The following is a 115,061-nucleotide window of genomic DNA, read 5'->3' on the forward strand; positions in this document are numbered from 1 at the left end:
AACGGTCACGCCGGTGGTAGCCATCCAGCCCTTTATAGAGCAGTTCCTTGTAGAGGCCCGCGCCAACGTACTCATGGATGACCAGCTTCTGGCCCAGAGTGCCTTTCATGAACACGTAGACATAACCCGGGCGCAGTGCGCGGAGGGTATAGGCGGAGTGCTGCAGCGGGGCGAAGCCTTGCTCCAGGTTGAAGCCTGATTCGGCGTAACGGCAGGCGGGTGCGCCAGCGGTGCGCGGCACGATGGCATAGCGAATGGGCAGAATGGGGACGCGTGCGCTGCAGGCAGGGCCGGAGGTGGCGCTGCTGACGGAAGCATCAGTCATGTGAACTCCTTGTTCAGCACTTGCCGTTACAGGTTGTGCACAAGCCCAGTGCGCACTACTTAGGCTTCGAGAAAGTTGAAGAATGAAACTTTCTTGATCAATGAAGTGTGGTGAATGAATCTTCAGTTGATCTTAAAGTGCAGGACATTGCCTTGATTAAGGCAGGAGTGTCTAGGCGGGAAGTGTAAGAATATGTTGTCGGGTTTTGAGTCTGATAGTTGTGGTGTTTAATGCAGTAAGACAGCTTGTTTATATTTGTAGGAAGTTTCCGTTTTTATTGGTAGTACATAAACACTTAATTCTTGCACTTGGCCATCACCACTTGGCACGTTCTTGGCGTGCCTCCTGACCGGGTGGCATAGCGCACGCAGTTGTTCAGCGACTTCTGCCGGGCAATGCTCAGGGTATTCCCCCACGCCAGACCGCCTTCTCCGGTTGAGGGGACTGCTTTGGCAAAGCAGTTTGAGCCTACGGTAGAAGCTGCATAGCGTGCCTTGCTGTTTTTGCTGGAGCAGCCAGCAGAGAGCGCCAGGCTGAGGGCGAGCAGGGTGGTCAGAGCCAAGGAGGTATGGGGGCCCTTCGTGATACTGCTCATGTTTACTCCGGCTTCATGTGTTGAATACCTTGCAGGATATTTCATTCAAGCGAAGCGGTGAACTGTTGCATCGCAGTAGCGGGCTGATTCGTATGTGCAGACATCGGCGAAGCTGCAAACAGGCGGGGCGCTGCGCGCCCCTTTCGTGACGGAAGGCCCCGCTCATACGGAGCATGCAAGGCTTCAGTGTGTTCCGAAGGTCAGAAGCGGTAGTTGAAGCTGGCTTCCAGCGTACGGGGTGCCCCTGGGGTAACCAGGTCTACCGAGCCATGTGCCGAGGCATAGTAATCCCGGTCGAACACGTTCTTCAGGCGCAGCGCCGCATCCCACTGCGGCACGCTGTACAGCAGCGCGGCGTCGAAGGTGGTGTAGCCCGGCATCACCACCACGTTGTCGAGCGCGGTGTAGCGTTCGTCCACGTAGTTGGCGCCAGCGGCCACGCGCCACTCCGGGGTCAGGGTGCGTACCAGCCAGACGTTGGCGCTGTTGCGCGGCGTCAGGGTAGGGGTCTGGCCTTCGTTGGCCACGCCGTTGGTTTTGCTGTTGGACTTGGTGATCTCGGCATCCAGGTAGGCGTAGCCGGCGTAGATCTGCCACTTGTCCGTAAGCTGCCCGCTGACGGTGGCCTCGAAGCCGTCGGTGCGTTGTTCGCCGGCCAGCACGGTCAGGTTGGGGTTGGCCGGGTCTGCGGTCTTCATGTTGGTGCGTTCCAGGCGGAACACCGCCGCTGTCAGCGACAGGCGGCTGTCGAGCAGGTCCCACTTGGCGCCGATTTCGTAGTTGGTGGTTTCTTCCGGCTCCAGGTGCTGGTTGGTCGGGCTGACCGCGAACACCTCGCCCGAAGGCTGGTAGCTGCGGCTGACCGACACGTAGTAGGACTGGATGGCGTCTGGCTGGTAGACCAGGCCGGCACGCGGGCTCCAGGTCTTGTCGGTACGGTCGAGGTCGACGTTCTGCACGCGGTCGTCGTCGTACTCCTGGCCAAAGATGTCATAACGCACCCCGACCAGGGCCTTCCAGTGCTCGTTCAGCTCGATCATGTCCTGCAGGTACAGGCCGGTGGTCTGCTGGAAGTTGGTGCCTTTGGAGGAAAGGTTGGCAGCGTGCTCAGGTACCGATACCAAGGCGTCGCGGTACACCGGCACCTGGGCCACGTTGTTCTGGCTCAACACGCGCTGGTACTTGTCCTGGAAGCCCACTTCCACGCCGTACAGCAGGTTGTGCTGCATGCCGGCCAGTTGCGCCTGTTGTTTGAGCTCGGTCTGGTTGAATACGCCGTATTCGTCACGGGCCACGTTGCCGCGGTTGAGCTTGACCAGCAGTTCGCCGTTGGGCGCAGTGACGAAGCGTGTCGGGCTGCTGTCAGCCAGGGTGTTGTTGCGGTCCAGGTCGTAGCGGTAGTAGCGGCTGGTGTTGGTCAGGGTGAAGTTGTCGTTGATGCGGTAGTCCAGGCTGGCGGCCAACGAGAACACTTCGCTGCGGGCATAGTCCTGGTCGGCGTCGCCAGAGCCGAAGCGCTTGTCGCGGTCCACATCCACAGGGCGATTGCCCAGGGCCGGGATGCCGAAGTCGATCAGGCGCTTGTCGTACAGGTAGGTGGCACCCAGGTTCAGTTCCAGGTCGTCGGACAGGCGGAAGTAGGCCGACGGCGCAATGGCCTTGCGGTCGATGTAGCCATCGTCGCGGAAGGTGTCGCTGTCTTCGAAGGCGCCGGTAACACGGTAAGCCTGGTTGCTTTGCGGGTCGGCCCAGCCGGTGTCGAACTGCGTGCGGCGCTTGCCTTCGCTGTCGAAACTCATGCCGACCTCGCGCTTGGGCGTAAAGCTTGGTTTCTTGCTGATACTGTTGATCAGCCCGCCGGAAGAGCCGCGGCCATACAGCACGGCAGCAGGGCCCTTGATGACCTCGACACGCTCGATGTTGGACAGGTCGCGGAAGTACAGGGCGTCATCCCGCACGCCGTCGATGTACATGTCACCAATGGCGCTGAAGCCACGGATGGTCACCTGGTCGCGCTGGCCGTCGCCGTTGGACAGGCCGATGCCGGGCACGTTTTTCAGCACGTCTTCCATGGATTGCGCGCCTTGGTCCTTGATCACGCTTTCAGGCACGACGTTGACGGTTTGCGGGATGTCACGCAGTGGCGCGTCGATCTTCATGGCGCTGCGGCTATCACTGGCCTTGTAGCTTTGTTGCTCGTAGGCGCTGGTGACGGCAGTGGCGGGCAGGGCGAGTGAGCCCTGAGCATCGGGTTGAACGGCGGCGTGAACAGCAGGCACTACTAGCAGGCCCAGCATGGAAATGGATGCTGGGGCAACAGACCTTTTTGCCATTACAGGTGACTCTTTGTTGTTTTGAAGGTCACGAATAGTAATGATTTGTAAATGTAAAGCAAGTGTAAAGAGTTCGCATTTGCTATTGCAAGGGTGGGCATGACGAAAACGGGACGAAATAGGTCGCGCCAGCAGGGTGGCGGACAGGGTCTATGCTTGTTGGCGCGCGAACGTTTCGCGCCCCTATCCGGTCTTGATCACATGGAAGCAGGCCTATGAACCCGATCCGCTCTCTTGCGCGTGCTGTTGCTTTGGCCACGCTGGTGTCCGCTACCAGCCTCACTGTGCACGCTGCAGATATCCCGATTGCCAGCGAGGCGCTGGAAAGTCACGTGACCACGCAGGTCACCGCCATCGACCTGGCCAACCGCCAGGTCACGGTGAAGGGCCCAGATAACAAGAAGGATGTGACGTTCCAGCTGACTGAAAAGGCCAAGGCCCTACCCAACCTCAAGGTGGGGGACCAGGTCGACATCTTCGTGACCCGTGCCGTGGCCTATGTGCTCAACACGGATGTGGGCGGGGCGCCGAAGGCCAGTGAGGAGTCCGGCACCATTCGCGCCACGGCGCAAAACCCCAACCCGGGCGGCGAGGCCTTCCGCCAGGTCAGGGTCACCTCGCAGATCAAGAAGATCGACCTCGCCAAACATGAAGTGAGCCTGCTGCCGCCAGAGGGCAAGCTGCAGGTGGTCAAGGTCGAGAACCCGGACCTGCAGGCGCGCATGAAAAACCTCAAGGTCGGTCAGACCGTCGACGCGATCTACACCGAAGTGCTGCGCGTCGAAACCTCGCGCTGATTTCAGCTGCTGCCGACCTCGGTTGCCTCCGAGGTCGAGCGTGGGGGGCGGGCATGTGCTGTGAGCAGCCGGATCAAGGGTGAGGCGATGAAGGTACTGATGATGGCCATGATCACCAACAGGGTGAAGTACTCCTTGGGAAGTACGCCCAGGTCATAGCCGACATTCAGCACGACCAGCTCCATCAGCGCCCGGGTATTCATGCACACGCCTATCAGCGCCGCATCACGGCGGCTTTCGCCAAGCAGGCGGCTGGCTCCGTAGGCACCGAAAAACTTGCTGGCGAAGGCCACCAGGCAGATCAGGAGGCAATTCCACAGTGCGGTCGTGCCTTCCAGGGCACCCACATCCGTGCGCAGGCCGGTGTAGGCGAAGAATATCGGCAAGAAGAATGCATTGACCACGCCACTGACCTTGGCATTCCACTGCTGGACGAAGCGGCGTTCAGTGTGCAGGGCAACGCCGAGAATGAAACCGCCGATGATCGAGAACACGCCGATCAGGTTGGTCACGGTCGCGCTGGCCAGCAGGATGATCAGCATCAGCGATATGCCTTGGGCCGTCAGCGGTCGACGCTCCAGGTCGCCGAGGATCCAGCGCATGATCAGCGGTCGCACCAGGCCGATCACCAGCACAATGAACAAGCCCAGCGCCAGCACCCGGGCCAACGAAGCCCAAGGGTTGAACTGCGAGGCGATCAGCGATGTAACGCCACCAAGGATGAGCCAGCCACAGACATCGTCTATTGCCGCCGCACCGATGGTAAGGGTGGCGACTCGCGAGCGCGAAAGGCCCAGTTCCATGAAGATGCGCCCGAGGATGGGCAGGGCGGTAATTGACAGTGCCGTGGCGAAGAACAGCTGGAACGCCAGCAGGGGCGGTCTGTCCCCGCTGATTTGCTGCCAGAAGTACTCGGCAGTGAGCATGCCGCTGGCAAAGGGTACCAGCAGCCCACCCATGCTGATGATGATGACCGAACGCTTGCGGCCCTTGAGGTGCGCACCGAACTCGAACTCCAGGCCGACCTGGAACATCAGCAGGATAAGGCCGATTTGTGCTGTTACCACGAAGGCAGTGGCCGTTTGCGGTACGAACAGCGCGGCCAGTTGCTCAGGAAAAAAGTAGCCGAGCAGGCTTGGGCCTAGCACCAGCCCGGCAAGGATTTCGCCGGCGACTGGCGTTTGGCCCAAGCGGCGGGTGCTGAACCAGGCGATCAGCCGCGAAACACTGAAGATCACGATGAGCTGCAGTAGAAACATCAGGGTCAGGTGTTCGGCCTGGGAGCCAACGGCTGACTGTGCCGGCGCCGTTGGCGCGAGTTGCACGGTACTGGCGTGAAGGGTATTGGGCATGATGGTGTCCCGAATGTGTTGGGTCAGAAGGGCGGTGCGATCCAGCCACCGAATGCGAGCTCCAGTGAGCGCGCTGCGTCGAGCAGCACATGCTCCTGGCCGGGGCCGGCCACCAGCTGCAGGGCCACCGGGCAGCCTTGATCGAGGCGCCCCATGGGTACCGTCAGGGCCGGCAGGCCCAGTACGTTGAACAACGCGGTGTAGCCGATATCCCCCGGGTAGCGCAGGGCATGGCCATGCTCTGGCGAGGTGCCGGGCAACGCTGGCAGGGCCAGTACACTGCTGCCATCCAGCCGTTCGGTCAGCGCATGTAACAGGGCATCGCGTTTGGGTAGCTGCCTTGCAAGGCCGGGGTTACCCAGGCATTCGCCCAGGCTGTCGAGCACGGTTGCCAGCCAAGGCCCGGTGGCATGCTGCGGTTGGCCGAGCAGTGCTTGCCAGGCATGCGCCAAATGCGCCACAGGCTGGCCGTCACCGAGAATGTCGGCCAGGCGCACGCCGGTTTCCTGCTTGAGCACGGCCAACCAGATGGCGAACGCATCGTTCAGTGCGTGGGGTAGCCAGCGCTCGACATGGGTGCCTTGGCTTTGATAGTGGTGGGCCACGTCATCCAGCGCCAGAGCCACGGCCGGCGAAACCCGGCTTCCCCAGGCCAGGCGTTCGGGCTGGCACAGGTACAGGCGTTGCAATGCTGCAGGCGGTGGGCGGTGTACGTAGCTGTCGAGAATATTGCGGTCCAGGTGGTCAGGCCCGGCAATGATCTCCAGCAGCACGGGCAGGTCTTCGGCATGCCGACACAATGGGCCGGCAGCAAAGTGCCTGGCGATGGCCATGGCATTCGGCTGCCCCAGGCCGCGTTCGTCCAAGGGGAGATGCCCGGTCAGTGGCACCAACCCCCGTGACGGCTTGAGGCCGAAAATGCCGTTGCAGGCAGCCGGGATTCGCACCGAGCCACCGCCGTCGGTACCCAGCGCGAAAGGCACGCAAGCGCTGGCTACCAGCACGGCATCACCGCCACTGCTGCCACCGGCACTCCGGTCGTTCCGGTAGGGGCTGCTGGTGCGGCCGTAGACAGGGTTATCGGTTTCTGGCCATAGCGCCATCTCGGCCTGGTTACCCAGTGCGACCGGAATGGCGCCCGCATCGATCAGGCGTTGCGCGGCGGTGGCGGTAAACCCGGCAACCTTGTGCTGTCGGCGGCGTGAGCCGCACGTTTTGGGCGCATCGGCCAGCCCCAGGCCCTCCTTGAAGCTGAAGGGCACGCCATGCAGTCGACCCAGCAGGACGCCTTGGTCTCGCTGGCGTTCGGCAACTTCGGCGGCCCGCCGCGCCTGGTCGTACAGCGTCACTGCCACCGCGTTGCAGCGCCGTTGCACGGTTTGGCAGCGGCGGATGCTGTGTTCGACCAGTGCTACCGGCGACAGCGTGCCATCACGGACCCCGGCAGCCAGGCGCACACCGCTATGAGCCAGCAGTGCGTCGCTGCTGGCTTCGGCCATGGGCATGCCCATCAGTGGCGCGCCAGGTCGAGGAAGCCGCCGTCGCTGCCGAACGGCGACTTGAGCAGCTCGGGCGCCTCGCCGTACTTGTAGAACAGTGAAGGCATCAGCCGCAGGCTGGTAGCGCGTCCCAAGTCCTGCAGCGTGCCCAGGCTATGCCGCGCCAGCAGTTTCAGGTGGCGAGGCGCCAAACTCCAGCGCACCATGCGCATCAAGCGTAAGCGCAGCAGCGCCGAGCGCAGGAAGTAGCTGGCGGCGTATCGCGGCCGGGCCTGGTTGTCGGCCTTGTACAGGGCGAAGTTGATGGTGCGCGAATACAGGTTGGGGATCATCTGCGGGCTGATGCCCGGATTGGAACGGCGTACTTCACGTAACAGGCAGGCAAAGGGCAGCGGTGATGGCTGCAGGTCCCGCGTGTAGCGTGGCAACAAATCGGCGAATTGCTGGGCCTGATGGCCGTCGAGAAAATCACCGCTGACATACATGGGCAACACCACATGGAAGTACGCCATGTTGGCGAACAGCAGCGTCCAGCCCATCAGGAACGGGTCATCCATTACCTCGTACCACTTGCTCCAGGTGTCCTGAAGCGCCAGTTGCGCCTGGATGTGCGATTCCAGGCAATTGACATAGGCGGGCGTCAACGTGCCCTGGATGTCTTTCTCGATCATGGCGGCCACTTGCGGTATCTGCTGGGCTACATAGGCCAGCCCCGCACTGTTGGCCGGGTCGAAGGTGAACGCTGCATCGCCGATCAGGAACCAGCCATCGGTGGAGTAGTACTGGTTGGCCTCGTACATGTAGTTGTACATGGCGTGCTGGTCGATGACTTCACCCGATGCCATCAGCTCGGTGATCACCGGGTGGTCTGCCATGACCCTTTCCTTGAAGGCTTCCAGCGTGCCGATCCGTTCGTTGATCATGTCCGGGCGGTAGGTAATGCCGATGCTGATCATGTCGGCACCGTCTTCACTGCGCATGGGTATGAGCCAGATCCAGTAGCCCTTGCCGTAGAAGTGATGGGTGACGTAGTACGGATCGAAACAGTGATGCTTGTCCTTGTGGGTGTTGATGCTGTGCAGGATGTTGCGATCAAACTGGCGCAGGCGGAACCAGAACGTGCTGCGCTGGTAGGTCGGCTCCTTGTGCAGCTTCAGCTTCTTGGCCATGAAACGGTTGCGGCCGGTGGCGTCGACCACCCAGTCGGCGTCCATTTGCCAGGTTTGCGCTTCGCTGCGCAGGGTCAGGCGGTGACGGGTGTGCTCGCCTTCGTGCAGGTCGACCGCAGCCACGTCGGCCTCGATCAATTGCACCTGCTGGTCGGCCACGATGGCACGCAGGTCTTTGTCGAAGCTGAAGCGGTTGAGGTTGTAGGCGGGCATGCGGATCACCCCAGGTGCCTCATGGACCACGTAGTTACGGCACTCCGGGTTGTTGCGCAGTTTCAGGTAATAGGTCAGGCCGTATTTGTGGTAATGCTTTTCTTCAAGCAGGCTGCCCAGGCCGATACCTTTGAAAAAATGCGTGGTCAGCTCGACCGTCGACTCACCGACGATCGGCCGCTTGCGGTCCGGGCGGCCGATCAGCGTCACTTCTACGCCAGGCAGGCGCTTGCGCAGGTACAGGGCAGCCAGGTGGCCGGCCACGCCGGCCCCCATGATAGCGATACGTTTCATGTCATCAGTCCGTGATGGGGTGGGGCACCGGGAAAACCGGTGCCGGGGAGTGGCACTCAGTGGCTGGCGGCTTCGATCAGTGCCTGGGGTTCGGCGCGCTCGGAGTAGTCGACATTGATGAACGCCCGGCGTATGTGACCGTCCTGGCCGATGACGAATGCGCTGGCCATCGGCAAACTGAGGTCGTCGCTGGCATTGAGGGCCTTGAGGTCTGCACCAAGTGAGCGGTACACCGCCTCGAGCTCCGGTTCCAGTTCGAAGACGATGCCGTACTGGCGCGCCAACTGGTTGCCGGGATCGCTCAACAGTTGATAGCGCACCCCCAGGGCTTCGCGGGTTTTCCAGGTGGCGGCAGGGCTCTGGGCGGAGACAGCCACCAAGGTGGCACCGCTGGCGGCCAGGTCACCCACCATCTGCTGGTATTCGCCAAGCGCGGCATTGCAGAACGGGCACCACAGGCCGCGATAGAAAACCAGCACCAATGGGCCGCGTGCCAGCAAGGCATGCAGGTCTACCGCCTTGCCATCGGCATCCTCCAACACGGCCAGTGGTGCGCGGTCACCGGCTTTCAGCGCATGGGCTTCGGGGTGGCGTGCGATCAAGGCCTGTAGCGATGTGCTGAATTTTTCCAGCACGTCGGCGGGCAGTTGGCCCATCTGCTGTTTGATGGCGTCGAGTTTTTCCTTGAGTGACATGCTTCTCTCCTTGTGGTGATTCACTGGGGCAGGCTTCGGGTTGCCCGGGCGTGGATTCGCTGCGAGGCCTTGCAGCCGGGGGGATAGCGCTGGAACAGCTGGAGTACCCAATCGGGTCGGGTTTTGCTGGCATCGTTAAGCCAGTTGGCGACCGAGTCCTGGGCGTACTTTTCAGCCTCGGCCAACAGCGGCACCAGCAACGGCTCGGCCACTTCCGGTTGTTCTTTGAGCGCGGCTATGTGCTCACACCAGACGCCACGTGGGCGCAGGATTTCGATACAAAAGCGTCGCACCAGCGGGTCTGCGTCGCCTGCGTAGCGGCTGAGCAATGGCAGGGCGGTGTCCAACTGCTGTGCCAGGCGTGGGCGCAGGGCAATCCAGGCCCATTCGCGTACACCAAAATGCTCATCGCGGGCGAAGCGCAACTGCGCCAGCAGGGCGTCTTGTGCAGGCAGCGTGCGCGAAAGGTGCGCCTGAGCGAAGGCTGCCCAGCTGCGTACGGTGTCGGACGGGTGCGCACAGCATTGCTCGAACACCTCCTGGCGCAGGGGGGCGGGTGCATGTTCCAGCCATTGGCCCAGCGCCAGGCCGATGGCTGCAACCTTTTTTGACAGGCCCAGCGTCTGAACCTGGTCAGCGCAGGCAGCCAGTTGCGCGACCAGCGCCGCAGGTAACCGGGTGACCAGTGCATTGGCCAGTGTCGCCTGATCCACGGCCAGGCATTCGGCCAGGTTGCGGGTTGGCAGTTGGCCAAGGTCGATCAGGGACTTGCGATCATCAGTCATTGCTGAGGCTCCATCACAGCAGGTTGGCAGTGGGGGGCTGGCGCCAACGGGCAGTAACGCCCTGGCGCGAGCAGGTGCTCTGGGTCCAGCGCATCCTTGATGCGCTGTCCGAGTTGCCAGGCAGGCGCTTGTGTTTCGCTCAGCAAGCCCATGAAGGCCAGGGGAAGCCGATAGGGCAGTACGCCTTGCTGTTTGCCCGTGCGGAACAACTGCCGGTAGCAGTCTTCGGCGCGGCTGCTGCCAGGGGCATCGTTGCGGTCGAACAGTAGCGGCACGGTGCAGTCGATTGCGCGGCCCGACAAGGTGGTTAGGGTAACCGGGCAGGGCATGCGATGGGTTTCGCAAGCCTGTTCCATGTGCGAGACGAAGGTGGCTACCTGCTGGCTGCGCAGAGGCAGGATAGGCGCGTACCAGATCAGGCCACAGTTGTCCCGGGCCGGGTCGAGCAAGGTGCCTTGCTGCGGTTGCGCACCTGCGGCGTAAGCCAGCGGCAGTGCCACCTGGTTCGGCTGGCCTTCCATCAGTTCAACGCCCATGCGCAGTTTGCTCAAGGTCAGTTGCCAACGCCTGGACCAGGCCCCCGGCAGCAGACGCAAGGCACGCTCAGCCAGCGCCAGCTGGCGTTGGCTGCGGAACAGGTAACGGCTGCAGAACCGCCGCAGTTCGCTGCGGATGATGCCCTTGAGCGAGGCCAGCTGCGCCTGTTCGCAGTAGATCGAACCTACCCCCATCCAGGCGGGCAATGCCAGCGATTGCGCGGCGGCGTTGCGTTCGGCCGGGTTCAGTTGGGTAAGGGGCCGGGTATCGTAGGCCATGCTTAGCAGACGCGTGCTGTTCATCAGGTTTATGCCGCCCACCTGGCTGCCGCAACGTTCCAGAATGCGCTTGATGCCATCGAGGGCGGCCGGGAGCTGTGCTGCCGAATCCACCCAGAAATAGAACGGTTGCACGACCTGTGGGCGCTTGACCAAGGCGATCGACATGTTTGTCACCACCCCCAGCCCGCTCTGGCTGAACAGGCCGTCCAGGTAGGGGCCGATGCCCCATTTGAAGCAGGCGGTTGTGCCCGTTGCCCACATCGGCGAGCGATAGCGTTGGCCATCGGGCAGAATGGCTTCAAGGCCCATGACGGCTTGCCAGTGGTCCGTTAACGGTGTGATGCCAAAGCCGCGCTCCAGCGCGTTGGCCAACACACTGCAGGTGGGCCCTGCGCCGGTGACTGGCGTAAGGAATGGCAGGTTGCGACTGGCCAGGTAATCGGCCAGCGTGGCCTGGGTAACCCCTGGCTCAAGGGTGACCACGCCCAGAGCCTCGTCGAAGGCAAGGATCTTGTCCATGCGCGACAGGTCAAGTTGCACGCAGCGCTCGTGAAGCGTTGCAACGCCGCCATAGCCCCAGTTGTGGCCTGTGCTAACCGGCTGCACCGCGACACCGTGCAGGTGTGCAATGGCCAGGCAGGCAGCTACCTGCTCGCTGTTGGCTGGCCTGAGCCTGGCACTGGCATGGGCGGGCGAGCGCATGGTGTCCTGGCTCAGCTGGCGCAGCGTGCTGGCGTCACTCTGCACATGGGCGTCACCCAGCACCGCGCGCCAGGCTGCCAAGGCGGCTTGCAGCCCTTGCGGCTCAGAACGCACTTGCCAGGCCTCCCATGCCAAGGAACAGCCGCAGTTGGTCGACATCGGCCCGACGGCTGCGTGGCAAATCGCGGTAGCGTCGCCGAAATTCGCCCTTCATCGCTGCCACACAGCGCCGCTTGGGGGTGCGGATCACCATCATCAGAGGGCTGACCGCCGTGCTGTAAACCTTGGCACAGGGGCCCAGGTAGCTGGCGGCAAGGGTCTGGAATTCTTCCAGAGAGAAAGCAGCCAACAGCGAATTGCGGTAGTCGAGCAGTGTGGCCTGGTCGGCCCCATCACTGGCGCGGCTGACGAAATAGTCCACCGACTCTACCGACTTGAGCCGGCCAAAGTCGTTCAGGTAGATGGCCCGGTCATTGCGGAGCACGCGTGCGATGTTGCGAAACGTGGCTTCCAGTTGAGCGAGGTCGGCCAGGTGATGCAGCGCCATCGAAGAGATCACCACGTCAACGCTACGGTCGGCGATACCGGCCAGGCGAGTCATGTCTTCCTCGCGCAGTTCGACGTTGTCGATGCCTTGCTGGCGAATCGAGGCCTGCCCCACCTCGAGCATGGTGGCTGACAGGTCGGTGCCGATGAATTCGGCTCTCGGGTTCAGGCGGGCCAGTTGCAGCAACAGGCTGGCCGGGCCACAACCGATGTCCAGCACGACATCGCCGGGTTTGATCAGTGCACACATCTGGGCGCAGTGGTACAGGTACGTACCGGACAGCGCCTGGCCTTGGCCTGCACTGTCGGCGTAAGCCGAGACACAGGCGTCGTCGGCCATTACCAGATCAGGCTCAGGCGTGCGCACCAGCGGGTGCCTGAGGGTAATTTCCCTGTAGATCGCGCGCAGCAATCCCATGTCCATGAACGTATCCTCCATGAAAGTCGTGTGGTGTGGAGCGCGGGGCGGGCTGCTCAATCCAGTTGCAGAACCCGCCGTACCCGCGGCGTCAGATGGCGCGGCGAAGTGCCGCAACGTGCCATGTGGGTGAGCACTTCGTCAGTGCTCCAGTGGGTTTGAGGCGGCGCGACGGGCAATTGGATGTGCGGGAAATGCCGTGCGCAGAAGAAGTCGAAAAGATCGGTGTGCTGCTGCTCGACGGTAAAGCCAAGGCCTGGGTGCTGGTAGACCTTGGCGAACACCTGGCGTGCCTGGTTCAGGTTCAACGCCAGGGGTAGCGACAGGGCATTGTTGAGTTTGGTGTAGGTCTGCACAGGGCCAATGGGCGAAAAGAACAGCACGTTGCGGTAGAAGCTGGCCGCGCGAGGGTGCACGGCGATCAGCAGGCTATTTACCCGGCGATGGTCCATGGCCCAACGGAACATGGCGTTGTACAGCATGAGGGGCACGCCTTTGCCTTTGTAGTGGCTACAGACCGCCAGGGTGCCGACTTCGGCCAGACGGCCACCGCCCAGGCGTTGCAACACAGCTTCGTTGACATGCACGTCTTCCAGCGGCAAACCGAGCGGCGAGTCTTCGATCAGAGATACGGTCCCCACCACCTGGTCACCTTTCAGTGCCACGAACGTGGTGGTGCCAGGTAGCAGATGAAAGGGTGAGAAGCGCATGCCGGCGCGGCACACAGTAGCAATGCCGCGACGGGCATAGCTGTCGTTGACCAGGCGCAGGGCCTGCTCGAGTTCGTACAGATTCTGCACCGGTCGAAAGCTGAAGCCTTCAATGGCTAGCGGGTGGCTGGAGAGGCGGCGAATGAACAGCCGCCGGTAGAGTGCTGCTGGCAGGCAGGCTTCAAGCCAGGCCTGGCGCCGCCTTACCTGGTCGCGCTCGCTGTGCACGCGCGGCTTCCTGCCGATTCGTGCCAGTACGCTCTGATTCTGCAACATCATCCACCTCCATGTGGTTTGACGGGTGTATTGGCTTCAGTCCTTGTCGGGTGGCAATGCCAGGGCAGGGCTCGCCGAAAGTGCCTGCAGCGTGGCGGAAAGGGCTTCCCTTTGTGTGTTGTCCAGCGTGTGCATGATCGTGCCGATCCAGTCGGTGTGTTCGGCGAATACCGCGTCCAGGACAGCAACACCTGCCGGGGTAAGGCTGATGCTCAGTTTGCGACGGTCATGGGCATCCTTGCGGCGCTTGATGAAGCCGTCGCCTTGCAGGCCGTCGAGCAGGCCGGTGACGGTGCCCGAAGTGATCGCCAGACGCGTCGCCAGTTCCAGCGGCGACAAGCGTCCGCCAGCCGCTTGCAACGTCAGCAAGATGGCGAAACGCCCCTCTGACAGGTTATGGCGAGCCAGGCGCACCGCGCACACGCGGTTGATTGCCGCAGCCGCGGACAGCAGTTCGAAACACAGGCGCACGCTTTGCCTGGCGTCGGCAGGGGCCTCTGCCAGTGCGTCGAGCATGATGTGATGCTTGTTCTCAAGAATATTCATAAGGCGCAGTTTATCTTGGTGCCTTAGTAAGTCAACAGTGCCTGTGTTACAGGGCTGCGACAGCGATTGAATTATTGCGTTGCATGCCTGATTTTCATGCATGTTACGAATAGTTCATGTGCATGATTTTGATTTCCATCAGCTTGGTGCATTGCACGATGATGGCGGTCATCAAAACGTTGAAAAGGCACGGCCATGTTCAGTAAATCCATGCTTCTGTTGGTTCTGCCGCTAGCCCTGGCGTTGTTTGCCGGTGCCGTATTGCCCTTTCAGGCCACCGCTAACGCTGCCGTAGGCCGGGCATTGGGGCACTGGTTATGGGGGGCGTTCACCTCGTTAACGGTGAGTTCGCTGGTGGTGATTGTTGCCCTGCTGGTTCTCAGGGTGCCTGCACCGGATATGGGCAAGGCGCTGCAGGGGCCTTGGTGGCTGTGGGTAGGGGGTGTTCTGGGGGCTCTGTATGTGGCCGGTGCTGCTGCACTTATCCCTAGGCTGGGGGCGGCGGGCTTCCTGGTACTGGTCGTGGCAGGGCAGATCATCACCGCAGTGCTGGCCGACCATTTTGGGGTAATGGGGTTGGCTGGCAAGCCACTCAACCTGGCCAGGCTGGCAGGCGTGGTGCTGATTTTATGTGGCGTGCTGCTGGTGCAGGGCACCTGGACGACGGCGACACCGGCCGGTGCCGCAGCGGTGGTGAAGCAGCCAGAAGGTTGATCAGCCCCCCGGTTGGCTGCAGGCCCACACGGTTTCGCGTAGCCAGCGATGCCCGGGGTCGTTGTCTTTGCGGCTGTGCCAGGCTTGCTGGTAGTCGAACGAGGGGATTGCCAACGGCGGCTCGAACTGGCGTAACGCCGTGTGCGGGTGCAGTGAGCCTACGGCGCGGCTGGCCACGGTAAGGATCAGGTCGGTACCGGCCAGTACCTCCACCGCTGCGCTCCAGTGCGGCAAGGCCAGGGCAATGCGACGGCGCAGGCCTTGGGCCGCCAGCGCACGTTCAATCTCATCGAAGGCGTCCGGGCGCATGGCCATCAGTACATGCGGGCGCGCCAGCCAGTCTTCCAGCGCCAAGCGGCCGCTGGCTGGCAGCACCTGGCGGTCGGCGACGCTGATGAAGCTGTCGGCAAACAGCGGCTGGGTGGTGATGCCCTGGGGCCGGTCCGGGAAGATGCCCAAGGCCAGGTCCAGTTCACCGTCGAGCAGTTGGGCCAGCATGGTTTCGCGGCTGGCCTGGCTGATGGCCAGGTCTACCCCGGGTGCGACCTGGCGCAGATGGCGCATCAGGGGTGGCAGGATAATGCGCGACGAGTAGTCGGACAGCGACAGCCTGAAGCGGCGCTGGGCCTTGGCCGGGTCGAACTGGGGGGTGGCGAGCAGGCCGTTGAGGCTGCCCAGCGCATCCTGCAGCGGGCTGGCCAGCGACTGGGCGAGTGTGGTGAGCGCCATGCGGCCGTTCTGGCGAACCAGCAAGGGGTCGTCGAAGTGTTTGCGCAACTGCGCCAGGGCGTGGCTTACCGCCGGTTGGCTGCGGTGCAGGCGCAGGGCGGCGCGGGTCACGTGTTTCTCGCTGAGCAGCGCGTGAAGGGCCAGCAGCAGGTTGAGGTCGATCTTGCGCAGTTCATCCATGGGGTGAATGGCTTTATCACTATCCAAAGGTCTTGATCAGATTAACAAATACAAGCACCGACATGTCGTTGCTGACGGTGTTAGGGGCATTCAGTCCTTTGCTGCAAAAGGTGCAGATATAATCTGCATCCAGCCTGATTGTTCAACTTTGCCAGCCTCATTAGCCTGACTCGAACATTCATCCAGCAGGATCCGATCATGGCTACCCGAATCATTCTCGATACCACCGGCACGGCCGATGTCATGCAGCTTGAACACGTCGACGCGCAATCGCCAGGGCCTGGCCAGGTCTGGCTGGAGCAGACCTTCATTGGCGTAAACCCCCTTGACGTGTTGCAGCGCAAGGGTGGCGCAGCGCTGCCATTGCCCTCGGGCTTGGGCCTGGAAGGCGCGGGCCGGGTTGCGGCCATCGGCGAGGGGGTAACCAACGTGCAGGTGGGCGATCGGGTCGCCTATGCAATGGGTCCAGTAGGCGCCTATGCCAGCGGCCGGCTGTTCCCGGCCGAGCGGCTGGTCAAGCTGCCACCGCAGCTGGATGACGAGGCCGCCGCAGCGGTGTTGTTCAAGGGCATCACGGCGCAATACCTGCTGAAAACCACCTGTGCTGTGGGGCCGGGAACCCAAGTGCTGCTGTACGGTGCCGCCGGTGCCTTGGGCCAGCTGATGGCGCCTTGGGCGCGGCATCTCGGGGCGACAGTGATTGGCGTGGTATCGCGCCCGCAGAGCGTGGGCAGGGCGCAGGCGGCTGGCTGCCACCATGTGCTGGTGTTCGATGCGGCAACACTGGCCGGTGAAGTGCGCGAGCTGACCCAGGGGCAGGGCGTGGACGTGGTCTATGACTGTGTCGGCAAGGTGTCGCTGGACGCTTCGTTGGACAGCCTGCGGGTGCGCGGCCTGCTGGTGTCGTTTGGCGGTACCTCCGGTGCCCCGGCGGCGATCGAGGTCGCCACGCTCAATGCCAAAGGCTCGCTGTACCTGACCCGACCGTCGCTGGCGGCACATACGCGAACGGTTGACGAATATCAGCAACGCGTCGCCGATGTGCTGGCAGCCGTCGCCGAAGGTATCATCCAGCCTCGGGTCTGGCGTCGCTACCCGCTGGCCGAAGTGGCCAGGGCCCACCGGGACCTGGAACAAGGGCTGTCGGAGGGTGCGCTGGTCCTTACCGCCTGATGCCCGATCACACCACTGAGTCTTGCCATGGATGCCTTCGACAGCCGCCGCGCCGATGAACGTGCCACCTTGCTGGCCCTGCACGAGCAGGGGTCGTTTGCCGCTGCCGGGCGGCTGCTGGAGCGCCACCCCACGGTGCTGTCGAAGCGCCTGAGTGCGCTGGAGGCCCGCCTGGGCATTCGCCTGGTGGAGCGCAGCACACGGCAGTTGCGCTTTACCGATGAAGGCGAGCGGTTGGTGGCCAAGGTGCGCGAGGCCAACCGGCTGATCGCCGAGGCGGAACAGGAAGCTGCCGAGGGCGCGGTCGCGGTGCGCGGGCGCTTGCGCCTGGCGTTGCCGGCGGCCATGGGCCGACGCTGGTTGAGCGGGATGCTGGCCGACTTTGTGCTGGCCTACCCGCAGGTGGCGGTGGAGGCTGAGTACGCTGATCGATTCGTCGACCTGATCGGCGAAGGTTTCGACGCCGCCATCCGCATTGGTGAGCTGGCGGACAATCGCCTGGTCGCCAGGAAACTGTGCGATCACCTGCGCATCCTGTGCGCTTCACCCGAGTACCTCGCTCGCCAGGGCGTGCCTGCCCGGCCGGAGGACCTGGTCGGTCATAACTGTTTGGGGTTCAGTGGCTTACGTTCATTTCCTGAGTGGCGCTTGATGAGCGCCGGGCAGCAGGTAAGCGTTAAAGTCGCTGGCAACTTACGCAGCAATGACAATGAGGCGCTGCTGGAGGCGGCGCGGCGTGGTGTGGGTATTCTTGCCGGGGGGGACTGGCTGATGGGGGAAGACCTTGCCCGTGGGCGCCTGGTGCGGGTGTTGCCGCAGTGGCAGCTGGATGTGGCCGCGGGCATCTACCTGGTGCGGCCGACCGCGCGCCTGAATACAGCGGCACTGGGGGCATTCAAGGCCTGGCTGGAAGACCGCTTCAAGGCCGGAGCCCCTTGGCGGCCTTGATGCGGTCTGTCGTTATTCGAGACTTATTCTAAAGTTTATTTCATAAGCATTTGATAAATAACAAATTATCTTCTTGCTATAGCGTGCTGAACGCACTGTTCATAGTAAGTCTGCCTGATTGCCGACGGCTTTAGCCGCGAGCGGCTGTTGTAGGTCTGCTCGGTGATACCGAAGGCGGTCATGCGCATCCACGGTTTTGGGAATTTGCGTACCTGCAGCTTCTTTCGCGTGGCATACAGCGTTACCCCGGAAAGCTTGGCCTGTTGGGCTTCGGCGGCTATCTGCGCCCCCCAGGTGCAGGTGTGGCGATCATTCTGGCTTGGCGCCCGGGCTTGGGCGCCGAAAGCGAGCGTGGCCAGCAGGCAACCGGCCAACGTTGCTAGAAATACTCGCATGTTGCTGTCCTAAGCATCTGAAGAGGAAGGAAGTTTGCCTTCGCTTTTCAAGGCTGGGGGCCAGCAGTTTGCCGTCAGATCACCGCCATGCGCAGCGGGCTGGTGGCAGGTTTGCGCAGGCTGGCCCAGGCCAGGCCGGCGACCCAGATCACCGACACGCCATAGTTCAGGCGTTGGTACAGGCCGAACAACTGGCCGCTTTCTACCGCTTGGCCCATCAGCGCGACGGTAACGATGGCGAGTACCACGCAGGCCAGGGAGAACAATGACAGAGCGGGCGAACCTGCAATGCGATTGCCCAGCCAGGCCCACAAGGCGCTGGCCAGGGTCAGTGAGAGGAACATCAGCAGGCCGGACAGGTTATGCAGTTGCTGAGAGGTGGACGGCTGCGCCGGAGCGCACCCCTGGTCGCAGGGGAACCAGCCGGTGCCCAGGCTGCCGACACCGTGTAGCAGCACCAGGCCCGCACTCAGCAGTGCAAGTCTGGAGTGACGCCAGCGCCGCGCCAGGCCCCAGGCAAACAGTGCGAACAGTACGGCCAAGGGGAAGTTGTTGACCTGTGGCGACCAGCTATGGGTTGGCGAGCCAACGGCGCCGAGTTGGCTCATGGCCTGTTGCAGGTGGTCGTAGCCGGGGTAGGCTTGGGCAGTGAGCCATACACCGGCCAGCAGCCAGAGGGGGATCAGCAGGCCGCTGGCGAGCAGCAGGCGGTCGTGGGCTTTCATGCCGGGTCTTCCTTCCATGGATGAGTGAGCGCAAAGGCGCACAGTACAGGCTTGCACTGGCTTTGGGCCAGCTTTTCCCGAGGTGGGGCGACAGGGATGCGCAATAAATACCGCACCGGGTGTATGTGATCGTACAACTGCATGCGCTATGATGAGCGCTGTCTTTCAAGGTGAAACACAGGGCAATGACAGAGCAGCAGGTACAGGCAAGGACCCGGCGCAAGCCGCGTAGTCTGGCCCAGGAACTGGTCACGGTGCTGACCGAGCGCATTCGCAGTGGCCAGCTCAAGCGTGGCGACAAGCTTCCGACCGAATCGCAGATCATGGCTGAGGAGGGCGTCAGCCGCACCGTGGTGCGTGAGGCGATCTCGCGGCTACAGGCCGCCGGGCAGGTCGAGACCCGTCATGGCATCGGCACCTTCGTGCTGGACGCGCCGGCCACAGGGGGCTTTCGCATCGACCCGGCCACCGTGGTCACCCTGCGTGAAGTGCTGGCAGTGCTGGAATTGCGCATTGCCCTTGAGATCGAGTCGGCAGGCCTGGCGGCACAGCGGCGCAGCGATGAAGAGCTTGCAGGCATGCGCGCGGCGCTGGACGAACTCAACGAAGGGGCGGCCCATGCCAACGATGCCGTGTCGGCAGACTTCCAGTTTCATCTGCGCATTGCACAGGCCAGCGGCAACCATTACTTCGCCGACATCATCAACCACCTGGGTACCAGCATCATCCCGCGTACCCGGCTGAATTCGGCGCGGTTGGCCCATGATGACCAGGCGCATTACATGAGCCGGTTGATGCATGAGCACGAAGCGATCTACGAAGCCATTGCCCGGCGTGACAGCGAAGGGGCGAAGATGGCCATGCGCATGCACCTGAGCAATAGCCGGGAGCGTTTGCGTCAGGTGCATGAAGAGGCTGAGGCGCAAGGGGCCTGACATTTCTCTTGCCTGCGGACACTGCCAAAAGAAAGCCCCGCCATGCGCGGGGCTTTCTTGTATCAGGCAATCACTCAGATCGCCCCGTCACGCCACTGACCATTTACCAGGCGGCGCAGACCCAATGGGTTGCCGTCGCGCAGGGCTTCAGGCAGCAGCGCCTGCGGGTAGTTCTGGTAGCACACCGGTCGCAGGAAGCGGTCGATGGCCAGGGTACCTACCGACGTGCCGCGCGCATCCGAAGTGGCCGGGTAGGGCCCGCCGTGGACCATCGCATCACACACTTCGACACCGGTCGGGTAACCGTTGACCAGAATGCGTCCGACCTTCTCCTCCAGCAGCGGCACCAGCCAGGCAAAGGCCTCGAAGTCCTCCTGCTCACCGATCAGCGTCGCGGTCAGCTGGCCACGCAGGCCGAGCAGGGCGGCGCGCAGCTGGTCGTTGTCCTGCACTTCGACCGCTACGGTGGTTGGGCCGAACACTTCTTCCTGCAGCAGCGGGTCGGCATTCACCAGCAGGCTGGCGTCGGCCTTGAACAGCTGGGCGCGGGCCTGGCTGCCTTCCTGTGGCTGGCCAGCCAGGTGCTGGATACCCGCGTGGGCGTGCAGGTGTTCCAGGCCGCCGACGTAGCTGCGCAGGCCGCCGGCGTTGAGCATGGTCTGGCCGGCCTGGGCGTTCAGGTGCTGGCCAAGGTCGGCCAGCAGTTGGCTGAACTGAGGCGATTGCAAGCCGATGACCATGCCTGGGTTGGTGCAGAACTGGCCGGCGCCCATGCACACGGAGCCGGCCAGTTCGCGGGCGATGGCCTCGCCACGTTTGGCGAGGGCGCCCGGAAGGACGATCACCGGGTTGATGCTGGACATCTCGGCGAACACAGGGATGGGTTGCGGGCGCTCGGCAGCCATGCGGCACAAGGCGTCGCCACCTTTGAGCGAACCGGTGAAGCCGACAGCCTGGATGGCCGGGTGCTTGACCAGCCACTCGCCCACGCCGCCACCGAATACCATGTTGAACACACCCTTGGGCATGCCGGTACGCTCGGCGGCGCGCACGATGGCGCAGCCGACCAGGTCGGCGGTGGCCATGTGGCCGCTGTGTGCCTTGAACACCACCGGGCAACCGGCAGCCAGGGCGGCGGCGGTGTCGCCACCGGCGGTGGAGAAGGCCAGCGGGAAGTTGCTGGCGCCGAACACGGCGACCGGGCCAACGCCGATGCGCATCTGGCGCAGGTCTACGCGCGGCAGCGGCTGGCGCTCGGGCAGGGCCAGGTCGATACGGGCACCGAGGAAGTCACCCCGGCGCAGCACCTGGGCGAACAGGCGCATCTGGCCGCTGGTGCGGCCACGCTCGCCTTGAATGCGGGCGGCGGGCAGGGCGGTTTCGCGGCAGACGATGGCGACGAAGGCGTCGTCCAGTTCGTCCAGTTCCGCGGCAATGGCTTCAAGGAATTCGGCGCGCCGCGCCGGGGCCAGTTGGCGGAATTCGGCGAAGGCAGCGGCGGCGGCTTTGGCGGCCTGGTCCACTTCGGTTTCAGTGGCCTGGGCAAAGCTGTAGGGCAGGGCCTCGCCAGTGCTGGCGTCCAGGCTCTGCAGGCGCTGTTGGCCGGCGGCGCTACGCTGGCCGGCGATGAAGTTGTGGCCGAGGATTTCAGGCATGGAGTGCTCCTGTAGGTTGAGAGTAAATCTGGCGGGTTGTCACATGACCTGTGGGAGCGGGCGCGCCCGCGAAGCAGGCAACTTGGTGCATGGCACCGGCTTTGCCGGTGTTCGCGGGCATGCCCGCTCCCACAGGGAAGGAGGTGCGTTCTACGATCAAGTGAGCCCTCGGCATCAGGTAATCGGTGCCGGGTTGAACAGGGTGATGTCGTTGTGCAACCGGTGCTGTTCGGCCCAGGTCTGCTTGCGGCCGCTGGCCACGTCCAGGTAGTAATGGAACAGCTCCCAACCCAGCTCTTCGATGGTCGAACGGCCTGTGGCGATGCGCCCGGCGTCGATGTCGATCAGGTCGGGCCAGCGCTGCGCCAGTTCGCTTCGGGTGCATACCTTGACCACCGGCGCCATGGCCAGGCCATACGGGGTACCGCGGCCGGTAGTGAATACGTGCAGGTTCATGCCAGCGGCCAGTTGCAGGGTGCCGCACACGAAGTCGCTGGCCGGGGTGGCGCAGAAGATCAGGCCTTTGCGGTTTACCCGCTCGCCAGGGCCAAGCACGCCCTGGATGGCGCCGCTGCCGGACTTGACGATCGAACCCAGCGACTTCTCGACGATATTGGACAGGCCACCTTTCTTGTTGCCCGGCGTGGTATTGGCACTGCGGTCGGCGGCGCCTTGCTGCAAGTAGCGGTCGTACCAGTCCATCTCGCGCACCAGGGCTTCGGCGACGTCCTGGTTTTCGGCGCGAGAGGTCAGCATGTAGATGGCGTCGCGCACCTCGGTCACTTCCGAGAACAGCACGGTGGCGCCGGCGCGTACCAGCAGGTCGGACGCGTAGCCCAGTGCCGGGTTGGCGGTAATGCCCGAGAAGGCGTCGCTGCCGCCGCACTGCATGCCAAGGATCAGCTCGCTGACGGGTACGGTTTCGCGTCGGCGCTGATCAAGTTTCTTCAGTCGGGTTTCGGCCAGTTCCATGATCTGTTCGATCATTTCCACAAAGCCCAGGCTGGCGTCCTGCAGGCGGTACAGCCACGGGTCGCTGAGGTCCACCGACGGGTCGTTGTCGTGCATCACCTGGCCGGCCTGCAGTTTTTCGCAGCCCAGGCTGATGACCAGCGCCTCGCCGCCCAGGTTGGGGTTGCGCGCCAGGTTGCGCACGGTGCGGATCGGGATGTAGGCGTCGCGTGCGTTGATGGCCACGCCGCAGCCGTAGCTGTGGGTGATGGCCACAACGTCGTCGACGTTGGGGTACTTGGGCAGCAGTTCGCTGCGAATGCGCTTGACCGCATGCTCCAGCACGCCGGTTACGCATTGCACGGTGGTGGTGATACCGAGGATGTTGCGGGTACCGACGGTGCCGTCTGCGTTGCGGTAGCCTTCGAAGGTGAAACCCTCAAGGGGGGGCAAAGGCTGTGGGACAGCGTCACAGCGCGGCAGGCTGTCCAGCTCGGGGGCGGCCGGCATGGCCAGCTGGCTTTCCTGCACCCAGCTGCCCTGGCGCAGGTCTTCCAGCGCGTAGCCGATGATTTGCCCATAGCGGCGCACGGGTTCGCCCTTGGCGATGGCCACGGTGGCCACCTTGTGGCTTTGCGGCACGCCTTCGATCAGGGTCAGGCCGTCGGCGAAGCGGGCGCCTTCGCCCAGGCCGCCGTCGTTTACAACCACCACGACATTATCGTCGTCGTGCAGGCGGACGTAGCGGGGCGAGTCGGAATGTTCGATCAACTGCATGTTTTGGCCCTACTTGTCAGGTTCTCAGGCTTTTTGTACATCCGCCCGCACCGGGTAACCCGGCGCGGGCGTGTTCACTCAGTGGCGCGAGCTGGCCAGTTCGCCGTTGGCGGCAGGCTCAGCCTGTGGCTTTGGGGCATCGTCGCGCAGCTCGATACGCTTGATCGGGCCGACGATCACCAGGTAGCTGAACACGGCCACCAGGGCGTTGGCACCTACATATACCAGCGCCCACTTGAACGAGCCGGTGGCGCTGATGATGTAGCCGATCACGATAGGGGTGGTGATCGAAGCGATGTTGCCGAAGGTGTTGAACAGGCCGCCAGACAGCCCGGCGATCTGCTTGGGCGAGGTGTCTGCCACCACCGCCCAGCCCAGCGCGCCGATGCCTTTGCCGAAGAACGCCAGGGTCATGAAACCGACCACCATCCATTCGGCGTCGACGTAGTTGCAGAACACCATGGTGGTCGACAGCAACAGGCCGCAGACGATCGGCAGTTTGCGCGAGAAGGTCAGCGAGTTGCCCCGGCGCAGCAGCCAGTCCGAGATCACGCCACCCAGCACACCACCAATGAAGCCGCAGACCGCTGGCAGCGAAGCGATGAAGCCCGCCTTGAGGATGGTCATGCCGCGCTCCTGCACCAGGTACACCGGGAACCAGGTGAGGAAGAAGTAGGTGATGGCGTTGATGCAGTATTGGCCCAGGTACACGCCCAGCAGCATGCGGCTGGTCAGCAGTTGCTTGATGTAGCCCCATTTCGGGCCGTCGTTGCCGCGCTTCTGGTCCATGTCCACCAGGCCGCCGTTCTGCTCGATGTGTTCAAGCTCGCTTTGGCTGATGCGGGGGTGTTGGCGCGGGTTGTGGATGGTCTTCAGCCATACCATGGAGAACACGATGCCCAGTGCGCCCATGACCACGAACACATGCTCCCAGCCGAAGCTGAACACGATCCAGCCCATGATCGGAGCGAACAGTGCGGTGGCGAAGTACTGTGCCGAGTTGAAGATGGCCGAGGCCGTGCCCCGTTCCTGTGTGGGGAACCAGGCGGCGACGATGCGCGCGTTACCCGGGAACGACGGGGCTTCGGCGAAGCCAACCAGGAAGCGCAGGGTGAAGAGGGTCACTACGGCCCAGGCAACCGGCAGGCCACCGACAAAACCCTGCAGCAGGGTGAACAGCGACCAGGTGAAGATGCTGAAGGCGTAGACGTTCTTGGAACCGAAACGATCGAGCAGCCAGCCACCAGGAATCTGGCCAGCCACGTAAGCCCATCCGAAGGCGGAGAAGATATAACCGAGGGTTACGGCGTCAATGCCGAGGTCTTTCTGCAGGCTGGAGCCTGCGATTGCAATGGTAGCGCGGTCGGCATAGTTGATCGTGGTCACCAGAAACAGCATGAACAGGATCAGGTAGCGCACATGCGTCTTCTTAGTCGCTTGCATGCTGGTAATACTCCCACTAGTTATTTTTGTGCGGGCTCACGAATTGTAACCGGAGTGGGGCTTCCCACTCCGGGTGCGGCAAGGGCAGGCCGCAGGGGGTCGCTTATTGCGGACCCATCTTGTCCATCAGGGCAGCGAGCATTTCGTACTCTTCGGCAGTCAGGTCGGTCAGCGGCGTGCGCACCGGGCCTGCGTCGTAACCGGCAATTTTGGCGCCGGCCTTGACGATGCTGACGGCGTAGCCGGCTTTGCGGTTACGGATGTCCAGGTACGGCAGGAAGAAATCGTCGATCAGCTTGGCCACGGCGGCGTGGTCGTCACGGGCGATGGCGTTGTAGAAGTCCATGGCGGTCTTCGGCACGAAGTTGAACACGGCGGACGAGTACACCGGTACGCCCAGGGCCTTGTAGGCAGCAGCATACACTTCGGCGGTCGGCAGGCCACCCAGGTAGCTGAAGCGGTCGCCCAGACGGCGACGGATCGACACCATCAGCTCGATATCACCCAGGCCGTCCTTGTAACCGATCAGGTTCGGGCAGCGCTCGGCCAGTTTTTCCAGCAGGTCGGCGTTCAGGCGGCAGACGTTGCGGTTGTAGACCACCACGCCGATTTTTACCGATTTGCACACCGCTTCAACGTGGGCGGCAACGCCATCCTGGCTGGCTTCGGTCAGGTAGTGCGGCAGCAGCAGCAGGCCCTTGGCACCCAGGCGCTCGGCTTCCTGGGCGTATTCGATGGCCTGGCGGGTGGAGCCACCCACGCCGGCGAGGATCGGTACCGAAGTGGCACAGGTGTCGACGGCGGTTTTGATCACCTGGCTGTATTCGCTGGCAGCCAGGGAGAAGAACTCACCGGTGCCGCCAGCGGCGAACAGGGCACTGGCGCCATACGGGGCCAGCCATTCCAGGCGTTTGATGTAGCCAGCCTGGTTGAAATCGCCCTGGGCGTTGAAGTCGGTGACCGGGAAAGACAGCAGGCCGTGGGAGAGGATGGATTTCAGTTCTTGTGGAGTCATTGTTGTAGGCATCCTGTGGCGCTTGGGTGAAGGGTGTTGTTCTGTGTTGGAGGTAAGTTATCGTACAACTAGTGCGATGACTAGTCCCTTTGCGGAAATTTTTATGAGGGCGCACAGGTGATCGGTTCAAGGTTTGTGGTGGTGCAGATATCGAGCGCCGCCCGCGCGGCGCTCGATCTCGCAGGCGCAGAAGATCTGACGACTACTGCTTAGCGGTCATCGTATCTCTTGGCGAGGAAGGGAAAAACGATCGCGGAGACAGGCACAAGCCCGCCGCCCGCATCCACGGGAAGTGTTCTGGGACCAGCAGAGGGTGACCGGGGAAACGGGGGCGGCCTTGCGCCGCCCCGCGATCAAAGCAGAGGAAACGGTAGGTCAGGCAGCGTGCTGGCGCTTGACCTGCGCCTTGCGTACCTGGGCACGGCAAGCATCGCCGAATGCCTGGAAGATCTTGATCGAATCAGGGTTTTTCGCCGCTTGCCACTCCGGGTGCCACTGCACGGCGAACAGGAACGGCGAAATGCTCGGGGCGTGAATGGCCTCGACCAGGCCATCTTCGGCGTGGGCGATGGCTTCGATGCCGGCGCCGAGCTTGCGCAGACCTTGGCCATGCAACGAGTTGACGCGAATCTCGTCGGTACCCAGGGTGTCCTGCAGCCAGCTGCCTGGCTGGATTTTCACGCCATGAACCTGAGCGTATTGCACTTCAACCGGGTCTTCCGGGTTTTCCCGGTGGTCGTTGAAGCCCGGCTCGGCGTACACCTTCTGGTAGATGTCGCCGCCCAGGGCGACGTTGATTTCCTGCATGCCACGGCAAATGCCGAAGATTGGCAGGCCACGCTTGATCGCCGCCTTGACCAGCGGGATGTCGAACAGGTCGCGGTTCTGGTCCTGGCCTTTGCCTGGGGTCTGGTTTTCCTGGCCGTACAGGGCCGGGTCGATGTTGCTGCCAGCGCCGGTCAGGTACACGCCGTCGGCCATGTCCAGGTAGGTCTCGAGGTCTTCAGTGCCGCAGCAGGTGGGCACCAGCACCGGAACGCAATCAGAGAACTCGACCAGCGGCGTGATGTATTTGTGGGTCATGACCTGATAGTCATGGCCTTTGCGCTCTTGGCTGCCCATGGTCATCAGGACGACGGGTTTGCGCAGGGAAGGTTGCTTGTTGCCAATGTTGCTGTTGGACATATGTCACCTTGGGACAGGTTCAGCCTGTCGTTGTTGTGCAGGCGCACGGCGCGGAGCCTTGGGTGCAGCCTGTAGCCCCGAGCACTGCCGGCTCGTCAGAGGCGACGATTCCGGTCGGGGCATGTAGATAGCTTGCCAGAGCCGTTCGATATGTCAAACGACTGAAGAGGGCTTTAACGCGGGGAATGCACCGGTTTTTGGGGGCTGAAACCGATGCGGGCCTGTAGCGGCGTGGGTTTGGCGGGGGTGTCGGTCAATAATATTTAACGATGCAGTCGGGTCTTTGCAGCGGCGCAATAAACAAGTCACTTCAGGCAAGCGCGATCCTTGTGGGAGCGGCCTTGTGTCGCGAAAGGGCCGCAAAGCGGCCCCCGGATTTCAGCACTAATGCATATATTACTGGGGCTGCTGTGCAGCCCTCTCGCGACACAAGGCCGCTCCCACATGTTCAGCACCAGGCTCCACTTAGTGCAGTATCTGCGCCAGAAACGCCTTGGCCCGGTCGGTGCGCGGCTGGTTGAAGAACACCTGCGGCGGGCTGTCCTCGATGATATGCCCACCCTCCAGGAACAGCACCCGCTCGGCCACTTGCCGGGCAAAGCCCATTTCATGAGTGACGCACAGCATGGTCATGCCGGTGCCGGCCAGTTGCACCAGCACATCCAGCACTTCGGCGACCATTTCCGGGTCCAGTGCGGAGGTTGGCTCGTCAAACAGCATGATCCTCGGCTTCATGCACAGCGCCCGGGCGATCGCCACGCGCTGCTGCTGGCCACCGGATAGCTGGCTGGGATACTTGTGCGCCTGGCTTTCGATACCCACCTTCTTCAGGTACATGCGCGCCCGTTCCTCGGCGTCCTTGCGCGACAGCCCGCGCACGCTGGTAGGGGCCAGCAGGCAGTTGTCCAATACGCTCATGTGCGGGAACAGGTTGAAATGCTGGAACACCATGCCGATATCGCTGCGCACCTGCGCCGCTTCACGGGTGGTGGCGGCGAGGTCGATGCCGTCGACCTTGATGCTGCCCTGCTGGGCCACCTCCAGGCGGTTGATGCAGCGGATCAGCGTCGATTTGCCCGAGCCGGACGGCCCGCACAGCACGATGCGTTCGCCTTCGCGCACCTGCAGGTCGATGTCGTGCAGCACGTGGTACGCGCCGTAGTGCTTGTTCAGGCCTTCGATGCGGATCAGCACCTGGCGTGGGTCGGGCTCGGGGGCAAGGCTGGCAAGGCTCAGTGGTGCGGTCATGTTGTTTTTCTCCCGCGTGGGTTCAGTCGAAACGGGTCGCGCTGTAGGGCGCGGGGTCGGTGAAGGGGTGTTCGCCGGTGATCAGCTCGGCCACCAGCCGACCGCTGACCGGGCCCAGGGTGAGCCCGTGGTGGGCGTGGCCGAAGTTGAACCACAGCCCCGGGTGGCGCGGTGCCGGGCCGATCACCGGGCGCATGTCGGGCAGGCACGGGCGACGGCCCAGCCACGGCGTGTCATCGAGGCGTTCGCCCAAGGCCGGGAACAGCTTGCGCGCCAGGGCCTCGCAGCGGCCCAGCTGGATCTGGTTACCGGGCGCGCTGGCTGCGTCGAACTCGATGCCTGTGGTCAGGCGCACGCCGCGCGCCATCGGTGCCAGCACGTAGCCGCCCTGGGTATCGCAAATGGAATGCTCCAGTTGCGCGCCGTCACGGGTGCTGTAGTGCATGTGGTAACCGCGCTTGATCGCCAGCGGGATCTGGTAGCCCAGGCCGCTGAACAGGTCGGCCGATTGTGGGCCGAGGCAGGCCACCACTTCGTCGGCGGTAATCGGGCCGCGGCGGCTCTCGACCCGCCATTGGCCGTTGGCCTGGCGCAGGCTGCGTGCATCACCATGCAGGAACTGCCCGCCGCGTTGCTGGAACAGCGCCGCGTAGCCACGGGTGAGGGCGCCGGGGTTGTTCACGGTCTTCGGGTCGAGCCAGTGAATGCCGCCGACCACGGTGGCGTCCAGCTGGTGCTCGCGGGCCTGCAGTTGCCCGCATTCAAGGATTTCAAATTGCAAGCCATAGCGGCTCAGGCCCTTGGCGTCGGCCTTGGCCTGCTCGAACAGGGCCGGGTCGCGGAACACTTCGATCCAGCCTTTGGCCTGCACCAGCCCTTCAAGGCCGGCAGCAGCGATGAGCGCGTCGTGTTCTTCGACGCAGCGCTGCACCAGCGGCAGCATGTCAGCGGCGGCACCGGCCAGCCGCCCAGGGGCTGACTGACGCCAGTAGCGCCACAGCCACGGCGCGGCCTTGGGCAGGTGCGCCAGGCTGTAGCGCACATCGGGCTGGCGGTTCAGGCCGTAGCGCAGCAATGCGCCCAGTTGCCGGGGAAAGGCATAGGGGATGACGCTGGAGCGCTCGATCAACCCGGCGTTGCCGTGGCTGGTACCGCTGCCCGGTTCGTCGCGGTCGATCAGGATCACCTGGCGCCCGCGGGCCTGCAGGTGCAGCGCGGTGCTGACGCCGACGATGCCGGCGCCGAGGACAAGGGTCTGGCAATGCATGGAACGTATCCTTCGGTCAGTTCAGGTGGCGGCCCAGGCGGGCTTCCAGGTGTTTCAGCAGGCGCCGCACCAGTTCCACGATCACCAGGTAGAGCACAGCGGCCCACAGGTAGATCTGGAAGTCGAAACTGCGCGAGAAGGCCAGTTTGGTCACGCCCATGAGGTCGTAGATGGTCACCAGCGAGGCAATCGCGCTGGCCTTGATCATCAGGATCAGTTCGTTGCCCAGCGGGCCGATGGCCACCAGCAGCGACTGCGGCAGGATCACCTTGAAGAAGGTGGTCGAGCGTTTCAGGTTCAGCGCCCGGGCTGCCTCATGCTGGCCGGGGGCCACGGCCATCAGGCTGCCGCGGAAGATCTCGGCCTGGTAGGCGGCGGTGTTCAGGGTGAATGCCAGCAAGGTGCAGAACCACGCCTCGCGGAAGAACCACCACAGGCCCACGTCCTGCCAGAAGCCCTTGAGCGAGCCCAGGCCGTAATACAGCAGGAACAGTTGGGCCAGCAGCGGCGAACCACGGAAGAAGTACACGTAACCGGCGGCCATGCGCTGCAGTACCAGGCTGCGCGACATGCGTGCCAGGGCCAGCAACAGGCCGAGCACGGCGCCCAGGCTGAAGGAAATGGCCACCAGCTTGGCGGTTACCAGCAGGCCATCGAGAAAGCGCGGGCCGTAGCGCTCCAGCAGGTCGGGGTCGAGCACCAGTGCCAGCAGTTGATCGAAGCTCATGCGCGTGCTCCTTGCAGGTGGCGGTTGCTGCGCCGTTCGATGTAGGCGAACACGCGCCCGGAAAGTGCCGCGAACAGCAGGTAACCCAGGCAGGCGACGCCGTAGAAGAACATCGGCTCCTTGGTCACGCTGACCGCCAGGTTGGTCTGGCGCATCAGGTCGACCAGCGAAATGGTCGACACCAGCGAGGTGTCCTTGAGCAGCGACAGCCAGTTGTTCGACAAGCCGGGCAGGGCGATGCGGGTCAGTTGCGGCAGCAGCACCTTGAAGAAGCCGGTGCGCTTGCTCAGGCCCAGTGCCGAGCAGGCTTCCAGCTGGCCTTTGGGCAGGGTCTTGAAGGCTGCGAGCCAGATTTCGCTGGAAAACGCGGCGAACACCAGGCTGAAGGCAATCATCGCGGCAAGGAAGGTGTTGATCAGGAACTCACCCTCGTAGCCCATGGCGGCAAGGATCTTCTGCGCGGCGATCTGGCAGCCGTAATAAATGATCAGCAACGTCAGCAGCTCTGGCAGGCCGCGGAACACGGTAGAGAACGTGGTGGCCCAGGCTCGTGGCAGGCGTTTGCGCGAGCGTGCGGCCAAGGCAACTACCAGGCCCAGCGGCAGGCCGATGGGCAGGCAGGCCAAGGCCAGCGAAACGGTAACCAGCGCGCCGGCCAGCAGCGCCTGGCCCCAGCCTCCGCTGGCGAAGGACAGCAAGGACAATTGATCGAGCATGACGAACCTCTTGGGCAGGTTATGCGGCCTTTGTGGGAGCGGCCTTGCGTCGCGAAAGGGCTGCGTAGCGGCCCCAGGATTTATGCAACTGCAGAGATTATCGGGGCCGCTACGCGGCCCTATCGCGACGCAACGCCGCTCCCACAGGGATTTCGCAATACTTCCTGAAGATCAGTTGTAGATATCGAAAGCGAAGTACTTGCTGGCGATCTTCTGGTAGGTGCCGTTGGCCACGATCTGTTGCAGTGCAACGTTCAGGCGCTGGCGCAGGGCCTCGTCGTCCTTGCGCACGGCAATGGCAGCATCGGCTTTGGTGTTTGCCACGTCGCCGAGGATCTTGCAGCAATCCCCGCCGTTCTTGGTCATCCACTCGTGCAGCGGGAATTTGTCGGCAATCACCCCGTCCAGGCGCCCGGCGGCCAGGTCGGCGTTGGCTTCGTCCATGGTCGGGTACAGCTTCACGTCGGCACCGGCCTTGCCATACACGTCTTCGGCGTAGATGGCCTGGGTGGACGACGACTGGGCGCCGACGGTGTAGCCGACGAAGTCGGTCTGAGCGCTGTCGATCTTGCTGTCCTTGGCGACGGCGACGGTCAGCGGGGTGCGGTAGTAATGGTCGGTGAAGGCGATTTTCTTGCGACGTTCTTCGGTGTCGATCATCGAGGCGACAATAGCGTCGTACTTGCGGGCCATCAGGGCCGGGATGATGCCTTCCCAGTCCTGGGCCACCAGCGTGCACTCGACTTTCATCTGTTCGCACAGGGCGTGGGTGATGTCGATGTCGAAGCCGTGCAGTTTGTTATCGGCATCGACATAGTTGAAGGGCGGGTAGGCGCCCTCGGTGGCAAAACGCAGGGTTTCGGCACTGGCGGCACCCGTCAGCAGCAGGGCACACGCACCCACCAAGGCCATGGTCTTGTTCATCTCGCACCTCATTGCACTCTTGCTATTGTTGTTTGCCCGCCGACCACGAGGTGTAGCCGACGAACTCGTTATGTAGAGCGGCAGTCGCTTCCAAGCGTTTTTCAACATCAGGCCCGAGTTTCTTGCAGACCTCGTTGACCATCAGGTGAACCCACGACAGCATCGTCGAGGTGGATTCCCAGAACAGATTGAACTCGGTGGGGATGCGGAACACCTCGTCGGCGTTGGCATCGGCCCAGTCACAGAAGGTGTCGGTCACCAGGGTGACCGCGATGCCCGCCTCGCGCGCCTTCTGGCACAGCATCAAGGCATGGCGGGAATAACGGCGCGCTTCGAACACCACCAGGGCGCTGTCTTCGGCGCGGCCCAGCAACACTTCGCCGAAGTGCCCGGCGCTGATATCGACCAGTTGCACGCCATCGCGCAGGTATTGCAGCAAGTGGCTCATGCACATGGCCACGCCGCGCTCGGTCTGGAAGCCGGCGATGAACACCCGTGGCTTGCTGGCCAGGCGTTGCGCCACGCTGTGCCAGGCCGGGCTCTGGCGGTATTCGTGCACGCGCACCAGGGCGGCGATCTCCAGCTCCAGGCTGCCGGCGTTGTCGCTGGCGTCCTGGTTCTGGCGGTAATCTTGCAAGCGGTCACCCACCAGCCACGGGCCGTCGCCCAGGTCGTTCTGCAGGTCTTGTTTTAAAGCCTTGAGGTGGGCATAACCCAGTGAGCGGCAGAAGCGCCCGACGCTGGATTCGCTGACGCCCAGCTTGGCGGCGATGCTGGCCGAAGTCTGGAACGGCAGTTCGTGCAGGTTGGCAAGCATGTAGGTGGCGATCTTGCGGCCCGAGGCAGCGGCCCCTTCGAGGCTGTTTTCCAGGCGTTGCTTGATCGGTTGGCTCATGCTGTGGCTCCAGGGGTAAGGCTTGGGGAAGAAAATGAATGTTTTCTGTCATCAAGTCAACATTTGACAGATTGCTGTCACATGCAGGAAAGTTTTTGTCGTTGCAACGCTGTAGCCATTCCAAAATCAACAAGGAGCTTCAGATGTCCGCACCTTCTACCGGCACTGTCGTGCGTGTGCCTTTTACCGAGCTGCAAGGCCTGTTGCAGGCCATCTTCCAGCGCCATGGCTGCAGCGAGCGCGTGGCTCGGGTGCTGGCTTACAACTGTGCCAGCGCCCAGCGCGATGGCGCGCACAGCCATGGGGTATTCCGCATGCCCGGGTATGTTTCGACCCTGGCCAGTGGCTGGGTTGACGGCCAGGCCATACCGAAGGTCAGTGATGTAGCTGCCGGCTACGTCAGTGTCGATGCAGCCGGCGGCTTCGCCCAGCCGGCGCTGGCTGCGGCCCGCGAGCTGCTGGTGGCCAAGGCGCGCAATGCCGGCATTGCCGTACTGGCGATCCACAACTCGCACCACTTCGCGGCACTGTGGCCGGATGTAGAGCCGTTCGCCGAAGAGGGCCTGGTGGCCCTGAGCGTGGTCAACAGCATGACCTGCGTGGTGCCGCATGGCGCCCGCAAGCCACTGTTCGGCACCAACCCCATCGCGTTTGCTGCGCCTTGCGCCGAACACGACCCGATCGTCTTCGACATGGCCACCAGCGCCATGGCCCACGGTGACGTGCAGATTGCTGCGCGTGCCGGCCAGCAACTACCGGAAGGCATGGGTGTGGATGCCAACGGCGAGCCGACCACCGACCCGCTGGCGATTCTGGAGGGTGGCGCCTTGCTACCGTTTGGCGGGCACAAGGGCTCGGCGCTGTCGATGATGGTCGAGTTGCTGGCGGCGGCGCTGACGGGCGGGCATTTCTCCTGGGAGTTCGACTGGTCCGGGCACCCCGGGGCGAAAACGCCATGGACGGGGCAGCTGATCATCGTCATCGACCCGCACAAGGCCGAGGGCGAGCGGTTTGCCCAGCGTAGTCGCGAGTTGGTGGAACAGATGCAGGCGGTGGGGCTGACGCGTATGCCGGGTGAGCGGCGCTATCGCGAGCGTGAGGTGGCCGAGGAGGAGGGGGTGGCGGTGACCGAGCAGGAGTTGCAGGGCCTGAAAGAGTTGCTTGGCTGATTGCCGCTATTGCGTTGGCGCTACGCGGTCCCTGTAGGAGCGGCCTTGTGTCGCGATGGGCCGCAGAGCGGCCCCAGGATTTCAGCGCAAGTGCATATAATGCCGGGGCTGCTGCGCAGCCCTTTCGCGACACAAGGCCGCTCCTACAGGGGGAGCGCGCTGGCTTCAGGCTTCCAGCCATGCAATGTTGCATAGACAACCTTGCACAATAGTGGATGTTCCTGAACCCGCACTCCGGGTATGCTCAACGCTGACTTTTCGTACTGTCCTGATCCAAGGAGCTGCACGCTGTGTTCAAACATGTCGATGCCTATGCCGGCGACCCGATCCTCTCGTTGATGGAAACCTTCAAGGCCGACCCGCGCGCCGACAAGGTCAACCTGAGTATCGGCCTGTATTACGATGAGGCTGGCGTGGTGCCGCAACTGGCGGCTGTGGATGCGGTGGAAAAACGCATCGCCGGCCAGGACCACGAAGCTTCCCTGTACCTGCCGATGGAAGGCCTGGCCAGCTACCGCCAGGCGATCCAGGCACTGCTGTTCGGTGCCGATCACCCGGCTGTGACCGGCGGCCGTGTGGCCACCGTGCAGACCGTGGGTGGTTCCGGCGCCCTGAAAGTCGGTGCCGACTTCCTCAAGCGCTATTTCCCGCAGTCCGAAGTCTGGGTCAGCAACCCGACCTGGGACAACCACCGCGCCATCTTCGAAGGCGCCGGCTTCAAGGTGCACACCTACCCGTACTTCGACCAGGCCACCCGTGGCGTGGACTTCGACGGCATGCTGGCCACCCTGCAGACCCTGCCGGCCAACAGCGTGGTACTGCTGCACCCGTGCTGCCACAACCCCACCGGCGCCGACCTGGAGCAACACCAGTGGCAACAAGTGGTTGAAGTGGTCAAGGCACGCCAACTGATCCCGTTCCTCGACATCGCCTACCAGGGCTTCGCCGAAGGCCTGGTGGAAGACGCCTACGCCATCCGCGAAATGGCCCGTGCCGGTGTGCCGTGCCTGGTCAGCAACTCGTTCTCGAAAATTTTCTCGCTGTACGGCGAGCGGGTAGGGGGTTTGTCGGTGGTGTGCGACGACGACGCCACTGCCCAGAGCGTCCTTGGCCAGCTCAAGGCCACCGTACGCCGCAACTATTCCAGCCCGCCCAACTTCGGCGCCCAGTTGGTCGCTGGCGTGCTGAGCGATGCCGGCCTCAATGCCCAATGGGCCGAAGAAGTCGAAGTGATGCGCAAGCGTATCCTCGACATGCGCCAGGCGCTGGTCGATGCCCTGGCGAAGCTGCTGCCAGGCCAGGACTTCCAGTTCTTCCTGCGCCAGCGCGGCATGTTCAGCTACACCGGCTTCAGCGTCGAGCAAGTGCGCCGCCTGCGTGACGAGTTTGGCGTGTACCTGATCGACAGCGGCCGCGTGTGCATGTCTGGCCTGCGTCCGGCCAACCTGCAACGGGTTGCCGAAGCGTTCGCTGCCGTTCAGAAGTAGTACCGCACGGGGCTGCGTTGCAGCCCAATCGCCGGCAAGCCAGCTCCCACACCGACCGCGCAAAGCTCTAGGGATGCGCAGTCCCTGTGGGAGCTGGCTTGCCGGCGATTGGGTCGCGAAGCGGCCCTCGGTCAAACCCCGCTTGTAAGTACAAGTGCAACCGCTCCTCGGAAAAGGGCTTCGCAAGTGCAACCTTTCCGTGCACAATCGCGCCCCTCTTCCCCGGTTGAGTTGGGCGAAACGTCTATTTCGCCATTCTCAGCCTGTTGCAGTCTTGCGAGTGGAGCTTCACCCGGAATGAATGAGCAGGCCCCAAGCGTTGAACAACGCTTTGCAGAATCGACCCCCGCCACCCTTGGCAGCTGGGCGCGTCACGACACTACCTGGATGCTGGGCCTGTTTGGCACAGCCATCGGCGCCGGAACCCTGTTCCTGCCGATCAACGCCGGCCTTGGCGGCTTCTGGCCGCTGCTGATCCTGGCCATCCTGGCCTTCCCGATGACGTACTTTGCCCACCGTGGGCTGACCCGTTTCGTCCTGTCGGGGCGCAACGGTGGCGACATCACCGAGGTGGTCAAAGAGCACTTCGGCAGCACCGCCGGTGCCTCGATCACCGTGCTGTATTTCTTCGCGATCTTCCCCATCCTGCTTATCTATAGCGTGGCGCTGACCAACACCGTGTCCAGCTTCATGGAGCACCAGCTGCACATGGCGCCGCCGCCACGGGCCATCCTGTCGTTCGTGCTGATCCTCGGCCTGCTGGCCATCGTGCGTTGCGGCGAGCAGGCCACGGTCAAGGTCATGAGCCTGCTGGTGTACCCGTTCATCGTCGCCCTGGCGCTGCTGGGCCTGTACCTAGTGCCGCACTGGACCGGTGGCATCCTCGACAGCGCCACCCAGGTGCCGCCGGCCTCGGCGTTCCTGCACACCCTGTGGCTGGCCATTCCGGTGATGGTGTTCTCGTTCAACCACTCGCCGATCATCTCGGCCTTCGCGGTGGACCAGAAGCGCCGTTACGGCGAGCACGCCGATGAGCGCAGCGGCCAGATCCTGCGCCGTGCCCACCTGCTGATGGTGGTGATGGTGCTGTTCTTTGTGTTCAGCTGCGTGCTCACCCTGAGCAGCGCCCAGCTGGCCGAAGCCAAGGCACAGAACCTGTCGATCCTGTCGTACCTGGCCAACCACTTCAGCAACCCGACCATTGCGTTCGCGGCGCCGCTGATCGCCTTCGTGGCTATCGCCAAGTCGTTCCTGGGTCACTACATCGGTGCCAGCGAAGGGCTGAAAGGCATCATCACCAAGACCGGCGCTCGTCCGGGTGCCAAAACCCTGGACCGCGTGGTCGCTGCGCTGATGCTGGTAGTGTGCTGGATCGTTGCCACCCTCAACCCGAGCATCCTCGGCATGATCGAGTCGCTCGGCGGCCCGATTCTCGCGGTGCTGCTGTTCCTGATGCCGATGTACGCCATTCACCGTGTACCGTCGATGCGCAAGTACAGCGGCGCGGCCTCCAACGTGTTCGTGGTGGTGGTCGGCTTGGTTGCGTTGACTTCGGTGGTGTACGGCCTGCTGGGCTGATTCGCCTCCTGCAATAAAGAATGCCCGGGTTGCCTGTCGCAAACCGGGTATTTTTTTGTCCACAAAAAGTGTCTGGAAATAGAACAATTTCACCGGACCCATAGGCACCCGGCCGGCTTCATGCTTAACTCAGTGTCCTTTTCAAACCCAGCATAAGGATTTCGTCATGGCTCAAGTGACTCTCAAAGGCGGCCCGGTTCAGGTTAACGGCAACCTGCCACAGGCCGGCGCCCAGGCTCCGGCATTCTCCCTGGTCGGTGAAGGCCTGGCTGACAAGTCGCTGAAAGACTTCGCCGGCAAGCGCAAAGTGCTGAACATTTTCCCGAGCGTCGACACCCCAACCTGCGCTACCTCCGTGCGCAAGTTCAACGCCCAGGCCAACGATGTCGCCAACACTGTCGTGCTGTGCATCTCCGCCGACCTGCCGTTCGCCCAGGCGCGCTTCTGCGGCGCTGAAGGCCTGGAAAACGTGAAGAACCTGTCGACCCTGCGTGGCCGCGAGTTCCTCGAAAATTACGGCGTTGCCATCGCCGACGGCCCGCTGGCCGGCCTGGCTGCCCGCGCCGTGGTGGTGCTGGACGAGAATGACAAGGTGCTGCACAGCGAGCTGGTTGGCGAAATTGCTGACGAGCCGAACTACGATGCAGCCCTGGCTGTACTGAAGTAAGGATTGTGTGGGGCAGGGCGGGCATTTATTGCCTGTGCCGGCCTCTTCGCGGGCAAGCCCGCTCCCACAGGGATCGTACAGCTTTTGAAACCTGTGCAGTACCTGTGGGAGCGGGCTTGCCCGCGAAGAGGCCGGCACATAAAAAGAAACCTTCTAGCCCGCCACCGCTCCAAGCAACACCCTGTAACGGCCCGGAATACGTTCCGGGCCGTTTTCATTTAAAATTCCGCGTCTTGGCAACGTCAGCCTAAGGTAAACCTCTGGTAAAGGCCCTTTGCTAAAGCGATGCCATTGCTTATCGTTCACCCTCCCCAAGTCGCCATTCCGAACAAGGTTCGTTCAACCCATGCAAGCGTCCAATTCCCGTTCCCCCCGTCGCTGGCTCGTCGGCCTGCTGATCCTGCTGCTGGTGGCTGCACTGGCCTGGTGGCTGTGGCCTGCAGCAACGCCTGCGCATAAAGAAGCCAGTGGCGGCGGCGGGCGCGGCGGCAAGGGCATGGGCATGATGGGCGGTCGCCCGGGCTTTGGCGGCTCCAGCGAAGCTGTGCCCGTGCGCGTCGAGCCGGTGCGGGTGGGTGATTTCCCGCTGTACTACAAGGCCCTGGGCACGGTCACCGCGACCAACACCGTCAACGTACGCAGCCGCGTGGCTGGCGAACTGGTGAAAATCCACTTCAAGGAAGGCCAGCAGGTCAAGGCCGGCGACTTGCTTGCCGAAATCGACCCGCGCTCGTACCGCATCGCCCTGCAGCAAGCCGAAGGCACCTTGGCGCAGAACCAGGCGCAGTTGAAGAACGCCCAGGTCGACCTGGCCCGTTACAAAGGCCTGTACGCCGAAGACAGCATCGCCAAGCAAACCCTCGACACCGCCGAAGCACAGGTGGCGCAATTCCAGGGGCTGGTCAAGACCAACCAGGCCCAGGTCAACGATGCCCGCCTGAACCTCGACTTCACCCAGATCCGTGCGCCGATCAGCGGCCGTGTCGGCCTGCGTCAGCTTGACCTGGGCAACCTGGTGGCGGCCAACGACACCACCGCACTGGTAGTCATCACCCAGACCGAGCCGATCAACGTCGCCTTCACCCTGCCGGAAACCGAGCTGAGCACCGTGCTGGAGCGCTATCGCAGCGGCGCCAGCCTGCCGGTCGAGGCCTGGGACCGCAGTGACAGCAAACTGCAATCTACCGGCGTGCTGGGCAGCATCGACAACCAGATCGACACCACCACCGGCACCCTCAAGTTCAAAGGCCGCTTCGAGAACAAGGACCTGGCCCTGTTCCCCAACCAGTTCGTCAACGTGCGCTTGCTGGCCGATACCCTCAAGCAGGTGGTCATGGCCCCGGCGGCGGCCATCCAGTTCGGCAACGACGGTAGCTTCGCCTACGTGGTCAATGCCGAGAACACGGTTAACGTGCGCAAGCTCAAGGTGGGCGCCAGCGATGGCGAGAACAGCGTCATTCTTGACGGCCTGAAGGCCGGTGACCGGCTGGTGCTGGAAGGTACCGACCGCCTGCGCGAAGGCACCAAGGTCGAAGTGGTCGAAGACAGCTCGCAAGTGCCGACCACCCCGGGCCAGCACCTGCAAGGGCAAGAGGCCAAAGGTTCGGCGCAAACCGGTGAGGCACAACCTGGCAAAGCAGCAGGCAAGGCGGGCGCATGAACCTCTCGCGTCTGTTCATTCTGCGGCCGGTCGCCACCACGCTGAGCATGCTGGCCATCGTTCTGGCCGGCCTGATCGCCTACAAGCTGCTGCCGGTTTCCGCCTTGCCGCAGGTGGATTACCCGACCATCCGCGTCATGACCCTGTACCCCGGCGCCAGCCCGCAGGTCATGACCAGTGCAGTCACCGCACCGCTGGAGCGCCAGTTCGGGCAGATGCCTGGCCTTGAGCAAATGGCCTCGACCAGCTCCGGCGGCGCGTCGGTGCTGACCTTGCGCTTCAACCTCGACATGAACATGGACGTTGCCGAGCAACAGGTGCAGGCCGCGATCAACGCCGCCAGCAACCTGCTGCCCAGCGACCTGCCAGCGCCACCGGTGTACAACAAGGTCAACCCGGCCGACACCCCGGTGCTGACCCTGGCCATTTCCAGCAAGACCATGCCGCTGCCCAAGCTCAACGACCTGGTCGACACCCGCGTGGCGCAAAAGCTCGCGCAGATCAGTGGCGTGGGCATGGTCAGCATTGCCGGCGGCCAGCGCCAGGCAGTGCGCATCAAGGTCAACGTCGATGCCTTGGCCGCCAACGGCCTGAACCTGGATGACGTGCGCACGCTGATTGGCGCGTCCAACGTCAACCAGCCCAAGGGCAACTTCGACGGCCCGACCCGGGTGTCGATGCTCGATGCCAACGACCAGCTGCGTTCCCCCGAGGAATACGCCAACCTGATCCTGGCCTACAACAACGGTGCGCCGCTGCGCCTGAAAGACGTGGCCGAAATCGTCGACGGCGCGGAGAACGAGCGCCTGGCTGCCTGGGCCAACGAAAACCATGCGGTGCTGTTGAATATCCAGCGTCAGCCGGGCGCCAACGTGATCGAAGTGGTCGACCGCATCAAGGAACTGTTGCCGTCGATTACCGACAACCTGCCGGCCGGTCTGGATGTGTCGGTGCTCACCGACCGCACCCAGACCATCCGCGCTGCCGTGAAGGACGTACAGCACGAACTGCTGATCGCCATCGCCCTGGTGGTGATGGTCACCTTCCTCTTCCTGCGCCGCTTCAGTGCCACCATTATCCCTTCGATTGCCGTGCCTTTGTCGCTGATCGGCACCTTCGGCGTGATGTACCTGGCCGGCTTTTCGGTCAACAACCTGACGCTGATGGCCCTGACCATCGCCACGGGCTTTGTGGTCGATGATGCCATCGTGATGCTGGAAAACATCTCGCGGCATATCGAAGAGGGCGAGACGCCCATGCAGGCAGCGCTCAAGGGCGCCCGGCAAATCGGCTTCACCCTGATTTCCCTGACCTTCTCGCTGATCGCGGTACTGATCCCGCTGCTGTTCATGGCCGATGTCGTCGGCCGGCTGTTCCGCGAGTTCGCCATTACCCTGGCGGTGGCCATCCTGATTTCCCTGGTGGTGTCGCTGACCCTGACGCCGATGATGTGCGCCCGGCTGCTCAAGCGCGAGCCCAAGGAAGAAGAGCAGGGGCGCTTCTACCGTGCCAGTGGTGCCTGGATCGACTGGCTGATCAAGCACTACGGCAGTGCCCTGCAATGGGTGCTGAAGCACCAGCCGTTGACCTTGCTGGTCGCCGTGGCCAGCCTGGCGCTGACGGTGTTCCTGTACATGGTGGTACCCAAGGGCTTCTTCCCGGTGCAGGACACCGGGGTCATCCAGGGTATCTCCGAAGCGCCGCAATCCACCTCGTTTGCCGCCATGAGCGAACGCCAGCAGGCCCTGAGCAAAGTGATCCTGCAGGACCCTGCCGTGCAGAGCCTGTCGTCCTACATCGGCGTCGATGGCGATAACGCCACGCTCAACAGTGGCCGCCTGCTGATCAACCTCAAGCCCCATGGCGAACGGGATGTCACCGCCAGCGAGGTCATCAGCCGTCTGCAGCCGCAACTCGACCGGCTGGTGGGTATCCGCCTGTTCATGCAGCCGGTGCAGGACCTGAGTATCGAAGACCGTGTCAGCCGCACCCAGTACCAGTTCAGCCTGTCGTCGCCCGACGCCGACCTGTTGGCGCAATGGAGCAGCAAGCTGGTACAGGCGCTGCAGCAACGCCCCGAACTGGCCGACGTGGCCAGCGACCTGCAGGACAAAGGCTTGCAGGTCTACCTGGTGATTGACCGTGACATGGCCAGCCGCCTGGGCATCACGGTGTCGCAGATCACCAACGCCCTGTATGACGCCTTTGGCCAACGGCAGATCTCCACCATCTACACCCAGGCCAGCCAGTACCGTGTGGTACTGCAGTCGCAGGACGCGGCAGTTATCGGCCCGCAAGCGCTGGAGTCGATTCACGTCAAAGCCACCGATGGCGGCCAGGTGCGCCTGTCGGCGCTGGCGCGTATCGAGCAGCGCCAGGCCCAGTTGGCCATTTCCCACATTGGCCAGTTCCCGGCGGTGACCCTGTCGTTCAACCTGGCTCACGGTGCATCGCTGGGTGAAGCCGTGCAGGTGATCGAGCAGGTGCAGAAGGACATCGGCATGCCGTTGGGTGTGCAAATCCGCTTCCAGGGTGCGGCGGAGGCCTTCCAGGCATCGCTGTCGAGCACCTTGCTGCTGATCCTGGCGGCGGTGGTGACCATGTACATCGTGCTGGGCGTGCTGTACGAAAGCTACATTCACCCGGTGACCATCCTCTCGACCTTGCCGTCGGCAGCAGTGGGCGCTTTGCTGGCTCTGCTCATCAGCGGCAGCGACCTGGGCATGATCGCCATCATCGGTATCATCCTGCTGATCGGTATCGTCAAGAAGAACGCGATCATGATGATCGACTTCGCCCTGGAGGCCGAGCGCCACCAAGGCATGAGCCCGCGCGATGCCATCTACCAGGCGGCGCTGCTGCGCTTCCGGCCGATCCTGATGACCACCCTGGCCGCGCTGTTCGGTGCCGTGCCGCTGATGCTCGCTACCGGTTCCGGCGCCGAGCTGCGCCAGCCTCTGGGCCTGGTGATGGTGGGCGGGTTGCTGGTCAGCCAGGTGCTGACGCTGTTCACCACCCCGGTCATCTACCTCTACTTCGACCGCCTGGCCCGCCGCTGGCGCCCGGCCACTGACGCGAAGCAGGCCGAGGCATGAACCTGTCCGGTCCTTTCATCCGTCGCCCGGTGGCGACCATGCTGTTGAGCCTGGCGATCATGCTGCTGGGCGGCGTCAGCTTCAAGCTGCTGCCGGTTGCGCCGCTGCCGGAAATGGACTTCCCGGTGATCGTGGTGTCGGCCAACCTGTCCGGGGCCAGCCCCGAGGTCATGGCGTCTACCGTGGCCACGCCACTGGAGCGTAAGCTGGGCAGCATCGCCGGCGTCACCACGCTGACCAGCAGCTCCAACCAGGGCTCGACCCGGGTGATCATCGGTTTCGAGATGGGCCGTGACATCGACGGTGCGGCGCGCGAGGTGCAGGCGGCGATCAACGCTACCCGCAACCTGCTGCCCAGTGGCATGCGCAGCATGCCCACCTACAAGAAGATCAACCCGTCCCAGGCGCCGATCATGGTGCTGTCGCTGACCTCGGATGTGCTGCAGAAAGGCCAGTTGTACGACCTGGCCGACACCATCCTGTCGCAGAGCCTGGCCCAGGTGTCGGGGGTAGGGGAGGTGCAGATCGGCGGCAGCTCGCTGCCGGCGGTGCGCATCGCCGTCGAGCCGCAGCTGCTCAACCAGTACAACCTGTCGCTGGACGAAGTGCGCACGGCGGTGTCCAACGCCAACCAGCGTCGCCCCATGGGCTTTGTCGAGGACGCCGAGCGCAACTGGCAGGTGCGCGCCAACGACCAGCTGGAAACGGCCAAGGACTACGAGCCGGTGGTGATCCGCCAGCAGAACGGTACCATCCTGCGCCTGTCCGACGTGGCGACCATCACCGACGGCGTCGAGAACCGCTACAACAGCGGCTTCTTCAATGACCAGGCGGCCGTGCTGCTGGTGGTCAACCGCCAGACCGGCGCCAACATCATCGAAACGGTTGACCAGATCAAGGCACAGCTGCCGGCCCTGCAGTCGTTGTTGCCAGCCAGCGTGCAACTGAACGTGGCCATGGACCGCTCGCCCGTGATCAAGGCCACCCTGAAAGAGGCCGAGCACACCCTGCTGATTGCGGTGGTGCTGGTGATCCTGGTGGTGTACCTGTTCCTCGGCAGCCTGCGCGCCTCGCTGATCCCCAGCCTGGCCGTGCCGGTGTCGCTGGTGGGCACGTTCGCGGTCATGTACCTGTGCGGTTTCTCGCTGAACAACCTGTCGCTGATGGCGCTGATTCTGGCCACCGGCCTGGTGGTGGACGATGCCATCGTGGTGCTGGAAAACATCTCGCGGCACATCGAGGACGGCCAGCCGCCGATGAAGGCGGCCTTCCTCGGCGCCAAGGAAGTAGGCTTCACCTTGCTGTCGATGAACGTGTCGCTGGTGGCGGTGTTCGTCTCCATCCTGTTCATGGGCGGCATTGTGCGCAACCTGTTCCAGGAGTTTTCCATCACCCTGGCGACGGCGATCATCGTGTCGCTGGTGGTATCGCTGACCCTGACGCCCATGCTCTGCGCCCGCTGGCTCAAACCGCATCAGGCCGAGCAGACACGCCTGCAACGCTGGAGCGACAAACTGCACCAGCGCATGGTTAACGTCTACGACCGCAGCCTGGGCTGGGCCCTGCGCCACAAGCGCCTGACCCTGCTCAGCCTGTTGGCCACCATCGGCATCAACATCGCGCTGTACGTCGTGGTGCCAAAGACGTTGATGCCGCAGCAGGACACCGGCCAGCTGATGGGCTTCATCCGTGGTGACGACGGGCTGTCGTTCACCGTGATGCAGCCGAAGATGGAAATTTACCGCCGTGCTTTGCTCGCCGACCCGGCAGTGCAGAGCGTTGCAGGTTTCATCGGTGGCAACAGCGGTACCAACAACGCCATGGTGCTGGTGCGCCTGAAACCGATCAGCGAGCGCAAGATCGATGCGCAGAAGGTGATCGAGCGCCTGCGCAAGGAAATGCCCAAAGTGCCTGGCGGGCGCCTGTTCCTGATGGCCGACCAGGACCTGCAACTGGGCGGCGGTGGCCGTGACCAGAACTCGTCGCAGTACCTGTATACCCTGCAGAGTGGCGACCTGGCAGCGCTGCGTGAGTGGTTCCCGAAAGTGGTCGCAGCCGTGCGTGCACTGCCGGAGCTCACCGCTATCGATGCGCGTGACGGTGCCGGCACCCAGCAGGTGACCCTGGTGGTCGACCGCGACCAGGCCAAGCGCCTGGGCATCGACATGGACATGGTTACCACGGTGTTGAACAACGCCTACAGCCAGCGGCAGATCTCCACCATCTACGACAGCCTCAACCAGTATCAGGTGGTGCTGGAGATCAACCCGAAATACGCCTGGGACCCAAGTACCCTGGAGCAAGTGCAGGTGATCACCGCCGACGGCGCCCGTGTGCCGCTGTCCACCATCGCCCACTACGAAAACAGCCTGGCCAACGACCGCGTCAGCCACGAAGGCCAGTTCGCCTCCGAAGACATTGCCTTCGACGTCGCGGAAGGCTACAGCCCCGACCAGGCCATGGCTGCGCTGGAGCGCGCGGTGGCCAAGTTGGGCTTGCCTGAGGAAGTGATCGCCAAGCTGGGTGGCACTGCCGATGCCTTTGCCAAGACCCAGGAAGGCCAGCCGTTCATGATCCTCGGTGCGCTGGTGCTGGTGTACCTGGTGCTGGGCATCCTGTACGAAAGCTACATTCACCCGCTGACCATTCTTTCGACACTGCCTTCAGCCGGTGTCGGGGCCTTGCTCGCGTTGTACGTCACGGGGGGCGAGTTCAGCCTGATCTCGCTGCTGGGGCTGTTCCTGCTGATTGGCGTGGTGAAGAAAAACGCCATCCTGATGATCGACCTGGCCTTGCAGCTGGAGCGCCACCAGGGGCTGTCCCCCGAGGAGTCAATTCGCCGGGCTTGTCTGCTGCGCCTGCGGCCGATCCTGATGACCACCCTGGCGGCCATTCTTGGCGCCTTGCCGCTGCTGCTGAGCCACGCCGAGGGCGCGGAAATGCGCCAGCCGCTGGGCCTGACCATCATTGGTGGCCTGGTGTTCAGCCAGATCCTCACCCTTTATACGACGCCGGTGGTCTACCTGTACCTGGACCGCCTGCGCCACCGTTTCAACCGTTGGCGCGGCGTGCGCACCGACGCCGCCCTGGAAAACCCGCTATGACTTTTGCCCAGACCCCACTTCATCGTGCCCTGCAAACGCTGACCCGTGGGCGTGGCTCGCGCCTGCTCGGCGCCGGGTTGTGCGTGGCCCTGCTCAGTGCCTGTACCCTGAGCCCGGACTACCATCGCCCCGAACTGAAAAGCTTGGCGGCGCAGTTCAAGCACGCCGAAGGCTGGACCCAGGCCGCGCCATCCGACGCCATCGCCCGCGGCGCCTGGTGGGAAATCTACGGCGATGCCGGGCTCAATGCGCTGGTTGTGGAACTGAACCGCAGCAACCAGACCGTAGCGCAATCCGAAGCCCAGTACCGCCAGGCCCAGGCGCTGGTGCGCAGCAGCCGCGCGGCGTTGTTCCCCAGCCTGGACCTGAACGCCAGCAAGAACCGCTCGGCCCAGGGCACCGGCAGTTCCAGTTCGAGCTTGTCCAACAACAGCAGCGGTATTCGCAACACCTACAACGCGCAGTTGGGCGTGAGCTGGGAGATCGACCTGTGGGGCAAGCTGCGCGAAACCATGAATGCCAACGAGGCCAGTGCCGAAGCCAGCTTCGCCGACCTCGCGTCGATTCGTTTGAGCCAGCAATCGGAGCTGGTGCAGAACTACCTGCAACTGCGGGTGATAGACGAGCAAAAGCGCCTGCTGGAAGCCACTGTGGCGGCCTACGAGCGCTCGTTGCGGATGAACGAAAACCAGTATCGCGCCGGCGTCGCCGGGCCAGATGCGGTGGCGCAGGCACGTACCCAGCTCAAGAGTACCCAGGCTGACCTGATCGACCTGATCTGGCAGCGCGCGCAGTTCGAGAATGCCATTGCCGTGCTGCTGGGCAAAACCCCGGCCGACTTTGCTCTGGCCGACAGCAAGGACATTCCCGCGCTGCCGCAAATCCCGGTTTCGCTGCCTTCGCAGTTGCTGGAACGGCGCCCGGATATCGCTGCCGCCGAGCGTAACGTGATGGCCGCCAATGCCAACATCGGCGTGTCGCGGGCGGCGTATTTCCCGGACCTCAGCCTGAGCATGAGTGGCGGCTATTCCAGCAGCAGCTTCAGCAACTGGATCGAGCTGCCCAACCGCTACTGGTCGGTAGGCCCGCAACTGGCGCTGACCCTGTTCGACGCCGGCAAGCGCAGCGCCGAGGTGGACCGCACGGTGGCCGCGTATGACCAGACCGTGGCGCAATACCGCCAGACCGTGCTCGACGGCTTCAAGGAAGTGGAAAACCTGCTGGTGCAGTTGAAGGTGTACGGCGATGAAGCGGTGGTGCGCCAAGAGGCGCTGGATGCCGCCCGTGAGTCGCTGCGCCTGACCGAGAACCAGTACCGCGCAGGGTTGATCGGCTACCTGGATGTGGTGAACGTGCAGACCACGGCGTTGAGCAGCGAGCGCAGTGTGTTGAACCTGCTGCAAGGGCGATTGGTAGCCAGTGTGCAACTGGTGGCGGCGTTGGGTGGCGGCTGGGATGCCGAGCAAGCCTTTGCCGAGCAGGATTGACCCCCTCCCTTTTGTGTTGCCTGTACTGGCCCCATCGCCGGCAAGCCAGCTCCCACCTCGATTGCATCGGCTTCAAGCCATGCGCAGTACCTGTGGGAGCTGGCTTGCCGGCGATGGGGCCGGTGCAGGCAACACAACCCAACTGCTGAGCATGGCCGGATGATCGTATGAAGGGATTCATTGGATCCATTCCCATTCGCAAAAACCCCGTGCGTTTCGCTTAAGCTTGAGTACAATCGTCAGCTTTTGCCGGGCCCCCTGTCCCGTCGCTGGAACTCCCAATGCTGACCGGTAGCTACTCCTCTTCGCTGGTGCTGATTTCGCTGTGCGTGGCGATTCTGGCGTCTTATACCGCCCTTGACCTGACCGGCCGCATCGCCACGGCCAAGGGCCGGGCTGCCTACTTGTGGATGGGGGGCGGCGCGTTGGCCATGGGCATCGGCGTGTGGTCGATGCACTTTATCGGCATGCTCGCCTTCAGCCTGCCTGTCGACCTGGGTTATGACCTGGCGCTTACCGCGTTCTCGCTGCTGATCGCCGTGCTGTCCTCGGGCTTTGCCCTGTGGCTGGTGAGCCAGCCGAGCCTGCCGTGCCTGCAACTGGGCTTCGGCGCGCTGATCATGGGCGCCGGCATCGCCTGCATGCACTACACCGGCATGGCCGCGCTGCGCATGCTGCCGGGCATCGACTATGACCCGACGCTGTTTGGCGCCTCGCTGCTGATTGCCGTGGGTGCGTCTGCGGCGGCGTTGTGGATCGCCTTCCGTCTGCGCAAACACACCCCCTACGTGCGGCAGATCCGCGGGCTGGCGGCCGTGGTGATGGGGTTTGCCATCGTCGGCATGCACTACACCGGCATGGCGGCGGCGAACTTCCCCGAAGGCAGTTTCTGCGGTGCACTGGCAGGTGGGTTGCAGGGCGACAGCCTGGTTTACCTGGTGTTGATCACTACCTTGGCGGTGTTGGCCGTGGCCTTGCTCACCTCGGTGCTGGACGCGCGCCTGGAGGCGCGCACCGCCGAGCTGGCCCGTTCGCTGACCCTGGCCAACCAGGAGCTGACCCAGCTGGCCCTGCACGATACCCTGACCGATCTGCCAAACCGCACCTTGCTGGCCGACCGCATCGAGCAGGCCATTGCCAAGGTGGCGGAGCAGGGCGGCTGTTTTGCCCTGATGTTCATTGACCTGGACGGTTTCAAACCGGTCAATGATGCCTTTGGTCACCACATTGGCGACCTGCTGCTCAAGGCCGTGGCGGGGCGGCTGCGCGGCCACTTGCACAGCCAGGACACGTTGGCGCGCATCGGCGGTGACGAGTTCGTGCTGCTGGTGGAATTGCAGGAGCCGAACGATGCCATGGACGTGGCGGTCAAGCAGGTCAACCTGGTGTCGCGGCCATTCCGCGTGGCCGAACACGACCTGCAACTGTCGGCGAGCCTGGGCATTGTCCTGTATCCGGGCAACGGCCAGGACCAGCACGAGCTGCTGCGCAATGCCGACGCCGCCATGTACCACGCCAAAAGCGCCGGCAAGAACGGCTACAGCTTCTTCGACGTGTCGATGAACAGCAACGCCCGCCAGCAACTGCAACTGCTGCAGGACCTGCGCCAGGCGCTGGAGCAGCGCCAGTTCCGGTTGCACTACCAGCCCAAGTTCGACGCCCAGGCCTGTCAGCCGATCGGTGCCGAGGCCTTGCTGCGCTGGGAGCACCCGCAACAAGGGCTACTGCTGCCTGACCGTTTCATTGGCCTGGCAGAGAAAACCGGCCTGATCATTCCTATCGGCGAGTGGGTGCTGGACGAAGCCTGCCGGCAGATGCGCCAGTGGCTGGACCAAGGGCATCAAGGCTGGCGCATGGCCGTGAACCTGTCGGCCATCCAGTTCTGCCATGCCGGGCTGGTCGAGAGCGTGGCCCGGGCCCTGCAACAGAACGGCCTGCCGGCCAACTGCCTGACCCTGGAAATCACCGAAACCACCGCCATGCACGACGCCGATGCCAGCTTGACCGTGCTGCAACGCCTGTCCGACATGGGGGTGGACCTGTCCATCGATGACTTTGGCACCGGCTACTCCAGCCTGATGTACCTCAAGCGCCTGCCGGCCAACGAACTGAAAATCGACCGTGGCTTCGTGCGTGACCTGGAGCAGGACAGTGACGATGCGGCGATTGTTTCGGCTATCGTCGCCCTCGGCCAAGCGCTGGGCCTGCGCATCGTTGCCGAAGGGGTGGAGACCGACAAGCAGCAAGACTTCCTGACCCGACTGGGGTGTGATTCGCTGCAAGGCTACCTGCTGGGCCAGCCAGTGCCCGCCGAACAGTTCATGAGCAAGTTGCAGGCATTGCGTCAGCAGGACGCGGCGGCGGGTTAAACCGCGTCGCGCAAGGTGAAGCTGGGTATGAACGCGTCCATCTCCGCCTCGACGGCTTCGATGATGCGTTCAACGTCGGCGGCAGCCATGACGGCTGTGCAGGGGATACCGGCTATGGCCAGTAGCGTTTCGCCGGTGGCGCGGTCGAAGAGCCGTGCGACCATGCTGCGTGGCGCATCCATGATGGCCTCGAAGCCCAGCGGGTGGAAATGCCAGCGCATCACCTGGCAGGCGTTGGGGAACGTCATCTTGTTCATGCCTGCCTCCTTGTCCGTGCCTGGACGTGATGAGCGGATGGCCACATCGATGCGGCTGCCGGGAATGTAAACATAGCAGCTGCCACGCGTGATTCTCGGTTGCAAATACGACAAATGTGCCAATGCATGACAGCGGTCACACTCTTGCCATGGAGGCAGCTTCTCCGATGTCCCCATGGCAAACGTGTTCCTCGGACAATCGGAGCGGGCATGTCCTTGAGGTCCGATCGCTGTGCTCGACATTATTACTACTGCCTTTCAGACAAACGGTCGTAGTGACTCTGTGTGAATGGGTTCACCGGGAATAAAAATATTCAGTACAGGTTAAGTGCGAGACGTTGTTCGGGTGTCAGGTTGTGAGTATAGAAGGCGACTGGTTATACAGGCACAAAGGAGCCAGTTCTTATATCGCCTGATACGTCCGTCGCTGCAGTAGGGGCAGGAAGAAAACGTCTGCCATCGAAAGTCCCTACTTGGACGTCTTCCTGGCGCTGGTTAAATCGTGGCCCATAGGCAATGAATGTAATCGCCGATCGGACTGGTCGCGGAAGCCTGTCCCATTGCCGTGCAATGCGGCTTTGGACGCGCATCAAGTCATCCATAGCATTATCGATTACATCGTATGCGTAATCGAGTGCGGCCTGGCCGAGCCTGTCGATCTGGGGTGTTGGCTCTGGGGTCAATGAGTTTCGTCTGGATGGCGGCGGTGTTGGCGTGCCTATGTCTATGGTGGTGTCTTGTTGGCTCAATGAGCTTCGTCTGGATGGCGTTGGCGTTTGCGGAGAAAGCCAGCGGTTTAATCTGGATACACGTTGCCTAAGCCACTCGAAGAATCGTCCGCTTGGATCGTGGCGATTAATGGGGTCGTTCTGGCAGTAAGCGTATGCGTTCATTCCGCCAGCGGAAAACGGTGATAACGCATCTGCCTGAATGAAGCGCATCAGCAATGGCGAATAGAACCGATGCCCGTTGCCCAAAGGGTAGCATCCAGTGACCTTTTCGAGGCGCTGGCCAGTAAAACCGAGGGCAGGCATATTCGCGTTCGCTTCTCGAAAACCATAGGCTGAGTATCTGCATCTTGAGGGGGCAGGCGAGAAGCCTAGCACAGTCGTCGCACTATCACAGTGTGGCAGGTGCCATGCGGTGGAGCCCGAATTTCTCTGGCCGAAGGTTACTCCGCGTGCACGTAAATACTGCTTCGATGAAGTGCCTGTTTCAGTAACCAACATCCCGTTTTTGTAAAAATATCTGTTTTTGTCCATGGGAAGTCGGCCGTATTCATGTGCTGTAATTATTTGCGTCGCAAGAAAAGTAAGCCGATTTTTTCATCGGGTCTACTGGTAGAAATATTAGCTATGCAGGTAAGGGTATTGGTGATAGTGGCTCAACCGAGGAGCCCGGCAGCAATGTTGATAGTGAAACCTAAAATAGCCGTGTTGAACACGAAGCCCACAATGGAATGCGCCAGCACGATCCGCCGTAGCCGCCTGCCGGCAACCCCCACATCTGACGTTTGCACCGCCACGCTGATGGTGAACGAGAAGTAGTGAAAGTCCCAATAGTCCGGGTTGCGCTCGCCATCGGCGAAGCGCAGCGGTGGCTCGTGATTCTGCCCGGTATAGAACAGCCGGGCGTAATGCAGGCTGAAGATGCAACCAATCAGCAGCCAGGAACCGGCCACGGTCAGGCCGGTGTAGAGGTAGTGCAGGGCCAGGTCTGCGCCTTGCAGCCCCCGGCTGGACACCAGTTGCAGGGTGACTGCGGCGAGGCTGGCGATGGCGGAAATGCACACGGTGAGCAGGACCAAGCCTGCGTTTTCGTCTTCGACGCGGGCAACCTTGCGGACCTTTTCCGGGCTGGCGCCCCAGCTCAGGTACAGCACCAGCGCCAGGTACAGCCACACGCCCAGGTTCCAGCCAGCGAGGATGTGTTGCACGGCGTCACCGGCAGGGATCAGCCAGGCACCAATCAGGCCTGCCGCTGCGGCGAAGCTCAGGCGAGGGTGGGTACGGGTCAGGCGGTGGAAAGCCATGGGGCCTCATTCACTGTGGGTATGGTCTCTACTCTAGCTTGTTCTTTGCTGGCACCCATCGCACACCCTTGCAACTCTCAGTACACTGCACGTTCCAACACCAACATCTGTTGAACTCGAGGTTTTTGCATGACGCTCAGTCCTTTGGCAGGCAAGCCGGCTCCGGCCAGCGTGCTGGTCGATATTCCCCGGCTGCTCACCGCCTATTACACCGGCCGCCCAGACGCTGCCGTGGCGGCTCAGCGGGTGGCCTTCGGCACCTCGGGGCACCGGGGCACTTCGCTTGAATTGAGTTTCAACGAATACCACGTGCTGGCCATCACCCAGGCCATCTGCCTGTACCGCCAGGAAAAGGGCATCGATGGCCCGCTGTTCATCGGCGCCGACACCCACGCCCTGTCGGCCCCGGCCACGGCCAGCGCGCTGGAAGTGCTGGCGGCCAACGGCGTGCAAGTCAGGTTGTCGAAGGACGACGAATACACGCCCACGCCGGCCGTGTCCCACGCCATCCTTTGCCACAATCGTAGCCGCCAGCAGGGCCTGGCCGACGGCATCGTCATCACCCCGTCGCACAACCCGCCGCAAAGCGGTGGCTTCAAGTACAACCCGCCCAATGGCGGCCCGGCCGACAGCGATGTGACCAAGTGGGTCGAGGCCAAGGCCAACGAACTGCTGGCAGCGAACCTGGCAGGCGTCAAGCGCATGGACCATGCCCAGGCGCTGCAGGCCCCGACCACCCAGCGCCACGATTACGTGAGCAGCTATGTGGCGGACCTGGAAAACGTCATCGACTTCGATGTCATCCGTGGCGCCAAACTGCGCCTGGGCGTCGACCCGCTGGGCGGGGCAGGGGTGCGCTACTGGTCGGCCATTGCCGAACACTACAAGCTGGACCTGGAAGTGGTGAACACCGAGGTAGACCCCACCTTCCGCTTCATGACCGTCGACTGGGACGGCCAGATCCGCATGGACCCGTCCTCGCCATACGCCATGCAGGGCCTGATCGGCCTGCGCGAGCGCTTTGATGTGGCCTTCGCCTGCGACCCGGACCACGACCGCCACGGCATCGTAACCCCGGACGGCCTGCTGCAACCGAACAACTACCTGGCCGTGGCCATCGACTACCTGTACCGCCACCGCCCGCAATGGCGCAGCGATGCAGCCGTTGGCAAAACTGTGGTGTCCAGCGGCCTGATCGACCGCGTTACCCAGCGTCTGGGCCGTGAGCTGTACGAAGTGCCGGTGGGCTTCAAGTTCTTTGCCCAAGGGCTGTTCGACGGCTCGCTGGGCTTTGGTGGCGAAGAAAGTGCCGGTGCGTCGTTCCTGCGCCGCGATGGCTCGGTCTGGGCCACCGACAAGGACGGGCTGATCCCGGCCTTGCTGGCTGCCGAGATGACCGCCCGCACCGGGCGCAACCCGAGCCAGGCCTACGCGGACCTGACCGAAGCCTTGGGCAAACCGTACGCTACCCGGGTCGAAGCCAAGGCCGATGCGCGGCAGAAGGCATTGCTGAGCAAGCTGGCACCGGAGCAGGTCAAGTCGACCGAACTGGCCGGGGAGCCGATCGTGCAGATCCTCAGCCACGCGCCGGGCAACGGCCAGGCGATTGGCGGGCTGAAGGTGATGACCGCCAATGGCTGGTTCGCCGCGCGCCCATCGGGCACTGAAGACATCTACAAGATCTACGCCGAAAGCTTCATCGACGAGGCGCACCTGCAGCGCCTGGTGCAGGAAGCGCAGGTGCTGGTGGATGCAGCGATTGCCTGATCGGTAACAAACCGCTTGGCCCTGCGCTGCAACGTAAATTAGAATTAATCCTATTTACGCCGCCGCAGGGCCATCCTCATGATCGACGCCGCGCCGCCAACGAAACCTAGCCTGCCTGCCCTGTACCGGGAGCACCGCAGCTGGCTCGAAACCTGGCTACGCCGACGCCTGGGCAATGCCTGGGATGCCGCCGATCTCAGCCAGGATACTTTTCTGCGGGTACTCACCAGTGCCCAGCCATTGGCAGACATACGTGAGCCTAGGGCTTATCTGCTGACAGTCGGCAAGCGCCTGCTGAGCAACTTCCACCAGCGACGTAGCCTGGAACAGGCTTATCTCGATGCCTTGGCCACCTTGCCCGAGCAGCATGTGCCCTCGCCAGAAAAACGCTGGATATTGCTGGAAACCCTGCAAGCACTCGACGAATTGCTCGATGGCCTGAAGGCACCTGTGCGCAAGGCCTTTCTCTGGAGCCAGCTCGAAGGCGTGGGTTACGCTGAAATCGGCAAGCGCCTGGGCGTTTGCGAGCGCTCGGTGAAACGCTACATGGCGCAGGCTTACGAACACTGCCTGCTGGCCGAATTGCAATGACCCCCCATTCCCCCGAAACCCGCGAAGCTGTACGTGCTGCCGCCCGCTGGCTGGCGCTGCTGGACTCTGGCGACGCCAGCGAGACCGACTTGCTGCGCCTGGCACAATGGCGGGCCAGCAGCAGCCTGCATGAAGACGCCTGGCAAAAGGCATCATTGTTGCGCCAGCGTTTTACCGCGCTACCCGGTGCGCTGGCCATGGCCACCCTGGACCGCCCGGACGCCGGCCGCCGCGCGCTGCTCAAGCAAGCCTTGGGTATCGCCGCGCTGTTGCCGACAGCCTGGCTGGTCAGCCGTGAGCTGCCTCTGGATGCCTGGACTGCTGACATGCACACCTCGGTTGGCGAACGTCGGCAGGTGCTATTGAGCGATGGCACCTCCGTGCAGCTGAACACCGACAGTGCAGTGGATATCGACCTGGGGGCTCGCCGCCTGACATTGCTGCGCGGCGAAGTGGCGATCAAGGTGCCCGCTAACCTGAGCCTGACGTTGCAGGTGCCATATGGCCAGGTAGCATTCGGTGGCGGCGAGGTATGCCTGCGGCTGATCGATCAGGCTTGCCGGGTATCGATCGTCGAAGGTGTAGCCAGCCTGCAGCCGCTGCGTGGCCCGGCACAGGTGCTGCAAGCCGGGCAGCAGGCCAACCTGCAGGTGGCCGGCGTCGGCCCGGTGACAGGCCTGGACGAATGGCGACTGGGCTGGCGCGAAGGCGTGCTGCGTCTGGATGACCGCCCCTTGGGCGAACTGCTGCATGAGCTGCGCCGATACCGCCCTGGCGTGTTGCGCTGGGCCCCGGAACTGGAGCGCCTGCGCGTGACCGGCACCTTCCGCCTTGACGACACCGACCGGGTGCTGGCCTTGCTTGCCGCCAGCCTGCCGTTACAGGTGCAAACACGCACGCGTTACTGGGTGAGCCTGGGCGCACGAGAAAATCGTGCGTGAGGCTGTCCCCTTTTTTTCACTCACCGGTCATTACCGGTAGAAGAAAACAAAGGGGAGCCTTGTTCAATGTCTGCAGTAATGTCTTGCCGTCTGCGCCCGCTGGCGCGCGCAGTGCGTCCGTTGTTCGCCATGAGCCTGTTGCTGTCTGCGCCCGCCTGGGCCGATGAGCCGGCGCGGCGTGCCTATGAGGTGCCGGCCGCGAGCCTGGGCGCCGTACTGACCCGCTTTGCCGACCAGGCCGGTGTCAGCCTTTCACTGGACCCTGCGCTGGTCCAGGGTCGGCAGAGCAGCGGCCTGTCAGGTAGCTACAGTGTCGAAGAAGGCTTCATGCAACTGCTGCGTGGCAGCGGCCTGCAGTTGCTGCCGGTAGGTGAGGGTGCCTTCACCCTGGTGCCGGCACCCGAGTCCGGTGGCGCTCTGGAGATCGCTCCGACCAGCATCGTCGGCGGACTGGCAGCAAGCAACGAAGCGCAGCCGTACGCCGGTGGCCAGGTGGCACGTCAGGGCGCGCAGGGCCTGCTGGGTTCGCGCGACTTCATGGAAACCCCGTTCAGCATCACCAGTTACACCAGCGAACTGGTCAAGAACCAGCAAGCGCGGACCTTGGGCGAACTGATCGCCACCGACCCGTCGGTGCGCGCCACCAACCCGGCGGGCGGGCGCTTCGAACAATTCACCATTCGCGGTTTCAGCCTGTTCAACAGTGATGTGGCCTACAACGGCCTGTACGGTATCTTGCCGACTTACTCGATCGACATGGAAATGGCCGACCGGGTCGATATCATCAAAGGCCCCAGCCAGTTGATCAACGGCATTTCGCCGCGTGGCAGCGTGGGTGGCGGTATCAACGTGCAGCCCAAGCGGGCCACAGACAAGCCGATCACCGAGTTTACCGGCAGCTATGCGTCGGCTGGCCAGGCAGGGGGCGCGGTGGATGTTGGCCGGCGTTTTGGCGAAGGCCAGCAGTTCGGCGTGCGTTTGAATGCTGTGAAGCAGGCCGGCGATACCGAATGGGACCACCAACGTGTCGATCGCGAAATGGCGGTACTGGGCCTGGATTTTCGCGGCGAGCGCCTGCGCCTGTCGGCAGACCTGGGCCACACCGAGCGTGACACGGATGCACCGCAGGAGCGCGTGCTGATCGGCGCCAACGCCAGGGTGCCGGATGCCAATGATGTTCGCCACAACTATGCCCAGGCCTGGAGCAAGGCGCGCACCAACGACACCTTTGGTGCGTTGCATGCCGAATACGACGTCAGTGAGTCGCTGCTGGCCTATGGCGCGGTCGGTGCGCGTGAAAGCAACCATGATTTCCTACGGCACAACGTGTCCATCACCAATGATGCCGGCGACTTCACCGTGCAGCCGCGTGACTTCACCCGGGACGAGTCGGTGCGTACCGCCATGGCCGGCCTTCGCAACTGGTTTCACACCGGGCCGGTCAGCCACGAGTTGAACCTGGCCGCCACCTACTTCTACATGGACTTCACCAACGGCGGCGCCCGCTATGCTTCGGCGCCCAGCAACCTCTACAACCCGGTAGCGACCCCGACCCCGGGCACACCCACCCGCATCGACCCCGAGGTCTACACAGAAAACCGCTTCTCCGGTGTAGCCCTGGCCGACACCCTCGGTTTTTTCGACGACCGCCTGCTGTTGACCCTGGGCGCGCGCTGGCAGCGGGTGCAGGTGGATGACTGGAGCGACGGCGTCAAAGGCGAGACTGCCTACGACGAAGAAAAGGTCTCGCCTTCGGGCGGCGTGCTGCTCAAGGTCACCGACCAGCTGTCGTTGTACGCCAACTACATGGAAGGCCTGAGCCAGGGCAAGATCGCGCCGTCGACGTCGATCAACGAAGACCAGATCTTCCCGCCGTTCACCAGCCGGCAGGTTGAGGTAGGGGCCAAGTACGACCTGGGCCAGGTTGCGTTCACGGCCAGCGCATTCCGCATTCGCCAGCCGGCCTACGAGACCAACGCCACCTCGCGGGTGTTCGGGCCCAATGGCAAGCGTGACAACCGTGGTATAGAGCTGAGCGTGTTCGGCGAACCGGTGCAAGGCGTGCGGGTGCTGGGTGGGGTGATGTACATCGACAGCGAGCTGACCGATACCGTGGGTGGCGCCTACGATGGCAACCGCGCGCCGGCCACGCCTGAATACAACGTCAACTTCGGCGCCGAATGGGACGTGTCGGGTGTGAACGGGCTGACCCTGACGGCGCGGGGCATTCATTCCAGCTCGCAGTATCTGGACCAGAACAACAGCAAGCAGATCGATGGCTGGGAGCGTTACGACCTGGGTGCGCGCTATGCCTTCAAGGTGGACGCTACCGAGGTTACCTTGCGTGCCAGTGTCGAGAATGTGCTGGATGATCGTTACTGGAGCTCGGCGGGGGCTTCGGATGACAGTGAGCCGGGGTTGACCCTATCCACGCCGCGTACCTACTTGTTGTCGGCCACAGTCGGTTTCTAGCTCAAAATGCGGGGCCGCTGCGCGGCCCATCGCCGGCAAGCCAGCTCCCACTCCGACCGCGCCGACCTCAAACCATGCGCGGTCCCTGTGGGAGCTGGCTTGCCGGCGATGGGCTGCGCAGCAGCCCCAATGGCCTCACCCTCCAATCGTCCGCCCCAGCTTCTGCGCCTGCCCCTGCAACACCCGCATCAGATGCATCGCCGCATGTGACGGCGGCTCGAACCGCGAATAGACAAAGCTGATATCAAAGTGAATTTCATCGGCCAGCGGCACCACCGCCAACCCACTGTCCTGCGCCACGAATTCGTCGATCACGCTGATGCCCATGCCTTGCTTCACCAAGGCCACTGCTTCGTTGGCGTTGGTGAACGACAACAGTGATTTCAATTGCAGCCCGCGCCGCTCGATGTGCCCGGCCAGCAGTTTGCCAAACGGCATGTCGGGCCTGAACAGCAGCAGCGGGTGGCCTTCCAGCTGCTGCAAGGTCAGTGAGCCATGCCCGGCCAAGGCGTGGTCGGGTGGCATCACCACCACCATGCGCCCGCGCATGAAGGCCTGCGAATGCAGGTGATCGTGCACCACGGGCAGGGCGGCAATAGACAGGTCGACCTTTTTCGACAGGATCTGGTTGGGCATTTCGCCCATCAGCGAGGTTTGCCACTCGATGTCCAGCGAAGGCGCCTCGCGCTTGAGCTGCGCCAGGGCAATCGGGATGACCACCGTCGACAGCGAGGCGCTGCAAGAGATACGCAGCTTGCGGTGGCCGCCGGCACCCAATGACAGCGCACATTCATTCACCTCCAGCGCCGCCTGGTACACCCGCTCGACCTCACGGAACAGCACCTGCGCCTCGGCGGTGGGCACCAGGCGGTTGTTGATGCGCTCGAACAGGCGATAAGCCAGACGCCCCTCGATGTATTGGATCAGCTTGCTCACGGCCGGCTGCGACACGTACAGCAGCTTGGCCGCCGCGCTGATCGAGCCGGTCAGCATCACCGCACGGAACACTTCCATGTGCCGCAGTTTGAACACCATGGGGCTAGCGTCTGCGCCTTCGTTGCCAAGCAGCATGTCTATTACCTTCGGTTATGGTCTTCGCCATCTGGGTATGAGCGTCAAACCCGGCCACGCAGTATCTTGAACCCAGCCAAATCGCCCTTGCGGCGAACAATAACAAGATCTGTAGGCAAGCGCAGCGGTGCTTGCCGGGAGTGCTGCGTGAACATCTTTGACGAACCGAAGATCGATTGCCATAACCATTTGTTTGACCCCGCCCGTTTCCCTTACCACCCCGACGCACCCTATGCGCCCTCTGGCCAGGAGGTGGCGACCCAGGAGCAGTTCACCCGGGTGATGGACGCCTACGGTGTACAGCATGCCTTGCTCGTCGGCCCCAACAGCGGCTACCACACCGACAACCGCTGCCTGCTGCACGCCTTGGCCACCGGGCAAGGGCGGTTCAAGGGCGTGGCGGTGGTCGAGGCAAGTATCCCTCTCGATGCGCTGGCTGCGCTGCAGGCGCAAGGGGTGGTCGGTATCGCCTTCAACCCCGCGTTGTACGGGGTGGCCAGCCTCAAGAACGTTGACGGGTTGCTCGGCAAGGTCGCCGAGCTTGGCCTGTTCGCCCAGGTGCAGGTGTGCGAAGACCAGTTGCTGGACCTGCATGGCCTGCTGCAAGGCTCCCGGGCGCGTCTGTTGATCGATCACTGTGGCCGCCCGGATGTAGCCGCCGGGGTGCAGCAAGCTGGCTTCCAGGCCTTGCTGCGGCTGGCCGACAGTGGCCGGGCCAGCGTGAAACTGTCGGGTATGCAGAAGTTTGCCGCCGCCGATGCCTTGCTGGAGCAGAGCAGTGCCTACGTCCACGCCCTGCTCGAAGCCTTTGGCCCCGAGGCCTGCGTATGGGGTTCGGACTGGCCGTTCATTCGCCAGCGCTCGCGGGTGGACTACGGCCCGTTGCTGAAACTGGCCGAATGCCTGCTGGCGGATGCCCGCATGCGCCGTGCAGTGATGTGGGACACACCCCGCCGTCTGTTCGGGTTTGCCTAGAACCCGGGTTTTGCCATTCCAATAACAAGAGAGCAACCGTCATGAACACTGAACAGAACGCCAGCCTTGGGGTGTTCGACACCCCGGCGCGCGCGCAGCAACGCACCCGCACCCGCTTCATGATCCTGGCGCTGATCTCCGGCGGCACCATGATCAACTACCTCGACCGCAGCGTGATGGGCATTGCAGCGCCCAGCATCAGTGCCGACCTGGGCTTGAACGCAGCGATGATGGGGGTGATCTTTTCCGCCTTCTCGTGGACCTACGCTGCCGCGCAGATCCCGGGTGGCATCCTCATCGACCGGTTGGGCACCAAACTCACCTACTGGCTGGCGCTGACCCTGTGGTCGCTGTTCACCGGCCTGCAAGGGCTGGCGCAGGGCTTTCTGTCTTTGCTGGGCATGCGCTTTCTGGTGGGAGTGACCGAAGCACCGTGCTTCCCTACCAACAGCCGGGTAGTGGCCACCTGGTTTCCGCAGAGCGAGCGGGCCAGGGCAACGGGTATCTACACCTTTGCCGAGTACACCGGCCTGGCGTTCCTGACGCCGTTGCTGTTCTGGGTGCTGCATGCCTATGGCTGGCGCTTTCTGCTGATGGCCGTGGGCCTGATGGGGATCCTCTATGGCCTGGTGTGGTGGCGCAAATACCATGAGCCGCACCAGTCCACCACGGCCAACCAGGCCGAACTGGACTACATTGCCGCCGGCGGCGGAGTGGTCGATGGCGGGCAGAAAGCCACGGTGTTCCGCTGGTCGCAGATTCCGGCGCTGCTCAAGCACCGCAACATGCTGGGCATCTGCCTGGGGCAGTTCGCCTGCAACTCCACCAACGTGTTTTTCCTCACTTGGTTCCCCACTTACCTGGTGACCGAGCGGCACATGCCCTGGCTCAAGGTCGGCTGGGTAGCGGTGCTGCCGTTCATTGCCGCCTCGCTGGGTACGCTGGTCGGCGGCTGGCTATCCGACGCCTTGCTGCGCCGTGGCTACTCGCTGAACGTGGCGCGCAAGCTGCCGGTGATCGCCGGGCTGCTCACCGCTTCGGTGATTGTTTTGGCCAACTACGTCGAGTCGGATGCACTGGTGATCACCATTCTGTGCATCGCCTACTTCGCCCAAGGGATGTCTGCACTGGCCTGGATGATCGTTTCCGATATCGCCCCGAAAGGCCTGCTGGGCCTCAGTGGCGGCCTGTTCAACCTGTTCGCCAATGCGGCGGGCATCGTCACCCCCTTGACCATCGGCATCATCGTGTCGCTCACCGGCTCGTTTGTCTGGGCTTTGGCGTTCGTGTCGTCGATCACCGTGCTGGGGGCGCTGTGCTACCTGTTCATGGTCAGCGACCTGCGTCGCTTGCCGGATATTCCAACTGTCGAAAATGGAGCAAAACAATGAGCCAGTACCTGCAAGGCCAGACTGCAATCGTCACCGGCGGCATGCGTGGCATCGGCCTGGCGATCGCCCAGCGCCTGCATGCAGCAGGCGCCCAGGTGGTGATCTGGGACCTCGCTGTCGATGGCTGGAACAGCCTTGAAAATGGCTTTGAGCCGGCGCTGCGCCAGGCGGTGGATGTGTCATCGCTGGCCTCGGTAGAGGCAGCGTTTGCCGAGACGCTGGCGCGCCTGGGGCAGGTGCAGATCCTGGTCAACAATGCCGGCATCAACGGCCCGGTGGTGGCGTCGTGGGAGTACCCGCCAGAGGCCTGGGACAAAGTCATCGCCATCGACCTGAACGGCGTGTTCTATTGCTGCCGCACCGCCATCCCGCACATGCGTGAAAACCGCTACGGACGCATCGTCAACATTGCCTCCATGGCCGGCAAGGATGGCGTGCAGTACATCTCGGCCTATTCGGCAGCCAAGGCAGGCGTCATCGCCTTCACCAAGGCGGCGGCCAAGGAGCTGGCGCAGGACGGCGTGCTGCTCAACTGTGTGGCACCGGCCATGGTCGAGACGCCGCTGATGGCCGAAATGACAGCGGAGCATATTGCCGCGAGCAAGGCCAAGATCCCCATGGGGCGCTTCCTCAAGGCCGAGGAGATTGCCAACATGGTCAGCTGGATCGCCGGCCCCGAGTGCAGCTTTACCACCGGCTTCGTGTTCGACCTCAGTGGTGGGAGGGCGACCTATTGAATGGCCTGGGCGTGGCGCACCTGACGGCGCTGGAGCTGGCGCCAGTGAGTCTGGTGCGCGAGGCGCGGTGCGCTGGCTTCAGTGCCGTGGGCCTGCGCCTGCACCCGGTGATGCCGGGGGCGCAGGCTTATCCGGTTGCGGCCGGTAGCCAGGCCATGCGTGAGCTGCGGGCAGTGATGGCAGGGGAAGGCGTGCGTGTGACGGACATCGAGTTCGTTTCGCTGACGGCGCAAACCCGGGTTGCCGATTGCCAGGCGTTGTTGGCCGCCGGTGCCGAACTGGGGGCGACGAGCCTGACGGTGTCGGGGGACGACAGGGATGTTGCACGCCTGACCGGCAACTTTGCAGCGCTGTGCGAACTGGCGCGTGGCCACGGCCTGCGGGTGGACCTGGAGTTCATGCGCTGGCGGCCGGTGGCGACCTTGCAGCAGGCATGCGCGGTGGTGATGGGGGCGGGGCAGGACAACGGAGGTGTGCTGGTCGATGCCTTGCACCTGTTCCGCTCGGGTGGCCAGGTGGCGGACATCATGCAGGTCAATCCACACCTGCTGCGGGCCGTGCAATTGTGCGATGCACCGCTGCTGGCGCCTGCGGACGATCTGATCATTCAGGAAGCGCGTGAGGGCCGCCTGTTGCCGGGGGAGGGGCAACTGCCGCTGGCGCAGTTGCTCACGGCGTTGCCCGGTGACCTGTGCATCAGCGTGGAGGTGCCGTCCGCCGGCTTGCCCGCAACACTGCGGTTGCAAGCGGCGGCACAGGCAACCCACGCCTGGTTGCACGGCAGGCGTGGGTTACCTGCCGTGCAGGGCGCCGGTCACGCCTGATCCGGCACCACAGCGATCACGTCGATCTCCATCAGCCATTCGGCCTGGGCCAACCCGGCCACCACCAACCCGGTGGAGATCGGGAACACACCCTTCAGCCACTTGCCTACCTCCTTGTACACCGGCTCGCGGAAGCGCGGGTCGGTGATGTAAGTAGTGGTCTTGACGATGTGCGACAGGTCCGAGCCGGCTTCTTCAAGCAGTTGCTTGACGTTTTTCATCGCCTGCTCGGTCTGCGCCCGAGGGTCGCCCAGGCCCACCAGCTTGCCTTCGAAGTCGGTACCGACCTGGCCGCGCACATAAATGGTGTTACCGGCCCGCACGGCCTGGCACAGGTCGTTGTCCAGGGTCTGGTTGGGGTAGGTTTCCTTGGTGTTGAACATGCGGATGCGGGTATGAGTAGGCATCAGTGGGCTCCGAGGGTGCTGACGTTGCTGATGGTGTTGTCTTGCTGCTCATCCGCGTCGCGCTGTTCGCGGTCGCGGTAGGCCAGGTAGGTGCGTTGCGTGGCGATGTGGCCGGCGACGTGCTTGGCGTCGTGCCACACGCCCCAGATGAACGACGAGCCACGGCGCGACAGCCACGGCAGGCCCAGGAAGTACACGCCGGGCTCACGGGCTACGCCACGCTGGTGCTGGGGTTTGCCGTTGGCGTCGAAGGTGTCCACCTGCAGCCAGCTGAAATCCACACCGTAACCGGTGGCCCAGATGATGCTGCTGACACCGGCCTTGGCCAGGTCCAGCTGCTGCAGCGGGTTGACCATGCACTCCGGGTCGGCGAGGCGCTGGCGGGCTTCGGGCTCTTGCGGCAGGTCCAGGCCGTTGCGTTCGATGTAGGCATCGGCGGCATCCAGCAGGGCTAGGTAGTTTTCGTCGCCACGGTTGATGTTCTCGACCAGGTTGTTCTGGAAGCGCGCCACGCCGTTCTCGAACGACTGGGTCAGGCCGACCAGGGTCATGCCTAGATGGGCGAGGGCACGGAAGTCCACGGTGTGGCCGCCACGGGCGCCGCTGACGGCGATGGTCACGTGCTCGCGGCCAGGCTTGGCGATTTCTGCGTCCCACTCACCCAGCACGCCCAGCCACCAGCAGAAGTCGCGGTTGCGGTAGGCACGCGGCGGGCGGTCGTGGGCGCCGACCGACAGGTACACCTGGCGGCCCGCACGCATCAGCTCTTCGGCGATCTGCACGCCAGAGGAGCCGGCACCTACCACCAGCACTGCGCCTTCCGGCAGTTGCTGAGGGTTGTAGTAGGCGGCGGAATGGATCTGGTGCAGTTTGCTGTCCTTTGGCGCAATGGCGGGGATCACCGGCTTCTGGAACGGGCCGGTTGCCGCAACCACACGGTTGGCGCGAATCACGCCTTCATTGGTTTCGATGGTAAAGCCCGGGCGGTCGCTGTTGCGCACTACACGCTTCACTTCAATACCGGTGCGCACGGGCAGGTTGTACTTGCGTACGTACTGCTCGAAGTAGTCAGCCACCTGGTCCTTGCCGGCGAAGGCGTCGGCGTCGAGGTTGAATGCCAGGCCCGGGAAGCGGTCGTGCCAGACCGGGCCGTTGGCGACCAGCGAGTCCCAGCGGCCAGTGCGCCACGCTTCGGCGATGCGGTTGCGCTCCAGCACCAGGTGCGGCACGCCAAGCTTGTTCAGGTGTTCGCTCATGGCCACGCCGGCCTGGCCGGCGCCGACGACGAGGGTGTCGATTTCGAGGTTGTTCAGTGTCATGTCCGAGCCCTTGTTCAGGCGGTTTTTGTCAGGTCGGTTTGGAGGACCGCCGTTGCCTGGGGCCAGACTAGGGATGCGATGCAAATGGCGAAAATAGTATTTAGCTGGTGCTTGCCGATAAAACGGCGAAGGCCCTGATTTACCTGGTCTGCAGCGTGCCTGAGAGGCGATTTTGTGCTGTTTTTCAAGCTGTTTTGCAGGCTTAGTTTTTTCCTGCTCAAGGCACAGGAAAATGTTGGTTTCGTGGGTTGGAAGGTTGCGCCCAGAATGCCCTGCATCGCACAGGACAACAGGAGCATTACCATGACCTTCTCCATCATTGGCCGCTGCCAGGAAACCGGCCAGGTCGGCATCGCCATCAGTTCGTCGAGCATTGCCGTGGGTGCCCGTTGCCCTTGGGTACGTGCCGGTGTTGGCGCCGTTTCCACCCAGAACATCACCTTGCCGGCGCTGGGCCCGCAGATTCTCGATGCCCTTGAACAGGGCCAGTTGCCCCCCGCCGCCGCGCTGGACCGGGTGCTCAGCGCCAATGGCTGGAGCGAGTACCGCCAGGTTACCGTGATCGACAGCCAAGGGCAGGTGGCGCTGTTTACCGGGCGCGAGGCATTGGGCACGCACAACGCCGTGGCGGGTGAACAGTGCGCGGCGGCGGGTAACCTGTTGTCCTCGACCCAGGTGATCGAAGCGATGGTCGTGGCGTTCGAGCAGGCTGGCGGCCACCTGGCAGACCGCTTGCTGGCAGCCATGCACGCGGCGATGGCTGCAGGTGGTGAAGCCGGGCCGGTGCACTCGGCGGCATTGAAGATCGCCGGCGAGCTGACCTGGCCATTGGTGGACCTGCGCGTGGACTGGGCTGATACCGACCCGATCGGCGTGCTCGACGGCCTTTGGCAGGCCTACCGCCCACAGATGCAGGATTACGTCACCCGTGCCCTCAACCCGACCGCTGCACCCAGCTATGGGGTGCCGGGCGATGAGTGAATTTGCCAGCCGCGCGCTGCTGGCCCGGCTGATCGGCTTTGCTACGGTCAGCCGGGACTCCAACCTTGAGTTGATCGGCTTTATCCGCGATTACCTGGCCGAGCTGGGGGTGGAGTGCGAGCTGTTTCACAACCCGGAGGGCACCAAGGCCAACCTGTTCGCCACCATCGGCCCACAAAATGTTGGCGGTGTGGTGCTATCGGGGCACACCGATGTGGTCCCGGTGGATGGCCAGGCCTGGACCGTCGAGCCGTTTGCCCTGAGCGAACGTGACGGGCGCCTGTATGGCCGTGGCACGGCCGACATGAAAGGCTTCATCGCTTCGGTGCTGGCCGCCGTGCCCGCGTTCCTCGCTCAACCTCTGCGCATGCCGGTGCACCTGGCATTCTCCTATGACGAGGAAGTGGGCTGCCTGGGTGTACGCTCGATGCTGGCCGCATTGGAACAGCGCCCGCACAAGCCGCGCCTGTGCCTCATTGGTGAGCCCACCGAGCTCAAGCCGGTGCTGGGGCACAAGGGCAAGTTGGCGATGCGCTGCCAAGTCCATGGCGCGGCCTGCCACTCGGCCTATGCGCCCTATGGCGTGAATGCCATCGAGTATGCGGCGAAGCTGATTGGCAAACTGGGTGACATCGGTGACGCCTTGGCCTTGCCACAGCATCACGACGAGCGCTTCGACCCACCGTTCTCCACGGTGCAGACCGGGGTGATCAAAGGGGGCAGGGCACTGAACATCGTGCCGGCGGAGTGCGAGTTCGACTTCGAAGTGCGGGCCTTGCCGGGGTTTGAGGCGCAGGCAGTGGCCGACCAGTTGCAGTCCTATGCAGAAGCCGAGTTGCTGCCACGTATGCGCAAGGTCAATGCGGCCAGTGATATTCGCCTGGCGCCGCTGAGCGCCTACCCGGGGCTGGCGACACCTGCCGACAGTGAGGCGGCGCAGCTGGTGGCGTTGCTCAGTGGTACCGATGAATTCGGCACGGTGGCGTTTGGTACCGAAGGCGGGTTGTTCGACCAGGCGGGTATCCCGACCGTGGTGTGCGGGCCCGGCAGCATGGACCAGGGGCACAAGCCGGATGAGTTTGTCAGTGTCGAGCAGTTGCAGGGGTGTGATGCGATGTTGCTCAGGCTGGTGGACTACCTCAAGCAGGATTAATTGTGATGGCTTCTTCGCGGGTAACCCCGCGAAGTAGCCATCAGCTATTAACTCAAATCTCGATACTTCCACTGACCAACCCATAAACGGCAATCACCGCCCCTAGCACCACCACCGCAAACACCCCCCGTTCGAACCCGCTGAACACCTGCCGCTGCTGCTCCAGCCGGGCCTTGATATACAGCACCGTCCCCGGCCCATAGATCACCGCCGACAACAGCAGGTACTTCATCCCGCCAGCCCACACCATCAACACCGCGTACGCCGTGGCCAGCAAGGCGACAAGCAGGTCCTTGCCACGCTCAGCCGCATCGGTTTCGTACGTCTCCCGGCTTGCCGCCAGCTTTAGCGCATACGCCGCCACCAGCAGGTAGGGGATCAAGGTCAGCGAACTGGTCAGCTCCAGCGCCAGGGTAAAGGCGTACTCGGTAAACCATGTCAGCAACAGGAACAGTTGCACGAACAGCGTGGTGAGCCACAGCGCCGCCAAGGGTACCTGTTGCGGGTTCTGTCGGGTGAGAAAGGCCGGCATGGCCTGGTCGTGGGCGGCCGAGTACAGCACTTCGGCGGCCAGCAAGGTCCACGACAGGTACGCGCCCAGCACCGAGATGATCAAACCGATGCTGATGAAGATCGCCCCCCAGCGCCCGACTATCGCCTCCAGCACCCCGGCCATCGACGGCTGCCGCAGGCCGGCCAGTTCCGGGCGCAACATGACGCCGTAGCTGAGCAGGGTAATGAGCACCAGCAGGCACAGCACGCCGACAAAACCAAGTACCGTGGCGATGCCCACGTCACGGCGGTTGCGCGCATAGCGTGAATAGACGCTGGCACCTTCGATGCCGAGGAACACGAACACGGTCACCAGCATGGTGCTGCGTACCTGTTCGAACAGCGATTCGCCTGGCGGCAGCAGCTCGGCAGCGGCATGCCCGACCCGACCATAGTCGTCGAGGTGGGCCAGGTCGGCTGCCGGGCCGGCCACGGGGGTACCCCAGAAGTTCTGGCTGAACAGGCCACCGTCGAACGCGGCGATGATCACCACGATGAACACCAGGATCGGAATCATCTTCGCCACGGTGGCAATGGTGTTGATCACTGCCGCCTGTTGTACACCGCGCAGGACCAGGAAGTGGAAGGCCCACAACAACACGGATGAAGCGGCGATGGCAGCCACCGTGTTGCCGTCGCCAAAGACCGGAAAGAAGGCGCCGAGCGTGGATTTGATGAGGATGAAGTAGGAGACGTTGCCGATGCAGGTGCCGGCCCAGAAGCCAAAGGCCGAGGCAAAGCCCAGGTAGCTGCCGAAGCCGGCGCTGGCGTAGGCGTAGATGCCCGAGTCCAGGTCCGGGCGGCGGCGGGCAAGGGTCTGGAACACGAAGGCCAGCATCAGCATGCCCAGGCCGGCGATGCACCACGCAATGATGGCACCAAGGCCGCCGGTGGCACGGCCAAAGGTGGCCGGCAGCGAGAAGATGCCGGCGCCGACCATGGAGCCCACTACCAGGGCAGTGAGCGCCCAGACATTCAGTTTGCCTTCCGTTGCTGTGCTCATTGGCCTGGCTCTCCCTTGCGCTGAAGGGTTGAGTAAAGACCGAGGGGACAGTGTGTGCCAGCTTGCCGGCGAATGGGCCGCAGCGCGGCCCCGGCGATTCAGAAGGTAGCCTTGACCTGCAGGCCAACCACCAACGCGTTGTCGATGTCCTTCCCGGAGAACGCCCCTGGCTCGATGATGTATTGCACATCCGGGCGCAGGTTCAGCCAAGGTGTGGCCTGGTAGCCGTAGCTCAGTTCGATCAGTTGCTCCGCGCTGTCGATGTCGGGGAACTGCTGGCCAGCATTGAAGGCTGCATCTTCCAGTACGTCGCGGCTACGCGGGTTGGGTACGGCACGGCCATAACCCAGCGCCACGGTGTCTTTCGGCCGGCCTTCGAACGGCTTGTACAGCACCACGCCCGCGCCATACCACTTGGTGAACGGCGAGGCCGCCTTGCTCGACGCCGAGTACTGGCCGAAGGCGTGCAGGCTGCGGCCTGGCGAGCTTTGGTCGTTCCACACCGCCTGGTCAACCAGCAGGTAATGGCCGCCACGGCCAGACACTTCATCATCGCTGCCGATGCGTTTCACGTCGGAGCTGTCGTAGTAGTAGCCCAGCTTGTACTCGCCCGGCAGTTCACCCTGCAGCTTGTACACCAGCTCCACCGGCACCACGGTGCCCGTGGTGTGCTTGGGGCCAAGGTGCCAGGCACGGCTGGAGTTGCCATTGCTCTCGGGGTCGACGTTGAACGCCGCTACGCGCAGTTGCCAGGCAGGCGAAAGGTCATACTTTACCCGCACGCCCAGGTGGGCATTGGGGTAGTTGGTCCAGCCACTGCCACCCGACATGTTCAGCGGGTGGCCGCAGAAACCGGCGTTCATGAAGTTGCACAGGATACCGCTGTCCAGGCCGCCCAGGTCGTTGCCCATGGCCATGTAGCCCAGCTTGACGTTGAGTGCCGGGGTGAACAGGGTGCGCTCGTAGCTCAGCTCGGTCAGGCGGGTATACAGGCCGCCGAAGTTTTCCTGGATTGGCAGGCGGTTGCCGACCAGGTCTTCCGAGGCGCTGTTGCCGCGACGGTCGTTGATGGTCAGCTGGACCTTGCCACCGTTGTCCAGGCCATACAGTTTCGACAGGTCGAACTGCACGCCCAGCTTCAGGTTCTGCGAGTAACGCGCCGAGCGGTGCAGGCCACCGTGGGCGTTGTAGGCGGTTTCGCCGCTGTAGTCGCCGGTGAACTTGACGCCGTCGTCTTCCAGCTGATGGCGCAGGCCACCCCAGTCACCGGTCAGGGTGCTGCGGGTCATGAGGTCGCCGTCGGCCAGGGCGGTGGTGCTGGCCAGGGCCAGCAGCAGGGTGGGGGTGATGCGGATTGCGGATGGCATTGCTAAATCTCGAATTATTTTTGAGGGCCATTCGCGGGCAAGCCCGCTCCCACAAGGACTGCACAGTTCGTAAGGGCAGTGAGTATCCTGTGGGAGCGGGCTTGCCCGCGAAGCAGGCGACGCGGTCTTACGGCAGAGCGTAAGAAATCACGTAGTCGCCACGGTCAGTCGACTGGCGCGCGCCGCCAGCGGTGATCACCACATACTGCTTGCCGGTTTTCGGCGAGACGTAGGTCATCGGGCCGCCCTGGCTGCCCACTGGCAGGCGGGCCTTCCAGACTTCGTTACCGTTGCTGCTGTCGTAGGCGCGCAGGTAGAAGTCCTGGGTGCCGGCGATGAACACCAGGCCGCCTTGGGTCGACAGGGTGCCGCCCAGGGTTGGCAGGCCGATCTTGATCGGCAGGTGCATGCGGATGCCGAGCGGGCCGGTGTCTTCAACAGTGCCCACCGGAACCTGCCAGGCCACCTGACGGGTCTTCATGTCGATAGCGGTCAGGGTGCCGAACGGCGGGGCCTGGCACGGAATGCCGGCGACCGACAGGAAGCGGTTCTTGTTCACCGCATACGGGGTGCCCTTGAGCGGTACCGCGCCCATGCCGGTGTTCAGTGCTTCGCCACCGGACGCCGCGCCACCCTTGTTCTGCGACGGGATCATCTGGATCCACAGGCCCAGGCGCATGTCGTTGACGAAGATGAAGCCATGCACCGGGTCGGTGGAGATGCTGCCCCAGTTCATGCCACCCAGCGAACCCGGGAAGCTCAGCGACAGGTCGGTGCCCGGCGCGGTGTACAGGCCGTCGTAGCGCATTTTCTTGAAGTCGATGCGGCACAGCAGCTGGTCATACGGGGTGGCGCCCCACATGTCCGACTCGGTCAGGGTTTGTGCGCCGATCTGCGGCATGCCCACCGACTTCGGCTGGGTTGGGGAGTACGGCTCGTTCGGGATGTTGCTTGGTTTGACCGGTACTTCGTCGACCTGGGTCAGCGGCTTGCCGGTGGCGCGGTCGAGCACGTAGATCTGCCCGGCCTTGGTGCCGATCACCACCGCAGGTACCGACTGGCCGTCGTCCTTGGTGAAGTTGATCAGGCTCGGCTGCATGGGCAGGTCGAAGTCCCACAGGTCGTTGTGAACGGTCTGGAACACCCACTTCTGGTTGCCGGTGGTGGCATCCAGGGCCAGCACCGAAGCGCCGTAGGTGTGGTCCAGTTTGCTGCGCTCCACGCCGTAGATGTCGGTGGACGACGAGCCCATCGGCAGGAACACGGTGTTCATCGCCGGGTCGTAGGACATTGGTGCCCAGCTGTTCGGGGTGCTGCGCACGTAGGTGCTGTCGCCCTGCGGCGCCTGGCGATCTTCCGGGTTGCCCGGGTCGAAGGCCCAGCGCATTTCACCGGTGATTACGTCGAAACCACGGATCACGCCGCCTGGCATGTCGGTCTGGACGTTGTCGGCAACACGGCCGCCGACCACCACGGTAGTGCCGGCCATCAGCGGTGCCGAGGACAGCTGGTAGTAAGAGTCCGGTACGTTGCCCAGGCCGGCCATCAGGTTGACCTGGCCGTTGTTGCCGAAGCCTTGGCAGAACTCGCCGTTGTCGGCGTCGACAGCAATCAGGCGGCCGTCGATGGTATTGGTCAGCAGGCGACGCTGACAGTTGGCACCGGCCGGCACGCTTGCCACCGTGATCGGCGAGCTGTTCGGCTGGGTCGGCTGGGCGATGGCGGCGGTGGCATCGAAGTACGCCATGCCACGGCAACGCTGCCAGACCTTGGACTGGGCGTTGATTGCGTTCTTCCACAGCTCTTTGCCGGTGTCGGCATCCAGGGCGATCAGGTTGTTGTGCGGGGTGCAGATGAACACCTTGTTGCCGATCTGCAGCGGGGTCAGCTGGTCTTCGGCACCGTTGCCGTCACTGATGGCCACGTCACCGGTGTGGTAGGTCCAGGCGACTTTCAGCTTGTTGACGTTGTCGCGGTTGATCTGGTCCAGCGCGGCGAAGCGGCTGCCACCTTCGGTGTTGCCGTAGTGGGCCCAGTCTTTCTGCTGCTTGCCATCTTCGACCGGGGTCATGCCCGGGCCATTGCCAGTGGGGGCAACGCTTGGGTGGGCAACGAACATGTTGCCGGCGGCAATCACCAGCACCACGGCCATCACCCCGGCAACGCCGTAGGCACCACGGCCGGCGCTGGCGCCGTTGGCACGTGCCAGCAGCGGGTAGACCAACGCCACGACCATGCCGATTGCGCCGAACATGAACAGGCGCGAGAACAGCGGCCAGAACACCAGGCCGGCGTCGATCAGCGCCCAGAGGGCGGTACCCACCAGGAATGCCGCGTACAGCCAGGCGCCTGCCTGCTTGCGCCGGGCAATCAGCACACCGGCGATGGCCATGGCCAGGCCGCCGATCAGGAAGTACCAGGAACCGCCCAGGCCGGCCAGCTTGACGCCGCCAGCAGCAAGGAGGAGGCCGAGCAGGGCGATGATTACGCCCAGGCCGACCAGGAGGATGTTTGTGGCGCCAGAGGCGCGCGGTGTTTCGTTCATGCCAGGGATCTCAGCAGGTGGAATGCGCGCAGTCTAAGCCCTTAGCTTGCTAATTAACAAGTTGGTACATAATTTTGTGAGGCTGATTGTCGCAGGGCTGAACTTGCGAAGATGTGGCTAAAAGTCTAGAACATGTGCTTAAAAATGCATTAAACGATATGTTCATGTTGGTTAATAATTTTGCACTCATACTTTGGTCGAGTTGGTGTTTGGCCGTCGTCACACCGGCCAAGGCGCGCTGCTGCTGTAAAAAACGGCGAGCCAGACCGTCGCCACTCCAGGTGCAGTCCACTCCACGCGGTGGCGGTAGTGCGGCGGGATGTCCAGGCAATCGCCCGGCGCCAGCAGGCGGGTGTGCTGCTCGTGTTCGAAACGCAGGCCGGCAGCCCCGCTGAGTAGCACGATCCACTCACCTTCGGCCTGGTCGTACCAGAACCCGGGCGGGCTGGCCTGGCCGCTGGAAACGATACGCTCCACGCGCAGGCCTGGGCGGCTGAGCAGTTCATCGATACATTCGGCGCTGGTAGGGTCGCACGGTGGCAGGGCAGTCAGCAGGTTGCCGGGTGTCATGGGAAGCCTCGCTTGAATGGGAGTGGTTCCACTATGGACGCAATCGCCGCGTAGCGCGCTTCTTGACCCGCCCTGCGGTTTGTAAGAACTTTCTGAGTTTTGGAAAACGTGCAGCAGATGGACAAACTCCTGGCGATGAAGATGTTCGTAGCTACCGTCGATGCCCAGGGCTTTTCTGCGGCTGCACGCAGGCTTGGGCTGGCGACGTCGTCGGTAACCCGCCTGGTCGATGCTCTGGAAACGGCCGTAGGTGCTTCGTTGCTCAATCGCTCGACGCGCCAGGTCAGCCTGACCGAGGCCGGAGCCCGGTACTATGAGCGGGCCCGCAGCATTTTCGAGGCGCTGGACGAGGCCGATGCCAGTGTTGCCGACCGTGGCGAGGAGCCCGTAGGTGTCTTGCGACTATGCCTGCCGGTGGAGTTCGGCAGGCGGGTCATCGCCCCGCACCTGGGGCCGTTCCTGGCACGGCACCCGGCGTTGGAGCTGGACATCGACCTCAGCGACCGGCTGGATGACCTGCTGGACGGCCGTTATGACCTGTCGATTCGCCTGGGCGACCCCTCGCCCAATGACGAACTGGTGTGCCGCCAACTTGGCCGCTTCGAGCGGTGGCTGGTGGCCAGCCCGGCATACCTGGCCGGGCGTGACCCGCTGCACCACCCCCGGCAACTGTTGGAGCACGCCTGCCTGCGCTTCCGTTACGGGCAAAAGGCACGGCCCTGGCGCCTGGCGCGCGGGCAGGACAGCCTGGAGCTGAACGTAACCGGGCCGTTGCGCAGCGCCAATGCCGACATGTTGCGTGAAACCGCGCTGGCGGGCAGCGGCATCGCACTGCTGGCCGACTGGCTGGTACGCGAGGATGTGCAGGTCGGGCGCCTGCAGCGGGTGTTGCCCGACTGGCAGGTCAGCCCAGGCATGGCCAACAACAGCATCAATGCCCTGTACCTGCCCAACCACCGTGGCTCGCGGCGGGTGAATGCGTTCATCGACTTTTGCGCAGCGCTGCTGGAGCGGTAGGCGCGGCATTGCGCAGTGTGCAAAGCCGCGTTGCGCCAGCAGCGGATTCTCTGTACTGAGGCGTCTGGGTAAGGTAGCCGGCATATTCCACCCCTTGCCGAGGAACCTCGCATGAATCCCTCCCTTGCCGCCGCGCAGCCCGCAGCCACCGGCCTGAGCCGGGCCCTGGTCGTGCTGTTGGCGTTCTGCTGTGGCGCGATCGTTGCCAACATCTACTACGCCCAGCCCATTGTCGGCCTGATCGCGCCGGACCTTGGGCTGACCACCGAACATGCCAGCCTGATCGTGTCTCTCACCCAGTTGGGTTACGCCCTGGGGCTGCTGTTGCTGGTGCCGCTGGCCGACCTGTTGGAAAACCGCCGGTTGATGGTCGGCACCGCTGTGCTGGCTTGCGTCAGCCTGCTGTTGGCGGGCACCAGCAGCAGCGGCCAGGGCCAGCTGTTCCTGGGCTATGCACTGTTGATCGGGTTCAGCTCAGTGGCGGTGCAGATGCTCATTCCACTGGCAGCGCACCTGGCGCCAGAGGCGCAGCGTGGCCGGGTAGTGGGCAACATCATGGGCGGCCTGTTGCTGGGTATCCTGCTGGCGCGGCCGTTGTCCAGCCTGGTGGCCGACCACTTCGGCTGGCGCGCCGTGTTCATTGGCGCCGCCGGGGTGATGCTGGCGATCATCCTGCTGCTGGCGCTGACCCTGCCGCAGCGTCGGCCCGAGCACAAGGCCAGTTATGCCGGGTTGATGCTGTCGTTGCTCACGCTGTTGCGCCGTTATCCGCTGCTGCGCCAACGCTCGTTGTACCAGGCACTGATGTTTGCAGCGTTCAGCCTGTACTGGACAGCCGTGCCGATGGCGTTGGCGGGTGAGCATGGCCTGTCGCAGAGCCAGATTGCCGTGTTTGCCCTGGTGGGGGCGGTGGGGGCTGTTGCCGCGCCCTTGGCTGGCCGCCTGGCCGATGCCGGGCATGCTCGGGCCGGCTCGCTGTTGGCCCTGCTGCTGGCGCCGGCGGCCTTGTTGCTGGGGCTGACGGCGCCGGGTTACAGCGTGATCGGCCTGGGCCTTACCGGTGTGCTGCTGGATTTTGCGGTGCAGATGAACATGGTCATTGGCCAGCGCGAAGTGTATGCCCTGGACCCGGCAAGCCGTGGGCGGTTGAACGCGGTGTACATGACCAGCATCTTCCTGGGCGGGGCACTGGGTTCGGCGGTAGCCAGTGCGCTGTTCAGCCAGCTCGGCTGGCAGGGTGTGGCACTGGTGGGCGCAGGCTTGCCCGGCCTGGCATTGCTGGTGTTCCTGTTCAAGGCCCGGAGCAACTGACAAGGGGCGTCATCGGCCAAGCGGCAGCGCCACACCGATCAGGGCAAACAGGCTGCCGCAGCAACGGTTGAAACCTTTACCCCCCTTGGCCAGCCAAGGCCGAATACGAAATGCCAACCGCGCCAGCAGGTACTCGACCAGGAACTCGACGCTGGCGAAGGTCGCCGCCATCACCACGAACTGCAGCATCAAGCCGCGTTGCGGGTCGATGAACTGCGGCAGAAAGGCCCCATAGAACAGCAGCACCTTGGGGTTGGCCATGGCCGACAACAGGCCCTGGCGGAACAGGCCGGCATTGCCAAACCGAGCGCTGCGCTCGTTCAGTTCCAGGTGCAGCCCCGGGCTGCGCCACAGCTGGATACCCAACCAGACCAGATAAGCACCCCCCACCCATTTCAATACGCTCAGCACCGAGGCCGAGGTTTGCAGCAAGGCACTGAGGCCGAACATCGCCAGGGCGATGAGGGCGCTGAAGCCGAACACCCCGCCAACGATCGTGAACAACGTTCGCCGGGCGCCGTACAGGGCACCATGAGTCAGGGCCAGCAAGCTGTTGGGGCCTGGGGTCAGTGACAGGCCAATGCTGGCCAGCAGGTAGATCAGCCAGGTGTCGAGTGCCATTTGCGCAATTGCCTTGTTGGTGAGGAGGGTGCCAGTTTATGGCGCGAACTGCGCCTATGCAGGGTAGTATCTGGACATTGAACAGTTGTTTTTGGACGCAACACCATGCTGCCTGATATCCGTTTGCTGATCCTGCCGTTACCGGATTTTGCCCTGTTGCCGTTCGGCGCCTTTCTCGACAAGTTGCGCTTCAGCGCCGATGACGAAGACTACAGTCAGCAGCGCTACTGCAGCTGGACCGTGGCAGGGCTCAGCCTCGACCCGGTGCCATCGAGCAGTGGCGCGGTGGTTCAGGTCGAGGCCGATGCCGGGCAGGTCGATCTGACCCGTTTCGACTATCTGGTCGTGTTCGGCGGGCGCAATGCCATGGCCACCGCCGCGTTGGCGCCGCGCTACCAGGCCTTGCTCAGGCGGGCCGGCAAAGCCGGGGTCAAGCTGGTAGGGGTCGACAACGGCGCCTTCCTGCTGGCTGCCTGCGGGCTGTTGCAAGGGCACAAGGTGGTGGTGCATTGGCGCCACGAAGCCGAGTTTCGTGCAGCATTCCCACAGTTGCAGGTGCTGCGTGAGCAGCTGTATTGCATTGACGGCAGCCGTATCACCTGCGCAGGTGGCACTGCGGCTATCGACCTGGCGGTGGCGTTGTTGTCACAGGCTTGCGGGCGAACCCGGGCGCTCAAAGGGCTGGCTGACATGCTGGTGGACGAAACCCGCGACAGCCGTCATGCCCTGCGCTCGCTTGAGCTGGCCGCCGGGCAGGGGCGGCAAGTGCAGCGGGCGCAGGCGCTGATGCGCCATCACTTGGGCACGCCGTTGGCAGTGGAGCAACTGGCGGCTGAACTGGGCATCAGCCGGCGTCAGCTCGACCGGCAATTTCAGGCCAGCCATGGCATGAGCGCCAAGGCCTGGTGGCTGGAGATGCGCTTGCAGCAGGCGCGCTGGCGCTTGCTCAATTCCAGCCACAGCCTGGCGCAGATTGCCGATGAAGTAGGGCTGGGCGATGCCAGTTACCTGGGCAAATGTGTGCGACGGCGGTTTGGGTGTACGGCCTTGGCGTTGCGAGCAGACAATCATCCAGGATGAAACCCGGTGCACATCCTTGTGGGAGCGCTTACTGCGGTGTCCCGAACAACCCCGTCCAGTAGATCCCTGCATCACTCTTAGGGTCCACCGCATAAGCCGCACCCATTTCACGGAAGTCCGGGTTCATCAGCGTGGCGCAATGCCCCGGGCTCTGCAGCCAGCCTTCGACTACCTTGTGCGCGGTATCACGCCCGGCCGCAATGTTCTCTCCAATCTGCTGATACAGGTAACCCGCCAGTTCTGCCCGGTCACCCGGGGTACGGCCTTCCTTGTCGATGTGGTCGAAGAAGTTCTGGTTGGCCATGGCCCGTGTGTGGCTGGCGGCGACGCCGGCCAGTACGGTGCTCCAGCTCAGGGCGGGGGCGGCGGCGAAGGGTTGGCCACCGCATTGGCGCGGCACCTTGCGCGCGGCGTTGATTTCCTGCAGCACCTTCTGCCCTTCGGCCTGCCAGTCACCCAGGCGGCCACTGAGCAGTGGGCGGGCCAGTACGATGCGCCAGTCGCGGCCCTCCTGGCTGACACCGATATCGACGAACTGCGGATCGAGCACCACCTGGCAAAAGCTTTCTTCGATGGCATGCATGGCAGCGCGCGCATCGCGTGGCCCCGACAGGCTGATGGCCTGAACGTTGACCATGGGGTAGGCGGCGCGGGTCATGGCCTGCTGCAGGTCACGGGTGCCCTCTGGCGAAAGCGCCAGGCGGGTGTCGCTGTTGAGCGGCGGCAGCTCCAGCGACGCCTCGCCACCGCAGGGCTGGGCCTGGCTGCGGTAGACATTGATCGAATCGATCAGTTGCGCCTCTTCGCCGGTGACAGCCAGTGCCCCGGTCGAGACGACCAGGCCCAGCGACAAGGCGGCAACGGATGACAGGACGCGCATGTGGATCTCCCTATGACTGGCAGCGTCGTGGTATGCGCTGCTCATCCTACACAAGCCCGGGGCTTTTGGCCCCTGGCGGGTGCAAAGCAATGAAAACGCCGGCAATCGTTGCGGGCGGCAAAAGAGGGAGTAGACCACTGGTCGGCACAAAAGTGCGATCACTTGGTAATCATTCGTAACATCGGCTAGAAACAATACTCAAACGCTAACTGTTCCCAGTCTGCCAGGAAGGCCATCACCCATGACCCGGAGGCCTGCATGGCACGTGTCTTTGCGTATCAATCGACCTTGCTCGCGTTCTGCTGTTCCGTCGCCGTCGCTGCCCAGGCGGCCGACGGCGCTATCGAGCTGGATGCCACTGCCATCAACGCCGCGGCGGCCAAACCGAAGGGCGAGCCGCCGGAACCTTTCGCTGGCGGCCAGGTAGCCCGGGGTGGACAGATGGGTATCCTGGGTAACCAGGACATGATGGATGTGCCGTTCACCATGACCAGCTACACCTCGCAACTGATCGAGGACCAGCAGGCCGAAGACGTCGGCGACGTGTTGCTCAACGATCCGTCGGTGCGCCAGTCGTTCGGTTTTGGCAACCAGTCGCAGGTGTTCGTCATTCGTGGGCTGCCGCTCAATGGCGATGACGTGGCGTTCAATGGCCTGTACGGCGTGCTGCCTCGGCAGATGATTTCCACCGATGCCATCGAGCGCGTGGAAGTGCTCAAGGGCCCCAACGCGTTCCTCAACGGCGCCAGCCCCACCGGTACCGGGCTGGGTGGCAACGTCAACCTGCAACCCAAGCGTGCCGGCGACACGCCCACCCGCCGTTATACCCAGGACATCAGCAGCGACGGCAGGCTTGGCGAACACCTGGACCTTGGCCAGCGCTTTGGCGAAGACGACCGCTTCGGTGTGCGCCTGAACCTGTCACAACGCGAAGGCGAAACCGCCGTGGACGACCAGCATCAGCGCAGCAAGCTGTTCATTGTCGGGCTCGATTACCGCGGCGACAACTTCCGCCTCTCTACCGACATCGGCTACCAGAAACAACGGGTCAACCACATGCGCAACAGCGTGCGCCTGGGTGCCGGTCTGACCGACATCCCGAGGGCGCCGGATGCCGATCACAACTATGGCCAGGACTGGTCCTGGACCGAGACCGAAGACACGTTCGGCATGGTGCGGGGCGACTACGACTTCAACGACAACTGGAGCGCCTACCTGGCCGGTGGCGTCAAGCACACCCACGAGAACGGCTTCTATGGCACGCCGATTCTCACCGATGCGGCCAGCGGCGCTGCCACCATCGCCGGCTCCGAGATCCCTCACAATGAAGACAACACCACCCTCATGGGCGGCATCAATGGCCGCTTCCAGACCGGCCCGGTCAGCCACCAGCTGAACCTCGGTGCCGCCAGTATCTGGACCCAGCAGGAAAACGCCTTCGTCTTCTACAATTCGCAAGATACGAACATCTACCACACCGACCCGTTACCCCGGCCGACCACGCCTACCTTTACCGGGGGCAAGCTGGACGACCCCGGGGTCACCGGTAAAACCCGCAACCGCAGCATCGCGCTGTCCGACACCGTCGGGCTGTTCGACGACACCTTGCTGGTTACCGTCGGTGTGCGACGTCAGCAGTTGCGGGTGGAGGGTTATGCCTACGACGGCGAAGGCCCAGACCTGGGGCGCAACGCGTTCTACGACGAATCGGTTACCACCCCGGTGTATGGCATCGTCTACAAGGTCAACCCGTCTATTTCGCTGTACGCCAACCGCATCGAGGGCCTGGCCCAGGGGGCGACGGCCTCGGGGCAGGGTATCGTCAACGTGGGTGAAGTGTTCCCACCGGCCAAGACCAAGCAGGTCGAGGCGGGTGTGAAGCTTGATTACCAGAGCTTCGGCGCCAACCTTGCGGTATTTCGCATCGAGCGGCCCACCGATGGTTTTGTGCAAGGCAATGTGTTTGTCCAGGATGGCGAGCAGGTCAACAAGGGTATTGAGCTGAGCGTGTTCGGCGAGCCGGTGCAGGGCTTGCGCCTGATGGCCGGTGGCACGCGCATGGATACCGAGTTGAAGAAGACCCTGAACGGCGCCGACGACGGCAACCATGCCGTCGGGGTGCCAACCTTCCAGCTCAATGCCAGCGTCGACTGGGATGTGCCGGGCTTGCAAGGCGTGGCGCTCAATGCCCGCATGCTGCGCACCGGTGGGCAGTATGCCAACCCGTCGAATACGCTCAGCCTGCCGACCTGGAACCGCTTCGATGTGGGCGCGCGTTACAGCTTCAAGGTGCAGGAAAAGGCGGTCACCTTGCGCGTGAACGTGGAAAACCTCACCGACAAGAACTACTGGGCGTCGGCCAACGGCGGCTACCTGACCCAGGGTGACCCACGGCTGGTCAAGTTTTCAGGCAGCATCGATTTCTGATTCAAGGGCAATGCGTCAACGGGCTAATGCCTGATTCGGCTTGTAGAACAGGAAATGTGTGGTCTGCGCCGTCTTGCGGTAAGTCTTGGCCCAGTCGGGGTGCACGGTGCGGTCGTGGAAGTACAGGGCGCCGCCGGTGGGGTCTTTCAACTGTTGGTTAAGCGCCTTGCGTGCGATTTCCTTGGCCACATCGTAGCGTTGCGCTTCCTCGACCTGGTCCGGGCGCCCGTCGCACCACCAGGAAAACTGGCACGCCTTGGTTTCCACGCCCTGTTTGACCACGCCGCAGATGGTATCGGGGAACCCATCGTGGCCCAGGCGGTTGAGCACCACACTGGCCACAGCCGACATGTCTTCGGCGTCGGCGCCCTTGGCTTCCCAGTAGATGGTGCGGGCCAGGCAGGTGATGCTGTCGTCCAGCGGTGCCTGGCCGGCGGGATCGACCGCCTGGGCTTCACCTGGGGTCAGTTTTTCTGCTTTCTTGGGAGGCGGGGCGTCTTCCACCACCTTTTCTTCAAGCACTTCGGCCTTGTCTTCAGCCACTGCGGCCTTGGCGGTGTCGGCTGCGTGCAAGGGGCCTGCGAGCAGGGCCGAGGTCAAGCCGATCAGGATCCAGGCAAGGCGCATGGGCAAGCTTCCGAAAGAGGGGCTGATACCAGTCTAGCCAAGCGTAAGCATTAGTACCAAAGGCAGGGTGGCTGCGGCGGCCACGGTTTGCAGGGCAATGATGGTGGCCATCAGCGGGGCGTTGCCACCCATTTGCCGGGCCATCACGTAGGACGAAGAGGCGGTAGGCAGGGCCTGGAACAGCACCGCCACGACCGCTGCCTGGCCACTCAGGCCAACCAGGCGGCACAAGCCCCAGGTGGTCAGCGGCATGACCAGGAACTTGAACGCCGAGGCGGCCATCAACGGGCGCACCTGCTGGCCCAGGCTGGCGCCACCCAGTGCCGCGCCAACGCACAGCAGGCCCATCGGCAGGGCGGCCTGGCCCAGCGCCTTGACCGTGGGTTCGATACCGGGCGGCAGGCCCAGCCCCGTTACCCGCAGCAGTAAGCCGCCCGCGCAGCCGACGATCAACGGGTTGGCGAAAATCGCCCTCAGCACCGTGGCCGGTGAACTGTGGCGGGCGCTGAAACGGGCGAACACCAGCACGCACAGCAGGTTGACCAAGGGCACGATGGCGGCATTGGCCACCGCGGCCAGGGCGATGCCGGCGCTGCCGTAGATGCCGGCGGCCAGTGTGGCGCCAATGTAGTTGTTGAAGCGGATACCGCCCTGGAAGACCGACGTGAAGTCGGCACCGTCGTGGCTCACTGCGCCTTGGTACAGCACCAGCAGCAGCGCCCCGGCCAGGGTCGACAGCATCAGCACACCGACCATCCCCAGCACTGGCACGCCGTCGAGGTTGGCCGTGGCCAGGCCGTGCAGGAACAGCGAGGGAAGCAATACGTAGTAGCTCAGGCGTTCGGCACCCGGCCAGAAGCTTTCGGCCAGAAAGCCGCGAAGGCGCAGGAAGGTGCCCAGGGTAATCAGCAGGATGATCGGTAGCAGGGTGGTCAGCAGCAACGGGAGCATGGTCGACGTTCCGTGGTCGGGTACGCGCACAGACTACGGGTGAGAAAGGGTTTGTAAAAACGTTGTTTTCTGCACTGACTGTTGAGAAAAAATGCATTGTTGAGGCGCCGGCGCCGTTGGTGCTCACGCTTCCAAGGCCGTCTTCAACACCGCACTCAAATGCCGTCGCTGGCTTTTCTCATGCTCCAGCAACACCACCCGCCGGGTCAGTTGCGGTTCGCCAAACGGCAGGCACGTGGCGGGTGGCAGGCGTTGCAGGTCGTCGTCCGCCATGGGGATGATCGCCACGCCCAGGCCCATCACGGCCATGCGCGCCAGGGCCTCCTGGCTGTCCAGTTCCATCTGCTCGCTCACCTGCAGATGCTGCCGGCGCAGTTCCTGCTCGATCTGCCGCCCGGCCCAGGCGCGTTTATCAAAGCGCAGGAACGGTTGGCTGGCCAGCAACTCGGCTACGCTGTGCCCAGCCAGTTCCGGGCTGGCGATGGCCCAGAAGCGGTCCTCGAACAGCGGTGTGAAGTCCAGGCTTTGCGGGTAGGGGCTGACCGGTTCGGTGGTGATCGCTGCATCGAGTTCGCCGTCCTCCACGCGCCGCGCCAGTTCCGCCGACATCCCTGACGCCACGCTGATATGCAATTGCGGATGGTGGGTCTTGATCCAGACCAGCGCCTTGGGCAGGCGCCGCGCCAGCACCGTGTGGATGGCCCCCAGGCGCAGACGGCCACGCAGGCTCGGGCCGCTGGCCAGGGCGTCGGCCAGTTCGTCATAGGCGCCCAGGATGGTTTCGGCACGCGCCACGGCCAACTGGCCGGCCTCGGTCAGTACCACCTGCCGACGGCTGCGGTCGAACAAGGTCACCTGCAATTCGTCTTCAAGGGTTTTGATGTGCAGGCTCACTGCCGAAGGTGTGAGGCTGAGCAGGTCGGCGGCGCGGGCGAAGGTGCCGTGGCGGGCAATGGTTACCAGGGTGCGCAGGGCTTTGAGGGACATGCGTTGGGTCCGAAGCTGGGCAGTCAGGGGGGCATTGTCAGGCCCGACACTTTCGCAGCACAAGGCTGCTCAGCGCTCATTGCGCCCATACGCCTGGCTGATCCGGTCAATCACCATGGCCAACGCGACAATTGCCAGCCCGGCCTCCACACCTTGCCCCACATTCAGCGTCTGGATCCCCACCAGTACATCCTCACCCAACCCGCGGGCGCCGATCATCGAAGCCATCACCACCATTGACAGGGCCATCATTACCGACTGGTTCAGCCCGGCCATGATGCTCGGCAGCGCCAGCGGAAGGGCAACGCGCCGCAGGCGTTGCCAGCGGCTGGCCCCCAGACCGTGCGCGGCCTGTAGCAGCGAGGGGTCGATCTGGCTCAGGCCCAGTTCGGTCAATCGCACCAGCGGCGGCAGGGCGTAGATCAATGTGGCAAACACGGCGGGCACCTTGCCCAGGCCGAACAGCATCAACACCGGGATCAGGTAAACGAAAGCGGGCAGTGTCTGCATCACATCCAGCACCGGTAACAGCAGCCGCTTCGCCAGTGGCCGGGCAGCCAGCAGAATACCCAGCGGCACGCCCACCAGCACGCACAGGCCGGTACTCACCAGCACCAAGGCCAAGGTTTGCAGCAGTTTGTCCCACAGCCCGATCATGCCGATCAGGGCCAGCAGCGACACCAGCACCGCACTGCGCAGCAGGCTCCGGCTGGCGTGCCAGGCCAGCACGCCGACCAGCAGCAACAGCAGCCACCACGGCAACAGGCGCAGCAGGTTTTCCAGGCCTACCAGCAGTTGCAGCAACTGGTCAGAAACGCTACGCAAATGATCGCCGTAGTTCAGCACCAGCCAATCGACCAACCGGTTGACGCTGTCGGCAAAGGAAAACTGCAAGGCTTGCGGGAAGCCGTTGCTCACAGGCTGCCCTCGACCTTGGCGGCGACTTCACTGGGCAGCCAGGCCTTCCAGACGTCACGGTTGTCACGCAGGAAGGTGAGGGCGGCATCGCGCGACGGCGTGCGTTTTTCGCTCATGTCGGCCAGCGCCTTGTTGAGCCGGTCGATCGGCAAGTCGACCTGTTCGAACACCGTCACCAGGTCCGGGTAGCCTTCACGAAAGGCTTTGGACACGCCAATCGACAACTTCGCCGGCAGCGAACGGCTGCCCTGCGGGTTGGGGTTGCTGGCATCGGTGAGGGTGGCCCAGGCCTGGGCATCGAACGGTGGTTCCTCAAGCCGGATGAGCTTGTAGCGCCCCATCAATGGGGTCGGGTTCCAGTAGTAGAACAACACCGGCTGGCCACGGCGGATGGCTGAGCCGATTTCGGCATCCATCGCAGCGCCGGAGCCACTGCGGAAGTTGGTGTACAGCGTGTCCAGGCCGTATGCCTTGAGCTTCTGGCTGTTGACCGTTTCCGACGTCCAGCCACTGGGGCTGTTCAGGAAGCGACCTTTGTCGGGCGACTCGGGGTCACGAAATACCTGCGGGTAACGCTTGAGGTCGTCGACATGGCGCAATTCGGGCGCCATGGGCTTCAGTTTGCGCGCGGCGTCGCCCTCGATCACATACGCAGGCACCCACCAGCCTTCTTCGGCATTCTTCACCGTATCACCCAGTGCGAATACCTGGCCTGCCTGCTCGGCTTTGACCCACGCCGGGCTGCGTCCGGCCCACTCTTCGGCAATCACTTGCAGGTCGTTACGGGCCAGGGCCACCTCCATGCTGAGCGTGCTGCCGGGCAGGGTGTCTGTAGGGTAGCCGTAACCGCGCTCCACGATCAGCCGCAGGATTTCGGTGGTGAGGGCGCCGCTTTCCCAGCCGATGGCACCGAAATGGATGGGTGGGCGTTGTTCTGCCGAAGCGGCACTGTCAGTACTTGCCAGGCCTACGGCCAGCAGCAGGCCGGCCAGCAGTGTTGAAATCTTCTTCATCCAGACCTCGTCGTTTGCCGCGCCTTGGGTGCAGGCAAGTGTAGACGACGAGGTTTGGGCGGTTTTCAGGGCCGCACGAGGCGGCCCTGCCTGCCTCAGACGCGGAACTGGTCCATCAGCGCCTGCTGCTGGTTGGCCAGGCTGTTCAGCGACTGGCTGACCCGCGCCGACTCGTTGGCCTGGCCCGACAGCGACTCCGTGACATCGCGGATGGTCGCCACGTTGCTGTTGATTTCTTCAGCCACCGCGCTTTGCTCCTCGGCGGCCGAGGCGATCTGCAGGTTCATGTCGGTAATCACGCTCACCGCCTGACCGATACGCTGCAATGCCGTCACGGCCTGGCCAACCTGCTCGACGCCGCCCTGGGCCTGGCGATGGCTGTTGTCCATGGCGCCGACCACTTCGCGGGTGCCTGCCTGCAAGGCTTCGATCACCTGGCGGGTTTCTTCCACCGACTCCTGGGTACGCCGGGCCAGGTTGCGCACTTCATCGGCCACCACGGCAAAGCCACGGCCGGCTTCACCTGCGCGGGCAGCCTCGATGGCCGCGTTGAGGGCCAGCAGGTTGGTCTGCTCGGCAATCGAGCGGATCACCTCCAGCACCGAGCCGATCTTCTCGCTGTTCTGCGCCAGGCCCTGGACCTCGGCCATGGCGTCGCTCATGTTGGCGGCCAGGGCGTCGATGCTGGTGGTGGTGTGGTCGATCACCGCCAGGCCTTCACGGGTGGCCTGGTCGGCGTCGCGGGCAGCTTGCGCGGCCTGGGCCGCGCTGCGGGCCACGTCCTGGGCGGTGGCGCTCATTTCGTGCGAGGCGGTGGCCACCTGGTCGACCTGGCGGTACTGCTGTTCCATGCCGGCGCTGGTTTCACTGGCAATGGCCGAGGACTGGTCGGCGGTACCTCGGGCGGCCTGCACCGAGCGTTTGACCTCGGCGATGGTCGGCTGCAGCTTGTCGAGGAAGCGGTTGAACCAGCCGGCCAGTTCGCCCAGCTCGTCCTGTTTCTGGTAGGTCAGGCGGCGGGTCAGGTCGCCCTCACCGCTGGCAATGTCCTTGAGCATGGCGGCCACGCCAAGGATGGGACGGGTAACGCCACGGGCCATCAGCCACACCATCAGCAGGCCGGCAATGGCTGCAGCCAGGCCCAGGCCCAGCTCAAGCAGGGTGCCGCTGGTGTTCAGTGTGTCCAGTTCCTGCTTCAGCTTTTCGGCAGGCCCTGTCAGGGCGTTTTCCGGCACATCCAGCAGCACGCCCCAAGGCTGGGCGTCGGGGATCGGCCGGAACGCGGCCAGCACTTTCAGGCGCTGTTGGTCGTGCAGGATGGTCATCTTGCCATCGGCCAGCTTGCGCACCAGCTCGGCGCCCTTGGTCGGGTCCACCTGATCGAAGCGCTGGGCCAGCTTGCTGGCGTCTGCGCTGTAGCCGGCCAGCAGGCCGACCGGGCTGAGGATGCCGACCGTGGTGCGGCCTTCGTACAGGCTGCGGCTGGCTTCCTGGCTCAGGGCCTGCAGGCTGTTGAGGTTGATGTCGATGGACAGGGTGGCAATGATCTTGCCGTTGACCGTCAGCGGGAAGACGATGCTGGTCATCAGCACCTGCTGGCCATCGATGTCGTAAAAGTACGGCTCCACCACGCACACCTTGCCGGTGGTGCGCGGGCACACCCACCAGGTGTTGGCCGGCTGGCCGCTGGGGCCGATCTCGGTGTTGGCCATGTCATGCTCGGGCAGCGCCATGGCGGTCAGCTGGCCGGCGCGTGGTTGCGACCAGTACAGGGCAAAACGGCCGGTTTCGTTGCTGCCCAGCTCCGCCTTGCCGGCAAACAGGCTGTCCTTGCTGTCCAGTGCGTTGGGTTCGAACACCAGCGAGAGGCCAAGCAGGTCGGGGTTGGCCTGCAGTGCGGCGCGCACTTGGCGGGTAATGTCCTCGCGCAGGTCAAAGGCATCGAGAAAGCGCTTCTCTGCCTGTTCACGCAAGAACAACACTTGACGGGCGAAGCCGGCGCCGTACTGGTAGGCGTCCATGAACTGGCGGCGGATGTTCAACGCCTGCACCTCACCTTGCGATTCGATGCGCGACTGCGCCGCTTCGGTCAGCATTTGCATGCTGCTGGCCTTGACCAGGTCTGAGCTGTGGTCCATGCGGTACAGCGACAGGCCGACGAGCAAAGTGACGATGCCGGCCAGGCAGAGACCGGCGAGCAGGGTGATCTTCCACTGGATGGAAAGTTGTCGCAAAGGCATGGGGGCGGATCCCTTGTAATAAGAGTGTGGCTAGCGACTGTGTCGGCGGGCGCGGTTTTTTCTTTATTCAAACGTTCAATTTAATTGTTGCGGCCGCTTGCGCTCCCACAGTGATCGCGTGTCCCTTCAGGCATTGGTAATGCGCCGCAACATGGCGCTTTTGACATCTGCCGCCCACTGCTTCAGAGTTCGCGCTTTTTTCTGTCGTAATGAGGTAAGCCAACCATGAATGCAGTGATCGCCGCGGTCGGCATCATGCTGATACTCAGCCTGTCCCGCGTGCACGTGGTCATCGCCCTGATCATTGGCGCCCTGGTCGGTGGGCTGGTGGGCGGCCTGGGCGTCGAAGGCACGCTCAAGGCCTTCAACGGCGGCCTGGGCGGTGGTGCCACGGTGGCTTTGTCGTATGCACTGTTGGGCGCTTTTGCGGTGGCCATCGCCAAGTCCGGCCTGGCCCATGCCTTGGCTGACCGTGCACTGGCCATGATCGATCGCCAGGGCCACGCCAATGGCGGCAAGGTCAAATGGCTGATGATTGGCCTGATGCTGGTGGTGGCGGTGTCGTCGCAGAACATCCTGCCCATCCACATTGCCTTCATCCCGCTGCTGGTGCCGCCGCTTTTGTATGTGCTGACCCGCTTGCGCATCGACCGCCGGCTGATCGCCTGCGTCATCACCTTCGGGCTGATTACCCCGTACATGTTCCTGCCGGTGGGCTTTGGCAACATCTTCCTCAACGAAATCCTGCTGGCCAACGTTGCCCGTGCCGGTGTCGATGTGAGTGGCGTCAATGTGACCCACGCCATGGCCATCCCGGCGGCAGGCATGCTCGCAGGCCTGTTGCTTGCCGTCTTCATCAGCTATCGCAAGAAGCGTGACTACGACCTGGCCCGCATCGAGCAGGTGGAGCAGGTGAGCGTGCAGTACAACCCGCTGACACTGCTGGTGGCGGGGCTGGCAATCGCCGCAGCGTTCATCGTCCAGCTGTTGCTGGATTCGATGATCATCGGGGCCATGGTCGGCTTCCTGATTTTCTCGCTGTCGGGCATCGTCAAATGGAAGGACACCGATGACCTGTTCACCGAGGGCATGAAGATGATGGCCATGATCGGCTTCATCATGATTGCCGCTTCGGGCTTTGCCGATGTGATGAAGGCCACCGGTGAGGTGAAAAGCCTGGTGGAAACCTCGGCGCAGTGGATCGACCACAGCAAGGGCATCGGCGCCTTGCTGATGCTGCTGGTGGGCCTGCTGGTGACCATGGGTATCGGCTCGTCGTTCTCCACTGTGCCGATCCTGGCCGCGATCTTCGTGCCGCTGTGCGTGCAACTGGGCTTCGACCCGGTGGCCACGGTGTGCATCGTTGGCACTGCCGGTGCCTTGGGAGATGCGGGCTCGCCGGCTTCGGACTCGACCCTGGGCCCAACCTCGGGCCTGAACGTCGACGGCCAGCATCACCACATCTGGGACACCGTGGTGCCGACCTTCATCCACTACAACCTACCGCTGCTGGCGTTCGGCTGGCTGGCTGCGATGACCTTGTAAGGCGGGGAGGGCGTCAGCCCTTGTCGGGCGGCGGCGAGATGCGGTTGAGCACGGTGCTGCCGTCCTTGCTGCGGGTCAGGTAGACCGGCAGCACCTTGGGCAGGTTGTTGACCAGGCGCCCCACTTCACGGGTGTTGTAAATGCCGCTGATGCGGATGCGACCGGTGCTGGCATCGGCCAGCAGCAGCGGCGCGTCGAGGTAGCGGTTGATCACCGGCAGCGCCTGTTCCAGGCTCAGGTTGTCGAGCACCAGCTTGCCGCTGCGCCAGGCCAGGCTGTTGCCGTAGTCGTCGCTCTGCTCCAGTTGGGGCTCGAAATCGCCCTGGTGGTAGCTGGCCTGCATGCCAGGCCCAAGGCGATAGCCACCGGTGCTGCCGTCGCTGGACACCAGCACCGAGCCTTCTACCAGGGTGACCTTGACCTGGTCCTGGTATTTCCACACGTTGAACTGGGTGCCGGTGACCCGTGTCTGGCCGCGACCGGCGCGCACGATGAACGGGTGGTTGCTGTCGTGCTGAACCTTGAAGAACGCCTCGCCGCGCTTGAGCGTGACCTGGCGCTGGTCCTTGTAGTTGAGGTAGGTGAGCTCGGTATTGAGGTTGAGCTGCACCGTGCTGCCGTCGCTCAACTCCACGGTCTGCATGCGGTCACTGGCTTCGAAGTGCTGGTAGTGGTTGGGCAGCCAACCTTGTTCCCAGCCCACCCAGCCGGCCAGCGGCAGTACCGCCAGGGCGATGGCTGCGGCAGATGCCAGCGGGCGCCAGCTGCGTGGACGCGCAGGGTGTCGGGCAGGCGGGTTGAACTCGACGACAGTGGCGGTGCGTGGCAACAGGTCGGCGGTTTGCCAGATTTCCAGCATCGCCTCGTATTCCTCGGCATGCCGCGGATCTGCTGCCAGCCAGCGGGCGAAAGCCTCGCGCTCGCCAGCCGTGCAGTCTTCGGCGTGCAGGCGCATGCACCAATGCGCGGCGGCGTCGGTGATGGCATCGTCAGGGCTGGGATTGAGGCGGTCGTGGTTCATTGCGGCTCCGGGTTTTGCGCATTCTACCCTTGCTAGAGGGCTCCCGAGAACCGACGTAATGGCGAATGACTATCAGTTGTGCCGTTTTTTCGTCGGATTTGCAACGGTTTTTCAGCGTTTGAGAACCCTTCGCGCAAGTAAATGCAGGCTGAGCCCCTTGGGGCTGCTGCGCAGCCCATCGCCGGCAAGCCAGGCTCCCACAGGGACTGCACAAGGTTTGCGGCCTGTGCAATACCTGTGGGAGCCTGGCTTGCCAGCGATGGGGCCGGCGCAGGATTGTCAGAATTGTTCGGCTGGCATCCCATAAAGGCTGTCACTACCCGCCCGAATACTGGCCTCAAGCCCCAACCCACGCGGCAGAACCCGTTGGAAGAAGAACGCCGCACACGCCAGCTTGGCCCCATGGAAGTCAGCGTCCTCGTCCTGCCTGGCCAACGCCACCGCCGCCATCCGCGCCCACATGTAGGCATATGCCGTCAGCCCGAACAGCTGCAGGTACTCTACCGCCACCGAGCTGACCAGATTGGCGTCCTCGCCGACACGCGCCCGCAGCCACGCACTGGTCGCCTCCAACCGCGCCAGGCTTGCCTGCAGGGCTTCGCGGTGCAACGGGGCATCCACGCTGAAACTCCGCACTTCGGCGGCAAAGCTGGCCAGCGCCTGGCCGCCGTCGGCCAGTACCTTGCGGCCGAGCAGGTCCAGGGCCTGAATACCGTTGGTACCTTCATAAATCTGCGCAATGCGCACGTCACGCACCCGCTGCTCCTGCCCCCATTCGCGGATATAGCCGTGGCCGCCATACACCTGCTGGCCAAGCACGCAGCTTTCCAGGCCGTTGTCGGTGAAAAACGCCTTGGCCACTGGCGTCAACAGCGCCACCAGGCGCTGGGCATGTTCGCGTTCGCCGGCATCTTCAGCGTAACGGGCCAGGTCCAGCTGCTGGCCAACGTAGGCGGCAAATGCCCGGCCACCTTCGGTGAGGGTGCGCATGGTCAGCAGCATGCGCCGTACATCGCCGTGGTGGATGATGGGGTCGGCCGCCTTGTCCTGCGCCTGCGGGCCGCTGGCGGCGCGGCTTTGCAGGCGCTCGTTGGCGTAACGGGCGGCGCTTTGGTAAGAGGCTTCGGCACAACCGATGCCCTGGATACCGATGGACAGGCGCTCGTAGTTCATCATGGTGAACATGGCTGCCAGGCCCTTGTTCGGCTCGCCCACCAGGTAACCGATGGCACCATCGAAGTTCATTACGCAGGTGGCCGATGCCTTGATGCCCATCTTGTGCTCGATCGAGCCGCAATGGGCGGCGTTGCGTGCGCCCAGGCTGCCGTCGGCCTCGACCAGGTACTTCGGCACCAGGAACAGCGAGATGCCTTTGGCGCCAGCGGGCGCATCCGGCAGTTTGGCCAGCACCAGGTGGACGATGTTCTCGGTCAGGTCCTGCTCGCCGCCGGTAATGAAAATCTTGCTGCCACTGATGTGATAGCTGCCATCGGCCTGGGGTTCGGCGCGCGTGCGGATCAGCCCCAGGTCGGTGCCGGCGTGGGGTTCGGTGAGGCACATGGTGCCCGCCCAGCGGCCTTCGTATAGGGGTGGCAAGTAAGTGGCCTTGAGCGTTTCGCTGGCGTGGGCATCGATGGCCAGGCAGCTGCCAGCACTCAAGGCCGAATACAGGCTGAAGCTGCAATCGGCGGCGTAGAGCATTTCTTCGAACAGTACGCCCAGCATTTTCGGCATCCCCATGCCGCCATACGCCGGGTTACCGCCCAGGCCCACCCAGCCGCCTTCGCGGTAGGTGTGCCAGGCTTCGCGGAAACCGTCTGGCGTGGTGACCTGGCCTGCTTCGAAGTGCACGCCTTGTTCGTCGCCGTTGCGGCTGAGCGGGGCGATCAGCTGGCCGGTGACTTTGGCGGCTTCTTCGAGGATGGCGTCGGCGGTGTCGGCGTCGATGCGTTCGGCCAGGGCAGGCAGGCGGGCCCACAGGGCCGGGGCGTTGAATACGTCGTGCAGGACGAAGCGCATGTCGCGCAGTGGGGCTGAATAGGTGGTCATCGTGTGCTCTTGGAAGAGTGAGGGTGTCTGGGCGGGCCTCATCGCCGGCAAGCCAGCTCCCACAGGGACCGCGCAACCCTCAAGACTTGCGCGGTACTTGTGGGAGCTGGCTTGCCGGCGATGAGGCCGCTACGGCTTCAGAGGGCTTTGGCCCGGTCGCGCAGCACGTACTTCTGGATCTTGCCGGTGGAGGTTTTGGGCAGTTCGCCAAACACTACGGTCTTGGGCACCTTGAACCCGGCCAGGTGCTCGCGGCACCAGCTGGTGATGTCGGCTTCGCGGGTGTCTTCCCGGCCAGGCTTGAGGGCTACGAAGGCGCACGGGGTTTCTCCCCATTTTTCATCCGGGCGCGCCACCACGGCGGCCTCGAGCACCGCCGGGTGTTTGTACAGGGCGTCCTCGACCTCGATGGTGGAAATGTTCTCGCCACCGGAAATGATGATGTCCTTGAGCCGGTCCTTGATCTCCACATAGCCATCGGCATGCCACACCGCCAGGTCGCCCGTGTGGAACCAGCCGCCGCGGAAGGCTTCGGCGGTCGCCTCGGGGTTTTTCAGGTAGCCCTTCATCACCGTGTTGCCGCGCATGAAAATCTCGCCCAGCGTGTTGCCATCGCGCGGCACCGGCTCGAGGGTTTGCGGGTCGGCAACCATCAGGCCGTCGAGCGTCGGGTAACGCACACCTTGGCGTGACTTGATGCGCGCGCGTTCTTCCAGCGTCAGTTCGTCCCACTCGTCATGCCAGGCACACACGGTCACCGGGCCGTAGACTTCGGTCAGGCCGTAGGTGTGGGTAACCTGGATGCCCATTTCTTCCACGGCACCGATCACCTTGGCCGGTGGTGCGGCGCCGGCCACCATGGCCTGCACCGGGTGCTCGATGGCGGCCTTGGCGGCTTCCGGCATGTTGACCAAAGCGTTGAGCACGATCGGTGCGCCGCACAGGTGGCTGACCCGGTGTTCGCGGATAAGGTTAAGGATCTTCTGCGGGTCGACCCGGCGCAGGAAAACATGCGTACCGGCCAGGGCGGTGATGGTCCAGGGGTAGCACCAGCCGTTGCAGTGGAACATCGGCAAGGTCCACAGGTACACCGGGCGATGCCCCATGGCCCAGGTCATCTGGTTACCCAAGGCGTTCAGGTAGGCGCCGCGGTGGTGGTAGACCACGCCTTTTGGGTTGCCGGTGGTGCCGGAGGTGTAGTTGAGCGAAATGGCCTGCCACTCGTCATCCGGCCACTCCCAGGCATATTCCGGGTCGCCCTCGGCGAGCAGGGCCTCGTAGTCCAGCTCGCTGACCGCACGGCCTTCGCCGTACTCGGGGTCATCCACGTCCACTACCAATGGCGGATGTTCGAGCAGCGCCAGGGCGGCTTCAATCACCGCATGGAACTCGCGGTCGGTAATCAGCACCTTGGCCTCGCCATGCTGCAGCATGAAGGCGATGGCCTCGGCGTCCAGGCGTACGTTCAGGGTATTGAGCACGGCACCGGTCATGGGCACACCAAAGTGGGCTTCGAGCATGGCCGGGGTGTTGGGCAGCATCACTGCCACGGTGTCGCCACGGCCGATGCCGCGGCCCACCAGGGCACTGGCCAGGCGGCGGCAGCGTTGGTAGGTGTCTTGCCAGTTGCGGCGGATGGCGCCGTGGATCACGGCGGGGTAGTTGCCGTAAACGGCAGCAGTGCGTTCGATGAAACTCAGCGGGGTGAGGGCGACATGGTTGACGGCAGCGGGCATCAGGCCCTGGGCATAGATCGACATGCGGTAATCCTGTAAGGGAGGCAGGCGCAGCCTGTGCGCTTGGCCCCCGGTGGCTGATTGTTAGCTCTGTTCAGGGTGCGGGAAGGCGTACGGTAGGCCGCCTTCCTCTGTCGCAGTTTTACGCGAACCGCTATGGTAGTAGGAATATCGACTATAGCAATATAGTAAAACTACTATAACAACGAGCCGCCTATCGTGGACAAGACCGCTTATCCCTTGCTCGCCAAGGACCCTCAACCCAGCCTGCTGCTGGCCGATGACGCCAGGCCGCTGGCGCTCAACCCCGCGCTGCAAGCCTGGGTAGATGAAGGCCCGGGGCTGGCCAGCTGGCTGCCGGCCAACTGCGCCGCGCTGGTACGTGCCTGCCTGCGCCAGCACCGGGCGATTGCCGATGTCGAAGTGCAGGTGGGTGAGCGCATCGTGCTGTGGACGTTCATGCCTGATGACCAGGGCCAGCAGGTGCTAGGGCGCTGCCGTGACGCCAGTGAAGAGCGCCAGGGCGCGCGTGAGGCCAGCCGTGCACGGCGCTTGTATCGGTTGATCATCGAGAACACCACCGACCTGATCTCCCGGCACAGCCCCGATGGCCGCTTTCTCGATGCTTCTCCGGCCGCATTTCGCTTGCTCGGGTTGTGGCCCGAGCAACTGCGCGGCATGCCCGTGCACAGCTTGCTGCACCCGCGCGAGCGGCGCCAGGTGCTGCGCCAGGCGGCAGCAGCGCTGGACCAGGATGGCTACCACACCATGACCTGCCGGGTACGCCAGGCTGCGGGTGGTTACCGCTGGTTCGAAATTGCCAGCCGGGCCATCCGCGAAACCTACACCGGCACGGTGGTGGAGGTGGTCAGCGTATCCCGCGACATCACCTTGCGCATCGAAGCCCAGGAAAGCCTGGCGCACAGTGCCCGGCTGGCCACCCTCGGCGAACTGGCCTCGGGCATCGCCCACGAGATCAACCAGCCGTTGGCTGCGGTGGTCAATTACGCCAACGCCAGCTTGCGCTACCTGTCGAGCATCGAGCGCGACCCGCAGGCCCGTGAGCGTGTAGGGCAGGGGTTGCAACGCATCAGCGAACAGGCTACCCACGCCGCTGAAGTGATCCGCCGGCTGCGCGTCTTCCTGCGCAAGGGGCCACGGAACCTGCAGGCGCTGGACGTGACCGAGGTCGCCGAGGAGGCCATGCGCTTGTGCGCGTGGGAGGCCGCGCGTGACCAAGTGACGGTGGAGCTGCGCATGAGTACGCAACTGCCCTTGGTGTACGCCGACCGGGTGTTGCTGGAACAGGTTCTGCTCAACCTGTTGCGCAATGCCATCGATGCCAACCGCGAGCAGCAGGGCGAGCGGCCGTCACGTATCCTGCTCGGTGCTGCGCGTGATGGCGACGGCGTACTGGTCGAGGTGGCTGACCAGGGCCCGGGTGTGGAACCCGCGCGACTGGACGATATCTTCACGCCGTTCACCACCAGCAAGGCCGACGGCCTGGGCCTGGGTTTGAGCATGAGCCGCAGCCTGATCGAAGGCTTTGGCGGCAGCCTGTGGGCGCGGGCGGGTGGCAACGGCGGTCTGGTATTGTGCTGCCGCCTGGCGGTCAGCAGGGGATAAGGGGGAGTTGAGGGTGCAAGCGAAAGTGTATGTGGTCGATGACGACCAAGGGATGCGCGACTCGACGGTCTGGCTGCTGGAATCGGTGGGTTTGCAGGCCTTGCCGTTTGCCAGTGGGCAGGCATTTCTCGATGCCTGCGTCGACGATGGGCCTGCCTGTGTGCTGCTGGATGTGCGCATGCCGGGGCTGGGCGGGCTTGCGGTACAGCAGGTGATGCGCGAGCGCGGCCTGGTGCTGCCAGTGATCTTCGTCAGTGGCCATGCCGATGTGCCGATCGTGGTGCGCGCGTTCAAGGCTGGCGCCTGCGACTTCATCGAAAAGCCTTACAACGACCAGTTGCTGCTCGACAGCGTGCAGGCCGCGCTGGAGCGTGCCACGCGTGCGCGGCAGGGTGATCAGGCATTGGCCCAGGTGCAGGCGCGTATCGACGGCCTGACGCCGCGCGAGCGTGACGTGTTCGTGCCGCTTGCACAGGGGTTGAACAACCGAGAGATTGCCGAGCAACTGGGCATCAGCGTAAAGACCGTGGACCTGTACCGGGGGCGGGTGATGAAGCGTTTGCAGGCGGATAGCCTGGCAGAACTGGTGGGCATGGCGATTGCCTGCGGGGCTGTGGAGGCATTGGGCCTGCGAGCGCGGTAGCCGCCTTGGCGTCCCCCTATAGGCGCGGCATTTCAGTCAGAAATATGAAATTTTGCATAGCTACCTAATCAAAGCTTTGACATTCACTGCCTAGGCAGTAATATTTTCACACAATTACCCGAGCAATCCCCGATGGCCCATTTTTCCCCCGAAAACTTCCAGACCTGCGCCATCGGCATGTTGCTCGGCCGCGCAGCGATCCTGAAGGACCGCATTCTCGACTGGCACCTTGAGTCAGAGGGCGTCACCGCCGCGCAGTTCAAGGTGCTGATCATCGTCACCCAGTACCAGGTGGACACCCCGGCCGAGCTGTGCCGCTACCTGGGTCTGGACAGCGGTTCGATGACCCGCATGCTCGACCGCCTCGAACAGAAGGACCTGATCGTGCGCAACCGCTGCGCCGACGACCGCCGCCAGGTACGCCTGGCGCTCACCGCCGACGGCCAGCGCCTGGCCGACCGCCTGCCGGAAATTGGCGCTGCCGCCATGAACGAATTGTGCGGCGTGCTGGCACCGGAAGAGCTCAAGGCCCTGGAAGGCCTGCTGGCCAAGGTGCTGCTCAGTGCTGGCGACCCGTTGACGATCCGCCGTTTTGGCGACCGTTGAACCCTGTCACGAATTATCCAAGGTATTGTCATGGCCACTCCCGCAGACACCCCGACTCCCTCCGCCGCGCCCGAGCCGTCGCGCAAGCGCAAGGCCTGGCTGCTTGGCCTGGTGTTGTTGCTGATCCTTGCCGGTATCGGCACCTGGGCCTGGTACAGCCTGGTCGGGCGCTGGCACGAAAGCACCGACGATGCCTACGTCAATGGCAACGTGGTGGAGATCACCCCGCTGGTCACCGGCACCGTCACCAGCATTGGTGCCGATGACGGCGACCTGGTCCACGCCGGCCAGGTGTTGCTGCAATTCGACCCGGCCGACAGCGAGGTGGCCTTGCAGTCCGCCGAGGCCAAGCTGGCGCGCAGCGTGCGGCAGGTACGCGGGCTGTACAGCAACGTCGACTCGCTCAAGGCTCAGCTGGAAACCCGCCAGGCCGAATTGCGCAAGGCACAGCAGGACTTCAACCGGCGCAAGGTGCTGGCCGACAGCGGTGCCATTGCCGCAGAAGAGCTGTCCCATGCTCGCGACGACCTGAGTGTCGCCCAGGCGGCCGTCAACAGTGCCCGCCAGCAACTCAGCACCAGCAGCGCGCTGGTCGATGACACCGTGGTGTCTTCGCATCCCGAAGTGATGGCTGCTGCTGCCGACCTGCGTCAGGCCTACCTGGACCATGCCCGTACCACCCTGGTGGCGCCGGTGACCGGCTACGTTGCCAAGCGCACCGTGCAACTGGGCCAGCGCCTGCAACCGGGCACTGCGACCATGGCGGTGATCCCGCTGGACCAGGTGTGGATCGATGCCAACTTCAAGGAAACCCAGCTGCGTGACATGCGCATCGGCCAGCCGGTGCAGATCAGCGCCGACCTGTACGGCAGCGAGGTCAAGTACAGCGGCACGGTGGACAGCCTGGGGGCCGGTACCGGTAGCGCATTCGCGCTGTTGCCGGCACAGAACGCCACTGGCAACTGGATCAAGATCGTGCAGCGGGTGCCGGTGCGTATTCACCTCAGCCCTGACCAGCTCAAGGACCACCCGTTGCGCATCGGCCTGTCCACGGTGGTGGAAGTCGACCTGCACGACCAGAGCGGTCCGGCCCTGGCCCAACAGCCGCCGCAACAGGCCAGCTACACCACGCAGGTGTACGACCGTCAGTTGGTCGAGGCCGATAACCTGATCGCCCGGCTGATTCACGAAAACAGTGCAACCGGCAAGACGGCCCAGCGATGAGCAACAACGCCGCTGCCCAGTTCACGCCGCCGAGCCTGTTGCTGACCACCATCGGCCTGTCGCTGGCGACGTTCATGCAGGTGCTCGACACCACCATCGCCAACGTGGCGTTGCCGACCATTTCCGGCAACCTGGGGGTGAGTTACGAGCAGGGCACCTGGGTCATCACGTCGTTCGCGGTTAGCAACGCCATCGCCTTGCCGCTGACCGGCTGGCTGAGCCGGCGGTTTGGTGAGGTGAAACTGTTCATCTGGGCCACGCTGCTGTTCGTGCTGGCCTCGTTTCTGTGCGGTATCGCCCAGTCGATGCCGGAGCTGGTCGGCTTTCGCGTGTTGCAGGGGGTGGTTGCCGGGCCGTTGTACCCGATGACCCAGACCTTGCTGATTGCCGTGTACCCCCCGGCCAAGCGGGGGATGGCGTTGGCGCTGCTGGCGATGGTCACGGTGGTGGCGCCGATTGCCGGGCCGATTCTGGGGGGCTGGATTACCGACAGCTACAGCTGGCCGTGGATCTTCTTCATCAACGTACCCATCGGCCTGTTCGCCGCCGCCGTCGTGCGCCAGCAGATGCGTACGCGGCCTGTGGTCACCAGCCGCCAGCCGATGGATTACATCGGTCTGCTCACGTTGATCATCGGTGTCGGCGCGTTGCAGGTGGTGCTGGACAAAGGCAATGACCTGGATTGGTTCGAGTCTTCGTTCATCATCGTCGGCAGCCTGATTTCGGTGGTGTTTCTGGCCGTGTTCGTGATCTGGGAGCTGACCGACCGCCACCCTGTGGTGAACTTGCGCCTGTTCGTGCACCGTAACTTCCGGGTTGGCACCATTGTGTTGGTCGGGGGGTATGCGGGGTTCTTCGGCATCAACCTGATCCTGCCGCAATGGTTGCAGACGCAGATGGGCTATACCGCTACCTGGGCGGGCCTGGCGGTGGCGCCAATCGGCTTGCTGCCGGTGATCATGTCGCCGTTCGTGGGCAAGTATGCGCACCGGTTCGACCTGCGGGTGCTGGCGGGGCTGGCGTTTCTGGCGATCGGTACCAGCTGCTACATGCGTGCGGGCTTCACCAGTGAGGTGGACTTCCAGCATGTGGCCTTGGTGCAGTTGTTCATGGGTATCGGTGTGGCGCTGTTCTTCATGCCGACCTTGAGCATTCTGCTGTCTGATCTGCCGCCGCACCAGATCGCCGACGGTTCGGGGCTGGCGACCTTCCTGCGTACGCTGGGGGGGAGTTTTGCGGCTTCGTTGACGACCTGGATCTGGATTCGTCGGGCGGATCAGCACCATGCTTACCTGAGCGAGAATATCAGCCAGTTCGACCCGGCTACGCGGCATACGCTGGAGCAACTGGGTGGGGCTAACCCGCAGAGCTATGCGCAACTTGAGCAGATACTCAATGGGCAGGCGTACATGATGTCGACGGTGGACTACTTCACCTTGATGACCTGGGTGTTTGCCGGGTTGATCTTGCTGGTGTGGTTTGCCAAGCCGCCGTTTACGGCCAAGGCGGGGCCCGCGTCGGCGGGGCATTGAGCTGGGCTAGTAGGGCCAAAGCAAGATCAAGATTGAGAGCGGGGCGGTGTTTGGGCTGACTTTGGTCATTCCCATGCACAGCCGTTTCGCCTATTGTCGACTCTCCTTTCCCAAACGATTGGCACATTCATGGAGAACGTCATCGTCATCACGGGTGGTAGCCGTGGCATCGGCGCCGCCACGGCGCTGCTGGCTGCTCGCCAGGGCTACCGTATCTGCATCAACTACCACGCCGACGAGCAAGCCGCCGAAGACATCCTCGGCCAGGTCCGCGCCTTGGGCGCCGAGGCCATTGCCGTGCGCGCCGACGTCAGCGTCGAGGATGAAATCATCCAGCTGTTCCAGCGCGTTGATGATGAACTCGGCCCGGTCACCGCATTGGTCAACAACGCCGGCACCATCGGCCAGCAAAGCCGGGTGGAGGATATGTCCGAGTTTCGCCTGCTCAAGGTCATGAAAACCAATGTCGTCGGCCCCATGCTCTGCGCCAAGCACGCCCTGCTGCGCATGGCACGCCGGCATGGCGGGCAAGGCGGCGCCATCGTCAACGTGTCATCGGTGGCCGCACGCCTGGGCTCGCCCAACGAATATGTCGACTATGCCGCCTCCAAAGGCGCGCTCGATACCTTCACCATTGGCCTGGCCAAAGAGGTGGCAGGCGAGGGCGTGCGGGTCAATGGCGTACGCCCGGGCTACATTCACACCGGCTTCCATGCGCTGTCCGGTGACCCGGACCGCGTCAGCAAGCTGGAACCCGGCTTGCCCATGGGCCGGGGCGGGCGCCCTGAAGAAGTGGCCGAGGCCATTCTCTGGTTGCTGTCAGACAAGGCGTCCTACTCCACGGGCAGCTTCATCGACCTGGGCGGCGGGCGCTGAACGCGCCCGTCAATCCTCAAGCAGGGTACTGACCCGCTCGGCCAGCACCTCCAGTTCAAACGGCTTGGTTAGCACCAGCGTGCCTTGTAGCAGCTGGCCGTCACTGAGCGCCGCGCTTTCATCGTAGCCGGTGATGAACAGCACCTTGAGGTCCGGGTAGCGTTCGCGGCAGCGCTCAGCCACCTGGCGGCCATTCAGGCCGCCGGGCAAGCCAATATCGCTCAGTAGCAGGTCTGGCCATTCGCCGTTTTGCAGGTAGGCCAAGGCAGTGGGGCCGTCCTCGAATGCATCAACCCGGTAACCCAGCTCTTCCAGCACTTCGCAAACCACCAGGCGCAAGGCCGTCTGGTCTTCGATCAACAGGATACGCCGCGCCACGGTACTGCCTTTTTCCAGCGTCTTGCGCTGCGGTTTGGGGGCTGATGGCTTGGGTTGCTCGTAGTGGCGGGGCAACAGCAGCTCGATGCGCGTGCCTTCACCCAGCGTCGAAAGTACGCGCAGTTGCCCACCCGATTGGCGCACGAACCCGTAAGTCATCGACAAACCCAGGCCAGTGCCCTGGCCCATGGGCTTGGTGGTGAAGAAGGGGTCTACGGCCCGTTTGGCCACCTCCGCCGACATGCCATTGCCGTTGTCGATGATGCTCAGCCGCACGTATTCGCCGACGGGCAGTTCCAGCGCCTGGGCCTGTACCTCGTCAAGCAGCAGGTTGTCGCCGACGATATCGATGACGCCGCCCGCTGGCATGGCGTCGCGCGCGTTGATGCACACGTTGAGCAGGGCGCTTTCCAGTTGGGGTGGGTCGATGAACGTTGGCCACAGTTCGCTGGCAAACCGGCTGCTCAGGGTGATGGCCGGGCCAATGGTGCGGCGCAACAGCTCTTCCATGCCCGCCACCAACGTTGCCATTTGCGTTGAGCAGGGCTGCAGGGTCTGCTGGCGTGAGAACGCCAGCAGGCGGTGCACCAGCGAGGACGCCCGTTGAGCCGAACCGCTGGAGAGCTCCAGCAAGGGTTCGAGGGTGTCGAAGCGTGACTGGTCCAGGCGTTGGCGCATCAGCTCTTGCGCGCCCAGAATACCGCCCAACAGGTTGTTGAAGTCGTGGGCGATGCCGCCACTGAGCTGGCCCACGGCTTCCATCTTCTGCGCCTGACGCAGGGCCTCCTCGGCTTTGGCCAGGCGCTTTTGCTCCTGTACGCGCTCGCTGATGTCATAAGCGAACAGAAACGCGCCTTGTATTTCGCCATCATGGTCGCGCAAGGCATTGAAACGCAGTTCGTAATGGTACTGCTCGGGCGCCTTGCCGAATGTACCGATCTCGACGAATTGCTCGCCCGCCAAGGCACGCTGCCACATGGCCAGGCTCAACGTCCGAACGTTTGGCTCATCGTCGATCAGGTCTGGCAGGTAATCGCCAATTTCAGGCGTGCGCCCGAACAACCGTTGAAAGTCATGTTTCGCCTGGCGATTGATGGCCAGCCAACGCATGTCTTTGTCGACCACATGCACATTGACCACGCTGTGGTCGACCAGCTCGGCGAACAGCCGTCGCTCTGCCAGTGCAGCGCTTACCCGTTGCTCCAGTTCTTCGTTCAGGCGTTGCAGGGCCTGCTCTGCCCGACGGCGTTCGGTAACGTCCTTGAACAACACCGCTACCTGGCGTTTCTCGGCAGGCTCCACGCGGAAGGTGGTAACAGACAGCACGTGGCCGGTGGCGACCAGCTCCTGCTCGAAATGCAGGGGCTCGCCAGTGCGCAGCACCGCGCCGTAGCGGGCTACCCAGTCATCGGCTTCATCGGGCACCATCTCGCGCAGCTTCTGCCCGACCACGTTGGGGATGCCGGCGTGCTTGGCGTAGGCCGCGTTGGCCAGTACATGCACGTAGTCACTGAGCGGGCCGTGCGGGCCGTCGAAGAACTCGATGATGCAGAAGCCTTCGTCCATGGTGTCGAACAACGAACGGTAGAAGTTCTGATCGTGGTCCTGGAGGCTGGCAAGCTGTGATTTCAGTTGCGCGTTCTGCCGCTGGAGGGCTTCGACGTGTTGGCGCAATGAGCGTAGGTCGCGGGAGGGCATGCCGACGTCCGACAAAAGGGGAGGCTCTGACTTTAGCGTGTTCACCTGCACGCGAATAGCGGGTCAACGCAGTTGGCGGGTGATGCCCGGCAGCCGTTGTTCGGCAGCCGGGCGTTCGATGATCAGAAGGAGCGGATGATCCGCCCGAGGGTTTCCATGGCCCGTTCCGCGCCGTCATGCCAGGGGCTTCCGTAGTTCAGGCGGATGCAATTGCCAAAGCGCCGGGTGGGCGAGAAGATCGGCCCGGGGGCGATGCTGATGCCTTGCGCCAGGGCCATATGGAACAGCTTGAGGGCGTCCATCTGTTCGGGCAACTCCAGCCACAGGAAGTAGCCACCGGAAGGCTGGCTGACCCGCGTCTGCGCCGGGAAGTGGCGAGCGATGGCCGCCAGCATGTTGGCCTGCTGGCCTTCCAGCGCGTAGCGCAGCTTGCGCAGGTGGCGGTCGTAGCCGCCGTGCTGCAGGTAGTCGGCAATTGCCGCCTGGGCCGGCATCGAGGCACACAGCGAGGTCATCAGTTTCAGCCGCTCGATCTTCTGCGCAAAGCGCCCGGCGGCGACCCAGCCGATGCGGTAGCCCGGTGCCAGGCTTTTGGCGAACGAGCCGCAGTGCATGACCAGGCCCTGGGTGTCGAAGGCCTTGGCCGGTTTGGGCGCCTGTTGCGAGTAATACAACTCGGCGTACACGTCGTCTTCGATCAACGGCACCTCATGGCGCGCCAACAATTCCACCAGGGCCTGCTTCTTGGCTTCTGGCATGCTGGCGCCCACCGGGTTCTGGAAGTTGGTCATGCACCACACGGCCTTGACCGGGTGCTTCTCCAGGGTTTGTGCCAGCACGCCCAGGTCCATGCCTTCGCGCGGGTGCACCGGGATTTCCACCGCCTTGAGCTTGAGCCGCTCCAGCACCTGCAGGCAGGCATAAAAGGCCGGGGCCTCGATGGCCACCAGGTCGCCGGGCTGGGTTACTGCCTGCAGGCACAGGTTCAGGGCTTCCAGGGCGCCGTTGGTGATCAGCAGTTCTTCCATGGGCAGCATCAGCCCGCCAACCATGTAGCGCAGGGCAATCTGCCGGCGCAGTTGCGGGTTGCCGGGCGACAGGTCGGTGACCACCATGCGCGGGTCCATGCTGCGGCTGGCGCTGGCCAGCGAGCGCGACAGGCGTTGCAGCGGGAACAGTTCGGGGCTGGGGAAGGCCGAGCCGAACGGTATGGTGTTGGGGTCCTTGATCGAGTCGAGGATCGAAAACACCAAGGCGCTGACGTCGACATCGGTAGACTCGCTGACCGGCTGCAGCGCCTGAGGTTCGCTGAACTGGCGCGGGGCGTGGGCGTTGACAAAATACCCCGAGCGCGGCCGGGCGCGGATCAGCCCGCGCCGCTCCAGCAGGTAATAGGCCTGGAAAACGGTAGAAGGGCTGACCCCGTGGGTCTGGCTGGCGTAGCGCACCGAGGGCACGCGCTGGCCGGGGCCCAGTACCCCGGAGCGGATCAGTTCGGCAATGTCGTCGGCAAAGCGTTCGTAGCGTTTCATTCTGGCCTTCTGTCGAAGCCTGGCAGGCAAGGTGGCGTCAGTGTAAGGGATCAACGGTTCAGGGGGGCGACGAAGCGGCTGTGGGCCACGCTGCGGATGGCGGGGTCGTCACGCTCGCTGATTTCGAAGCTGAGTGTTTGCGAGCTGCTGGTCGGGCGCTCGGCAAGCATCGCCACCGACACCGGCAGTTCACTCATTTCGCCCGCCGGGATGACCAGCGCCGTGTTGCCCTGCAAGGTGAAGCCGTCGGCGTCCAGCAGGCGCAACGCATAGTGCTGGGTGCGCTCGGTCTTGTTGATGACCTTGAGCAGGTAGATGTTCTCGATCTGGCCCAGGGCATTTTCACGGAACAGGCCACGGTCCTTGATCACATCCAGCGACACCATCGGGCGCAGTTGCAAGGCCACCACCAGCGCCGCGATCATCACCACCAGCGCAGCGGCATAGCCGAGCAGGCGTGGGCGCAGCCAGTGAGTCGTACCGCCCTGCAGGCTGTGTTCGGACTTGTAGCCAATCAGCCCGCGAGCGTAACCCATCTTGTCCATCACCCCGTCGCAGGCGTCGATGCACGCTGCGCAACCGATGCAGGCCATTTGCAAGCCATCGCGGATATCGATGCCGGTGGGGCACACCTGCACACACAGCGTGCAGTCGATGCAGTCGCCCAGGCCCTGGGCCTGGACGTCGCTGCCCTTCTTGCGCGGGCCACGGGCCTCACCGCGCCGTGGGTCATAGGCGACGGCCAGGGTGTCCTTGTCGAACATCACACTCTGGAAGCGCGCATACGGGCACATGTGCAGGCACACCGCTTCACGCAGCAGGCCGGCATTGATGTAAGTGGCGGCGGTAAAGAACAGCACCCAGAACAGCGCCACACCGCCCAGTTGCAAGGTGAACAGTTCTGCGGCCAGTGGACGAATCGGTGTGAAATAGCCGACGAAGGTCAGCCCGGTGAGGATACCAATGACCAGCCACAGGCTGTGTTTCAGGGTGCGGCGCCCCAGCTTGTTCAGGCTCCAGGGCGCGGCCGCCAGCTTGATGCGCTGGTTGCGGTCACCTTCGGTGACCTTTTCGCACCACATGAACAGCCACGTCCAGGTGCTCTGCGGGCAGCTGTAGCCACACCACACGCGGCCGGCGTACACGGTGATGGCGAACAGGCCGAAGGCGCAAATGATCAGCAGTGCTGACAACAGGATGAAGTCCTGGGGCCAGAAGGTTGCGCCAAAGATGTGAAATTTGCTGTTGGCCAGGTCCCACAACACGGCCTGGCGGCCGTTCCAGTTCAGCCACGCGGTGCCGAAGAACAGCACGAACAGGGCACCGGCAAAGCCGATGCGCAGGTTGCGGTACAGACCGCTGAAGCTGCGGGTGTGAATGCCGCTGTCGGTGTGTCGCAGTCGGGGGCTGGCTGGGGTGGGGGCGATCTCTGTGAAAGGGATTCTATTGTTCATGGCTCGGTGCTCATCAGGCCTCGATCAGGCATGAGCACTATGGCCCTGAGGCTGTTATCAGCACAGGCTCAGATTTTGCGATAAAAACCATATCAGATTACCCGGCTTCGACCGCCAGGCCTTAAATTACCGAGCCTGGCACGCTGGCCTTCAGATGCCTGCGGCTATCCACCGCACCCGCTACGGTCAGCGCATCGGCCTCGGCTTCGGTGATGGGGACACGCTGGCCTGCCAGCAGGGCCACTGACATGCGCAGGTGTTCGTCGGTGACGATTTCGATAGCAGGGCCATCGCCCTCGATGCGCAGGTTTTCGCCGATCAGGGTGCAGCGGCGGGTGGTTTCGTCGATTTCAACGGGCATGGTGTTGTCCTCCTTGCAGGGTTACAGGGTGGACCACAATGCAAGGCGGGTTACTGCATCAGGGGGCTGAAAGGAGAAGAAAGGAGGAGGGCGGGAAGCACTGAGGGGAGCCGAAGCTCCCCTCAAAGCGTTGTTGCTTGCTCTTTTTTTATTATTGGGACTGGCCTTTTGTTGTTTTTGTCAGCCTGTCCTGGTGTTGCGGGCGACCCCCATGCGGGGTCAAGAGCAAACGTATTTTTTTGAGCGCTGACCTGCTTTCATCATGGCTGATCCGAACCTGGCTGCTGCTACCTTGAGGTAGTTTTATTGTTCTGTGCCAGACCGCGGGGCGTACCCCTGAAAAGCGTGTCTACTCCAAAAAAATCTGCTTGCTACGCCTCTGCCGTGTTGTTCTTGTTATGTCAGAGCCGTTACCTGTTGTTTTTATTGGGTGTCACATTTTTATTGTTCTTGTACCAGAGATATAGCAGGGTGCGTGCCAACTTTTGAAAATCCTTTAAAATCAGCTACTTAGCGATATTCTTCAAAAGTGCTTGGCCTGAAATTCTGCCGATTTGTTTCCCTGTTACCCGATTTTTTGCTGTGAAATGTGGGGGCGGTAACACTTCGCCCACACCTGTGTGACACCCGTATGACTTACTGCGCGCTACGCGCCCGTGCTACCCGCGACCCATTGCCGCGGCCCAGCACGATACTGATACGCTGGCCGGCGGCGATCAGCCGGTCCAGGTCGATGCCGGTCTGAATACCCAGTCCCTGTAGCAGGTACACCACGTCTTCCGTGGCGATGTTGCCCGTTGCGCCTTTGGCGTAAGGGCAGCCACCCAGCCCGGCCACCGAGCTGTCGAATACGCTGATGCCTTCGAGCAGGCTGGCATAGACGTTGGCCAGGGCCTGGCCATAGGTGTCGTGGAAGTGCCCGGCCAGCTGCTCGCGCGGCACCTGGGCAGAGACCACCTCGAACAGGCGCCGGGTATCGCCGGCAGTGCCGGTGCCGATGGTGTCACCCAGCGATACTTCGTAGCAGCCCATGTCGTGCAGTGCGCGGGCCACCGGGGCCACCTGTTCGGCGCTGACCTTGCCTTCATACGGGCAGCCGAGTACACACGATACGTAGCCGCGCACGCTTATACCGTGGTTGCGCGCAGCTTCCATGATCGGCTCGAAGCGCTTGAGGCTGTCGCTGATCGAGCAGTTGATGTTGCGCTGCGAAAACGCTTCGGAGGCGGCCGCGAACACCGCCACTTCCTTCACCCCTGCAGCCAGCGCGTCCTCGAAACCGCGCAGGTTGGGTGCCAGTGCTGCATAAGTGACTCCGGGGCGCTGGTCGATACCGGCGAACACCTCGGCAGAGCCGGCCATTTGCGGCACCCACTTGGGCGAGACGAAGCTGCCCACTTCTATATAGGCAAGGCCTGCTTCGGTAAGGTCGTTGACCAGGCGCACCTTGTCGGCAACGCTGATGGGCTGGGCTTCGTTCTGCAGGCCGTCGCGGGGGCCGACTTCGACCAGGCGGACGTGTTTGGGCAAGGACATGGCAGGTTTCCTGTGGCGTTCAGCGGTTGTCTTTGTTGTTCAGGGTGGCGGCCAGGGCTTGTTCGCAACGCTCCTGGGCGGTGTCCAGTTCCAGTTGCATCTGGTGGATGTCGAGCATCTGCTGCTCCAGTTGGGCGCGGCGCTCGGCGATTTTCGCCAGCATGCTGTTGAGCTGTTTAAGGTTGCCGCTGGTGGGGTCGTACAGCTCGATCAGCTCGCGGCACTCGGCCAGTGAAAAGCCGATGCGCTTGCCGCGCAGGATGAGCTTGAGGCTGACCTTGTCGCGGGCCGAATAGATTCGCTCCAGGCCGCGGCGTTCGGGGCTCAGCAGGCCCTGCTCTTCATAGAAACGGATGGCCCGGGTGGTGATGTCCAGCTCGCGGGACAGGTCGGAAATGCTGTAGGTCTGGGTGCTCATGCTGGGGCTCGGCGTGGGGTATGCGGGTATCCTGAAGGCAGGTTGACGTATACGTCAAGCAGCCTGCCGCAATCAGTCCGGCTGCGCCGCGCGTCGGTACCCGTTAGGCGTCTCCCCCGTCAACCGCTTGAACCACCGGGCAAAGTATGTCGGGTCTGTGAATCCCAGGCTATCCGACAACTGCCCGATACTCATCCGCGTATAAATCAGGTTACGCCGCGCCTCCAGCAGCAACCGCTGGTGCACCACCTGCAACGCTGTCTGCCCGCTCAAGGCCCTGCACAGCTGGTTCAGTTGCAGGCTTGGAACGTTCAGCCGTGCGGCAAAAGCCTCTACTGACAGATGCTCGCGGTAATGCGCCTCGACCAGCCGCAGGTACTGCCCCAGTAACTGCCGGTCGCGTTCATCGCGGTTACGCGGTGCCTGCCCCAGTTGCTGGCGGCGGTTGATCCACACCATCAGCGCGGTCACCAGCGCTTCGAGCATGGCCGCGCGCGCCGGGGCATTGCCCTGGTACTCCTGCTGCAAGGTGTCGATCAGGCTGCGCAGGTGCACACGGTCATGCCCAAGCGGGTAGCACGCAGGTTGGGCCAGCACCGCCAGCGGCATGCCCAGGCGCTGTTCCAGGTTCGCCACCAGCGCGGTGCCGAAGGTGAGCACATAGCCCTGGATATCGGCGCTGAAGCGAAAGCCATGCACGGTCATCGGCGGCACCACCTGGATCGCCGCTTCGCCGATGGCGCTGCGCAACCCTTCGATCTCCACCTGGGCCTGGCCGCGCTGTACATACAGCAACTGGAACAGCTCGGCATGCTGGTGTGGCTTGATCTCCCAGTGGTGCAGGCGGCTGCGTGCAGGGATCGATTCGCAATGCAGCAGGTCGGTGCCGGGCCAGGCCTGGTTTTCGCCATACAGCTTGAACAACGGAACGCCGGGGAGGGTGGATTTCATCAGGGGTAGTATGTCCGTTAATCGAACGTTTTTTATAAAAGTGCAGGTTTTAGATGGAATAGCACACTTCGGTAGCACTTTTTGCCAGTAAAAATGCAAGGGCAAACCCTAACAGCAGATGCCGCCCCACTGCCAGTCCAGGGCCGGCATCGTCCGAACAGAGACAACAACAATGAAAACTCAGGTTGCAATTATTGGTGCAGGTCCGTCTGGCCTGCTGCTGGGCCAACTGCTGCACAAGGCCGGTATCGATAACGTCATCGTCGAGCGCCAGACGCCTGAATACGTACTTGGCCGCATCCGCGCCGGGGTGCTGGAGCAAGGCACTGTCGACCTGCTGCGCGAAGCCGGTGTGGCCGAGCGCATGGACCGTGAGGGCCTGGTGCACGAAGGGGTCGAGTTGCTGGTCGGCGGGCGCCGCCAACGCCTGGACCTGAAAGCCCTGACCGGCGGCAAGACCGTCATGGTATACGGCCAGACCGAAGTCACCCGCGACCTGATGCAGGCCCGCGAAGCGAGTGGCGCGCCGATCATCTATTCCGCCAGCAATGTCCAGCCACATGAGCTGAAGGGCGAGAAACCCTACCTCACGTTTGAGAAGGACGGCCAGTTGCACCGGGTGGATTGCGACTACATCGCCGGGTGTGACGGCTTCCACGGTGTGTCGCGCCAGAGCATTCCCGAAGGTGTATTGAAGCAGTACGAGCGGGTTTATCCGTTTGGCTGGCTGGGCCTGCTTTCGGACACGCCGCCGGTCAATCACGAGTTGATCTATGCCCACCACGAGCGTGGTTTCGCGCTGTGTAGCCAACGCTCGCAAACACGCAGCCGCTACTACCTGCAGGTACCTTTGCAGGACCGTGTCGAGGCATGGTCTGACGAGCGCTTCTGGAATGAACTGAAAGCCCGCTTGCCCGCCGACGTAGCGGCTGACCTGGTCACCGGCCCGGCTTTGGAAAAAAGCATCGCCCCGCTGCGCAGCCTGGTGGTCGAACCTATGCAGTATGGCCACCTGTTCCTGGTGGGTGACGCCGCGCACATCGTCCCGCCTACCGGTGCCAAGGGCCTGAACCTGGCAGCGTCGGACGTGAATTACCTGTATCGCATTCTGGTCAAGGTTTACCGCGAAGGGCGCACCGACCTGCTGCAGCAATACTCCCCGCTGGCCCTGCGCCGGGTGTGGAAAGGCGAGCGCTTCAGCTGGTTCATGACCCAGTTGTTGCATGACTTCGGCAGCCACAAGGACGCCTGGGACCAGAAGATGCAAGAGGCCGACCGCGAGTACTTCCTGACGTCGCCAGCCGGGCTGGTGAACATTGCCGAGAACTACGTGGGCTTGCCGTTCGAGGAAGTGGCTTAGTTTTTTTCAGGGGTTCGACAGGGTATCTTCGGGGCTTTTGAAGTTCGCAGGAAGCATGCCGATGTATTTCTCCCCACCCCTGATCAGTGCCCTTTGCCTGGTAGCCGCCAGTGGCCTGGCCTGTGCCGACCAGGTGCTGCCCGCACCTCCCGAGCTGGCCTCTGGCTACCGCACCGGCTTGCAGCCCGTGCAGGCCAGCCGCCATATGGTTGCTGCAGCCAACCCGTTGGCCAGCGAAGCGGGGCGGGCAATGTTGCGTGCCGGTGGCAGCGCCATCGATGCGGCCATTGCGATGCAAATGGTGCTGACCTTGGTCGAGCCGCAATCCAGCGGTATTGGCGGCGGGGCATTCATCCTTTATTGGGACGGCGAGCGTGTGCAGGCGTTCGATGGCCGCGAGGCCGCGCCGGCAGCTGTGACGGAAAGGCTGTTCCTGCAAGCCGACGGCACGCCGATGCCATTCAGGGCGGCGCAGATTGGCGGGCGCTCGGTTGGCGTGCCGGGTGTTCTACGTGCTTTGAAACTGGCCCACGATCAGCACGGCAAGCTGCCTTGGCGCGACCTGTTCGCGCCGGCCATCGCGCTGGCACGCAACGGTTTCCCGGTGTCCGAGCGCCTTCACACCTTGGTGTCCGGTGACCCGTTCATTGCCCGGTCACCGGCCATGGCCCGCTACTTCCTGGATGAGCAGGGCAAGCCGCTGGCGGTGGGAACGATCCTGCGCAACCCCGAGCTTGCGGATGCCTTCGATCAGATTGCCGTGCAAGGCCCTGACGCGTTCTATACCGGCGAGATCGCCGAAGCCATCGTGGCCAAGGTGCGCAGCCATGCCAATGCCGGTTACCTCTCGTTGCAGGACTTGCAGCAGTACCAGGCCAAAGAGCGCGAGCCCGTGTGCGGCCCCTATAAGGCCTGGCGCATCTGCGGCATGCCGCCGCCGTCTTCGGGCGGGGTGACGGTGTTGCAGACCCTGGGTATTCTCGAAGCCGTACAGCGCGCCACGCCGCAGCGCGATCTGGTAGCGTTGCGCCCGCTTGCGAGCGCATCCCCGGCTGGCCTGGAGGCATCACCACTGGCCGTGCACCTGATCGCCGAGGCTGAGCGTTTGGCCTATGCCGACCGCGCACAGTACCTGGCCGACAGCGATTACGTGCCGGTCCCGGTCAAGGCGCTTACCGACGCCAACTACCTGGCCAGCCGTGCAGCGCAGATTGGCGAGCACAGCATGAAGCGTGCTCGCCCGGGCCAACCCCAGGGCGCCGACTTGGCCCTGGCGCCGGATCGCTCGCCATTGCGCATTTCCACCTCGCACCTCAGCGCGGTGGATGACAGCGGCCAGGCCCTGGCCATGACCACCTCGGTGGAGGCGGCGTTCGGCTCGCACCTGATGGTCAAGGGCTTCCTGCTCAATAACCACCTCACTGACTTCTCGTTCATTGCGCAGGAGCACGGCAAACCCGTGGCCAACCGGGTACAGCCGGGCAAGCGGCCGCTGTCGGCCATGGCGCCAACGCTGGTGTTCTCGCGAGCCTCGGGCGATCTGGTGGCCAGCCTGGGTTCACCGGGCGGCTCGCAGATCATCGGCTATGTGAACAAGGCGTTGGTTGGCTTGCTGGATTGGCAGCTCGACCCGCAACAGGCCGCAGGCTTGCCCAACTTTGGCAGCCGCAATGCCGGCACCGAGGTGGAAGCGGGGCTGAGCAGCCCGGCGCTGATCCGGCAGTTGGCAGCCTGGGGGCATGAGGTGACGCCCATGACCATGACCAGCGGCATGCAGATCATCCAGCGCAGCGGCGAGGGTTGGTCGGGCGGGGCCGACCCGCGGCGTGAAGGTGTGGCCCTTGGTGACTAGCCGTGATAGAACGCAGTCTTGTCATTCAGTAGTTGAATACCCAGATGTCCATTAGCGTTAAATCGAATAGGGCGCTGTTCGACCTCGACCTGCTACGCGCCATTGTGGTGGTGGCCGATTGCGGCAGCTTCACCACCGCTGCCGCTCGCCTGCACTCGACACAGTCGACCATCAGCCAGAAGGTACGCCGCCTGGAAGACATGGTCGGCCACCGTTTGCTGGTGCGGGGCAACCGCGATGTGCTGCCCACCGATGCCGGGCAAACCTTGCTCGGCTACGCCCGGCACATGCTGGCCTTGAACGACCAGATGCTCGAAGCCCTGGCCGGGGCGATGGTGGGCACCACCGTGCGCCTTGGGGTGCCCGAGGACTTCGTTGGCGGGCGCACCACCAATGCGCTGTCGGCCTTCAGCCGCCTGCACCCGCAGGTGAAGCTGGAAGTGACCAGCGGCCTGTGCCGCGACCTCAGCCAGGCCTACGACAACGGTGAGCTCGACCTGGTGTTGCTCAAGCAGCGGCGCAACACCCGCGAGGGCGTGGCCTGCTGGCCCGAGCGCCTGCAATGGATCGACAGTGCGCGCACCCCCGCCTTCGAGCTGGACCCGATCCCGTTGGTGACCTTCCCGCCGCGGGGGCTGTACCGCGAAGACATGATCACCGCCATCGAAGGCATGGGGCGGCGCTGGCGCATCAGTTTCACCAGCTCCAGTCTCAGTGGTATCCAGGCGGCAGTGGCCGATGGCATGGGTGTCAGCCTGCTACCGCCAAGGGCGGCCACTGGCGAGCATCGGGTGCTGGGGGCGGGGCAGGGGCTGCCGGAGGTCGACAGTTATGAAATCGTCATCGTGCATCGGCCGACGGCGGATGTGATGGTCAAGGCGTTGGCCGAGGTGATGACGCAGCTGCTGGCGGGCGGTGGTATCTGACACTATTGGGGCTGCAAAGCAGCCCCAATATTCCTGCGCCAACGCTAGCTTCTCGGCGACAGATGAATACCCGCAATCATGCAGCGCACCGAGCCACCGGCCATTTCGATGGTGGGCACATCCAGCGGCACCAGCCGCGCCGAACGCTCGATGCGCTGGCGCTGCTCATCGGTCAGGCTGTCGAAGGCCTTGCGTGATAGCGCCAGAATACGCCCGTCACGCCCGGACAGCTCGATAGCGTTACCGGCAAACTGGCTGATCTGCTGGTTGCTCAGGTCAATCACGTCGCGACCGGATTCGATCAGCCGCATCCGCACTTCCTCGGCCCGTGCCTTGTTGGTGAAGGTGTCAAAGCCCACCAGTGCGAACGCGGTCGCCACGCACATCAGCACGTTGGTGTGGTAAATCGGCGTGCCTTGCTCGTCGGCGGTGTCGAACACCATCGGCTCGAAGTTGAAGTGCGTGCTGAAGCGCTCAAGGGCAATCGGGTCGGCGCGGTTGGAGCGCGCGGTGTAGGCCACCCGTGACAGGTGGTCGAACACCATGGCGCCGGTCCCTTCAAGAAACAGCTCGTCCTGCTCCAGCCCGGAATAGTCGATGACATCCTGCACCCGGTACTCATGCTTGAGCATCTCGATCACATCCGCGCGCCGTTCGCGGCGGCGGTTGCGCGAGTACATCGAGTAAATCGCGATATGCCCCCCGGGGTGGGTGGAGAACCAGTTGTTGGGGAATACCGAGTCCGGGGTGTTGTGCTCGCCAAAGTCGTCGAACAGGTGCACGCGTACACCTTCGGCCTCCAGCCTGCCAGCGGCCTGGGTGACTTCATCGCGCGCCACATCGGCCAGGGCCTGCGCCGCGATGTCGGGGCTGCTGCGCTGGAACGAGTTGTCGGCTGCGGTTTCCGGGTTGGGGGTGAACGCATGTGGTCTGACCATGACCACTGCTGCCGGGGCTTGAATCGAACGCGTTGGAAATGCCATGTGGAAATACCGGGTAAGAGCTGGGTTAGGCAACGCGTCGGATGCGGTTTTTGGCAGCGCGGCCACGGGTGTGGCTGAACAGGTCTTTCGGGTCGTCTTCCACCCACGGCACCAGGTCGATCTTCGAGCCCATGCCGCGTTTTTCGGCTTGCTGTAGTACGTACCGTAGTACGGTGTAGTCTTCCAGGGCGAAGCCCACCGAATCGAACACGGTGACCTGGCTGTCACTCTGGCGCCCCTCGGTTTCGCCGCGCAGTACGCGCCACAGGTCGACGACAGGGAAGTCCGCCGGCAGTTGCTGGATGTCGCCTTCAATACGGGTTTGTGGTTCGTACTCGACGAACACGCGGGCCTTGCGCAGTACATCAGCGTGCAGCTCGGTCTTGCCCGGGCAGTCGCCGCCCACGGCATTCAGGTGCATGCCGGGTTCGAGCATGTCGGGGGTGATGATGGTGGCGTAGGCCTTGTCGGCAGTAACAGTGGTGATGATGTCCGCGCCTTTCACGGCTTCGGCTACCGAGCCGGCCCGGCGGATGGTGAGGCCGCTGTATTCCTTGAGGTTGGCAATCAGCTTGGCGGTGGCCAGCGGGTCAGTGTCGTACGCAACGATTTCTTCGATACCCAGGTGCTTATGGAAGGCCAGCGCCTGGAATTCGCTTTGTGCGCCGTTGCCGATCAGCGCCATCTTGCGTGCGTTCGGCCGGGCCAGTGCCTGCGCGGCCATCAACGAGGTGGCGGCGGTGCGCAAGGCGGTGGCGATGGTCAGTTCGGACAGCAATACCGGGTAACCGGTGTCGACATCGGCTAGCACGCCGAAGGCCATTACCGTATGCAGGTCACGGGCAGGATTGGCCGGGTGGCCGTTAACGTATTTGAAGGCATAGCGGCTGTTGTCGGCAACCGGCATCAATTCGATAACACCCACTTCCGAATGGCTGGCAACACGCGCAGACTTGTCAAACTCCTGCCAGCGTTTGAAGTCTTCACGCAGGGCCTCAGCCAGTTCGCCTATGAACGGCGCTACGCCAATGTCATGTACCAAGTCCGACATGGTTGGAACATCAATGAAATACGTCATGCTCTTGCACCTTGTTATTGCGCTGTCACCCCGGTCACGGCAGGCGGCACGCTTAAGATTGTTGAAGTGGCATGAACATTTTGATGAAAGGTTGCGTCAATCGGAAGAATGCAGGTTGCCAGTTTCATCAACTTTCTAGACAATCTGCCACCCCAAAGTAGCAATCTGATTATTGGCAGGCGTTATGGATACGATCGATCGGGAACTGATTGCGCTGTTGCGGGACAATGCACGTACCCCTGTGTTGACCCTGGCGAAGAAGCTCAAGGTGGCCAGGGCAACCGTGCAAAACCGCATTACCCGGCTCGAAGAGCAGGGCGTGATCATTGGCTACACGGTACGCCTGCGCTCCGACGCGCTGGAGCAGGGCGTGCGGGCAATCACCAGCATCGGCATCAGTGGCCACCACGCCGCAGAGGTCAAGCACGCGCTGCGCGGGCATCCCAACGTGGTGGCCATCCATACCACCAATGGCCGCTGGGACCTGATGGCAGAGCTGCGCGCCGACACCCTCGAAGCCTTCGACCGGGCGCTGAACACCATTCGGTCGATCCCGCACATCGAGAATACCGAGACCAGCATCCTGCTCTCGACCTACAAGATGTGACCGCTGGGTCAGGCCTTTTGACAGACGCATTGCGCAAACTGTCACCTGGGCTTTTCACACTGCAAAAAATCCCTTTGCCGGTGTGCATTCTGTAGCGTTCCGCTTGACCTGGGCCGCTGGCAGAATGAAACGGCTTTCGCGGGACGGTTTCAGGCGCACGTTCTGACGGTGCGTTTAAACAATAAGAAAGTCCGTTGCGAAGTTGCATCGGGCATTAGTTTAATTTTTTGTTATTGCCTGCGCTCTCATCATTTAAATGACATGAAACCTGCACCTTGGTACCAACTTGTTGGTGCGCTGCGGGGCGTGGAAGTTTTACAAAAAAAGAATAAGAGGTTGACTATGCATCACACGTGCAACGCGCAAAGCACCGCGCCGGAAGAGGGCCGAGTGCTCAAACGACGGCTGGAAAACCGGCACATACAGCTTATTTCGATCAGTGGCGCAATTGGTACCGGGTTGTTCATGGGCTCGGGCAAAATCATTGCGCTGTCCGGCACTTCGATCATTCTGGTGTACGCCATCATCGGCTTTTTCGTCTTCTGCATCATGCGGGCCATGGGCGAAATGCTGCTGGCCAACCTGCAGATGGAGTCGTTCGCCGACCTGGTGCACAACTACCTGGGGCCAAAGGCTGGCTACATCCTCAGCTGGTCGTACTGGCTCAGCTGGGTGGTGGCGGCGGTGGGTGATGTGGTGGTCGTGGCAGGGTTCGTGCAGTACTGGTACCCGGACGTGCCCACCTGGCTAC

At 63.4% G+C, this 115,061-nt stretch carries 97 protein-coding genes (1 of these 97 running past the window's edge); 40 read left to right on the forward strand and 57 right to left on the reverse strand.

The features are described 5' to 3' along the window. The 3 genes from A0O30_RS18530 to A0O30_RS18540 all read right to left on the reverse strand — a co-directional run. Nucleotides 1–325, reverse strand: a 325-nt coding sequence (locus A0O30_RS18530; protein ID WP_371921629.1) for a toxin VasX, incomplete at its 3' end; no start/stop codon positions are given. 295 nt (nt 326–620) lie between these two features. Then, nucleotides 621–920, reverse strand: a complete 300-nt coding sequence (locus A0O30_RS18535; protein ID WP_105947454.1) for a hypothetical protein — start codon at nt 918–920, stop codon at nt 621–623. 200 nt (nt 921–1,120) lie between these two features. Next, entirely contained in the window at nt 1,121–3,253 is a 2,133-nt protein-coding gene (locus A0O30_RS18540; RefSeq protein WP_177410291.1) for a TonB-dependent siderophore receptor, read from the reverse strand. Nucleotides 3,254–3,468: 215 nt separating this feature from the next. Between A0O30_RS18540 and A0O30_RS18545 the strand changes: the two genes are divergently transcribed. Continuing rightward, a complete protein-coding gene (locus tag A0O30_RS18545; RefSeq protein ID WP_105947456.1) occupies nt 3,469–4,050 on the forward strand; it encodes a hypothetical protein in 582 nt (193 codons plus the stop codon). Nucleotides 4,051–4,052: 2 nt separating this feature from the next. Here A0O30_RS18545 and A0O30_RS18550 read toward each other — a convergent pair whose 3' ends face one another. From A0O30_RS18550 to A0O30_RS18590, 9 genes are read right to left on the reverse strand one after another with little or no spacing between them, the layout of a single operon-like run. Then, nucleotides 4,053–5,402, reverse strand: coding sequence for a cation:proton antiporter (locus A0O30_RS18550; protein WP_105947457.1), 1,350 nt, complete (start codon nt 5,400–5,402; stop codon nt 4,053–4,055). A 23-nt stretch (nt 5,403–5,425) separates the two neighbouring features. Further along, nucleotides 5,426–6,913 carry an amidase gene (locus A0O30_RS18555; RefSeq protein WP_105947458.1) on the reverse strand — a complete coding sequence of 496 codons (1,488 nt, stop codon included), beginning with the start codon at nt 6,911–6,913 and terminating at the stop codon, nt 5,426–5,428. Beyond that, a complete protein-coding gene (locus A0O30_RS18560) occupies nt 6,913–8,577 on the reverse strand; it encodes an NAD(P)/FAD-dependent oxidoreductase (RefSeq protein WP_104834591.1) in 1,665 nt (554 codons plus the stop codon). The genes A0O30_RS18555 and A0O30_RS18560 overlap by 1 nt, the downstream gene beginning before the upstream one ends. Nucleotides 8,578–8,633: 56 nt before the next feature. Beyond that, nucleotides 8,634–9,272 carry a peroxiredoxin-like family protein gene (locus A0O30_RS18565; protein WP_105947459.1) on the reverse strand — a complete coding sequence of 213 codons (639 nt, stop codon included), beginning with the start codon at nt 9,270–9,272 and terminating at the stop codon, nt 8,634–8,636. A 20-nt stretch (nt 9,273–9,292) separates the two neighbouring features. Next, nucleotides 9,293–10,057: a hypothetical protein gene (locus A0O30_RS18570; RefSeq protein WP_105947460.1), complete on the reverse strand. Its 765-nt coding sequence runs from the start codon at nt 10,055–10,057 to the stop codon at nt 9,293–9,295. After that, complete coding sequence (locus tag A0O30_RS18575) at nt 10,054–11,691, reverse strand: FAD-binding oxidoreductase (protein ID WP_105947461.1); 1,638 nt, start codon at nt 11,689–11,691, stop codon at nt 10,054–10,056. Before A0O30_RS18575 ends, A0O30_RS18570 begins: the two co-directional genes overlap by 4 nt. Further along, on the reverse strand, nt 11,681–12,547 hold the full coding sequence (locus tag A0O30_RS18580) for a class I SAM-dependent methyltransferase (protein ID WP_016713824.1): 867 nt from the start codon (nt 12,545–12,547) through the stop codon (nt 11,681–11,683). Before A0O30_RS18580 ends, A0O30_RS18575 begins: the two co-directional genes overlap by 11 nt. Before the next feature lie 50 nt (nt 12,548–12,597). Then, entirely contained in the window at nt 12,598–13,527 is a 930-nt protein-coding gene (locus tag A0O30_RS18585) for a GNAT family N-acetyltransferase (protein ID WP_105947462.1), read from the reverse strand. 36 nt (nt 13,528–13,563) lie between these two features. Beyond that, nucleotides 13,564–14,073, reverse strand: coding sequence for a MarR family winged helix-turn-helix transcriptional regulator (locus A0O30_RS18590; protein WP_105947463.1), 510 nt, complete (start codon nt 14,071–14,073; stop codon nt 13,564–13,566). A 195-nt stretch (nt 14,074–14,268) separates the two neighbouring features. Here A0O30_RS18590 and A0O30_RS18595 point away from each other — a divergent pair, with 195 nt between their 5' ends. Continuing rightward, nucleotides 14,269–14,787, forward strand: a complete 519-nt coding sequence (locus A0O30_RS18595; RefSeq protein WP_105947464.1) for a DMT family transporter — start codon at nt 14,269–14,271, stop codon at nt 14,785–14,787. On the opposite strand, the gene A0O30_RS18600 is transcribed toward A0O30_RS18595, so the two are convergent. Beyond that, nucleotides 14,788–15,696 (reverse strand): LysR family transcriptional regulator, encoded by a 909-nt coding sequence (locus A0O30_RS18600; protein WP_105947465.1) that lies wholly within the window; start codon nt 15,694–15,696, stop codon nt 14,788–14,790. It lies immediately after the preceding gene. A 198-nt stretch (nt 15,697–15,894) separates the two neighbouring features. Between A0O30_RS18600 and A0O30_RS18605 the strand changes: the two genes are divergently transcribed. Together A0O30_RS18605 and A0O30_RS18610 are read left to right on the forward strand one after the other, a co-directional pair. Beyond that, nucleotides 15,895–16,869: a quinone oxidoreductase gene (locus A0O30_RS18605; RefSeq protein WP_105947466.1), complete on the forward strand. Its 975-nt coding sequence runs from the start codon at nt 15,895–15,897 to the stop codon at nt 16,867–16,869. Nucleotides 16,870–16,896: 27 nt separating this feature from the next. Then, nucleotides 16,897–17,817 carry a LysR family transcriptional regulator gene (locus A0O30_RS18610; RefSeq protein WP_105947467.1) on the forward strand — a complete coding sequence of 307 codons (921 nt, stop codon included), beginning with the start codon at nt 16,897–16,899 and terminating at the stop codon, nt 17,815–17,817. A 65-nt stretch (nt 17,818–17,882) separates the two neighbouring features. Here the strand turns inward: A0O30_RS18610 and A0O30_RS18615 are convergent, their stop codons facing one another. Both A0O30_RS18615 and A0O30_RS18620 read right to left on the reverse strand, forming a co-directional pair. Continuing rightward, nucleotides 17,883–18,212, reverse strand: coding sequence for a hypothetical protein (locus A0O30_RS18615; protein WP_105947468.1), 330 nt, complete (start codon nt 18,210–18,212; stop codon nt 17,883–17,885). A gap of 74 nt (nt 18,213–18,286) precedes the next feature. Beyond that, nucleotides 18,287–18,937: a DUF998 domain-containing protein gene (locus A0O30_RS18620; RefSeq protein WP_105947469.1), complete on the reverse strand. Its 651-nt coding sequence runs from the start codon at nt 18,935–18,937 to the stop codon at nt 18,287–18,289. A gap of 185 nt (nt 18,938–19,122) precedes the next feature. Between A0O30_RS18620 and A0O30_RS18625 the strand changes: the two genes are divergently transcribed. Beyond that, on the forward strand, nt 19,123–19,872 hold the full coding sequence (locus A0O30_RS18625) for a FadR/GntR family transcriptional regulator (protein ID WP_027608907.1): 750 nt from the start codon (nt 19,123–19,125) through the stop codon (nt 19,870–19,872). Between the two features lie 74 nt (nt 19,873–19,946). On the opposite strand, the gene A0O30_RS18630 is transcribed toward A0O30_RS18625, so the two are convergent. The 11 genes from A0O30_RS18630 to A0O30_RS18690 form a co-directional block, all read right to left on the reverse strand. Further along, on the reverse strand, nt 19,947–21,527 hold the full coding sequence (locus A0O30_RS18630; RefSeq protein WP_105947470.1) for an aldehyde dehydrogenase (NADP(+)): 1,581 nt from the start codon (nt 21,525–21,527) through the stop codon (nt 19,947–19,949). A gap of 174 nt (nt 21,528–21,701) precedes the next feature. Continuing rightward, nucleotides 21,702–23,255, reverse strand: coding sequence for a galactarate dehydratase (gene garD, locus A0O30_RS18640; RefSeq protein WP_105947472.1), 1,554 nt, complete (start codon nt 23,253–23,255; stop codon nt 21,702–21,704). A gap of 78 nt (nt 23,256–23,333) precedes the next feature. After that, entirely contained in the window at nt 23,334–24,698 is a 1,365-nt protein-coding gene (locus tag A0O30_RS18645) for an MFS transporter (protein WP_060494126.1), read from the reverse strand. A 103-nt stretch (nt 24,699–24,801) separates the two neighbouring features. Further along, nucleotides 24,802–25,713, reverse strand: a complete 912-nt coding sequence (gene kdgD / locus A0O30_RS18650) for a 5-dehydro-4-deoxyglucarate dehydratase (protein ID WP_016713836.1) — start codon at nt 25,711–25,713, stop codon at nt 24,802–24,804. Nucleotides 25,714–26,088: 375 nt separating this feature from the next. Further along, nucleotides 26,089–26,898 (reverse strand): gamma-glutamyl-gamma-aminobutyrate hydrolase family protein, encoded by an 810-nt coding sequence (locus A0O30_RS18655; protein ID WP_105947473.1) that lies wholly within the window; start codon nt 26,896–26,898, stop codon nt 26,089–26,091. 465 nt (nt 26,899–27,363) lie between these two features. Then, entirely contained in the window at nt 27,364–28,146 is a 783-nt protein-coding gene (locus tag A0O30_RS18665; RefSeq protein ID WP_105947475.1) for an amino acid ABC transporter ATP-binding protein, read from the reverse strand. A gap of 22 nt (nt 28,147–28,168) precedes the next feature. Beyond that, nucleotides 28,169–29,413: an FAD-binding oxidoreductase gene (locus A0O30_RS18670; RefSeq protein ID WP_105947476.1), complete on the reverse strand. Its 1,245-nt coding sequence runs from the start codon at nt 29,411–29,413 to the stop codon at nt 28,169–28,171. 16 nt (nt 29,414–29,429) lie between these two features. Beyond that, nucleotides 29,430–30,140 (reverse strand): ABC transporter permease, encoded by a 711-nt coding sequence (locus A0O30_RS18675; RefSeq protein WP_105947477.1) that lies wholly within the window; start codon nt 30,138–30,140, stop codon nt 29,430–29,432. After that, entirely contained in the window at nt 30,137–30,856 is a 720-nt protein-coding gene (locus tag A0O30_RS18680) for an ABC transporter permease (protein ID WP_016713841.1), read from the reverse strand. Before A0O30_RS18680 ends, A0O30_RS18675 begins: the two co-directional genes overlap by 4 nt. 171 nt (nt 30,857–31,027) lie before the next feature. Continuing rightward, complete coding sequence (locus A0O30_RS18685; protein ID WP_028698823.1) at nt 31,028–31,780, reverse strand: transporter substrate-binding domain-containing protein; 753 nt, start codon at nt 31,778–31,780, stop codon at nt 31,028–31,030. Nucleotides 31,781–31,802: 22 nt separating this feature from the next. Further along, nucleotides 31,803–32,675: a MurR/RpiR family transcriptional regulator gene (locus A0O30_RS18690; RefSeq protein ID WP_016713843.1), complete on the reverse strand. Its 873-nt coding sequence runs from the start codon at nt 32,673–32,675 to the stop codon at nt 31,803–31,805. Between the two features lie 143 nt (nt 32,676–32,818). Between A0O30_RS18690 and A0O30_RS18695 the strand changes: the two genes are divergently transcribed. From A0O30_RS18695 to A0O30_RS18735, 9 genes are all read left to right on the forward strand, one after another. Continuing rightward, a complete protein-coding gene (locus A0O30_RS18695; RefSeq protein WP_105947478.1) occupies nt 32,819–33,844 on the forward strand; it encodes an Ldh family oxidoreductase in 1,026 nt (341 codons plus the stop codon). A gap of 290 nt (nt 33,845–34,134) precedes the next feature. Further along, nucleotides 34,135–35,331 (forward strand): amino acid aminotransferase, encoded by a 1,197-nt coding sequence (locus A0O30_RS18700; RefSeq protein WP_016713845.1) that lies wholly within the window; start codon nt 34,135–34,137, stop codon nt 35,329–35,331. Between the two features lie 297 nt (nt 35,332–35,628). After that, complete coding sequence (locus tag A0O30_RS18705; RefSeq protein WP_060497024.1) at nt 35,629–36,909, forward strand: serine/threonine transporter; 1,281 nt, start codon at nt 35,629–35,631, stop codon at nt 36,907–36,909. Between the two features lie 166 nt (nt 36,910–37,075). Continuing rightward, a complete protein-coding gene (gene tpx, locus A0O30_RS18710) occupies nt 37,076–37,576 on the forward strand; it encodes a thiol peroxidase (RefSeq protein WP_105947479.1) in 501 nt (166 codons plus the stop codon). 346 nt (nt 37,577–37,922) lie between these two features. After that, entirely contained in the window at nt 37,923–39,236 is a 1,314-nt protein-coding gene (locus A0O30_RS18715; protein ID WP_105947480.1) for an MdtA/MuxA family multidrug efflux RND transporter periplasmic adaptor subunit, read from the forward strand. Beyond that, the gene (locus tag A0O30_RS18720; protein ID WP_105947481.1) at nt 39,233–42,331 is read left to right on the forward strand and encodes an MdtB/MuxB family multidrug efflux RND transporter permease subunit; all 3,099 of its coding nucleotides are present in this window, start codon (nt 39,233–39,235) and stop codon (nt 42,329–42,331) included. The genes A0O30_RS18715 and A0O30_RS18720 overlap by 4 nt, the downstream gene beginning before the upstream one ends. Continuing rightward, nucleotides 42,328–45,435 carry an efflux RND transporter permease subunit gene (locus tag A0O30_RS18725; protein ID WP_105947482.1) on the forward strand — a complete coding sequence of 1,036 codons (3,108 nt, stop codon included), beginning with the start codon at nt 42,328–42,330 and terminating at the stop codon, nt 45,433–45,435. The genes A0O30_RS18720 and A0O30_RS18725 overlap by 4 nt, the downstream gene beginning before the upstream one ends. Then, a complete protein-coding gene (locus A0O30_RS18730; protein WP_105947483.1) occupies nt 45,432–46,922 on the forward strand; it encodes an efflux transporter outer membrane subunit in 1,491 nt (496 codons plus the stop codon). The genes A0O30_RS18725 and A0O30_RS18730 overlap by 4 nt, the downstream gene beginning before the upstream one ends. A 281-nt stretch (nt 46,923–47,203) precedes the next feature. Beyond that, nucleotides 47,204–49,291, forward strand: coding sequence for a bifunctional diguanylate cyclase/phosphodiesterase (locus A0O30_RS18735; protein ID WP_105947484.1), 2,088 nt, complete (start codon nt 47,204–47,206; stop codon nt 49,289–49,291). On the opposite strand, the gene A0O30_RS18740 is transcribed toward A0O30_RS18735, so the two are convergent. The 3 genes from A0O30_RS18740 to A0O30_RS18750 form a co-directional block, all read right to left on the reverse strand. Further along, nucleotides 49,288–49,548, reverse strand: coding sequence for a DUF1652 domain-containing protein (locus A0O30_RS18740; protein ID WP_019098363.1), 261 nt, complete (start codon nt 49,546–49,548; stop codon nt 49,288–49,290). The genes A0O30_RS18735 and A0O30_RS18740 overlap by 4 nt on opposite strands. A 377-nt stretch (nt 49,549–49,925) precedes the next feature. Then, nucleotides 49,926–50,810, reverse strand: coding sequence for an RHS repeat-associated core domain-containing protein (locus A0O30_RS18745; protein WP_371921630.1), 885 nt, complete (start codon nt 50,808–50,810; stop codon nt 49,926–49,928). A gap of 122 nt (nt 50,811–50,932) precedes the next feature. Beyond that, a complete protein-coding gene (locus tag A0O30_RS18750) occupies nt 50,933–51,580 on the reverse strand; it encodes a DUF1345 domain-containing protein (RefSeq protein WP_105947485.1) in 648 nt (215 codons plus the stop codon). Nucleotides 51,581–51,709: 129 nt separating this feature from the next. Here A0O30_RS18750 and pgm point away from each other — a divergent pair, with 129 nt between their 5' ends. From pgm to A0O30_RS18770, 4 genes are all read left to right on the forward strand, one after another. After that, nucleotides 51,710–53,347, forward strand: a complete 1,638-nt coding sequence (gene pgm / locus A0O30_RS18755; protein ID WP_105947486.1) for a phosphoglucomutase (alpha-D-glucose-1,6-bisphosphate-dependent) — start codon at nt 51,710–51,712, stop codon at nt 53,345–53,347. Nucleotides 53,348–53,425: 78 nt separating this feature from the next. Continuing rightward, complete coding sequence (locus tag A0O30_RS18760) at nt 53,426–53,938, forward strand: sigma-70 family RNA polymerase sigma factor (RefSeq protein ID WP_105947487.1); 513 nt, start codon at nt 53,426–53,428, stop codon at nt 53,936–53,938. Then, nucleotides 53,935–54,879, forward strand: coding sequence for a FecR domain-containing protein (locus tag A0O30_RS18765; protein ID WP_105947488.1), 945 nt, complete (start codon nt 53,935–53,937; stop codon nt 54,877–54,879). Before A0O30_RS18760 ends, A0O30_RS18765 begins: the two co-directional genes overlap by 4 nt. 66 nt (nt 54,880–54,945) lie before the next feature. Then, nucleotides 54,946–57,351 carry a TonB-dependent receptor gene (locus A0O30_RS18770; protein ID WP_105947489.1) on the forward strand — a complete coding sequence of 802 codons (2,406 nt, stop codon included), beginning with the start codon at nt 54,946–54,948 and terminating at the stop codon, nt 57,349–57,351. A 135-nt stretch (nt 57,352–57,486) separates the two neighbouring features. On the opposite strand, the gene A0O30_RS18775 is transcribed toward A0O30_RS18770, so the two are convergent. Further along, the gene (locus tag A0O30_RS18775) at nt 57,487–58,422 is read right to left on the reverse strand and encodes a LysR family transcriptional regulator (protein ID WP_105947490.1); all 936 of its coding nucleotides are present in this window, start codon (nt 58,420–58,422) and stop codon (nt 57,487–57,489) included. 147 nt (nt 58,423–58,569) lie between these two features. Here A0O30_RS18775 and A0O30_RS18780 point away from each other — a divergent pair, with 147 nt between their 5' ends. The 4 genes from A0O30_RS18780 to A0O30_RS18795 are packed head-to-tail and all read left to right on the forward strand — an operon-like array spanning nt 58,570 to nt 62,349. Further along, nucleotides 58,570–59,397 (forward strand): amidohydrolase, encoded by an 828-nt coding sequence (locus A0O30_RS18780; protein ID WP_105947491.1) that lies wholly within the window; start codon nt 58,570–58,572, stop codon nt 59,395–59,397. Nucleotides 59,398–59,438: 41 nt separating this feature from the next. Beyond that, complete coding sequence (locus A0O30_RS18785; protein ID WP_105947492.1) at nt 59,439–60,788, forward strand: MFS transporter; 1,350 nt, start codon at nt 59,439–59,441, stop codon at nt 60,786–60,788. Beyond that, nucleotides 60,785–61,525: an SDR family NAD(P)-dependent oxidoreductase gene (locus A0O30_RS18790; protein WP_105947493.1), complete on the forward strand. Its 741-nt coding sequence runs from the start codon at nt 60,785–60,787 to the stop codon at nt 61,523–61,525. Before A0O30_RS18785 ends, A0O30_RS18790 begins: the two co-directional genes overlap by 4 nt. Then, complete coding sequence (locus A0O30_RS18795) at nt 61,522–62,349, forward strand: sugar phosphate isomerase/epimerase (RefSeq protein WP_105947494.1); 828 nt, start codon at nt 61,522–61,524, stop codon at nt 62,347–62,349. The genes A0O30_RS18790 and A0O30_RS18795 overlap by 4 nt, the downstream gene beginning before the upstream one ends. Here the strand turns inward: A0O30_RS18795 and A0O30_RS18800 are convergent. The 3 genes from A0O30_RS18800 to A0O30_RS18810 are packed head-to-tail and all read right to left on the reverse strand — an operon-like array spanning nt 62,340 to nt 64,380. After that, nucleotides 62,340–62,756: a RidA family protein gene (locus tag A0O30_RS18800; RefSeq protein ID WP_016713864.1), complete on the reverse strand. Its 417-nt coding sequence runs from the start codon at nt 62,754–62,756 to the stop codon at nt 62,340–62,342. The two genes, A0O30_RS18795 and A0O30_RS18800, sit on opposite strands and share 10 nt — an antisense overlap. Then, nucleotides 62,756–64,075, reverse strand: coding sequence for an NAD(P)/FAD-dependent oxidoreductase (locus tag A0O30_RS18805; RefSeq protein ID WP_105947495.1), 1,320 nt, complete (start codon nt 64,073–64,075; stop codon nt 62,756–62,758). The genes A0O30_RS18800 and A0O30_RS18805 overlap by 1 nt, the downstream gene beginning before the upstream one ends. A 14-nt stretch (nt 64,076–64,089) precedes the next feature. Then, the gene (locus tag A0O30_RS18810; protein ID WP_105947496.1) at nt 64,090–64,380 is read right to left on the reverse strand and encodes a hypothetical protein; all 291 of its coding nucleotides are present in this window, start codon (nt 64,378–64,380) and stop codon (nt 64,090–64,092) included. Between A0O30_RS18810 and A0O30_RS18815 the strand changes: the two genes are divergently transcribed. Next, on the forward strand, nt 64,379–65,056 hold the full coding sequence (locus tag A0O30_RS18815) for a DUF1028 domain-containing protein (protein ID WP_019098373.1): 678 nt from the start codon (nt 64,379–64,381) through the stop codon (nt 65,054–65,056). The genes A0O30_RS18810 and A0O30_RS18815 overlap by 2 nt on opposite strands. Beyond that, the gene (argE, locus tag A0O30_RS18820; RefSeq protein WP_105947497.1) at nt 65,049–66,209 is read left to right on the forward strand and encodes an acetylornithine deacetylase; all 1,161 of its coding nucleotides are present in this window, start codon (nt 65,049–65,051) and stop codon (nt 66,207–66,209) included. The genes A0O30_RS18815 and argE overlap by 8 nt, the downstream gene beginning before the upstream one ends. 52 nt (nt 66,210–66,261) lie before the next feature. Here the strand turns inward: argE and A0O30_RS18825 are convergent, their stop codons facing one another. From A0O30_RS18825 to A0O30_RS18840, 4 genes are all read right to left on the reverse strand, one after another. Further along, the gene (locus tag A0O30_RS18825; RefSeq protein WP_105947498.1) at nt 66,262–67,764 is read right to left on the reverse strand and encodes an amino acid permease; all 1,503 of its coding nucleotides are present in this window, start codon (nt 67,762–67,764) and stop codon (nt 66,262–66,264) included. A gap of 98 nt (nt 67,765–67,862) precedes the next feature. After that, nucleotides 67,863–69,131, reverse strand: coding sequence for a carbohydrate porin (locus A0O30_RS18830; protein ID WP_105947499.1), 1,269 nt, complete (start codon nt 69,129–69,131; stop codon nt 67,863–67,865). 127 nt (nt 69,132–69,258) lie between these two features. Further along, entirely contained in the window at nt 69,259–71,676 is a 2,418-nt protein-coding gene (locus tag A0O30_RS18835) for a glucose/quinate/shikimate family membrane-bound PQQ-dependent dehydrogenase (protein ID WP_105947500.1), read from the reverse strand. A 219-nt stretch (nt 71,677–71,895) separates the two neighbouring features. Beyond that, the gene (locus tag A0O30_RS18840) at nt 71,896–72,246 is read right to left on the reverse strand and encodes a cupin (RefSeq protein ID WP_105947501.1); all 351 of its coding nucleotides are present in this window, start codon (nt 72,244–72,246) and stop codon (nt 71,896–71,898) included. A 117-nt stretch (nt 72,247–72,363) separates the two neighbouring features. Here A0O30_RS18840 and A0O30_RS18845 point away from each other — a divergent pair, with 117 nt between their 5' ends. After that, the gene (locus A0O30_RS18845; RefSeq protein WP_105947667.1) at nt 72,364–73,263 is read left to right on the forward strand and encodes a LysR family transcriptional regulator; all 900 of its coding nucleotides are present in this window, start codon (nt 72,364–72,366) and stop codon (nt 73,261–73,263) included. Between the two features lie 111 nt (nt 73,264–73,374). After that, nucleotides 73,375–74,574, forward strand: coding sequence for an MFS transporter (locus tag A0O30_RS18850; RefSeq protein ID WP_105947502.1), 1,200 nt, complete (start codon nt 73,375–73,377; stop codon nt 74,572–74,574). A gap of 9 nt (nt 74,575–74,583) precedes the next feature. On the opposite strand, the gene A0O30_RS18855 is transcribed toward A0O30_RS18850, so the two are convergent. Beyond that, nucleotides 74,584–75,195, reverse strand: coding sequence for a LysE family translocator (locus A0O30_RS18855; RefSeq protein ID WP_105947503.1), 612 nt, complete (start codon nt 75,193–75,195; stop codon nt 74,584–74,586). Between the two features lie 105 nt (nt 75,196–75,300). Here A0O30_RS18855 and A0O30_RS18860 point away from each other — a divergent pair, with 105 nt between their 5' ends. Further along, nucleotides 75,301–76,275 carry a GlxA family transcriptional regulator gene (locus tag A0O30_RS18860; protein WP_105947504.1) on the forward strand — a complete coding sequence of 325 codons (975 nt, stop codon included), beginning with the start codon at nt 75,301–75,303 and terminating at the stop codon, nt 76,273–76,275. A gap of 28 nt (nt 76,276–76,303) precedes the next feature. On the opposite strand, the gene A0O30_RS18865 is transcribed toward A0O30_RS18860, so the two are convergent. Beyond that, nucleotides 76,304–77,155, reverse strand: a complete 852-nt coding sequence (locus tag A0O30_RS18865; protein WP_105947505.1) for a CAP domain-containing protein — start codon at nt 77,153–77,155, stop codon at nt 76,304–76,306. A gap of 258 nt (nt 77,156–77,413) precedes the next feature. On the opposite strand from A0O30_RS18865, the gene A0O30_RS18870 reads away from it, so the two are divergent. Further along, nucleotides 77,414–79,582 (forward strand): TonB-dependent siderophore receptor, encoded by a 2,169-nt coding sequence (locus A0O30_RS18870; RefSeq protein WP_105947506.1) that lies wholly within the window; start codon nt 77,414–77,416, stop codon nt 79,580–79,582. A 15-nt stretch (nt 79,583–79,597) separates the two neighbouring features. Here the strand turns inward: A0O30_RS18870 and A0O30_RS18875 are convergent, their stop codons facing one another. The 6 genes from A0O30_RS18875 to A0O30_RS18900 all read right to left on the reverse strand — a co-directional run bounded on the left by A0O30_RS18875 (nt 79,598) and on the right by A0O30_RS18900 (nt 86,318). After that, the gene (locus A0O30_RS18875; RefSeq protein ID WP_105947507.1) at nt 79,598–80,209 is read right to left on the reverse strand and encodes a cell wall hydrolase; all 612 of its coding nucleotides are present in this window, start codon (nt 80,207–80,209) and stop codon (nt 79,598–79,600) included. Nucleotides 80,210–80,242: 33 nt separating this feature from the next. Further along, complete coding sequence (locus A0O30_RS18880) at nt 80,243–81,160, reverse strand: AEC family transporter (RefSeq protein ID WP_105947508.1); 918 nt, start codon at nt 81,158–81,160, stop codon at nt 80,243–80,245. Nucleotides 81,161–81,283: 123 nt separating this feature from the next. Continuing rightward, a complete protein-coding gene (locus tag A0O30_RS18885; RefSeq protein WP_105947509.1) occupies nt 81,284–82,147 on the reverse strand; it encodes a LysR family transcriptional regulator in 864 nt (287 codons plus the stop codon). A gap of 69 nt (nt 82,148–82,216) precedes the next feature. Beyond that, nucleotides 82,217–83,065, reverse strand: coding sequence for a proline/glycine betaine ABC transporter permease (locus A0O30_RS18890; protein ID WP_105947510.1), 849 nt, complete (start codon nt 83,063–83,065; stop codon nt 82,217–82,219). Then, nucleotides 83,062–84,078, reverse strand: coding sequence for an ABC transporter substrate-binding protein (locus A0O30_RS18895; protein WP_105947511.1), 1,017 nt, complete (start codon nt 84,076–84,078; stop codon nt 83,062–83,064). The genes A0O30_RS18890 and A0O30_RS18895 overlap by 4 nt, the downstream gene beginning before the upstream one ends. A gap of 95 nt (nt 84,079–84,173) precedes the next feature. Continuing rightward, entirely contained in the window at nt 84,174–86,318 is a 2,145-nt protein-coding gene (locus A0O30_RS18900; protein ID WP_105947512.1) for a methyl-accepting chemotaxis protein, read from the reverse strand. 225 nt (nt 86,319–86,543) lie between these two features. Here A0O30_RS18900 and A0O30_RS18905 point away from each other — a divergent pair, with 225 nt between their 5' ends. After that, nucleotides 86,544–87,863, forward strand: a complete 1,320-nt coding sequence (locus tag A0O30_RS18905; RefSeq protein WP_105947513.1) for a Na+/H+ antiporter family protein — start codon at nt 86,544–86,546, stop codon at nt 87,861–87,863. Nucleotides 87,864–87,876: 13 nt separating this feature from the next. On the opposite strand, the gene A0O30_RS18910 is transcribed toward A0O30_RS18905, so the two are convergent. The 3 genes from A0O30_RS18910 to A0O30_RS18920 form a co-directional block, all read right to left on the reverse strand. Further along, nucleotides 87,877–88,884 carry a FecR family protein gene (locus tag A0O30_RS18910; protein WP_105947514.1) on the reverse strand — a complete coding sequence of 336 codons (1,008 nt, stop codon included), beginning with the start codon at nt 88,882–88,884 and terminating at the stop codon, nt 87,877–87,879. Between the two features lie 279 nt (nt 88,885–89,163). Further along, nucleotides 89,164–90,933 carry an acyl-CoA dehydrogenase C-terminal domain-containing protein gene (locus A0O30_RS18915; protein ID WP_105947515.1) on the reverse strand — a complete coding sequence of 590 codons (1,770 nt, stop codon included), beginning with the start codon at nt 90,931–90,933 and terminating at the stop codon, nt 89,164–89,166. Nucleotides 90,934–91,070: 137 nt separating this feature from the next. Further along, on the reverse strand, nt 91,071–92,693 hold the full coding sequence (locus A0O30_RS18920; RefSeq protein ID WP_105947516.1) for an acyl-CoA synthetase: 1,623 nt from the start codon (nt 92,691–92,693) through the stop codon (nt 91,071–91,073). Nucleotides 92,694–92,888: 195 nt separating this feature from the next. Between A0O30_RS18920 and A0O30_RS18925 the strand changes: the two genes are divergently transcribed. From A0O30_RS18925 to A0O30_RS18950, 6 genes are all read left to right on the forward strand, one after another. After that, nucleotides 92,889–94,295, forward strand: a complete 1,407-nt coding sequence (locus tag A0O30_RS18925; RefSeq protein WP_105947517.1) for a sensor histidine kinase — start codon at nt 92,889–92,891, stop codon at nt 94,293–94,295. A gap of 13 nt (nt 94,296–94,308) precedes the next feature. Further along, nucleotides 94,309–94,938: a response regulator transcription factor gene (locus tag A0O30_RS18930; protein ID WP_105947518.1), complete on the forward strand. Its 630-nt coding sequence runs from the start codon at nt 94,309–94,311 to the stop codon at nt 94,936–94,938. 132 nt (nt 94,939–95,070) lie between these two features. Then, on the forward strand, nt 95,071–95,544 hold the full coding sequence (locus A0O30_RS18935) for a MarR family winged helix-turn-helix transcriptional regulator (RefSeq protein WP_060496987.1): 474 nt from the start codon (nt 95,071–95,073) through the stop codon (nt 95,542–95,544). Nucleotides 95,545–95,574: 30 nt separating this feature from the next. After that, complete coding sequence (locus A0O30_RS18940; protein WP_105947519.1) at nt 95,575–96,768, forward strand: HlyD family efflux transporter periplasmic adaptor subunit; 1,194 nt, start codon at nt 95,575–95,577, stop codon at nt 96,766–96,768. After that, a complete protein-coding gene (locus A0O30_RS18945; RefSeq protein ID WP_105947520.1) occupies nt 96,765–98,300 on the forward strand; it encodes a DHA2 family efflux MFS transporter permease subunit in 1,536 nt (511 codons plus the stop codon). Before A0O30_RS18940 ends, A0O30_RS18945 begins: the two co-directional genes overlap by 4 nt. Nucleotides 98,301–98,429: 129 nt before the next feature. After that, nucleotides 98,430–99,176 (forward strand): SDR family oxidoreductase, encoded by a 747-nt coding sequence (locus A0O30_RS18950; protein WP_105947521.1) that lies wholly within the window; start codon nt 98,430–98,432, stop codon nt 99,174–99,176. A gap of 9 nt (nt 99,177–99,185) precedes the next feature. On the opposite strand, the gene A0O30_RS18955 is transcribed toward A0O30_RS18950, so the two are convergent. The 7 genes from A0O30_RS18955 to A0O30_RS18985 all read right to left on the reverse strand — a co-directional run bounded on the left by A0O30_RS18955 (nt 99,186) and on the right by A0O30_RS18985 (nt 107,504). Further along, complete coding sequence (locus A0O30_RS18955) at nt 99,186–101,252, reverse strand: PAS domain-containing sensor histidine kinase (protein WP_105947522.1); 2,067 nt, start codon at nt 101,250–101,252, stop codon at nt 99,186–99,188. 122 nt (nt 101,253–101,374) lie between these two features. Next, on the reverse strand, nt 101,375–102,784 hold the full coding sequence (mapR, locus tag A0O30_RS18960) for a GntR family transcriptional regulator MpaR (protein WP_016713897.1): 1,410 nt from the start codon (nt 102,782–102,784) through the stop codon (nt 101,375–101,377). Nucleotides 102,785–102,834: 50 nt separating this feature from the next. Beyond that, nucleotides 102,835–104,238 (reverse strand): cytochrome c oxidase accessory protein CcoG, encoded by a 1,404-nt coding sequence (gene ccoG, locus A0O30_RS18965; protein ID WP_105947523.1) that lies wholly within the window; start codon nt 104,236–104,238, stop codon nt 102,835–102,837. 121 nt (nt 104,239–104,359) lie between these two features. Next, a complete protein-coding gene (locus A0O30_RS18970) occupies nt 104,360–104,599 on the reverse strand; it encodes a DUF3203 family protein (RefSeq protein ID WP_016713899.1) in 240 nt (79 codons plus the stop codon). A gap of 636 nt (nt 104,600–105,235) precedes the next feature. Beyond that, nucleotides 105,236–106,135, reverse strand: coding sequence for a hydroxymethylglutaryl-CoA lyase (locus tag A0O30_RS18975; protein ID WP_105947524.1), 900 nt, complete (start codon nt 106,133–106,135; stop codon nt 105,236–105,238). Nucleotides 106,136–106,154: 19 nt separating this feature from the next. Next, complete coding sequence (locus A0O30_RS18980) at nt 106,155–106,553, reverse strand: MerR family DNA-binding transcriptional regulator (protein ID WP_019099730.1); 399 nt, start codon at nt 106,551–106,553, stop codon at nt 106,155–106,157. Between the two features lie 72 nt (nt 106,554–106,625). Next, nucleotides 106,626–107,504, reverse strand: coding sequence for a helix-turn-helix domain-containing protein (locus A0O30_RS18985; RefSeq protein WP_016713902.1), 879 nt, complete (start codon nt 107,502–107,504; stop codon nt 106,626–106,628). Nucleotides 107,505–107,676: 172 nt separating this feature from the next. Here A0O30_RS18985 and pobA point away from each other — a divergent pair, with 172 nt between their 5' ends. From pobA to A0O30_RS19000, 3 genes are all read left to right on the forward strand, one after another. Next, the gene (gene pobA / locus A0O30_RS18990; RefSeq protein ID WP_027614940.1) at nt 107,677–108,864 is read left to right on the forward strand and encodes a 4-hydroxybenzoate 3-monooxygenase; all 1,188 of its coding nucleotides are present in this window, start codon (nt 107,677–107,679) and stop codon (nt 108,862–108,864) included. 61 nt (nt 108,865–108,925) lie between these two features. Next, nucleotides 108,926–110,716: a gamma-glutamyltransferase gene (gene ggt / locus A0O30_RS18995; protein ID WP_105947525.1), complete on the forward strand. Its 1,791-nt coding sequence runs from the start codon at nt 108,926–108,928 to the stop codon at nt 110,714–110,716. Nucleotides 110,717–110,760: 44 nt separating this feature from the next. Further along, nucleotides 110,761–111,642: a LysR substrate-binding domain-containing protein gene (locus A0O30_RS19000; RefSeq protein ID WP_105947526.1), complete on the forward strand. Its 882-nt coding sequence runs from the start codon at nt 110,761–110,763 to the stop codon at nt 111,640–111,642. Nucleotides 111,643–111,686: 44 nt separating this feature from the next. On the opposite strand, the gene ctlX is transcribed toward A0O30_RS19000, so the two are convergent. Both ctlX and A0O30_RS19010 read right to left on the reverse strand, forming a co-directional pair. Next, complete coding sequence (ctlX, locus tag A0O30_RS19005; RefSeq protein ID WP_105947527.1) at nt 111,687–112,580, reverse strand: citrulline utilization hydrolase CtlX; 894 nt, start codon at nt 112,578–112,580, stop codon at nt 111,687–111,689. 70 nt (nt 112,581–112,650) lie between these two features. Beyond that, nucleotides 112,651–113,703 carry an ornithine cyclodeaminase gene (locus A0O30_RS19010; RefSeq protein WP_105947528.1) on the reverse strand — a complete coding sequence of 351 codons (1,053 nt, stop codon included), beginning with the start codon at nt 113,701–113,703 and terminating at the stop codon, nt 112,651–112,653. A gap of 184 nt (nt 113,704–113,887) precedes the next feature. Here A0O30_RS19010 and A0O30_RS19015 point away from each other — a divergent pair, with 184 nt between their 5' ends. Beyond that, nucleotides 113,888–114,310 carry an Lrp/AsnC family transcriptional regulator gene (locus A0O30_RS19015; RefSeq protein ID WP_012272037.1) on the forward strand — a complete coding sequence of 141 codons (423 nt, stop codon included), beginning with the start codon at nt 113,888–113,890 and terminating at the stop codon, nt 114,308–114,310. Between the two features lie 342 nt (nt 114,311–114,652). Further along, nucleotides 114,653–115,061 carry the beginning of an amino acid permease gene (locus tag A0O30_RS19020; protein WP_105947529.1) on the forward strand. It continues 1,010 nt past the right edge of the window, so only the first 409 of its 1,419 coding nucleotides appear in the window; it begins with the start codon at nt 114,653–114,655; the stop codon falls past the right edge of the window.

It is taken from the genome of Pseudomonas sp. LLC-1, from assembly GCF_002992185.1.
Classification (GTDB): domain Bacteria; phylum Pseudomonadota; class Gammaproteobacteria; order Pseudomonadales; family Pseudomonadaceae; genus Aquipseudomonas; species Aquipseudomonas monteilii.

Excerpts from the sequence above, each read along its gene's own strand:
- A0O30_RS18535 (WP_105947454.1), bottom strand. The coding sequence starts at position 920 with ATGAGCAGTATCACGAAGGGCCCCCATACCTCCTTGGCTCTGACCACC.
- A0O30_RS18540 (WP_177410291.1), bottom strand. The coding sequence starts at position 3,253 with ATGGCAAAAAGGTCTGTTGCCCCAGCATCCATTTCCATGCTGGGCCTG.
- A0O30_RS18545 (WP_105947456.1), top strand. The coding sequence starts at position 3,469 with ATGAACCCGATCCGCTCTCTTGCGCGTGCTGTTGCTTTGGCCACGCTG.
- A0O30_RS18550 (WP_105947457.1), bottom strand. The coding sequence starts at position 5,402 with ATGCCCAATACCCTTCACGCCAGTACCGTGCAACTCGCGCCAACGGCG.
- A0O30_RS18555 (WP_105947458.1), bottom strand. The coding sequence starts at position 6,913 with ATGGGCATGCCCATGGCCGAAGCCAGCAGCGACGCACTGCTGGCTCAT.
- A0O30_RS18560 (WP_104834591.1), bottom strand. The coding sequence starts at position 8,577 with ATGAAACGTATCGCTATCATGGGGGCCGGCGTGGCCGGCCACCTGGCT.
- A0O30_RS18565 (WP_105947459.1), bottom strand. The coding sequence starts at position 9,272 with ATGTCACTCAAGGAAAAACTCGACGCCATCAAACAGCAGATGGGCCAA.
- A0O30_RS18570 (WP_105947460.1), bottom strand. The coding sequence starts at position 10,057 with ATGACTGATGATCGCAAGTCCCTGATCGACCTTGGCCAACTGCCAACC.
- A0O30_RS18580 (WP_016713824.1), bottom strand. The coding sequence starts at position 12,547 with ATGGACATGGGATTGCTGCGCGCGATCTACAGGGAAATTACCCTCAGG.
- A0O30_RS18585 (WP_105947462.1), bottom strand. The coding sequence starts at position 13,527 with ATGTTGCAGAATCAGAGCGTACTGGCACGAATCGGCAGGAAGCCGCGC.
- A0O30_RS18590 (WP_105947463.1), bottom strand. The coding sequence starts at position 14,073 with ATGAATATTCTTGAGAACAAGCATCACATCATGCTCGACGCACTGGCA.
- A0O30_RS18595 (WP_105947464.1), top strand. The coding sequence starts at position 14,269 with ATGTTCAGTAAATCCATGCTTCTGTTGGTTCTGCCGCTAGCCCTGGCG.
- A0O30_RS18600 (WP_105947465.1), bottom strand. The coding sequence starts at position 15,696 with ATGGATGAACTGCGCAAGATCGACCTCAACCTGCTGCTGGCCCTTCAC.
- A0O30_RS18605 (WP_105947466.1), top strand. The coding sequence starts at position 15,895 with ATGGCTACCCGAATCATTCTCGATACCACCGGCACGGCCGATGTCATG.
- A0O30_RS18610 (WP_105947467.1), top strand. The coding sequence starts at position 16,897 with ATGGATGCCTTCGACAGCCGCCGCGCCGATGAACGTGCCACCTTGCTG.
- A0O30_RS18615 (WP_105947468.1), bottom strand. The coding sequence starts at position 18,212 with ATGCGAGTATTTCTAGCAACGTTGGCCGGTTGCCTGCTGGCCACGCTC.
- A0O30_RS18620 (WP_105947469.1), bottom strand. The coding sequence starts at position 18,937 with ATGAAAGCCCACGACCGCCTGCTGCTCGCCAGCGGCCTGCTGATCCCC.
- A0O30_RS18625 (WP_027608907.1), top strand. The coding sequence starts at position 19,123 with ATGACAGAGCAGCAGGTACAGGCAAGGACCCGGCGCAAGCCGCGTAGT.
- A0O30_RS18630 (WP_105947470.1), bottom strand. The coding sequence starts at position 21,527 with ATGCCTGAAATCCTCGGCCACAACTTCATCGCCGGCCAGCGTAGCGCC.
- garD (WP_105947472.1), bottom strand. The coding sequence starts at position 23,255 with ATGCAGTTGATCGAACATTCCGACTCGCCCCGCTACGTCCGCCTGCAC.
- A0O30_RS18645 (WP_060494126.1), bottom strand. The coding sequence starts at position 24,698 with ATGCAAGCGACTAAGAAGACGCATGTGCGCTACCTGATCCTGTTCATG.
- kdgD (WP_016713836.1), bottom strand. The coding sequence starts at position 25,713 with ATGACTCCACAAGAACTGAAATCCATCCTCTCCCACGGCCTGCTGTCT.
- A0O30_RS18655 (WP_105947473.1), bottom strand. The coding sequence starts at position 26,898 with ATGTCCAACAGCAACATTGGCAACAAGCAACCTTCCCTGCGCAAACCC.
- A0O30_RS18665 (WP_105947475.1), bottom strand. The coding sequence starts at position 28,146 with ATGACCGCACCACTGAGCCTTGCCAGCCTTGCCCCCGAGCCCGACCCA.
- A0O30_RS18670 (WP_105947476.1), bottom strand. The coding sequence starts at position 29,413 with ATGCATTGCCAGACCCTTGTCCTCGGCGCCGGCATCGTCGGCGTCAGC.
- A0O30_RS18675 (WP_105947477.1), bottom strand. The coding sequence starts at position 30,140 with ATGAGCTTCGATCAACTGCTGGCACTGGTGCTCGACCCCGACCTGCTG.
- A0O30_RS18680 (WP_016713841.1), bottom strand. The coding sequence starts at position 30,856 with ATGCTCGATCAATTGTCCTTGCTGTCCTTCGCCAGCGGAGGCTGGGGC.
- A0O30_RS18685 (WP_028698823.1), bottom strand. The coding sequence starts at position 31,780 with ATGAACAAGACCATGGCCTTGGTGGGTGCGTGTGCCCTGCTGCTGACG.
- A0O30_RS18690 (WP_016713843.1), bottom strand. The coding sequence starts at position 32,675 with ATGAGCCAACCGATCAAGCAACGCCTGGAAAACAGCCTCGAAGGGGCC.
- A0O30_RS18695 (WP_105947478.1), top strand. The coding sequence starts at position 32,819 with ATGTCCGCACCTTCTACCGGCACTGTCGTGCGTGTGCCTTTTACCGAG.
- A0O30_RS18705 (WP_060497024.1), top strand. The coding sequence starts at position 35,629 with ATGAATGAGCAGGCCCCAAGCGTTGAACAACGCTTTGCAGAATCGACC.
- tpx (WP_105947479.1), top strand. The coding sequence starts at position 37,076 with ATGGCTCAAGTGACTCTCAAAGGCGGCCCGGTTCAGGTTAACGGCAAC.
- A0O30_RS18715 (WP_105947480.1), top strand. The coding sequence starts at position 37,923 with ATGCAAGCGTCCAATTCCCGTTCCCCCCGTCGCTGGCTCGTCGGCCTG.
- A0O30_RS18720 (WP_105947481.1), top strand. The coding sequence starts at position 39,233 with ATGAACCTCTCGCGTCTGTTCATTCTGCGGCCGGTCGCCACCACGCTG.
- A0O30_RS18725 (WP_105947482.1), top strand. The coding sequence starts at position 42,328 with ATGAACCTGTCCGGTCCTTTCATCCGTCGCCCGGTGGCGACCATGCTG.
- A0O30_RS18730 (WP_105947483.1), top strand. The coding sequence starts at position 45,432 with ATGACTTTTGCCCAGACCCCACTTCATCGTGCCCTGCAAACGCTGACC.
- A0O30_RS18735 (WP_105947484.1), top strand. The coding sequence starts at position 47,204 with ATGCTGACCGGTAGCTACTCCTCTTCGCTGGTGCTGATTTCGCTGTGC.
- A0O30_RS18740 (WP_019098363.1), bottom strand. The coding sequence starts at position 49,548 with ATGAACAAGATGACGTTCCCCAACGCCTGCCAGGTGATGCGCTGGCAT.
- A0O30_RS18745 (WP_371921630.1), bottom strand. The coding sequence starts at position 50,810 with ATGGACAAAAACAGATATTTTTACAAAAACGGGATGTTGGTTACTGAA.
- A0O30_RS18750 (WP_105947485.1), bottom strand. The coding sequence starts at position 51,580 with ATGGCTTTCCACCGCCTGACCCGTACCCACCCTCGCCTGAGCTTCGCC.
- pgm (WP_105947486.1), top strand. The coding sequence starts at position 51,710 with ATGACGCTCAGTCCTTTGGCAGGCAAGCCGGCTCCGGCCAGCGTGCTG.
- A0O30_RS18760 (WP_105947487.1), top strand. The coding sequence starts at position 53,426 with ATGATCGACGCCGCGCCGCCAACGAAACCTAGCCTGCCTGCCCTGTAC.
- A0O30_RS18765 (WP_105947488.1), top strand. The coding sequence starts at position 53,935 with ATGACCCCCCATTCCCCCGAAACCCGCGAAGCTGTACGTGCTGCCGCC.
- A0O30_RS18770 (WP_105947489.1), top strand. The coding sequence starts at position 54,946 with ATGTCTGCAGTAATGTCTTGCCGTCTGCGCCCGCTGGCGCGCGCAGTG.
- A0O30_RS18775 (WP_105947490.1), bottom strand. The coding sequence starts at position 58,422 with ATGCTGCTTGGCAACGAAGGCGCAGACGCTAGCCCCATGGTGTTCAAA.
- A0O30_RS18785 (WP_105947492.1), top strand. The coding sequence starts at position 59,439 with ATGAACACTGAACAGAACGCCAGCCTTGGGGTGTTCGACACCCCGGCG.
- A0O30_RS18790 (WP_105947493.1), top strand. The coding sequence starts at position 60,785 with ATGAGCCAGTACCTGCAAGGCCAGACTGCAATCGTCACCGGCGGCATG.
- A0O30_RS18800 (WP_016713864.1), bottom strand. The coding sequence starts at position 62,756 with ATGCCTACTCATACCCGCATCCGCATGTTCAACACCAAGGAAACCTAC.
- A0O30_RS18805 (WP_105947495.1), bottom strand. The coding sequence starts at position 64,075 with ATGACACTGAACAACCTCGAAATCGACACCCTCGTCGTCGGCGCCGGC.
- A0O30_RS18815 (WP_019098373.1), top strand. The coding sequence starts at position 64,379 with ATGACCTTCTCCATCATTGGCCGCTGCCAGGAAACCGGCCAGGTCGGC.
- A0O30_RS18810 (WP_105947496.1), bottom strand. The coding sequence starts at position 64,380 with ATGGTAATGCTCCTGTTGTCCTGTGCGATGCAGGGCATTCTGGGCGCA.
- argE (WP_105947497.1), top strand. The coding sequence starts at position 65,049 with ATGAGTGAATTTGCCAGCCGCGCGCTGCTGGCCCGGCTGATCGGCTTT.
- A0O30_RS18825 (WP_105947498.1), bottom strand. The coding sequence starts at position 67,764 with ATGAGCACAGCAACGGAAGGCAAACTGAATGTCTGGGCGCTCACTGCC.
- A0O30_RS18830 (WP_105947499.1), bottom strand. The coding sequence starts at position 69,131 with ATGCCATCCGCAATCCGCATCACCCCCACCCTGCTGCTGGCCCTGGCC.
- A0O30_RS18835 (WP_105947500.1), bottom strand. The coding sequence starts at position 71,676 with ATGAACGAAACACCGCGCGCCTCTGGCGCCACAAACATCCTCCTGGTC.
- A0O30_RS18840 (WP_105947501.1), bottom strand. The coding sequence starts at position 72,246 with ATGACACCCGGCAACCTGCTGACTGCCCTGCCACCGTGCGACCCTACC.
- A0O30_RS18845 (WP_105947667.1), top strand. The coding sequence starts at position 72,364 with ATGGACAAACTCCTGGCGATGAAGATGTTCGTAGCTACCGTCGATGCC.
- A0O30_RS18850 (WP_105947502.1), top strand. The coding sequence starts at position 73,375 with ATGAATCCCTCCCTTGCCGCCGCGCAGCCCGCAGCCACCGGCCTGAGC.
- A0O30_RS18855 (WP_105947503.1), bottom strand. The coding sequence starts at position 75,195 with ATGGCACTCGACACCTGGCTGATCTACCTGCTGGCCAGCATTGGCCTG.
- A0O30_RS18860 (WP_105947504.1), top strand. The coding sequence starts at position 75,301 with ATGCTGCCTGATATCCGTTTGCTGATCCTGCCGTTACCGGATTTTGCC.
- A0O30_RS18865 (WP_105947505.1), bottom strand. The coding sequence starts at position 77,155 with ATGCGCGTCCTGTCATCCGTTGCCGCCTTGTCGCTGGGCCTGGTCGTC.
- A0O30_RS18870 (WP_105947506.1), top strand. The coding sequence starts at position 77,414 with ATGGCACGTGTCTTTGCGTATCAATCGACCTTGCTCGCGTTCTGCTGT.
- A0O30_RS18875 (WP_105947507.1), bottom strand. The coding sequence starts at position 80,209 with ATGCGCCTTGCCTGGATCCTGATCGGCTTGACCTCGGCCCTGCTCGCA.
- A0O30_RS18880 (WP_105947508.1), bottom strand. The coding sequence starts at position 81,160 with ATGCTCCCGTTGCTGCTGACCACCCTGCTACCGATCATCCTGCTGATT.
- A0O30_RS18885 (WP_105947509.1), bottom strand. The coding sequence starts at position 82,147 with ATGTCCCTCAAAGCCCTGCGCACCCTGGTAACCATTGCCCGCCACGGC.
- A0O30_RS18895 (WP_105947511.1), bottom strand. The coding sequence starts at position 84,078 with ATGAAGAAGATTTCAACACTGCTGGCCGGCCTGCTGCTGGCCGTAGGC.
- A0O30_RS18900 (WP_105947512.1), bottom strand. The coding sequence starts at position 86,318 with ATGCCTTTGCGACAACTTTCCATCCAGTGGAAGATCACCCTGCTCGCC.
- A0O30_RS18905 (WP_105947513.1), top strand. The coding sequence starts at position 86,544 with ATGAATGCAGTGATCGCCGCGGTCGGCATCATGCTGATACTCAGCCTG.
- A0O30_RS18910 (WP_105947514.1), bottom strand. The coding sequence starts at position 88,884 with ATGAACCACGACCGCCTCAATCCCAGCCCTGACGATGCCATCACCGAC.
- A0O30_RS18915 (WP_105947515.1), bottom strand. The coding sequence starts at position 90,933 with ATGACCACCTATTCAGCCCCACTGCGCGACATGCGCTTCGTCCTGCAC.
- A0O30_RS18920 (WP_105947516.1), bottom strand. The coding sequence starts at position 92,693 with ATGTCGATCTATGCCCAGGGCCTGATGCCCGCTGCCGTCAACCATGTC.
- A0O30_RS18935 (WP_060496987.1), top strand. The coding sequence starts at position 95,071 with ATGGCCCATTTTTCCCCCGAAAACTTCCAGACCTGCGCCATCGGCATG.
- A0O30_RS18940 (WP_105947519.1), top strand. The coding sequence starts at position 95,575 with ATGGCCACTCCCGCAGACACCCCGACTCCCTCCGCCGCGCCCGAGCCG.
- A0O30_RS18945 (WP_105947520.1), top strand. The coding sequence starts at position 96,765 with ATGAGCAACAACGCCGCTGCCCAGTTCACGCCGCCGAGCCTGTTGCTG.
- A0O30_RS18950 (WP_105947521.1), top strand. The coding sequence starts at position 98,430 with ATGGAGAACGTCATCGTCATCACGGGTGGTAGCCGTGGCATCGGCGCC.
- A0O30_RS18955 (WP_105947522.1), bottom strand. The coding sequence starts at position 101,252 with ATGCCCTCCCGCGACCTACGCTCATTGCGCCAACACGTCGAAGCCCTC.
- mapR (WP_016713897.1), bottom strand. The coding sequence starts at position 102,784 with ATGAAACGCTACGAACGCTTTGCCGACGACATTGCCGAACTGATCCGC.
- ccoG (WP_105947523.1), bottom strand. The coding sequence starts at position 104,238 with ATGAACAATAGAATCCCTTTCACAGAGATCGCCCCCACCCCAGCCAGC.
- A0O30_RS18970 (WP_016713899.1), bottom strand. The coding sequence starts at position 104,599 with ATGCCCGTTGAAATCGACGAAACCACCCGCCGCTGCACCCTGATCGGC.
- A0O30_RS18975 (WP_105947524.1), bottom strand. The coding sequence starts at position 106,135 with ATGTCCTTGCCCAAACACGTCCGCCTGGTCGAAGTCGGCCCCCGCGAC.
- A0O30_RS18980 (WP_019099730.1), bottom strand. The coding sequence starts at position 106,553 with ATGAGCACCCAGACCTACAGCATTTCCGACCTGTCCCGCGAGCTGGAC.
- A0O30_RS18985 (WP_016713902.1), bottom strand. The coding sequence starts at position 107,504 with ATGAAATCCACCCTCCCCGGCGTTCCGTTGTTCAAGCTGTATGGCGAA.
- pobA (WP_027614940.1), top strand. The coding sequence starts at position 107,677 with ATGAAAACTCAGGTTGCAATTATTGGTGCAGGTCCGTCTGGCCTGCTG.
- ggt (WP_105947525.1), top strand. The coding sequence starts at position 108,926 with ATGTATTTCTCCCCACCCCTGATCAGTGCCCTTTGCCTGGTAGCCGCC.
- A0O30_RS19000 (WP_105947526.1), top strand. The coding sequence starts at position 110,761 with ATGTCCATTAGCGTTAAATCGAATAGGGCGCTGTTCGACCTCGACCTG.
- ctlX (WP_105947527.1), bottom strand. The coding sequence starts at position 112,580 with ATGGTCAGACCACATGCGTTCACCCCCAACCCGGAAACCGCAGCCGAC.
- A0O30_RS19010 (WP_105947528.1), bottom strand. The coding sequence starts at position 113,703 with ATGACGTATTTCATTGATGTTCCAACCATGTCGGACTTGGTACATGAC.
- A0O30_RS19015 (WP_012272037.1), top strand. The coding sequence starts at position 113,888 with ATGGATACGATCGATCGGGAACTGATTGCGCTGTTGCGGGACAATGCA.